Below are 115,343 nucleotides of genomic sequence, written 5' to 3'. Positions count from 1 at the left end.
AGGTGCACAGCGAAAAAGAGGCACAGGCATTATTAGCAAAATTAAAGAACGAATACCCTAGCGCTTTTGTTGTACGACAAAAAAACGCTAGAAAACAATCTCTAAATTAAGCGGCACTAGCCTCTAATTCTGTCACTTTACGGTCTTTTGCTATCAAACTATAACCAACAATAACAAATACCCCTTGGCATGCCATAACTGCGCTCATGGCTATTACACCATACTCACTGAAAAGTGACACCATTGCGCTAGCTAGTACACACAACATCATCTGTAAAAAGTTCAATAAGCCAGATGCTGATGCACTGTTACTTTTGAAAGATACCAATGCATTATTTGCTACAATCGGATAAATTGCACCGTTAGCTGCTGCCATAAAACACATCGGAATTAGCAAGGGAACAATACTATTACCAGTGCCTACCATCGCAACTACAAAAGTTGAAATCACACTTAAAATGAAAGTTTTCAGTAACAATGGCAGTATTTGCTCAGTATTATAGCGATTTAGTAATGTACGGCAGGTATATCCACCAATGATAAAAGCGATAGTTTGGGGTACATAACTCAAACCAATATCAGTACCTGAATACCCCATTGCACTCATTGCAAAAGGAGATCCGGTTAACCATGCAAAAAAGGCCGCTGAACAAGCCGCATAAATGATCATATTACCGCTGAATTTTTTTGATTTTAAAATACTAACATACTGTTTTAAAATCGAGATTGAAGGTTGAACAGTGACCTTTTGTTGAATAACGTTATTACTACTAAAGTCGATTAAACTACTTCGAATCGCCCAAACAACACCAATGAAAAGTAAACAATAAAAAATGCTCTGCCAGCCTAATTGTACTTCAAGAAAACCGCCTAATAATGGAGCTAATGCAGGAGATAATGCGACTAACGGCATAACCGTAGCAAATATGTGCTGAGATGTTTTATCATCATATTTTTCGATAACAAAAGATTGCCAAATAACTGTCGCCCCCGCAGCACCTAAAGATTGTATAAAACGCCCTACTAATAATTGTTCTACATTACCCGACATTGCACAGATAATGGTACCAATACTAAAAATAGCTAAGCTAGAAATAAGTACTTTTTTTTGGCCAAGTCGTTCGCTTAATGGCCCATAAATAAGCTGACCTATCGCCATACCTAGCAGAAAAATACTTAATGACCAACCGATCATCTGATTTGTTGTTGTTAAATCTTGGCGTAATACATCAAAAGCGGGAAGGTACATATCCGTTGCAAGAAAACCCAGCATACTCAATCCAGATAACCAAATATAAGGAATTTTAGCTTGTTTTTTAATCATTTCAGTACTCTTTATAATAAATTTCCGACAGTATATTCTTGTACAAAACGAGATTAAAACGGTATATTTTAACCTTTACTATCAAAAAAGTTGACGTGTATGTTTTCTCACCATGATTTGATTGTTATCGATACGGTTGCCCGCCGCGGAAGCTTCTCTGGTGCCGCTGAAGAGTTGCATAAAGTGCCCAGTGCAATCAGCTACACGGTGAAATTGATTGAAAATAAATTAGACGTATTGCTGTTTAAGCGCCTACACCGGAAAGTACAGCTCACACCCGCGGGTGAGTACTTTGTCTCACAAACACGTTTGCTACTTAAACAGATGTCGGAGGTGAAAGTACAAGCACAGCGGATTGCTAATGGCTGGCAAAGTAGTGTTTCTATAGCACTAGATAATGTTGTAAGGGAAGCCTCGGTAAATCAATTGGTTGCAGATTTTTATCAGCAATTCCCAGATATTGAATTATTACTCACCATGGAAGTGTTTAATGGTGTTTGGGATGCATTAGTTGATGGCCGTGCTGATATCGCCATTGGCGCAACGTCTGCAGTGCCGATTGATGGCGGTGTGGCTTACCGGAGTATGGGTGAATTGTCATGGGACTTTGTCGTCAGTAAAAATCACCCCTTAGCAAAGCATAACGAAGCGTTGACCGAGCAACAGCTAATTATCTATCCAAGTATCTGTTTAGAAGACAGTGCGCGCATATTGCCAAAACGTACCACCTGGCTACTCAATAACCAACGTCGGTTAGTAGTGCCTAACTGGCATAGTGCAGAACAGATTTTTATCGCAGGATTGGGAATTGGGTTAATGCCCACACATCGTGCAACGCCATTAATCAAACAAGGACTATTAGTAAAGAAAACGTTAGCTTTTAGTACTCAAGATAATAGCCCTTGTTGCTTAGCTTGGCGTGATGGTGTTCTACCACCGGCAATAAAGTGGTTATTAAACTATTTGGGGGATAGTGAAAAATTACATCAGCAATGGTTGGCGTAAACATAAAAACAGCTGTCAGTTACTCTTCTGCCAGCTGTTAATAAAATCAAAATATACAAAGCAATTAAAATGTGTAATTTATGCGCCAGCGATCTTCATTTTTTTAATTAGGATAGAACCAGTTTGTAAGCTACTTCTTGGGTCAGTATCACAACCAACCGCACTAATATCCATGAACATCTCTTTCAAGTTACCAGCAATAGTAATCTCATGGACAGGATAAGCAATCACCCCATTTTCGACCCAGAAACCCGCCGCACCACGCGAGTAATCACCGGTCACCATATTAACGCCTTGCCCCATTAACTCAGTAACAAATAATCCAGTGCCCATCTCTTTTAATAAACCGGCTAAATCGAGTCCACCATCCTTTACAAACCAATTATGGATACCGCCAGCATGGCCAGTGCTCTCTAGGCCCATTTTACGTGCAGCATAGCCTGTTAATAAATAGGTTTGTAAAAAGCCATTGTCGATAATATTACGTTTTATAGTACGTCCGCCTTCACTATCGAAAGGTGAACTAGCAATACCTTTAACGATATGTGGGTCTTCAGAAATTGACAGCCAGTCAGGGAATATTTGGGTATTGATTGAGTCTAATAAGAACGAAGATTTTTTATATAAGCTTGCGCCACTGATCGCCCCCACTAAATGACCGAATAATCCACTGGCCATTTCAGGACAAAATAATACAGGGCTTTCCTGGGTGGCTATTTTACGCGCTCCTAAACGTTCAACCGAGCGCTTCACAGCTTGTTCCGCAACCCATTGTGCAGAAAACAGATCATCCATATCGCGGGCACTGGTATAACTATAATCACGTTGCATCTCACCGTTTTCTTGTGCAATTAAGACACAGCTTAAACTATGACGACTGCTGCCGTAACTTTCTAAGAAACCATTACTGTTACCGTACACTTGTAAACTGTTGTGGCTATTAACACCTGCACCATCTGAATTAACAATGCGTTTATCTAAGTTCAGCGCAATATCTTCACATTGCTTGGCTAATGCTAACAGTTGGTCGGTATTTTTATCACTTGCATGGTATAAATCTAAATCAATAGGATCCTGCTCTAAAAAGCGTTTATCTAATAACCCTGCATAGGGGTCTTGGCTTGTATATTTGGCAATATCAACCGCCGCTCTTACACTCGCAGCAATCGCCTCTTCACTTAAATCAGCGGTAGAAGCGCTGCCTTTACGGTGATCAACATAAACACTAATCCCCATCGCACCATCGTGGTTAAACTCAATGTTTTCAACTTCACCTAAACGGGTATTCACAGAAATCCCAGCACTTTTCCCTAACGCAACTTCAGCTTGGCTTACACCTAAATCATTGGCAATATTAAGCGCCGTATTAACGGCATTTTCTAGTAACTGTTTCTGTTCAATCATGTTTAAGCACCACAATGTATAATTAAATTTAAGATAAGAAATAATAACATGGATTAAGGTAAGCATCTTGTGATGATGGTATGATGCGCTTAATTATTTAATCCCTAACGTGATAGACCATAAGCTATGAATAAAAAAGTTGAAGAGATCTTTGAAGAAGACGAGATCAGTAAGTCGCAAATTAAACGTGAAGCTGAAGCTTTAAAAGATATCGGTCGCCAACTCGTGGCCTTAAATGCAAAGCAATTAGCACAAATCCCAGGCAGTGATACCTTGATGGAAGGGATTAAAGTAGCGCATAAAATATCCACTAAACATGAAGCACTGCGCAGACAGTTCCAATATATCGGAAAAGTATTGCGTACTGAAGATATGGAAAAAATCACTGCTAAGTTAGATATTATCAATGATAACAACCGTAAACGTACTCATGCGATTTCGCATTTAGAGCTGTTAACGGATCAGTTGATTGAATTGGGCGACCCTAAAGTGAATGATGCACTAGAGATGTACCCACAACTTGAACGTCAAAAATTGCGCCAAATGATTCGCCAAGCAAATAAAGAAAAGAAACTAGAAAAACCAGCTAAAACGGCTAAAGAGTTATTTGTCTACTTAAAAACTAACTGTTTATAAACGCCTATATTGCAAAAAACCAGAGTAGCTATCTATTCTGGTTTTTTTGTATCTATGTTTTTTGTATCTATGTTTTTGTGTATCTACAGCATCGCTAATACTCTTTGCATACTAAAGCAGGAAAGGATCGGTATTAGTTAGTGCCCCCCACTGTTAATTGGTCAATTTTAAGTGATGGCTGTCCTACTCCAACGGGTATACTTTGCCCTTCTTTACCACAAACACCAACGCCTGGGTCTAAACACATATTATTAGCGACCATAGACACTTGTTGCATAGTATCAAAGCCATTACCAATTAATGTCGCGCCTTTAATCGGTGCAGTGATTTTTCCATCTTCAATCAAATAAGCTTCAGAGGCAGAGAATACAAATTTACCCGAGGTAATATCAACTTGCCCGCCACCAAAATTCGGCGCGTAGATACCTTTTTTAACACTTTCAATCAACTCTTCATGCTCATATTCACCGTTTAGCATAAAGGTATTGGTCATACGTGGCATTGGCAAGTGAGCATAAGATTCACGACGCCCATTACCCGTTGGCGCAACGCCCATCAAACGAGCATTCAGCTTATCTTGCATGTAACCTTTTAAAATGCCATTTTCTATCAGTACATTACGCTGACCTTTAGTCCCCTCATCATCAATGTTTACCGAACCACGACGGTCAGCAATGCTGCCATCATCGATAATAGTACAATGCTTAGAAGCCACTTGTTGGCCTATTTTTCCTGAAAATGCAGATGAACCTTTACGGTTGAAATCACCTTCTAAACCGTGCCCCACTGCTTCATGTAATAACACACCAGGCCAGCCTGCACCAACAATCACTGGCATCGCACCAGCAGGCGCGGCAATCGCATCAATATTAACTAATGCCTGACGAATTGCTTGGCGTGCATAGGAGAAGGCTTTAAGTTCACCTTCCTGCGTATCAGTAAAATAATCTAAATCAAAACGCCCACCACCACCGGCACTGCCTCGTTCACGTTTACCATTTTTTTCAATTAACACAGAACAGCTAAAGCGGATCAAGGGGCGGATATCTGACGCTAATGTACCGTCACTAGCCGCCACTAATATTTCTTCATAAACTGCGTTTAATGACACGGTAACTTCACTAACAGAGGGCTCTAATGCACGGGCGAAGGTATCAACTTGCTTTAATAGCTCAATTTTTTTATCGCGGCTCATGCTTTGTAAAGGATCCGCTGAACCATAGTAAATAGGTTGTGCGGTTGGCATGATCAGCTTGATTGACTTTTCTTGCCCTGAATTAGCAATACTTTTGGCAGCATTCGCAGCTTCAGTAATGGCTTTTTTAGAAATATGATCAGAGTACGCAAAGCCAGTTTTTTCACCAGACACGGCACGAATACCAATGCCTTTTTCGATGTTATAACTGCCTTCTTTGACAATCCCATCTTCTAATAACCAAGATTCATGGCGGCTTGCTTGAAAATAAAAATCAGCATAGTCAATTTGAGCTCCAGAAATTTGACTCAGTTGTGATTCTAAATCACTAATTTGCATATCAGCTGGCGCTAAAAAATTGTCTACTACTTGTTCAAAAGACATTGACGATCCTTATTTCTATTAAAGTTTTTGTGTACAGCTAAATTGGTTATGTTGCTGCACAGGCATTATTTTTCTTATATCGAGTAATTTTTCTTGATTAAAATCGTCATAGATAACACCGTTACCAGTGGTCAACTGCGTCATTATTTTTCCCCACGCATCTATGATCATGGAGTGCCCGAACGTATAACGCGGCTCGAAGTGAGCATGATTAAGAAAATGCTCTCCACCCTGATTAGCCGCAATAAAATAACACTGGGTTTCGATGGCTCTAGCTTGTAATAGCGCTTGCCAATGTGCTTCCCCTGTTACCTTAGTAAAAGCTGCTGGCAATAAGATAATATCAGCCTCAAGCTCTCTCAGCTGCTGGAATAATCCTGGAAAGCGTAAATCATAACAGATAGCGAGGCCAACTTTTGCAAAACCGCAATCAATGACCTTAATTTCTTTTCCTGCGATAAAAGTATCAGACTCTCGATATGCGCCCTGAGTGTCTGCCACATCGGCATCGAACAGATGTATTTTATTGTAATGTGCAGTCAATTGCCCCTGCGGCGAAAAAACCAAACTACTTGTATATATTTTGTCTGATTGCTCACTTTGAATTGGGAAGCTGCCACAGACTAAGGTACAGTGATACTGAATAGCCAATTCACCTAATCGGCTTTGAATAGGTCCATCACCTAACACTTCCGCTACACTTAAGTAATGCTTTCTACTGGAAAAACAAAGTGCATTTTCAGGTAACAACACTAGCCTATTTAGATCTTTTTTTGATTCAGGTAGTGCCTGTAATTGATCAATAATCTGTTGAAAATTATCTTCAATACAATCATTGCTTATTATTTGAATCGCAACCAGTTGACATGTTGCAGTGTGAGTATTTTTAGTGCTCATTTTACCTGACCTCATTTTAAGCTGAGAATTTACAACGACAGTTTTCAGCGATCATTTATAATGACCGTTTACAAGCATAGCTTACGGAAAAAATTGACAGTAATAAGCATGTAGTTAAAAGCAAGTAGTTTAAAAAAGATAACATCCAAGGTGAATTTTGTAATAACACTACGCGTTAACATTAGAGTTCAAATTGCTCAGCACCCAACACGTCTATTTTTTAACGCCATTTACGGTAGTACCGTTATCAACCTTACCATTATCAACAACACTACCCTCAATCTCTTCTAACACTTCGCTGTTTTGCAGTTTAACCACGCCTCTTTGTCTGTCTTCTATTTTAACATCAGGATTATCTAACGCACCTTTAACAGAAAAATCTACACGAATAATACTATCCACAACCGGTTCAAGTATTTTAGTCATCATTAACACCGCCGCGCCAGTTAATGGGTTAATAGCAAAGGCTGCCAACACGGGTAAGCTAGAGGTCACAGCAGGGCTATAACTAAAACGATAGTTAACATTGAGGTTGGGTAAGTCAATTAACCCTTCACCTGATATTTTCCCCGCCGAACCATTTAAAAAGTAATCATCATTTTTCAAAATACCATTACTAATATTGGCGGAAAGCGACATATCGTCAAAACCTAGCCCTTTCGAGAAAATATTACCAAACTCTAAGTTCAAACTACGTCTAATTCCGTCGAGGCTTAAGAAACTTAATAGGCGAGCACCTTTATCATCAACTTCAGTGATTTGGCCGTTCTCAGCTTTTACTGACAGCTGGCCGTTCAACGAATCTAAATTAAAATGCCAAGGCGCACCGACCCAATTTAATGCGCCATTTAGCGATGCTTGTTCATAAACCATTGGGCTACTATAACCTAAACGATCAACAATACTGTTATCACTGCTGCCTTTACTATCAACAATAATATTGGTTCTACGCTGATCCCATACACCTGAAATATTAGTTGCTTGATCTTTTTCACCTAAGTTTAAATAATCAATATTAAGACCTAATTTACTCGGGTACACATGTGCTTTAAGTGGTGATAATTGCATTTTTTTATAATCACATTGCACACACTCTAAAAAGACTTCAGGATAATCTTCTCGTAAGTTATTGCTCAGTTGAGGTAATGAAGGCCCTTCTTCTTTGCTGAATAGCTCCTGTATTGCATCAACATTTAATAACTGGAAATTCATCTTTTTAATACTAATGTCATAACGGTCAGGAATGCCCTGACGATACTCTATATCTGTAAGTAAATTATCCGCTTTAAGCTTGATGGCCCAAAAATCATCACGATAAATAGCTTGTGAATCTAAGTTTACCAAGGGTTGTTCAAATAATTCCGCATGTCTAATATCAAGATAAAACTCATTAATATTAAATAATGATGTGCTCTTATTATTCGACGCAGTCGCACTTATATCGGTAGCCGCTGTATTTTTTTGAGTGAAGACCCATTCATTAACAATCTCAGCCCAGGGTGTTAAATTAATTTTATCACCAGTAATACGTACTATCTGTTTACGCTTATCAATGCCAATCGCTTGCCCACTCCCCAATCCAAGATAGAGGTACTTAAGAACCGCTACTCTTTCTTTATTAGAGTTTTCAGGGTGTAAAATCTCGCCCACGGACTTCAGTTTATTATTAATACGCGCATCCCACTGCGTACTGCGCTGATTGCCACTGACATTAATAGAAGTCGGCCATGCTTGTAAGGAGTTTTTATTAAATGGTGCTGGCAGACCTATCTTAACCCCCTGTAATTGCGATGATAAATTCACCGAAAACTGATAGTCTTGGTTCGAACCTTGGGTGAAATCGAGCTGTCCCTGCCAATCTAAATTACCAATTGCTTGTAATGGTGCTAATTGTTTTTCATAACGGCTTAACTTAGCAACATTCCAAAGCCCTGAAAGGTCTGCCGTCAGCCGATATTGCTCAGGCGACTCTTTACTCGCAAAAGATAAGTTAACAGGCTGTTCGAATAAGGTCGCAGTCAGGTCGTTTGCTGTCAGGTCACCATTCACAAAGCTAAAGGAACCATTTACTTTTTTAAAGGGCAAGATCACATCGCTGGTTAACTCAATATCGATATCATTGTCGACTAAATCTAACTTACCTTTTGCAACGGTTTCTGCGTTGCTGGAATCGAGCGGGATTTCTAAGGTTAATCCGCCAGTCACTTGACCGCCGATACGGATCATTTGTACCACTTTACCGACACTGTCTTTAAGTGGTGACCCAATCAAATAGTCAGCAATCGATGAGGATGTTTCAGCAACTTTAGCGTTGATGGTTAATACGCCATCAGGGCTTAAATGGTCGATAACCGCAGATAACGAATCAACACGAATATCGCCTAATTTAGCTTTGTCACTGCTCATAAATAGTGAGTCATTTTCAAATAATAGGTCTAAGTCTAAATCACTTAACCCTTCCCAACCTGTATAAAAGTTATATTGGCCATTTTTAACGGGAACAAAAGCTTGGAATACACCGTCATTATCTTTGTAAGGGTAATCAGTTAACGGCCCATGCCATACAATTTTGGCTCCCGTTACCGATCCTTTCTTAAGCGTGGGTTGCAAATAATCAAACACATCTTGTCCCATTGCTAACATCGGCAAATAGTACTGTGCTTTTTCAACGTCACTTAAAGAGGCATAAGTAAACAAGCTTAAAAATGGACTACTCAGCTCACTATCATTAGGAAAAAATAGCGTAAATTGACTACTGCTATCAAGCTCATCAGTCACTAATATACTTTTATCACTGACCAGTTTGAATCCATCTTGTTGGTTTTCCCAACGTAATTCAAATTGCCCTTTTTGTAATGGCATACTACGACTAAACTGTTTATCAAAAAGGATCGATTGAGGACCCAGTTTAATACTAGCGCGACCCGTTCGTTGATTGCTAAGCAATGAAATATTGGCATCACTAATACCAGGAAATGCCCCCACCGCTTGATTGTTAAAAGCATCGACATTTGCACTTATTGAATACTCGCCAGATTGATCCACTAATAATCCAACTTTATTTACATCTCCACCAAGCTCAAGCGCCAGTATCTGCTCAATATTCGCTTCGGGCAATGTTGAAAATAAGAGGGCAAAGGGCACGATTGAATTAACATTAACACCTGATAGATCAAATTCACCAAATTCATTATCAATACCCGCCCCAGAAAAATTAGCATTATTAAGCGGAATGTAATTATGGGTAATATTTAAATCGTAGCTATCAAATAACCAATGTTTATCCTGATCCGTAAACTGTAATAAACCGTCATTAATTTGCCAGTCATGGGATTGATTTAACATCGACCAGGCAATCTCTGAATTGCCCCATTGTAACTGCATGCTCTTAGGCCCATTAAAATCAAAGTCACTCCAAAGCTCAAAAGAAACAATGGCTTTTTTAAGCTCTGCTAATGGATTTACTTGAGGTTGTAAGTATTCAGTTGCATTTAGGTTTTCTGCCTGTGCGTAAAAACGACCAATCAATTGCTCATTGGCGCCTTCTGCTTCACCAGTAATATCAATCACAAACTGTAATGTATTCTCACCTATTGTATTAGGTAATGATGCTTTACCAACACCTTGATGGCGTTTGTCATCATTAACCCAACTAAGATCTTGGATTAAAATAGTCTTTTTATTATTTAGATGATCGATAAAATTAATTTGGCTATCAGTGATAGAAAATGAACTTAAATGTAATAAAAATATATTTTTAAGTGCATCAAGCGTTAACTCTGATTGTGCTTGATCCTGTTCAGATTTCGTTAATACAGACTGGCTAGCAATCGCTTGAGACGAAACCGATGCACTGGCGACAGATTGAGTAGCAATAGCCTGAGAAGTTAATTGCTGAGGATTTGTAGCAACAGCAAGGTTCTGCATTTTTGTTGATTTTAATGATAAATTTGCTCCCTTTAATGAAATATCATTAAAGATAAGCTTTTGCTTAGTTAAACTATCAATAAAATCGAAATGTAAAAATAGATGCTCAATTTTTAACTCAAAGGGTAATACTTGAGTATCAATCAATGTCACATCTTTTAAGGTTAATACTAAGCCAGAAAAGTCGATGCCTGCCGAGACTTTTTCAGCATTAACATTGATATTCTGCTTCGCTGCGACCCACTCTACTAGCTGCTCTTTATAATCATCAACGCCATTGATAGCAAAGCGTGCAATGGTCAACAACACTGCAATAATAATTAATTTGGCAGCGAGCAGGACCCAGAGTCGCTTTAACCATTTAAAGGTGACATGTTTCAAAAATGATAACCCATTAAACCTACTTTCTCCTACTTCATAGCCACATACTAACGGTACTATAACCGTACTATAGCCGTATAATAGCTACATCAGAACTACATCATAACAACATCAAACTGCTCTGGACCGTATAAAGGTTCAGCATGTATTTCTACGCGTTTTTGCATAAACACGATTAACTCGCCAAGATTATAGGACTCATCGCCCTGTAGTGCTTCAGCAACCGCAACAGAGCTGTAAACAACAAAACGCTCAGCGGTAAAGGCGCGGTCAACACGTAATATTTCTCGCAGTATTTCATAACAAACTGTTTCCACAGTTTTAACGTAACCACGGCCATTACAGGTACTACATTCACCACAAAAAATATGCTCTAAACTTTCATGAGTACGTTTACGAGTCATCTCAATCAAGCCAAGTGGCGAGAAATCATTAATATGCGTTTTCACACGGTCTTTCGATAACGCTTGTTCTAGACTATTAAAGACACGGCGTCGATGTTCTAAAAGCTTCATATCAATGAAGTCGAGTATAATGATCCCACCTAAATTACGTAACCTTAATTGACGCGCAATTGCTAACGTTGCTTCAATGTTAGTATTAAAGATAGTCTCTTCTAGGTTACGGTGCCCCACAAACGCGCCGGTATTGATATCGACCGTGGTCATTGCTTCCGTTTGGTCGATAATTAAATAACCACCTGATTTTAATTCAACCTTTCTATTTAATGCTCGCTGCACTTCATTTTCAACATCAAATAGGTCGAAAATAGGACTTTCACCGTCATAATATTCGACTTTTTTCGCTAATTCAGGGACAAACTCCACGCTAAATTTAGAAAGTTGCTTAAAGCTCAACTTTGAATCTATACGAATGCGATCAATTTCATTGCCAACAAAATCACGCAAAATACGAAATGCTAGTCCCAGATCCTGATATAACATCTTATTTTTAGATTGAGTACGCTGTTTACGCGTGATCACTTTATTCCACACACGCTGCAGAAAAGCGGCATCATTTCTTAATTCTTCTTCAGGCGCACCTTCTGCAGCCGTACGAATGATAAAACCACCTAATTCATTAACACAAGATTGAGTAATATCCTTAAGTCGTTCTCTCTCCTCTGCGCTTTCAATACGCTGTGACACGCCTACATGCTGTGTATCGGGCATAAACACTAAATAGCGAGAAGGTAACGTAATATCTGTGGTCAAACGCGCGCCTTTTGTACCGAGTGGATCTTTCACCACTTGCACAATAATATTTTGGCCCGGACGAACTAAGGTCGAAATATCGGCCACCTTGAATTTATCTTTTTCAGGATCCGCAACACATTCAGTACGAGGATCAATATCTGAGGCATGTAAAAAAGCTGCTTTTTCTAAACCGATATCAATGAAAGCGGCTTGCATACCAGGGAGAACACGTGTCACTTTCCCTTTATAAATATTACCTGCAATGCCTTTACTCGCTTGGCGTTCAATATGTAACTCTTGTAAAACTCCCCCTTCGATTAACGCAACACGCGTTTCAGTGGGGGTAATGTTCATTAATAATTCAACAGACATGCTGTTATCCTTTAACGCTTTTGATCAGTTGAGCTGTCTCGTAGAGGGGAAGCCCTACTACAGCACTATAGCTACCGGAGAGATGAGTCACAAATTGACCCGCAATACCTTGAATACCGTAACCACCCGCTTTATCCTGTGGCTCGCCTGTTTCCCAATAGTCCGAAATTTCTTGTTCTGTTAATGCTTTAAACGTGACATCTGTGGTAACTAACTTAACGCGCTGTTGATGTGCAGAAATAACCGCAACCACAGTTAACACTTGATGAGTATTATCCGATAATAATGTCATCATTTGTCGAGCATGTTGCTTATTTTTTGGTTTCTCCATCACAGTTTTACCACAAACTACAATAGTATCTGCCCCTAACACCACACCTTGCTGATTATTATTATCTAAACCCGCTAACGCTTTCTCTAATGCCAATCGTTGTACGTATTCTGAGCTACTTTCATGAGCTTGTTGAACTTCGTCAATATCTGCTTTAATTCGTTCATATTGAATATTAATTTGCGATAACAATTCACCTCTACGGGGGGAATTCGATGCAAGGAAGATAGGCATTGTTAGCTGACCTTAAAGCGAATACGTAAAAAACGCATAAACAGAAAAAACCATGGCCAAACTAGCATAGAAGTAAACACTGACCAAAAATAATGACGGTGTAAAACGATCTCTTGCATACTCGATGCTATCCAATACAAGGCAAGCTTGGACATAAAAATAAACACACCTAGCAGTAATGTTGTTTGTACTAAGGTGAAGTTTCGAAAACGTTGAAAGTTAATACTGGTGATATAGGCAAGTAACGACAATAACATGGCATGCATACCCAGGATCGATCCGAGCAACAGGTCTAAAAAAAGTCCTAGGATAAAAGCATGCCCAATATTCACTCGGTGCGGTAAGGCAATGATCCAATAACACAGGACTAAAACCATCCAATCTGGACGAAACGCATTAAGTATGATCGGTAACGGAAAAATAGCAGCAACCAAACAGACAAAAAATGTGAAATAAATTATTTTATAACTATTGAACAGGTTCATCGAATGTTTCCGGCGAGTCTAAGGTTAAATCTGCACCCGCTAACGGATCATTATTCCACAACAACAATAAATAACGGCTTCTATCTAAGTCCGCCACAGGCGTCGCCGTAACCGTTGCATATAACTCACCTTCTTGATACTCAAAACGGCTAATTTTAGCAACAGGATAACCAGCAGGAAAACGTCCGCCTAACCCCGATGTCACCAGTAAGTCACCTTCTTTAATATCGGCATTACTTTGTACAAAAGGCACATTCAACTTATCCCACGCGCCACTACCATGAACCACAGCAATAGCATCGTTACGCTGTACACGCACCGGAATACCATGACTGGCATCAACAATTAATACAACCCGACTGGTGGTGCTGCCCACTTGTGAGACTTGTCCAACCACACCTTGTTCATTAATCACCGGTTGCCCGAGATAGACACCATTAATGGCCCCTTTATCGATCAATAATTGATGTGTAAACGGATCTGAACGTAAGCTCATCACTTCGGTGATCATACGTTTGTATTTGAATTGTTTTTTAGAGTTTAATAATTCGCGTAATTGTTTGTTTTCACTTTGTAACTGCCCAAGTAACAAACGATCCGCTTTTAAATGCAAATTATCTTTCTCAAGCTGTTGGTTACGATCCACTAACGCCTGCCTAGTCATAATATTTTCAGAAAAGGCACTAAACAATTTTTGTGGCGCATCAGCAACATACTGAATAGGAGAAACAATGGAGTTGAGGTAAACACGTACGGAGGAGAAAAGGTTAAACTGACTATCGGCGATCAGCAAACCTACGCAACAGGCTATTACAACGAATAGCCTTAACGTAAAAGAAGGACCGCGGGTAAAAATTGTTTTCATGGGTATTTCTATTGAATCAGAGCGCAGGATTTAGCCTGCGCTAGAAATATCAATCTCCGTTAAAGACATCGCCGCCATGCGTATCGATCATCTCTAATGCCATACCGCCGCCACGTGCAACACAGGTAAGGGGATCATCAGCAATAATAACGGGAATGCCAGACTCTTCTGACAACAAGCGGTCTATTTCGCATAACAATGCTCCACCACCTGTAAGTACCATGCCCTGCTCTGCTATGTCAGCAGCCAGTTCTGGTGGTGTTTTCTCTAATGCAACCATCACAGCAGCTACAATACCACTTAATGGCTCTTGTAATGCTTCTAGTATCTCGTTGCTGTTTAATGTAAAGCTACGAGGTACACCTTCAGCAACATTAACACCACGTACTTCAATTTCTTTAATTTCGTCAATTGGGTAAGCAATTGCAATGCTATGTTTGATACGTTCAGCAGTAATTTCACCGATAGTACAGCCATAATTACGACGAACATAATTGATGATTGCTTCGTCAAACTTATCGCCACCAATACGTACAGAAGCAGAGTAAACAATACCGTTTAATGAGATAACAGCAACTTCTGTCGTACCGCCACCAATATCAACAACCATTGAACCTTTTGCTTCAGACACAGGCATACCAGCACCGATTGCAGCGGCCATTGGCTCATCGATTAAAAATACATCTCGCGCACCAGCGCCCATTGCAGATTCACGAATCGCACGACGTTCAACTTGTGTTGAGCCACAAGGCACACACACTAAAACGCGTGGACTAGGACGCATCCAACTGTTGTTATGTACTTGTTTGATAAAATGTTGCAACATTTTTTCAGTAATATAGAAGTCGGCAATTACCCCATCTTTCATAGGACGAATTGCTTGAATATTTCCAGGTGTTTTACCTAACATTTGCTTTGCAGCACTACCAACAGCAGCAACTCTTTTGCCATTTTTATCCATACGGATTGCAACCACTGAAGGCTCATCCAATACAATACCTTGGTCTTTTACATAAATAAGGGTATTTGCAGTTCCTAAATCGATTGATAAATCGTTAGAGAACATACCACGGAACATTTTAAACATGAAGATTTCCAAAAGAAGCGAATAAAAGTAATTCGCGTACTCTACCAACCCACCCAAAATACAGCAAGAAAAGAAAGTGAAAAGCTTGTTTAAAGAGCGATACAACGCCCTAAAGTGATATATTTTGCTGTTACCTGTTGGATATTTAAAAGATGTTAACAAAGATATAAAAATAACTGACAAAATATTGACAATTTAGACATCTGGCTTTTAAAAAAGTAATGGCAAAATATTAAGGTAAGTGAGTGCTTCATTGAACAATTAGCGCTTATAACATTAATGATTCATTTTTATAGCACTAATCATTAGTACTTATGAAATTCACAATAATGTCTGATCAAATTTAAAATAATGCCTAATGAAACTTGCTGAACTTTGCACCTTGAATGGTAACGGCTATAGATGTTAAAGAAATAAAAAAACCTACCGAAGTAGGTTTTTATTAGACCGTTAATGATCGTGCTATAAACGCTTTTTATCGCGTCAAATAAACACAATTAAAAACTAACAGACGCTAATTTTTCAAAGTAATCAGGAAAAGTTTTAGACGTACATTTTGGATCGTTAATAGTCACAGGTGTACCACTTAATGCCACCAATGAAAAACACATCGCGATACGGTGGTCGTCGTAAGTATCAATTTCAGCATGTTTGATTTGTGCAGGTGCCGTCACTTCAATAAAGTCATGGCCTTCAACCACTTCTGCACCCACTTTACGTAATTCAGTCGCCATCGCGTATAAGCGATCGGTTTCTTTCACACGCCAGTTATAAACATTAGTGATTTTAGTGGTTCCTTCAGCAAACAAAGCCGCAACCGCAATGGTCATCGCCGCATCAGGAATATGATTCATATCCATATCAATGGCTTTAAGCTCACCTTTGCTGGCTTTAATGTAATCATCACCCCATTCAATATTAGCGCCCATTGCTTCCAATGCATCAGCAAATTGAATATCACCCTGAACTGATTTTTTACCAATTCCGGTCACTTTAATACTGCCGCCGCCAATCGCCGCTGCCGCTAAAAAGTAAGAAGCCGATGAAGCATCACCTTCTACTAAATAGTTGCCAGGTGCTTGGTAAGTTTGTCCGCCTTTAATCACAAAGCTTTGGTACTCGCCATTAACATTATCTACTTCAACACCAAAGTCTTGCATAATTTGCAGCGTGATTTTGATGTAAGGTTTTGATACTAGTTCACCCACAATATTAATCGTTGTATCTTCAGAAGCCATCGGTGCTGACATTAAAAATGCCGTTAAAAATTGGCTTGAAACGCTACCATCAATAGAAATAACACCGCCCTTCAGGCCAGTACCTTTGATTTTTAATGGCGGGTAATTTTCATTCTTTAAGTAAGTAACATCTGCCCCAGCTTGCTTTAATGAATCCACTAAAGAGCCAATTGGGCGCTCAAACATACGTGGCTCACCGGTCAAAGTATATTCACCTTGGCCTAAACATAATGCAGCACATAATGGGCGCATCGCGGTACCTGCATTACCTAAAAATAGTTCGATATCACCTAGAGATTGGGTATTAAACGCATGTCCTAACCCTTCCACCACACATTGCTTTTTATCCGCTGACAATTGGTAATTAACGCCCAACTTGGTTAACGCATTTAACATGTGACGAATATCGTCACTGTCTAATAAGTTTGTTAACGTGGTTGTCCCCTTTGCCAATGCAGCTAACAATAAGGCACGATTTGACAAGCTTTTTGAGCCCGGTAAATTAATCTCACCATCGACTTTCTTAATCGGGTTTAATAATAACTGTTCCATAGTATTCGTTTCTCTTATTGCAAATTTAAAACTTTAGTAAGTGCTTGCTTGAAGCGTTGATTTTCCGCTTCAGTACCAATACTGATACGCAAATGGTTAGGTAAACCGTAACCCGTGATCGGACGTACAATGACACCTTCTTGTAATAACGCTTGGTAAACCTGATCGCCCGTCTTGTTATCAACCATCTTCTTATCGGCAGGGTTACCGACATTCACGGTAATAAAGTTACCCATTGAAGGAATATACTGTAAATTATTGGCATCAAAAAAGGCACTTAAGTCTTTCATTCCCGCATTATTTAACGCAACACTTTGTGCAAGGTATTGCTCGTCTTGCAAAACAGTTTCAGCGGCTTTTAACGCGAGTGCATTACAATTAAACGGCTGACGAACACGATTTAAAATATCAGCAATGTCAGGGTGTGAAATACTGTATCCAACACGTAATCCCGCTAAACCATAAGCTTTTGAGAAAGTACGAGAAACGATTAAGTTAGGGAACTCTTTAATCCAAGCAATGGCATTGCCACGACGTGTATTGTCTGCATATTCAAAATAGGCTTCGTCTAATACCACTAATACTCGCGCCGGTACTTTTGCTAAAAAGTCTTTGATTTCTGCTTGCTCTAAAAACGTACCCGTTGGATTATTTGGGTTAGCAATGAAGATAAGCTTAGTTTTATCGGTGATAGCGGCTACCATCGCGCTTAAATCATGACCATAGTCTTTCGCTTTAACCACGACCGCTGTCGCGCCAATCGCCTGTGTCACTAATGGATAAACCACAAATGCATGCTCTGCAAACATCACTTCGTGACTGCTATCAACAAAAGCACGCGCAATAAGTTCTAACAGATCATTTGAACCATTGCCCAAAGTAATTTGATCGTTATTAACCGAATATTTAGTGGCAAGTGCTTGCTTTAGATAAAAACCATTAGCATCTGGATAACGCGTTAATTCCGTTAACTCTTTTTGTAATGCTAATTTAACTGACTCGCTTAACCCGAGCGGGTTTTCATTTGAGGCAAGCTTTACAATATCAGTAATACCTAATTCACGTTCTAACTCATCGGTTGGTTTACCTGCTTGGTACGGGCGTAATTTTTGTACTCCAACATTGGCCAAGCTTAAAAAATCATTACTCATTCCAGTTCCTTACAATGCTTTATTTTTCTTTGAATCTGCTCTTTATGGGCATTCTTTATAGGTGTTTTTATATGTGTTCTTTATAGGTATTGTTAAAAGCAATTGTTTAAAATGCGTGGCGTATTACTTATAAAGACCATTTAAAAAACAACTTAAAAACACCACTCAAAAAAACCATTTAAAAAGTGTTAGTTTAGGTTATTCAAACATAACACTTTAAAACAGATGATTTTTAGAGGTTTACTTAGGCGTATTTATTCTCGAAAACAGCCATAAAATCAACTAAAGCTTGTACACCTTCAATCGGCATTGCGTTATAAATGCTAGCACGCATTCCGCCAACTAATTTATGCCCTTTTAAAGTTAATAGGCCCGCAGCTTTAGCTTCACTTAAGAAGGTTTCATTTAAACTATCATCAGCTAATGTGAAAGGAATATTCATACGGCTACGTACACTTGCATCTACATTATTAGTATAAAAATCAGACTTATCAATTGCGTTATAAAGCAACTCTGCTTTAGCAATATTTTTCTGCTCAATGGCTGCTATGCCACCTTCCGCTAATAACCATTTAAACACAAGACCGGCTAAATACCATGAGTAAGTAGGCGGTGTATTGTACATTGAGTCGAAGTCGCTTTGAATTTGATAATCAAAAATAGACGGAATAGCTGTACGTGCATGGCCGATCAAATCTTCACGTACAATCACAATCGCCAAACCAGATGGGCCAATGTTTTTCTGTGCGCTGGCATAAATAACACCAAATTTTGAAACATCAATGGTGCGTGACAAAATGGTTGAGCTCATATCAGCCACTAACGGTACTACACCTGTTTCAGGCACATCAAATATTTCGATCCCTTCAATGGTTTCATTAGGGCAATAATGTACATAAGCCGCACCGGCGTTAACATTCCAATCCGCACTCGGTTTAACAGCAATTTTACCTTGCTCTGTGGTTAACATGATATCGGTCTCATGAATACGAGCATGTTTTTTAGCTTCCGCCACGGCAGACTTAGACCACTGCCCTGTGACAATATAATCAGCGTCTAATTTATCACCTAACAAATTAAGCGGTACAGCAGCAAATTGGCCACGTCCACCACCATGACAAAACAGCACTTTATAATTATCAGGAATAGCCATTAATTCACGTAAATCCAGTTCAGATTGTTTTGCCATAGCAACATATTCAGGACTACGGTGACTCACTTCCATCGCCGAAACGCCTAAACCTTGCCAATTACAAAACTCGCTTTGCGCCTGTTGCATTACTGCTTCAGGTAACATCGCGGGACCCGCACAAAAGTTATATATTTTTGTCATTGCTAACTCTCTTAAAAAGTTGACTCTTTTAAAACAAAATAAGCGGCTATTGCCGCTTATTAAATTGTCATTAACCGTTATTCAGGTGCGTCTGTTGGTTGCTCATCGACATTTTCTAATGCCTCTGATTCACCTTCTTGTACTTCACCCTCAACGACCGCTGGTGCTTGTAATACTAAGTCACCATTTTCATCGTAAACAGGCACATCTTTGATTTCTTCAATACGTTGTAATGCAACGATTTTTTCATCTTCAGCGGTGCGTATTAAGGTAACACCTTGTGTATTACGACCGACCACAGAAACCTCAGAAACACGAGTACGTACTAACGTACCACGGTTAGAGATCAACATGATTTCATCATTATCATCGACTTGAACCGCACCAACCACTTTACCGTTACGCTCACTCACCTTGATTGAGATAACACCTTGCGTAGCACGACTCTTAGATGAGTAATCGTCTAATGGCGTACGTTTACCGTAACCATTTTCTGTGGTTGTTAATATATGACCCGTTGCATTAGGTACAATTAATGAAACGACTTTACCGCCTTCATTTAATTTAATACCACGAACACCCGTTGCCGTACGACCCATTGGACGAACACCTTTGAACTTAATCTCAGGGTTACCGTTTTCATCCAGTACAACATTACCTTCTTCATCGGTTACTTCGCTTTCTTCCGCTTCTTTAAAGCGAACCACTTTACCTGCGTCCGAGAACAACATGATTTCGTTTGTACCATCAGTTAACGCCACACCGATCAACTCGTTATCATCGTTTAGGTTAATCGCAATCAAACCACTTGAACGAGGACGACTGTAAGCACTCAATGCGGTTTTCTTAACCGTACCGTTAGCGGTTGCCATGAACACATATTTATCATCTTCATATTCACGTACTGGTAAGATGGCAGTAATACGTTCGCCTTCTTCAAGCGGCAGAATATTCACAATCGGACGACCACGTGCTTGACGAGACGCTAATGGTAGTTGGAATGTTTTCAGCCAGTACAAACGACCACGGGTAGAGAAACATAAAATCGTATCATGCGTACTTGCTACTAACAGTTTCTCAATGAAATCTTCATCTTTCATCTTAGTTGCAGCTTTACCTTTACCACCACGACGCTGTGCTTCGTAATCTGATAACGGTTGGTACTTAACGTAACCTTCGTGAGAAAGTGTCACAACCACATCTTCTTCAACGATTAAATCTTCCATACATAAATCAGATTCGCTTTCAGTGATTTCAGTACGACGTTCATCATCAAAGTTATCACGCACTTCTTCTAATTCTTCTTCAATCACTTCCATCAAACGCGCAGGACTCTCAAGAATGAATAATAAAGCAGCAATGATTTCTAATAGCTCTTTGTACTCGCCTAAAATTTTCTCGTGCTCAAGGCCCGTTAACTTGTGTAGACGTAAATCTAGAATTGCCTGTGCTTGAATTTCAGTCATGAAATATTGGTTATCACGAATACCAAACTCAATCGCTAAGCCATCAGGACGAGCAGCATCAACACCGCTTGCTTCTAACATAGAAGCAACAGCACCTAAATCCCAACCACGAGACTGTAGCGCTAATTTTGCTTCAGCTGGTGTTGGAGACTTACGGATCATTTCAATGATAGCTTCAATGTTAACCAATGAAATAGCTAACCCTTCAAGGATATGTGCACGGTCACGCGCTTTACGTAATTCAAATACCGTACGACGAGTAACTACTTCACGACGATGTAGAATAAACGCTTCTAACATCTCTTTTAGGTTGAATAGTTTTGGTTGACCGTGGTCAAGTGCAACGGCATTAATACCGAATGTTACTTGCATTTGCGTTTGTGCATAAAGGTTGTTTAAAACCACTTCACCCACTTCGCCACGTTTAACTTCAACCACCATACGCATACCGTCTTTATCTGACTCGTCACGTAGTGCGCTGATACCTTCAATTTTTTTATCTTTAACAAATTCCGCGATTTTTTCAATCAAACGCGCTTTGTTAACTTGGTACGGTAATTCATGAACCACGATCGTTTCGCGACCGGTTTTTTCATTAACTTCAATATCCGCTTTAGCGCGTACTTTAATTTTACCGCGCCCCGTATGGTAAGCTTCAACAATACCTTTACGACCATTAATGATGCCCGCTGTTGGGAAGTCAGGACCTGGGATATGTTCAATCAACTCATTGATCGTAATATCTTCATCTTTAATTAGCGCTAAACAAGCACTGATCACTTCACCTAAGTTATGAGGTGGAATGTTCGTCGCCATACCAACCGCAATACCCGATGAACCATTAATTAATAAGTTAGGGATTTTAGTCGGTAACACTTCAGGAATGAATTCAGTTCCGTCATAGTTAGGTACGTAATCAACGGTTTCTTTTTCTAAATCGGCTAACAATTCATGCGCTAATTTCTGCATACGGATTTCCGTATAACGCATCGCTGCGGCGCTGTCGCCATCAACAGAACCAAAGTTACCTTGACCATCAACTAACATGTAACGAAGAGAGAAGTCTTGCGCCATACGAACGATGGTATCGTAAACAGCGGTATCACCATGTGGGTGATATTTACCGATCACATCACCAACAACACGTGCTGATTTTTTATAAGGTTTGTTCCAATCATTACGTAGTACATTCATGGCAAACAGAACACGACGGTGAACGGGTTTTAGGCCATCACGTACATCGGGCAAAGCACGACCTACGATCACGCTCATTGCGTATTCAAGATAAGAATTTTTTAATTCATCTTCAATATTAATTGGAGAAACGTCAGAGGCAAATTCGCTCATAGAAACTTAAATCCTTAATTTAGTGGAAATAGACTGAATTTAGTAAGAGGCCGATAGTAGCACAAATGCACCTTGGCAGAAGCGTTTTAATGTGCAAAATCGCCTGAGAATCGTTTTATGGCGCAATATGGGGCATTTATTAACTAACTGCTCATTTTTCACACAACCACTTGTGGCATTTTAAGCCCCTTAGAATCGCAAAATACATTCTCTCGTATTATTGTCATCAGGTTTTATTCGTTTCTCACAATTGGCTCTGGCAAAAAACAAGTAAAACTATCAACAATTCGCGACCACAGAGCAAGCCAAATTGTAATCATCTTCTATGTTAAAAACTCTGTTATAAACTATTAATGCTCAATAACTATCAAAAATCATGCCTTTTAATCATTCTCGCGATGCAAGATTAACCAAGTTAATCGCTCGAAAGCTCAATTTTATACCTAGCCGCTAAGCACAATTTGGTTTGTTGATTTTGTATCTTGCAGTATCATGGGTACAAAAACCGCAACTAAATAGGATGACAATAGCGTGGCTGAAAACACCCCATCACAGAATAACGCAGCACAAACGACCTCATTACAAGATAATGCGCTGGAAGCGAATGTCGATCAGCAAGAAATTGAAAAGTTTTCTGCGATGGCGGAGCAATGGTGGGATTTAGAAGGTGATTTCAAGCCTTTACATATGCTCAACCCAACGCGTCTGGAATACATAGAGCAAGGTGTTGATGGGCTATTTGGCAAGAAAGTAGTCGATGTAGGTTGTGGCGGCGGCATTTTAGCAGAAAGCATGGCGATTAAAGGTGCAGACGTAACGGGCATTGATATGGCACACGCGTCATTACAAATTGCCCGTTTACATGCATTAGAGACTGAAACTAAGGTCGATTACCAAAAAACCACTGCAGAGCAATTTGCCCAAACTCATCCACAAGCCTTCGATGTCGTGACTTGCATGGAAATGTTAGAGCACGTGCCGGATCCGGCTTCTGTTATTCAAGCGTGTTGTGATTTAGTAAAACCCGGTGGCACTGTTTACTTCTCAACAATCAATAAAACATGGAAAGCGTACCTAATGATGATTTTAGGCGCAGAGCATGTGTTACGTTGGGTGCCAAAAGGGACGCATGAATATGAGAAGTTTATTCGCCCTTCGCAGTTGTTGAGTGCGATTGATACAACGCAGTTACATTGTGATGACTTGTGTGGTGTGGAATATAGTCCGTTGATGAATGGGTTTAAGATCACGCAAAATGTGGATGTGAATTATATGTTGAAGTGTATGAAGGTTGTTTGATTTGTATTGATGTGGGTATTGGTTCGGCTTCGCTCATCGAGTTGAATTGGTATTTCCAGCTTTGTGTTCCGCCCTAACGGCGTGTTACTTTCTTTTGCGTGCCCAAAAGAAAGTAACCAAAGAAAAAGGCACACCGACTCGCTTTCTGATCCAACCAACTAACGCATTTTAAACGTACCGTTTCGGACGTGCATCCATGCACTAGCCTCGACTATCCCAAACATCCTGTTTGGTTTTACTTAAAATGCGTTAATTGTTTGGGGAAGCTTGACGGTGGAGAGTTGTAGCCGCGTTGATCATGAAATTAATTCACTAACCTATTGATATAATAATGTTAAATTTACAAGTTGCAAATATTTTTGATGTGTTCTTGTTAGAGTTCTACCATACTTCTTTTTGATTCAGCTACCTCTACCGAACCAGACATTGTGTCTACAAGAGCTTTCACATGGCCTGTTACTGATTCTTTAGGCTTTAAATTTTTACAAAAATTATCAATATCTTTCTGCAATCTTTTATCTCTTAGCAGTTTTTTAGGTATTTTTGGTGGTGAAGTAATATAAACAGAATTAGATTCTCCTTTGATTCTTTCTATATCTTCAGAACGAGGTAAAGATGAAGAGTTGTATGTGGTTAGTATGGAGCATGGTTTTTGAAGCATTTCACTCCACACTTCATCATGATGTCCTGTTCTCGAACCATGATGCGGGACTTTGAATAATACAGACTTTCTCTTAGATACTTGTTTAGACTTTAATATAGCCGACCATCCATAAAGCTTATCAGGATTATACTTAGGTTCTTCAAGATCTCCTCCTAGTAATATGGAGACATCTTTAACTGTGATTGCTAAGGCAATAGAGTTATTATTCGGCGCTTGTTTTAATATATGTACCCTAGGATTTTGAACTTTGAATTTATTGTATAAGTCATTTAATTCCATTAAGGAATTAGTCTCTGAATGGCTAGATGGAGAAAGAGCTACGACATTTATGTGATTAACATCATCTCTGTAAAGACATTTACCTTCAGATGCGTAGATAGGTGGTATTTTATTGTTTCTATAATGTTCTCCCAACCCAAACATAACTCTTTTCATTTCTTTAGCACTATTTAATTCACCTAAAGATTGGTCTTTGGCTAGAGATGTAATAAAAATAGTAAATTCTTTTTTTGTGAATGCTGAAGGAATTACAACGCTTGCATTTGTACAATTGAAAATGACCTCTGACATCCCAGCAATGTGATCACTATGCCAATGTGTAACAATTATTAACTCAACAACTTCTTCTGGATTTAAATTTTGTTCTTTTAAGTATTGTAAGGCGATCGGCTTCCCTGACTCCTTGTCGATAAAAGAGTCTACAATAATCCACTTATCATTCGGCAATTTAACAAGTACACATTCTCCAACCCCTGGACCAAATAGTGACACTTCCATCTAGATATTCACTTATCAAATTGCGCAAAAAAATCATCTAACTCACTAGCTTCTTTTTCAGCTAGTTTAAACATCGGCTTAGATAGCGGCATCAAATGTCTAAATGCGATTTTTGATGTTTTATACTTTGTTTTATTAATCGTCTTATAACCAATAGTCCAATAGAATGACAATCCTACTGATAGTTTTTCGGTTTGCTCGTTAGAAAGGTCTTCCATTTCAAATTCTGCTATTTCTTCTTGTAAAGAATCATTATTCATATCTTTTACTACAGTAATAAAATAAGAATCATGAATTTCTGATACAAACCCATTCCATTCAGCAATAACTTTGAACTTATCTGCAGCATTACCTACGACTATATTTTTAGTTAAATCTGTATTTTTGGTTAAATCTGTATTTTTAAAAGGTGAATTAGCACCTCTGAAATTCGTTCTATTTTTTTCTTTAAAGGGTAAATTATCATCACGCTCATATAAGTTTAAATCACCCATCCTATTGTGGTAGTTAGTTTTTCTTTGTATTGAAAGATCATCTAAGTCACCATAAAGGCTACCCGTAGAACTTACGGTTTGATTACTTTCAACTTTTGAATTTATTTGGAGCATTATACCTCTCCTTCAAATTTGTCCATTAATGCAATTGACGCTCGTAAAGTAAAGTCCCATTCAGTATTAAATATGCTATCAAACTTATCTTCATCGAGTATTTTTTTATATTCTAAGTGCTCATTAACTAAAACCTCCAATGAATTATCCTTCATTGGAGAAACTCTTATTTGACAATACCCAGAGTATTTTCTTTTTGGATCATCTATTTTAACTGCATAGCCATGTAAACCAAAATTAACTTTATCGGATCCACCTTCATAAATTTTTTCCCATATCGTTTTTGGCATCACTTTGTGCCCCACTCTATGCCATTCTTTTTGATCATGACAATAAATTCGACGAGTAAAATTAAATCCAATCTGTTGTATTTTATTTTCTAGAGAAAATGCACTTAATAAATTAAAGCAATAATCTCTTAGTGGGTACTTCTGAGAAGCATCAGAAGTTGTAATTGTTATTCTTTCTGGATTTATATCAAGTAGCATCCCAGAGGTAGAAACAACAATTTGTAAAGGAGTTAATAACTCTATATTTATAGTCTCAATAAATTCATCAGGGAAGACTTTCTCTTCGACTATTCTTTTAAAGCTTAGATCGCCACTAAAAAAATCGTCCCCAATAACAACAATAGCGAATGTTTCGTCTGATGCCGGACCTTTATGTATCATCTCATTTCACTTATAGCTTGATTTAAAAGTAAACACGTTAGAAATTATAAAAATTAATTAGTATATTTTTCAAAATATGACTTGATATGATGTTTAAAGAATATCTATTCAACTGATACTACAATCTAAATATTAGTTAGTCAATGTACTCTATAGAATAGAAAATACGGAAAAGTAAAGCGCTGAACATACATTGAAACAAGCAATATCAGATAGTTATAATAAAATAAAAACGCGAAAAAAACGCGGATAAAAAAACGCGGACATCCATTAATTTAAACAACCAAAAACAAAGCTATTTTCATTAGTCAAAAATAAAAGTAATTACGAAAATAGTTTCTTTAATCGTGAAATATATAAATTTGAGGGCGTTTGAGACAAATAATGGCTTTTTCAAATATGAAAAACTTTAGCGGTAGCTAATAGACGAGTTTATTATGTTGTGAATAGAAAAATGTACTGGTTAATGCAGTCGTAATTGATTCTTACTCGCTATCCAGCGTTTACCAGTGTTGCTTGCATAAGCTGCTAATGCTTCTAACGACCCCACTGCTCCGTGATAATCTTTACCAAAATTACTCGCTAGTGATAACCAAGTATCATCATCTAAACCAAGCATTGATAATAACCTAGGTCGTTGATTTGAAATAGCACCTCGTTTATCTTCCCTTATTATTCGCCCACTCCAATCAACTAACTCAATATAATCTAATAATGAAAATGGGATACCTGGAATGTTGTTTTCATTATTATGTTGGCTCTCATCACCCACAAAGCCAAATAAGGGCTTTTTAGTAAAAGTATATTCTAGTGGCTTTTCTTGCTGTTGGGCAACACCAACTTTTTTGCAAGGTAACAGGCGTTCGTAAACAGATGTGTATTCTGACGTTTCTACACTGATAGTCATTTTTGCTCGCACTGGATTCAAATCAACATAAGCCATGCAAGTTAACAATGCATCTTCATCTAATAATGCTTGGGATTTAAATCGTCCTTCCCAAAACCGGCCTGTACAGTCATCTTCTTTATTGGCTTTACGCGCAATGAATTCATTTAAACAGCGCATAAACCATGAAATATCCACTAATCTTCCTCTCCATCCTTCGATAATAGCTAATGCAGCTTTGTTTTCAGCCTCAGAGGTTGTTTGTTTGGATTGCCAACGCTCAACGAGTATAGGTTTTGAATAAAGCTGACACCAGCGCTCACAAACTTCTTCATGACTTAAGCTTTCGTTAAGCGCTTCGTCGATATGTAACACAAGGTGATAGTGGTTAGACATGATAGCGTAGGCGCAAATATCGATATTAAACAGAAAGGCTAGATAATGCATGCGTTCAACAACCCACTGCCGTCTATGTTCAAATGACTTTTCCGTGTATTTATCTTCTCCACACAGATAAGCTCGTCGAACACAGCGAGAAATACAATGGTAATAAGGGGTATCAGATAACGACACTTGGGATTGGCGAGATTGAGTCATAACAAACTACCTCCTAGATGCAGAAATGAGCATTTCTAAAAGATAGTTTAAGCATTGTAATTATTCAAATGGATGGGTGTCCGCAATTTTCATTTCCGCAATTTTACATTACGATCCATCCAGCACTTTATTGTTAATCTTTTTATTCGCTCATCTGCGCTCGTCGAGTCAGTTTAAAAGTTAGTTAATTAAAAGTGAGTTAATTAAAAGTGAGTTAATTAAAAGTGCCAAATAGAGCTCATTTCGCTCCATCTTTCATTAAACACCTCAATTAAACATTAGATCCTCATCTCATGTATGATGCCACCATTTTAATACGATTAAGCAATAGGAATTCAATTGACACTACACCGTATCAAAACAGCTCTCTACGCACTTTATTTAACTAATAAATTTGGTTTTAAATTAAGAGGTGAGCACAGTGCCAATGACGTCACAAAACTACGTTTAGAGTATGCAGAAACACTATTATCGCACTTAAAAATAAGCATCAACGTTGAAGGCGCAGATAAAATCAATAAGGGACAACCCTACCTTATAGTCTCAAATCACCGCAGTATTATTGACCCTTTGATTGTCGAAATGGCGCTAAAAAAAACGGGTATTAACGGTTTATGGGTAGCTAAAAAAGAGCTTTATAACTCATTCTTTTTTGGCATGTTTACCAGAAATGCAGGGACTGTATTACTGGATAGAGAAGCTAAAACAATGAATGGCTTTTTCACAGAAATAAAGAAAAGAGTCAAGAGTGGTTATTCTATTTGCGTATTTGCAGAAGGCACGCGTAACAAAACAGCGGAGACCTTAGCAGAGTTCAAAGAAGGCGCACAAATTATTGCAATGAAAAACAGGTTACCCATATTACCTGTTTATATAGAAACGAACGCCAATGAAGCCTTAGAATCTTCATTACAAAATACTGATAGAGATCTAACAGCAAGCATTATTGTTGGTGATGTTATTGATTACAAAGATCGCTCTGATACGCTTCAAGCGCTTTATAAATCGCGATTTGATCTTGATTAGTAGGTAGTTGAAGTTTTCATTTTTTGGGGCTTAGTATTTCTCGTTCCCATGGTCCCCGTGGGAATGCATCGCTTGCATTGGTGTTTTTTGGTAGTAGCTCGTCGGGTCAGTTTGATATTTCCAGCTTCGTTTTCCAACCTCAAAAAGTGCTGCAAAAAGAGCTGTGCAAAAAGTAAAAGTGCTGGACACCCAATCATTGAAACAAGCAACATCAAGTAGTTACAATAAATTTTTACTCAATTTAATTTTCTGTTTCTTTTAATTACTTGGTTTATCTACTTTTTCATTTTTACCTAAAAAGGTAATCAACAGTGCTACCAAAACGCCTACAAAACCGATGCCTGAAAATACAACACTATATTCACTCTTAATACCAAAAATATTTAATAAACTGGTTATTAACAATAATGATATTCCAAGTGTTTTTATTATGGTTAATCGCTTATTTAAGCTAAACCAAGTGTTACAACCGGGGCATTGTTTTTCTACATAGATACTATTTTTATTTATATTTTTAATATCTTTAGGGTTAATTTTTTCTTTACAACTTGGACACGTTAATTTCACTATTAATCCTTGAGTCTTGCTTGTTAATTTTATTTATTAATATATAAGAATCTCGAGAAAAAACCAATGAAGCAAAGCCTTGTCTTTTGCCTTTAAGCTAAAAAATAGAACCTTACTCAAAAACCAATGAGGCCTGGTCATGCCTTTTGCCTATGCATTGCCTAAGCAAAGCGATTTACTAATAAATAAAGTCGATGCTCAATGTGGCAGCATCCATTTCACCGTTGTGTTTTTCTGAAAAATTACAAGAGCTAAACACCTATAAACGATTAATTTTAAGAAAACGATGAGGTATGCCTTATTAGCGAGTTACAGCATGCTATTAAGATTTTTTATACCAGTTCTGTTGTAAAGTTCTGTTTTGTTTCGACCGGATTCTTTGGCTTTATATAATGCAGCATCAACTTCAGCATATAGTGTTTTGAATATGCTATCCGGAGTACTGATCGTGAGCCCTATACTGGCTTTAATATAATTTTCACCAGCTTTAACTTCTCCTATTAATTGGTGTAAGCGCTGGCAAAACAGTATCGCATCTTGTTGATTTGTATCGTTCAATAGAATCAAAAACTCTTCACCACCAAAGCGAGAAACTAAATCTGTTTTTCGTGAAAATTCTTTTAATCGAATCCCTAGTTCCTTTAGCACACGATCACCTTCGGGATGTCCGTATACATCATTTACTTTCTTAAAATGGTCAATATCAAGTTGTATTAACGCAACGGAATGGTGAGACCTTACAGCAAGTTCAATTGCTAGAGTACTTCTGTACTTCATTTCTCTTCTATTTAATAAAGTCGTTAATTCATCTGTTGATGCAAGTAGTTTTAATTGCTCCGCTTGTTGCTCGAGTGTTTCTCTTGCTTGAATTAACTCTTCGTACAACTTATCTCGTTTTGTTGCGTTAAAGAAACTCCAGTAGATAAGGCCGGCGTTATCACTTTTTACGTTAACCGTAATTGGAATACGAATACCTTTTCCATTGATCATGGTTAACTGCATCTCTTCACAAATTTTTTCGTGTAAGAGTGTTGGAATTAAATAAGTTTGGTAAAAAACCTTAGAAGCCAGCGTAAAAATAATGTCTGCACTTTTTCCAATCAGCGCATTGGGTTCCCACTCCAATTCTGTCGAAAAATAATCATTACAATAAACAATCTCTTTTGAAACATCGGTTATAAAAACACCGTTGGGCAAGTTATTTAAGGTATAGGTCGAGATAGCTGAGTCTAAAGTGGTTTGCTTATCTTTCATTATTTATTTAAATATTCAAAGATAGAATTTGTGATTTGCTCGGGGTGAGTCATATGTAAACAATGCCCATCAGCTTCTACAACTTCAAGTTCACTGCCGGTTATATTTTCATTGATAAACCTCCCTATTTCAGGGGAAGCTAATGAATCGTTTTTACTTTGAAATATTAATGTGGGTTGTTTAATGTCTTTTAATATATGTCGATAATCAGATAGGAAAGTCGCTTTAGCAAACCCTTTTGCAACAACAGGGTCTGTGGAGCAGAAACTACTAGAAAGCTCGCCAGTAAGTTCACTTGGATTATTATCACCCATGACTAACGGCGCTAAATAATTCGCCCATCCAATATAGTTTTTATCCATCAAATTCAATAACTCGAGCAAATCTTGTTTTTCAAACCCACCTAAATAATCAGGAGGAAAGTTTAAAAAACAGGGAGATGGACAAATCATGATCATTTTTGAAAAAAGTGTGGGTACTTCTATACTCGCAAGGGTGCCAATAATACTGCTAACGGAGTGCCCAATAAAAATAGCATCTGAGAGTTGTAATGCTTCACCTATTTCGATGATGTCCTTTGCGTAACCCTCAAGGCCGCTATAGCGTTCTTTATCATATTGAGAGAGATCAGAACTACCAGACCCCACATAATCAAAGAGCACGATTTTAAACTTTTTTTCCAGCACTGGCGTGATAAAGCGCCACATATTTTGATCGCAACCAAAACCATGTGCCAGCATTAAAGTTTTAGACCCAGTGCCAATCACTTTGACGTTATTACGCGTGAGTACATCATTTGAAATAGGCATATCATTCTCATTTTATTAGTGGCTAAATAACTAAATACCTAAATACCTAAATACCTAAATACCTACTTAGTGTAAGTTAGAAATGATTATTACTTAAAGTAATTTATGATTAATTGCCAACTCGCACGAAATAAAAAAGATATTTGAGCAATGATTCGTTAATAAACCGGGCTTGGTCGCCGACAGGGCGAAACCCAAAACTAATTAACATCCAAGTGACTAGACAAGCGCAGACGAGTTAGCGCAGTAGCTCGCCCCACCCCTAAATCCCCCAACCTACAACAAGGTTTGCAGGTCAGATTTTACTATAAACCCAAGGTTTACGACGAACAACTAAGATGCGATATACCCCCTACTTTAAAGAACTCAAGCGGTTTCAATCGGTAGTATTTATCTTCCACTTGCTGCGACTGCTCTGCATATGGCTGATTCATCACCTCTTGCAACTCTCGAATTAAAGCGTAATCACCAACTGTTGCTTGCTGATAAGCAGGCTTAACTAACCACTCTCGTAAAATATATTTGGGGTTAACCAATCTCATCTGACTAGATACCTGTTCAAGGGTTCTAGGCGCAATCGCATTTGCATCACAGTCACTATTGAGCAGTGTTTTCCATTTTACGAACCACTCTACCCAACGCGTATCTGTCTGCTGGGTGTCTGACTCGCTTGCATTACTTGCGGTATTATAAAAGCTTTTTTTCAGTGGACGAATGTCCTTGGGTATCGACGATAACTCTCGAAAGAAAATAGTATAATCGACAGGCGTTTGCATCATCAGCATGTGTAGCTCGTTAAGTAATGCCTTGTGTGAAGCGGTGTTTAACGTGCTAAGTCCCAACTTGGCAGCCCACATGGCTTGCATTTTTGAGTGCATGATTGTCGAGAATTCACGCTGAATCTCATCCAGTGCTAGCAAATAGCTTTGATCTGATGCCAGTAAAGGTCGTAACGCCGAACAAAACATCTCGAAGTTACTTTGCGCTGCTTTGGGTTGGTTCATGAACGAATAGTGATTACCGCCCCCTGTCCAAGGTTGATAGTACGGGTTAAACACATCGCAAAATCCAAAGGGGCCATAATCAAGTGTAAAACCACCAGCGGCGCAGTTATCACTGTTAAAGTTACCTTGGCAGAAGCCAACACGGATCCAATTTGCTATCAGTGACGTCAGGCGTTCACGAAACTCACGCGCCAACAGCAATACTTTTTCTGGCATGGAGAGCTGGCTATCGACAACCTCTGCGTACTCACGATCGATCAAATGCAACACCATTTTTTCGAGTTCCTGCATCGCATGAAGCTGATCATCCAACTGTTCATAATATTGACCATCTTCACGGGTACGGCGAGCGAATAGTTCAAGTTGACCGATGCGAATAAATGACGGTGCAACGCGTGTCGAAATAGCCACGGCTTCAGAGAACATCATGTCAGGGTTTTCCGAGCGAGAGCCTTCTGAATACCAAGCACGCTTGACCGTTTCTGTTTTGGAAACGTACAAACTCAACGACCGTGATGTAGATACGCCAAGTGCATGCATATGCTCTTGAGCCAAGAACTCACGAATGCTCGATCGTAAAACGGCACGTCCGTCGGCACCACGACAATAAGGAGTGCGACCACCGCCTTTTAACTGCATTTCCCAACGTTGACCATTAATAACCGCCTCAAGCACAGAAATGGCGCGACCATCCCCATACCCGTTGCCCGTTTGGAACGGGCATTGATGAGTGTATTCAACACCATAAATAGAAAGTGCATATCCCGTCGCCCAACCGACCTTGCGCATCGGTTCAGGAACCTGAGAAATATCACCGGAGAACATGCTAATGAAATCAGCAGATTCAGCCATCGTGTCAGCTAGGCCAAGTTCGCTAAAAAAAGTGTTACTGTGCGCAACATACTCAGGGTCTTTAATCGGTGTTGGGTTAACCGGAACATAATGACCCGAGAAGACTTGTCGTGGCGCATAGTCAACGCCGTTTTCCGTCGCATCAGGATCACAGTTCAGCGTATCCATAAGCGAATAGTTTGCCAACTTAGCAAGCTCGCCTAACGTAGCGATAGTAGGCGTTGATGCGGGAGGTATAGTCGAGTTGTTTTTCTCAGGCAGTCGATTTGTCATAGTGTTTTATACCAAGGTTCATAGAGATAAATATTAATGCTTACTATCTTACCGCGTTATTTTGGAGAGTTCAGTGTTAATTACAACTGTCTCGTTAAACGATCATTGATAGTTTATTTTTTTGCTTAGCTCTTCTACGTTGCTTGGGTCTGTTTGATTTGTATATACAGCAAGTGCTGAACATCCATTAATTAAGACTAACAATATCAACTCTTTGCAAGTAGCCGTATACGACTATTTATACAGTCAACAAACGTAACTTATCATCTAACCAGCCAACATAAATCATGTAAAAAATTCAGCTAGTTAATCCAAAATATAACAACACTCCTATTAAAAAATGAAGCCACAATAAAACCTATCAATAGCACCTATAAATAATACCTATCAATAAAATAGGCATTTCCACCTTGACTAAATGATAATGATTATCAATAATATCAACAAAGAAAAAGAAAGCATACTATGAGGGATACACAATGATTAAAACAATGACTTTTGCAGTGATCCATTTCAGCATCGCAACCTTAGTTGCTTTTGCTTTAACAGGCGATTTTTTATTAGGAAGTTTGATCGCGATTATCGAACCAGCAGTTAATACTGTCGCCTTTTATTTCCATGAAAAAATCTGGCTACATACACCGTTCCTTAAAAAGAGAGAATCGATGACAAAGGTCAAAACAGTGAGTTTTGCAGTTATTCACTTTAACGTTGCATTCATTGTCACTTACCTTTTAACCGGCGACGCTTTCTTAGGCGGACTAATGGCAACTATTGAACCAACGATCAACTCTTTTGCTTATTTCTTTCATGAAAAAGCCTGGGGTTTCAAAAAGAAAAATACAAAATTTAGTATTGAACAACCTATACGTGCTTAATAAGATACTCAGAACATGAGTTAAAGTGTGCAGATACACTTTAGAAAAACGATAAAGAATGCGCCATATCAAAACGATAAACCATAACACCCAGTAATATTAATGCCATCAAGTCGATCCTAAACTAAGGGTATTTATGGCACCAATTATCGCGCAAGCTGTTACTCAAGTGATGTTACCTATTGTATTGGGTATTGTAATGTTAGGGATGGGATTAAGCTTACAAATAAAAGATTTTAAAGCGGTATTAAGGTCTCCTAAAGTCGCCATTATTGGTTTTTTATTACAATTACTTTTACTACCGATATTAGCGCTATTTATTATTAAAGCTTTTGCCCTTAATCAGACAGCGGCTGCCGGACTTTTTTTATTAGCATTATGCCCCGGTGGGGCGACATCAAACTTATTTTCATTTATTGCTAAAGGTAACCTTGCCTTAAGTGTTTGCTTAACCAGTGTCGTCAGTATGTTATCGCCATTTATTCTCCCGATCGCCTTTATTGGTTTTATCCATTACAGCGGTAGCCTAGATAGCCAACATTTTAACTTGCCTTTATTACCAGCAATGAAACAGCTCGCCTTAGTCACCTTATTACCGACTATTATTGGTATGTGTATTCGTTATTTTGCCGATCAATGGTCGCAGTCTGTGCTCCCTTTAATTAAAAAAGGGTCAACTATTGCTATGTTATTAGTGGTTAGCGCGCTTGTTTTGACTAACTTAAATATCATTCCTGCGATGCTTTCTTTGCATGGCGCAGCTGTTGTTACCATGTGTGGTTTAGCGTTAATCATTGCCTATTTTATTGCTGGCAAGTTTAATGTTAATGAAACCGATAGAAAAACTATTGCAATAGAAGTGGGTGTTCAAAATGCAGGCACCGCGATGATGATTGCATTTACCATCATGCATCAACCTGCACTAGCAACGATCCCTTTGATGTATGGACTTTTAATGAATATACCTGCATTCATTTTTGTATATTGGCTCTTACTCCGAAATAAAGAGAAAATGATTATGCCGCTAAAGGTAACTCCTTAGGCTCATTTAATCCGCTCATGCTTATCTTAAATTAAAAATTACGCAGGAAAAAAGGGGCGAGTTTATGATAAAAGTTGCTGTAAATGTTCATTCCCTTTACAAAACTTTTAACGCGAAAATAGTTTCTTTTAACCAGTAAGATTAATCAGTTAATTAGCGGAGTTGGTATTGGTTGAAACGAGGTGATTTTATAAATAAGGATAGCGCCGCACAGGCCACAGCTATCCTTAACTATGTGTGATTAAAGATAAGTTAGGCTTATTCTTTAAATACAGAAAATACTCGCTCAATCGCCAGAGAACCTGGGTCTTTAACGCCTTTCAAACTATCACTGTTTAAATAAGATGAACGCCCCGCTTTCGCTTCAATCATAGTCGAAGTGCTTTCAGCACCAAGCCTTGCAGCTTCAATTGCTTCAATAAGCCCGTCTTTTGCCCATGCTTCAAAAGCAGGATACATAGCATCAATCATGGTGCAATCGCCCTGTTTGGCACCGCCGTATTCCATCATCTGTTTTAAACCCGCTTGTAACGCGCTCACTAGGTTTCTATTTTTAGTGTAGTCGTTACCTGCCGCGGAGAAGAAAATGGAAAGCAGTACACCAGAAGATCCTCCCATAGCCGTCGAAAGTTGTTCACTAATCACATTTAATAAAGCCCCGATATCATTCAAGGGAAGGTTATTTGCTTGCAGTTCGGCTTTTATTTGAGCTGCACCCGCGGCAAATGTTGAGCCGGTATCACCATCTCCCACTAATGAGTCAAGATGATTTAATTCTTTCTCTGCTGCCAGTAAGGTTGATGTTATTTTGCTTATTACCTCAGCGACTTGCGCATTTTCTGATGCAGTGAAAGCGACATTAATAGATGCTTTGTCTTTTTTTATTACTTGTAATTGACGTAATTCGACGGGTTGTATCCAAGCATCTGTTTGTACTGGTGCTAATAGCGCTTCTGAATGGCGTTTATTTAATTCCAAATAGGAGATTGAAAAGCCTTTCATATCAATCGCAGTCATCATTGCTGCTGGGCCTAAGATTAATTGGATATTATCCTTTAGCGCTGATTCGAGGATATCTTTTGTGATCAAGCTCATTTCTAATGGTGAAACACCGCCAAGGTTGTTTATCATCAGAGCAATTTTAGTATTACTCGAAGATAGCGTAGCTTTTAATTTTTTGACCATGATGGCAACAACATCAGAGCAAGATGTCATATTAATCGTCGTTATTCCTGGCTCACCGTGAATGCCTAAGCCTAATTCAGCTTTACCTTCAGTAATACGTTGGCTACTTTCTTCACCAATCAGTGAGCAACTGCTTAAAGCCACACCTATACTGGCAGTGCCATCAATAGCGGCTTGTGCAGCCTCTTTTACTGCAGATAAGTCATTCCCCTGCTCGGCAAAATAACCAGCCACTTTATGAACAAATATAGTACCAGCGATACCACGAGGCCTGAGATTATCTGGAATAGATATATCATCCGCAACAATCACCATTTCTACATTCAGCCCCATTTTCTTGGCTTTTTCACATGCTAGGCCAAAGTTTAGGCGATCGCCGGTGTAGTTTTTAACAATGACTAAACATCCCTTTTCTCCGGTCACGTGCACAATGGCATTGAGTACGGCATCCACGCTTGGTGAAGCAAATACATCGCCACATACCGCAGCAGTCAACATTCCTTTACCGATAAAACCTGCATGTGCTGGCTCATGTCCAGATCCACCACCGCTGATAATTGCCACTCTATCTTGCTGCCAGTCACTTCGAGTGACAATACGGATCCTTGGGTCAACATCTAGACGAGCTAGGTTATTATGTTTGTTGCTATACAATATGCCATCAATTGCATCGTGGACTAAGGTTTCTTTATTATTGGTAAATAATCTGCTCATACCGACTCCATTTAGCATTACATGTTTAGTTTCATCTTATAAATTTTTAAGGATTAATTTGATTCAACTGGGAATGTTTTGTAGTTATTTTGTAGTAACTTTATGATTGTTTTACACTCTATAAATAAGCCAAGTCAATCACATTGAGTAAATACCAGTAAAAGTGCGAGACGCACAAACCTTTCGGACTTTTAAAACCAATCTTGTAAACTTCTTCTTAGATTCGTATAGTAAAGTGACTAAAATTCAACCACCAGCATACAGCTAAATTTGAACGACCGCTTACTCCCATCTACAAAGGAGCAAATATGAAATATTGGCATCAACTACTGTTCATTTATCTCAGCCTGATAGCCACTTCAACACAGGCTATGCAACCACTTCCCCTCATTGAAGATAAAACCCCGTACAAAACAGAAACAATATGGTCTGATATTAAAATTCCTTGGGGAATGGTTCAGTTGCCTAATGGAAAAATATTAGCAACGGAACGTTCAGGAACATTATGGTTATTAACTGAAGGAGAACCTTCAATTAAAATAACGGGCTTGCCGAAAATACATAACAATGGGCAAGGTGGTTTACTTGATATTGCATTACATCCTGACTTTGCAAAAAATCAGCTTATCTTTTTCACCTATTCCAGTAAAAATGCGACAGGAAGCAATACAGCTTTAATGCGTGCTAAGTTAGATACTAAAAATAATCAGTTAATTGAGCAAAAAAATTTATACCTTGGTACAGGTGATTCAAATAAGCGCCAGCATTACGGTAGCCGCATTGCTATTACTGATGAGTTTATTTACTTTTCAATGGGTGACCGTGGGCAACGTGATAAAAATCCTCAAAACTTATCATTGGATGGCGGTAAAATTTATCGATTAAATCTTGATGGTAGTATCCCAACCTCCAACCCTTTTTATCAACAAGCTAATGTTATAAAAGCAATTTTTTCCTATGGACATAGAAATCCACAGGGGTTAATTACGCTGCCTTCACGCAACCAAGTGTGGTCACATGAACATGGCCCAAGAGGCGGCGATGAAGTTAACTTGATTGAGTCTGGTAAAAATTATGGTTGGCCCGTTATCGGTTATGGCGTTAATTATATTGGTACTAATTATACTGACATCACTGAAAAAAAAGGGATGGAGCAACCTAAGCTGTACTGGGATCCTTCAATTGCACCGTCTGGTATGGCTTATATTAGCAGTAATAAATACCCTCAATGGCAAGGTAAAATATTACTTGGTTCAATGAAGTTTGGACATTTAGTGTTACTAGAAATAAACAACAAAAGCATTGTCAAACAAACTAAGTTGCTAGATGGTATTGGTAGAGTCAGAAATGTGATTCAAGGTAGTGATGGGTATATTTATGTGGGTATTGATGGAAAAGGGATCCTAAGATTAATACCTTAAAACAGCTTATAACTCGTCATGGGCTAGCTCTTTTTGTCTACTTTCTCTCTAGGTGTAAAGACGAAAATATAACGTGTTAAATCGACATTTTATCCCCATTTTATAACAGGAACGAAGATGCATCTGAAACAAGCTAAAGATATGGCGCGATATAACCAATGGATGAATGAACGAATTTATTCAGTTTGTGCAGAGCTAACTGATGCCGAGAGGCGCAGTGATAAAGGTGCATTTTTTAAATCAATCCATGGCACGCTTAATCATCTATTACTGACTGATAAACTTTGGCTTGGTCGATTCTTAGGCACCCCCTTCTCAATAGATGGACTTGATCAGGAGCTCTATCAAGATTTCAACCAGTTAGCGCTTGCACGAAAAGAAACCGACGAAACAATTTTAGCGTGGATAAACTCACTCACCGATGAGGTATTATCGGGACAATTGCTTTACACAAGTATTGTTAACCCCGAACCTAGACAATACGAATATTGGTTTGCAGTTACACATTTTTTCAACCATCAAACACACCATCGAGGTCAACTAAGCACATTATTAAATCAATGTGGTAAGGATTGTGGTGTAACGGATCTAATTTGGTTGCCACAGGTGAAAGAAGGTAAAACCACTTAATATAGACGTTAAATAATCGTAACTACTCAGCACTCATTAAAACTGAGTGCTTTTTACCAAAATAAAAACGTAAATGCTCAGGGCTAAGCTATTTATGCTTAGTTCAAGGCGAAAAAGCGCAGTTTAGTGGTTTAAATGAGCATTTTTCAACGAAGAAATAGGCTTAAATAGCGACGGCCTGAGTAGTTACAAATAATCTTACTCATTTCACTAAGCACCAAGGGTAAAACATAAGGATAAAACATGTTTTTAAAAGAAATCGAGTTGGCATCTCACTCCGTAACGTTAATTCCATTACGTCGTGAGCATGCTTGTGCTTTGGTCGAGGCAGCATCAGATGGCAACCTTTGGGAACTCTGGTTTACTTCAGTTCCCTCTTCAGCAACTATTGATGATTATATTTCCACAGCCTTAGAGCAACAGGAGAAAGGGATCGCGTTACCCTTTGTTATCGTTGCTAAGCATAGTGGAAAAATCATCGGTTCAACGCGCTTTTGCAATGCAGATCCTGTAAATCGTCGTCTCGAGATAGGTTACACTTGGTATTCAAAAAGCGACCAACGTTCATCAATAAATAGCGAGTGTAAACTCATGTTATTACAGCATGCATTCGAAGTCCTTGATGTCATTGCCGTAGAGTTTAGAACGCATTGGCACAATCAACAATCACGTGCAGCGATTGCTCGTTTGGGCGCAAAGCAGGACGGTATATTAAGGAATCATCAAAAAATGCCCGATGGCGCATACAGAGATACGGTTGTGTTTTCCATCATCAACATTGAGTGGGCAGCGGTTAAAAAGAATTTAATATTTAAGATGAACAAATATTAAATAAATAAAAGCAAAAAAGTATGCGCATCTATAAACTTGTATGATTAGATAAACAAACATACGCTGTTAATCTAATCATTCTTTGTAAATAAGTTTATTCATTAGAAATTTATTCATTGTAAGTCACCTCCTCTGTTGTTATTTCCCTGAAATAACTGGCTCTAAATTAAAATTCATCCCTCTAAGTAATTAACTTTACAAGCTATCTAATCAAAAAATAGTATTAAAAAGATAATGATAAATTAATTAAAAACATGAGCTAGTGCTAATGCTTGTATATCGTTGTTAGTAATAAGTATCACCTTGAGTTAGTTTACGCCATTGAAATTCTTAGTTATTTTTTAATAGTGACCATAGGGACTGATAATGCACAATGCTTCTAACGCCACACCTGAACAAGATCCAACATCACAAAAAAATATAGAGCAACTGAGTTATGCGCAAAAGCATAAGCCAAGTTCAGATTTTGATACACGAGAAGAATACTTAGAACACGAGTTACAAATAATGGCGCCTAAACGTTGGCGACCCAATTTTCCCTTCAAAGACTACCGATTTGAGATAGAAGACACCATACCTGCGATGGCAGCAACAATTGGTAAAATAGTGATGGTCGGGGCAATAGCAGCCACTTTTGCAGGACCATTGGGTCTTGATGAAGGCTTTATTTTAGAAAACGTACGCTATGAGCTATTAATTGTTTCCATTTTTATTGTTCTTTTTCCCGGTTTTTTGCTCCCCACAGCTAACTTAGCGGGCACTCATGGTCCGCTCATTCCGCTTATTCCTATCGTCGTTGCCGCAGGTGGCCACCCAATGGCATTTGGGTTATTGATTGGTGCGTTTGGTTTGATTTTGGCCATTAGTAAAGGAGGAAGTCGATTAGCTAACCTGACCAGTAAAGGGGTTTGTGGTGGGTTACTACTGTATCTCGGTTTTGTAGGCACTATTTCACAAGTTAAAAAATTGCTTTCCTGGGGAGACGACATTGGCATGTCGCACATCCCTTTTGTGGTCATTATTAGCACAATTATATTGTACGCGTTACTTGAACATTGGCGAAAACGTTGGTTAGCCGTCCCATTGAGTTGTTTGTTAGGTGGTTCGCTGGCTTTTGCTATGGGCGCACCTTTTGAATTTATGACAAGTCCTGGTTTACCTAACCTGAATCCAATGTATTGGTGGGGTGAAAATACTGGGTGGATGTTAGGTATGCCTACAATAGAAAGTTTTGTTGTTGTTTTGCCTTTTGCTATTTTAGCGGTGGCGATGTGGTCACCAGATTTCCTAGGTCATCAAGTATTTCAGAAAATCAGTTACCCTGAACGCACTGAAAAAGTACAAATGAATATAGATGATACGATGTCAACAGCGTCAATTCGTCAAGTGTTTGGTTCTCTTTTAGGAGGCGCCAACTTCACTTCATCATGGGGGACTTATTTAATACCAGCCGCTATTGCTAAGCGCCCTATTCCTGCTGGCGCTTTATTAACTGCACTGTTCTGTGTGATAGCAGCAATATGGGGGTATCCAATGGATTTAGCCATATGGCAGCCGGTATTATGTGTTGCATTAATCGTAGGGGTTTTTATTCCATTACTTGAAGCTGGAATGGAGATGACACGCGAAGGCAAAACAACTCAATCAGCAGCCATTGTTGTATTTGCTTCTGCATTAGTGAACCCTGCTTTTGGTTGGTCAATTACAATGTTACTGGATAACCTTGGTTTAATTGGCTGTAAAGAACGTAGTTCTGAATTGAGTAAGATGAATCGCTGGATTATACCGGGCGTTATGTTTGTGGTGTTAACAACGGTGATGGCCGCAGTAGGAATGTTACCAGGTATTCCAGCTTTAATATCAAGCTTCCGTCAGTGATCTAGGGGTTATTCAACACAGAATAATGACGCTTTATAAACATTAATAAAGCGTCATAAGCGCCGCTGTAGAATTAAAAGTCATGAAAGCAATCCTCGATATTAAATTTTACCCTGGCTTCTCTACTTTACAACTATCTCCTCACCCGCTCAGGACTAAAGTAACAATATCACCCATTAAATTTTCACGGTTTAATCAACAACAAATCACTTATCATTGACGATTCAAAGAAGCTTTTTTCCTATTCAATTATTGCTATATCTAACTACTTTTATGATTGCATCTTTTCAATAGGTGTATATATTGTCATCTTTTTTACTTTACTAAGTTGAGCTTTATGGAACGTTTTATTGAAAACCTTATCTACTCTTCTCGCTGGCTATTGGCCCCTATATATGCGGGATTATCATTGGGCTTATTGGCTTTAACAATCAAGTTTTTTCAGGAATTATTTCATTTATTGCCTAATATTTTGAGTGTCACTGAAAATGACCTTATTTTATTATTGTTATCACTCATTGATATGACATTAGTAGGCGGATTACTTGTGATGGTAATGTTTGCAGGCTATGAAAACTTCGTTTCTAAATTAGATATTGATGAAAATAAAGAGAAACTTGCTTGGTTAGGGACTATCGATTCAGGCTCTCTGAAAAATAAAGTTGCAGCAGCGATTGTTGCTATTTCATCAATTCACCTATTGCGTGTGTTTATGGATGCGCAAAACATTGCCAATGATAAGTTGATGTGGTTTGTGATCATCCACTTAACATTTGTACTTTCTGCTTTTGTGATGGGATATTTAGACAGCGTTTCACAAAAGAATAAAAAATCTTAATGAGTAATTGAGATGTGAAGTTTTAAATAATTTAGGAAAGGCCTTGGTATTAAAACCAAGGCCTTTTTTTATTAACTAGTCTTTTAAAACAATAAGTTACCGAGTTGAGAAAAGATCAGTTCAAAAGCGATTAACCACGAAGTCACTGAGTTGAAAAAAGATAAAATCAAAGTGATTAACCATGAAGTCACTAAGTTGATAAAAGATAAGGTCAAAAGCGATTAACCACGAAGGCACGAAGTTAACAGAAGGTTAGGTCAAAAGATAAACTGCTTAGCTTTTAAATTTTTCTTCGTGTCCTTGCTGAAGCGTAGCGCTTCGTGGTTGCTTTGATCTTTTAAAAGCAAAACCATTAACCACAAAGTGACTACGTTGATAAAAGAACAGGTCAAAAGCGATTAACCACGAAGGCACGAAGTTAAAAGAAGGTTAGGTCAAAAGATAAACTGCTTAGCTTTTAGATTTTTCTTCGTGTCCTTCGTGAAGCGCAGCGCTTCGTGGTTGCTTTCGTCTTTGAAGAGCAAAGACGATGAACCACAAAGGCTCGATAATAAAAGTGTCTGTAATGAAGTGTATTGCGGTTTCTTAAGTATTTTATGTTACAGATAAAAAACTTAAAATATGGCATTATATGGCTCTGTTTGTTGTCATTACAAACGAGCGAATTGAGATTAATCATCAATATTTTTTCGAGGTAATTATCTTAACGGCCTCGTTGACCCCAATTAGAGATACTCCATGGCAAAGCGTAAATTGAGTTTTTTGAAAAAAGTATGGTTCGTTCTATGGCGTTTATTATTGGTTATGACTTTGATCTTATTAGCATTTCGTTTTGTGCCTTTGCCAACGACTGCGTTTATGATGCAAAGCCCTTACCCGGTGGCAAAAACATGGATAAGTATTGATAAACTGCCTCCATCGATCTCTTTGGCCGTGGTCGCGTCTGAAGACCAACGCTTTCCGCTGCATTATGGTGTTGATTTTAATGCGATAATTAAAGCCGTTGAACAATACGGTGATGGTGATGGGCTGCGTGGTGCAAGTACTATCACACAACAAACGGCAAAGAACATTTTCCTATGGTCGGGTCGAAGCTTTATCCGTAAAGGGTTAGAGGCAGGTTTAGCGATTAGCCTCGAGGCAATTTGGGGTAAAAAACGTATTTTAGAAGTGTATTTGAACATCGCTGAATTTGGTAAAGGGATTTATGGTGTTGAAGCTGCCAGCCAACATTATTTTAAAAAATCAGCTCGTTACCTCACCAATAATCAAGCGGCACAATTAGCAGTGTTACTACCTAGCCCACAAACACGAGATCCTCGATATTTAAGTGCCGAACTTAGTCAGAGAGTGACTTGGATTGAACGACAAATGCGTCAACTTGGGTCAAACTATTTAGTGCCGATTATTCAAGACTAAAACAGGTAAAGCACATCAAGACTGAATTTATCTTTTTAAAAAGACTGATCTTTCGAACAAAAAAAGTGGAATGTTCAATCACTCTCAATAAAGTTTGCTACAGCACCACTTATTGCATTGAAAATACAAGAATCTATTGAACCTCAACTCAATGTAATTTATTGTATTTTTATTGTAACAAGCAGGCTGAAATTTAAAAATATTACAACCTGGGTATACATTACAATCATCACATCAATTATTGAGGAGATAAAAATGTCAAATGAAGGCTATCACGAACCAATAGATGAACTATCAAATGAAACCAGAGATATGCACCGAGCTATTACTTCTCTGATGGAAGAACTTGAAGCTGTGGATTGGTATAACCAGCGAGTCGATGCCTGTAAAAATGAAGAATTAAAGGCAATACTTGCACATAATAGAGATGAAGAAAAAGAGCACGCAGCGATGGTGCTTGAGTGGATAAGACGACAAGATCCCACCTTTGACAAAGAATTAAAAGACTACCTTTTCACTGATAAGCCTATTGCTCACAAATAAAATGGGCAACGCACAAATACAAGGCGATTTTTCTACCTAGTACGCCTTATATACCCGTTATCATTCAACATTGATTGGTAACGGATATCAGCCCTTCCCTACCAGAGTCATAATCTTTATTAAGTTAGTTCTAACAGGTTTGTACTGTAAAAAGGAATAAATGACATGAACATTAATGAAACGGGCTTTGCCCCTGATTACCAAGAAGAAACCGTTACATTTGAAGAAATTAGCGAGTTAACGGGAGATGCAATTATAGAATTTGGTGCGCCTTGGTGTGCTCACTGCCAAGCAGCAGCAGGGGCAATACAACAGGCTCTAACAGAGCATTCCTTAACTGCACAGTCAGTGCTGCCTCATATCAAAGTATATGACGGTAAAGGTAAGAAGTTGGGACGAGCGTTCAAGGTAAAGCTTTGGCCAACATTAATATTACTTCGCGATGGTAAAGAAGTTGACCGCTTAGTAAGGCCATTAAGCGCAGACCAAGTTCGTCAATTAATATTAAAATAATGACGCTATATAGGTAACCCATTCAATGAACGTTGGCGGTTTTTTCTTCTTTTACACCAACGTTTTTAAGATCTACAGTTTTGATCTCGCTCAATCAAAGTCGAATAAAACTAAGCACCTCTCACCTCTTTGAAAAAATAATAAATACTTAAAATAGCAAGGCTTTCTGCTCCGATGGCCTTAAAAACAGATATTAATTTCACAAATAAAATAAAAACCAATCTATATCAATTAACTAATCAAGTGATTATGATGTGCTCCCTCAGCAATTTATATTATTAAAAATTCATTTTTTATCACTTTTAACGACTTTATGGACTTGTTATGAACAACAAAAATAACTCAGCTCAATCAGGTGGAGTATGGTCACGCCTGGAACTATGGAAAAAAATCCTGATAGGAATGCTTCTTGGTGTGATGGTTGGTACTTTAATGGGGCCTAGTGCTGAAATTCTTAAACCATTAGGTACACTCTTCATTAATGCTATTAAAATGCTTATTGTCCCATTGGTTTTTTTCTCGCTTATTGTCGGCATCACATCAATGCAAGATACCAAAAAAATGGGCAGAATTGGACTTAAAGCAATTGTGCTTTATTTAGGAACCACAGCTTTTGCAATTACTATTGGTCTTGGGCTTGCTACCATTTTTACACCCGGTGCAGGATTAGAAATGATTGCAGTATCTGCAGACACAGCAATACCTAATGCACCAACTCTAGTGCAAACATTGCTTAATATGATTCCTAAAAACCCAGTCGGTGCACTTGCAGCCGGTAACATTTTACAAATTATCGTGTTTGCAATTGGCCTAGGTATTTCTTTGGCATTGATTGGTGAAAAAGCAGACCCTGCTATTAAGCTTTTTGAAAGCCTTGCAGAAGCTATGTATAAACTAACTGAGTTAGTGATGAAGCTTGCACCTTATGGTGTATTTGGCCTAATGGCTTGGGTTTCAGGTAAATACGGCGCGGACGTGTTGCTACCTTTAGTCAAAGTAATTGCTGTGGTTTATTTAGGTGCATTAATTCACGTAGTTATATTTTACAGCGGTGTAATCGCTATTTTGGGTCGCTTAAACCCTGTTCGTTATTTAAAAAGTTTAATGAACCCTGCTGCTGTTGCATTTACGACTACAAGTAGCTCAGGCACTCTGCCAGCCACTATTAAAGCGTCGCGTGAAGAGCTAGGCGTTTCTAAGGGTGTAGCAAGCTTTGTGCTACCACTTGGTGCAACCATCAACATGGATGGAACTGCTTTATATCAAGGGGTTTGTGCTCTATTTATCGCACAAGCATTTGGCATTGACCTTGCAGCTTCTGACTACATTACGATCATACTAACGGCTACATTAGCGTCAGTAGGTACTGCAGGTGTCCCTGGTGCAGGTCTGATCATGCTTTCATTAGTATTAACAACTGTTGGCCTTCCACTGGAAGGGTTAGCGATTGTTGCAGGTATCGACCGTATTCTTGATATGGCGCGTACTACTGTTAATATTTGTGGCGATATGATGGTTTCATTATTAGTTGCTAAAAGTGAAGGTGAGCTTGATAAAGAGATCTTTAATGGCAATAAAGCATTTAAAGAAACTGTATAAGATTTACCTTTAACAATATCAAACGCCACTTGCTGTAAGTGGCGTTTTTTAAATATTACTTGATCTTATCTTCAAGAATAATCCCGCTAAAAAATCTTCAAGCAAACTCTACTAATATCCAAGCCCCAGCGAAGAAAGCCACATCCACTGTTTATCAACTGATATGTGCTCGTAAAACCTTCAAAATATCTAAATCTATTACTGACATTTTACTTATAGACACAACTTGTTTTGTATCAATACCTAAGTATTTGGTTTGGATATAGTGTGTCGAAGTTAACTCATCCACTACAGCGGCTAAATTGATTAGTTTTAAGTAGAAAACTTAAACTCTCAGCGGATATTTGGCAAAAAATCGGAGCGAAGATTAAACATGAACCAATCTATACACGGTCATCAGGTCATGGAAATGATGGCAGAATCAAAAAAAACTTATACTAAACAAACGTTAAAAGCAGAAATTGCTAATATTTTTGGTGAGAATGCGCTTTTTCATACTTGCATGGGGAGCGACTTAAGCGCAGATCAATTGATTGAGTTTCTAGCATCTAAGGGAAAGTTTATAGAATCGGCAGAGGGAATTAAAATGCCAGAGGATCATCTTTGCTAAACAACAATAAGCGCAATTAATGGTTAAGCCGCATGCTATCAGGTAAGGTTTATGTAGAGCATTGATAAAAGAGTGATAAGCACTCTTTTATCAATAGGTAAGTTGAAATAAAAGCCAATATCAGTATTCATTATATCGCTTTAGGGCTTAACCTTTTACATGCATCGTTGCGTCTTTGAAAAACTCATGTAACGTTAAGATTAAATGCTTCTCTAATACTTGAGAGGTGCATTCATTTAAACTATTAAAAGAATCATAATCTCCTTTCTCGTAGTCGGTTTCATCTCTCACACAAAAGCCTTTAGTAAAGATCACTTCACCTTTTTGCTCTAAAATATATGCTGCGTCGAAATCAGCAATAATATTGTACTCAGAAGAAGCAAGATTGACGAAGATTAGCCATAGATACGCTCATTAATATCGTGATGAAATAAGAGGAGGCATTAAAGCTATCGGAATTGCAACATCTCAGCGTTACATTGATAGGCTGTATCAATAGTACGATATGGCATTAAATTGTAAATTTGAGACATTAAAAAATAAATTTTAAAAAATTATTGCTCGTATAAAACACAATTTTACATATAAAAAAAAAGCAAAATAGTTATTGCAATTTGCATAAAACAGACCTCACTTACAGCATTTTGTTAGTAACTACTAACAGATATAAATCATGCCAATTTGTCCACAATTTTATCCACTAATTTAATGATAGTTATCCCTTGAAAATTTTTCAAAAAGCTTTATCTTGTGCCTCTTCCTTAGAACCAACACTACATCTTGTGTTTTAAATGAACAATCAACACTATAAGAAATAACTGCTTGTAATCGCTAAAGTAATTATTTTGTTCTTCGACAAAAGGTAAAAAAATGAATAAAAACCTATCTGTGACCAAACGAAACGGAAAGAGAGAAAGCATTGATCTTGAAAAAATTCACCGCGTGATCACCTGGGCGGCTGAAGGGCTAAGTAATGTTTCTGTTTCACAGGTAGAGTTAAATTCACATATCCAGTTTTACGATGGTATTCGCACCGATGATATCCATGAAACTATTATCAAAGCCGCAGCAGACTTAATCTCTGAAGAGTCGCCAGACTACCAATACTTAGCAGCTCATTTAGCGGTATTTCATTTACGTAAACGTGCTTACCGTCGTTTCACACCACCAAGTGTGTTTGAACATGTCAGTAAAATGGTATCAAAAGGCAAATACGATGAGCATCTATTAGCCGATTACACCAAACAAGAATTTGAAGAAATGGACAAGTTTATCGACCATGATCGTGACTTGAACTTCTCTTATGCAGCCGTAAAGCAGCTAGAAGGTAAATACCTCATTCAAAACCGTGTTACCGGTGAAATTTATGAGAGTGCACAGTTTTTATACCTGATGGTATCTGCTTGTTTATTTGCTGATTACGATAAAGATGTACGTTTAGACTATGTAAAACGTTTTTACGATGCAACATCTCAATTTAAAATATCATTACCGACACCTATTATGTCTGGTGTGCGAACACCAACACGTCAATTTAGCTCATGTGTGCTTATTGAAGCTGATGACAGCTTAGACTCTATCAACGCGACCTCAAGCGCCATTGTAAAATATGTATCGCAACGTGCGGGTATTGGTATCAATGCAGGTCGTATTCGTGCAATGGGGAGTACCATTCGCGGTGGTGAAGCTTTCCACACAGGGTGTATTCCATTTTACAAACACTTCCAAACGGCGGTTAAATCTTGTTCTCAAGGTGGCGTTCGTGGTGGTGCAGCAACTGTCTTCTACCCTATTTGGCATTTAGAAGTTGAATCATTATTAGTACTTAAAAATAACCGCGGCATCGATTCAAACCGTGTTCGTCACCTTGATTATGGTGTACAACTGGGTCGTTTATTCTATCAACGCTTAATCGATAAAAAAGATATCACTTTATTTAGCCCGTCTGATACACCGGGACTATACGATGCTTTCTTTGAAGACCAAGATGAGTTTGAACGTTTGTATCATCTCTATGAAAGTGATGAGTCAATTCGTCAAACTTCGATTCCGTCAGTGCAATTATTTTCACTACTGATGCAAGAGCGTGCAAGTACAGGTCGTATTTACATTCAAAATGTCGACCATTGTAATACACACAGTCCGTTTGATAGTAAAGTAGCACCAGTTCGTCAGAGTAACTTATGTTTAGAAATCGCGTTGCCGACTAAACCGTTAAGTCATATTAAAGATGAAGAAGGAGAAATTGCGTTATGTACGTTGTCTGCTATCAACTTAGGCGCGATTGAGTCATTAGATGAAATTGAAGAGCTATCAGAGCTAGCAGTACGCGCTTTAGATAACTTATTAGATTATCAAGACTACCCAATTTTAGCAGCAGAGAAAAGCAGCATGAACCGCCGTACGTTAGGTATAGGCGTGATTAACTATGCTTACTACCTAGCAAAAAATGGTGTTAGATATTCAGATGGCAGTGCAAACAACCTAACACATAAAACTTTTGAAGCGATTCAGTTCTACCTATTGAAAGCATCAAATAAGTTAGCCAAAGAGCGTGGCGCTTGCCCATTGTTTAATGAAACTAATTACGCAAAAGGTATTTTGCCATTAGATACTTATAAAAAATCGCTAGATTCAATTTGTGATGAAGCCTATCACCTAGATTGGGAAACGTTACGTGCAGATATCGTTAAAGATGGTTTACGTAACTCAACATTATCAGCATTAATGCCTTCTGAAACATCAAGCCAGATATCTAATGCAACCAACGGTATTGAACCACCACGTGGTTTCATCAGTATCAAAGCCAGTAAAGATGGCATTTTAAAACAGGTCGTTCCTGAGTTTGAAAAATACAAAGCAAACTATGAACTGTTATGGAGTATTCCTAATAACCAAGGTTACTTAGAGTTGGTGGGTATTATGCAAAAGTTCGTTGATCAAGCGATTTCAGCGAATACCAACTATGATCCTAAACGTTTTGATGATGGTAAAGTGCCGATGACGACATTGCTTAAAGATTTATTAATGGCATACAAAATGGGTCTTAAAACACTTTATTACCATAACACTCGTGATGGTGCAGATGATGAAAAAGTAATTGAAGACGATGGCTGTGCCGGTGGCGCTTGTAAGATATAACCAACATTACAATTAATTGTTATAAAAAAGAATGTACTGAGTACATTCTTTTTTTTTGCCTAAAATTCATGTTGCATGTGTTTACAGACACACCCCGCATTTTTCTTGTAAAGAATAAAATAACCGCTTTATTTCAACTATCTCATCTATACTTTGGTTCAAAAAACATCTCGATTAACTTTTTTCACTTTTTTTAGATTATTAGGAAATTAAAATAAGCATTCTAAGGTCTTTATGTTTGAGCTATCCATTACAAGACAAAAAACTGTGCGCTAACAACGCAGTGATTTCAAAATAATAATAAACGTAATGGCTATGAAAATTCGACGTGGGTGCTTAAATAGTTGTAACGCAACTAAAGACCGCCCTATCGCATCCCTATAAAGGTTATAAACTATGTTAAAGAAGATCGTACTACTGTTACTAGCAATCGTATTAATAGGATTGTTTTTTCATTTCAACTTGCACCAACTCTTAACCTTAGATGGGTTGAAAGGATCAATGGATCAATTCAGTGAGTTGAGAGAAAAATCCCCGCTTTTAGTTATTGGTGGTTTCTTTGTTCTGTATGTTTTAGTCACCGCATTAGCATTACCTGGGGCGGCTATTTTAACACTCGCAGCCGGCGCTTTATTTGGTTTATTTGAAGGCTTCGTGATTGCTTCTTTTGCTTCTAGTTTAGGTGCTTTGTGTTCGTTTTTAGTGTCGCGTTATTTATTACGCGATTCACTTAAAAATCGTTTTCCTGAACGACTAGCTGCCATTGATGAAGGGATCAAAAAAGAAGGGGCTTTTTATCTATTTACTTTGCGCCTTGTGCCTATTTTCCCTTTCTTCTTGATCAACCTATTAATGGGTGTAACGGCACTTAAATCGTGGACATTCTACTGGGTTAGCCAGTTAGGTATGTTAGCCGGTACATTTATCTACGTAAATGCGGGTACTCAACTTGCTCAAATAGAGAGCCTATCGAATATTTTATCGTTTAACCTAATTATCTCTTTTGTTTTGTTAGGTCTATTTCCACTTATCGCAAAAGGAATTGTCAATATGATCAAAAAACGCCGTGTTTATGGTAAATGGACTAAACCAGCTAAATTCGACCGTAATATGGTTGTTATTGGTGCTGGCGCAGGTGGACTTGTTACCAGTTATATCGCTGCTGCTGTAAAAGCAAAAGTAACTTTAATTGAAGCCGGTGAAATGGGTGGTGACTGTCTTAACTATGGCTGTGTACCAAGTAAAGCCATTATTAAAAGTGCAAAGATTGCTGAACAAATTCGTAATGCACACCACTACGGTTTAGAAGATACAACCCCACAATTTTCATTCAAAAAAGTAATGGAGCGTGTTCATCAAGTGGTTGCCGATGTCGCGCCGCACGATAGTGTCGAACGTTACACTAACTTAGGGGTTGAAGTAGAAAAAGGTTATGCAAAAATCCTTGACCCTTGGACAGTACAAATTAGCTATGAAGATGGAACAACAAAGAAACTAACAACGCGTAGCATTGTTATCGCAACCGGTGCACGCCCATTTGTGCCGCCACTACCAGGTATTGAAGAAACAGGTTACGTAACTAGTGATACGCTGTGGAATGAGTTTGCAAAATTAGAAGAAGCACCAAAAAAATTAGTGGTACTCGGTGGTGGTCCAATCGGTTCAGAATTAGCGCAAAGTTTTGCACGTCTTGGTTCAAAGGTAACGCAAATTGAAATGGCTGAACGCATCATGATCAAAGAAGATCTTGAAGTGTCTGAATTTGCAACTGAATCGCTAAAAGAAAGTGGCGTGAACATCTTAACATCGCACCAAGCATTACGTTGTGAGACTCAAGACGGTAAAAAATTCATCATCGTTAAACATAATGAGAAAGAAATTGCGATTGAATACGACCAATTATTATGTGCTGTAGGGCGTAGTGCACGTTTAACGGGTTATGGTTTAGAAGAGTTAGGTATTGAAACAAACCGTACGATCTTAACTAACGAGTACTTAGAAACTCTTTACCCTAACATCTTTGCTGCAGGCGACATTGTGGGCCCTTATCAATTTACGCATGTTGCAGCGCATCAAGGCTGGTACGCTGCAGTAAATGGTTTATTCGGACACTTGAAGAAATTTAAAGTGGATTACCGAGTGATCCCATGGACAACCTTTATTGATCCTGAAGTTGCTCGTGTTGGTATTAATGAAGCTGAAGCCAAAGAAAAAGGCATTGATTATGAAATAACACGCTTTGACTTTGAAGAGTTAGACCGCGCGATTACCGACAGCGCAACCAAAGGTTTCATTAAAGTCATTACGCCTAAGGGCAAAGACAAAATCTTAGGTGTGACGATTGTTTCTGAACATGCAGGTGATTTAATCGCAGAATTTGTGTTAGCCATGAAGCACGGCTTAGGGCTTAATAAAATTCTAGGTACGATTCACAGCTACCCAACATGGGCTGAAGGCAATAAGTATGCAGCCGGTGAATGGAAACGCAATCACGCACCACAAACGGTATTAAACTGGTTAGAAAAATACCATACTTGGAGACGCGGTTAATGATATCAGTGATAGCAAATACAACTAATAAGGTAAGCGCCCTGGTGCGCTTCACCTTAGGCGCGGCAATACTGAGCAGTTCAATGATCAGCAATGTTTATGCTGATACAAGCAATAGTTTACATGCCAGTTGGACTGAGTTACTTGAGCAAAATATTTCGCCAATTAATAAAGGGCACAGCACAGCTGTTGACTACAAAGCTTTTAAAAGTCAAGAAAACGAATTACAAGTTTACCTTGATAAATTAAGTGAAGTCTCCCGTGCAGATTTTGATGCTTGGTCGAAAGAGAAACAATTAGCCTTTTTAATCAATGCTTATAATGCATGGACTGTTGAGTTTATTTTAACTGAATACCCTGACCTAGAGTCGATCAAAGATTTGGGCAGTTTATTTAGCTCTCCGTGGGATAAAGAGTTTATTCCGCTGTTGGGTAAAAAAATAAGTTTAAACGATATCGAACATGATCTTATTCGTGGCAGTGATCGCTATAACGATCCGCGTATTCATTTTGCCGTAAACTGTGCCAGTATTGGTTGCCCTGCACTTCGAGAAGAGGCTTACACCGCCGATAAGCTTGAACAGCAATTAACGCAACAAACTGAGCGTTTCTTAACCGACACAAGCCGCAACTATATCAAGGGTGATACTTATTACATGTCATCAATTTTTAAATGGTATGGTGAAGACTTTGAGAAAGGCTTTCGTGGTACACAATCAATACAAAGCTTTATAGGGCTTTATGCAGATGCATTGACATTGAATGTGCAGCAAGCATTAACATTAAAAAACCAAGATTTTAATGTTAAATTTTTAGATTACAATTGGAAACTTAATGCGACTAAGTAAATGTTTAAATAACTATTACCGTCAATTGATCATTAGCCTTTGTCTGCTAAGCGTTATTCCGCTTAGCAGCAATATATTTGCAAATGAAGCAAGTATTGAAGCTAAATCGACTTCCCGTGCTTGGCATAATGTTGAAAAACGTGGCACAAAACAAAACGTATATTTTCATGCGTGGGGAGGCGATCAACAAATTAATAATTATATTCAATGGGTTGCTGATCAAGTTAAGCAAAAATATGCGATAAATTTACACCATGTAAAACTCACTGATACCAGTGAAGCAGTCAGCCGTGTTTTAGCAGAAAAAGCAGCAGACAATCATCGTAATGGCCAAGTTGATTTAGTTTGGATCAATGGAGCAAACTTCGCATCGATGGCCAAATATCAATTACTCGCAGCAGACTGGGCTGGAGAGTTACCTAATTTTGAATTAACGAACCCCACTAATAACCCGGCGATGACACGCGATTTTGGTGTGCCAACACAGGGGATGGAAGCACCATGGGGACAAGCTGCCCTGACTTTTTACTTTGATAGTTTAAAAGTAAATGATGTGCCACAAACATTACCCGAATTATTAACTTGGAGTGAAAATCACCCAGGTCATTTCACTTACCCTAAACCACCCGACTTCTTAGGCATGAGCTTCTTAAAGTACGCACTGATCATTTTAAATGAACAGCAACCAGCCAATATTAAGGAAAAGCTCTACCAAGATGCAACAGTAGAAAGCCAAGCACAATTATTACCGTCGTTATGGCAATTCTTAGATAAATTACACCCTACTTTATGGCGTCAAGGTAAACACTTTGTATCCAATGGGCTAGCATTACGTCGTCTAATGGGTGATACAGAGTTACAAGTCTCATTTACCTTTTCAGCCGCTGAAATCCCTTCTGCGATTTCTCGCTATGACTTACCAGATAGTACGCGCAGCTATAGAATGAAAGACGGTAGTTTAAGTAATATCCACTTTGTAGCAATACCTTATAACTCACCTCATATTGAGGGCGCTAAATTAGTTGCTAACTTTTTATTAAGCCCAGAAGCACAATCTAGAAAACAAAAAACAGCAGTCTGGGGCGATAGTAGCGTGCTCGATTTATCACAATTAACTGCAACACAAAAAACGCTCTTTGCTGCTCCTAAAAAACAGCATTTAAGTGCAAATATCATCAATATAGATAACACCCGTTTATTAGGTGAATTACATCCTAGTTGGGTTAAGGTCATTACAGAACAGTGGCTTACCCGCTATGGAGTACAATAATGATTGTTGCTAATACCCTGTTTACGCGTGTAGTACGCAATAGCCCATATCTGTTAATTGCCTTGTTAGTGGTGCCTGTCTTGGGTGGTTTATTAGGCGTGTTGTTACCTGCTTTTGGTTGGTTTCCCGCGCTTGGGGCGCATGAGTTTGGTTTGTTTGGGTTTGTTCAACTTTTTCAAACGCCAGGCATTGAGCGCATGGTATTGCTCAGTTTTGGAACTAGCTTAGCCAGTACATTATTAGCTTTTATAATCACTATTTTAATACTTGCAAGTTATTTTAATAGCCCTTGGTTAAAACGGATCCAGCGTTTATTAGGCCCAATATTAGTTATTCCTCATGCAGCAGCCGCGATAGCAATTGGTTTTTTAATTACACCTTCTGGCTTTTTATCACGACTTGTTTCACCTTGGTTAACAGGTTGGGACACACCACCAGATTGGCTTTTGCCACATGATCCCTATGGCTTAAGTATCATCTTCGGACTGACTCTTAAAGAACTGCCCTTTTTACTGTTAATCGCCCTAGGCGTATTAGCACAACCTGAAATTGGTAAAACCCTAAGAGCACAACATAAAGTGGCATCAAGTTTAGGTTATTGCCCGATGACCGGCTTTTTAAAAGTTATTTTGCCTAGTCTTTACGGTTATATGCGTTTACCGCTTCTCGCAGTATTAGCTTATTCAAGTGCGAGTGTGGAAATTCCCCTAATTTTAGGACCAAACACTCCTCCAACTCTAGCCGTTGCAATAATGCAGTGGTTTAATGATGTTGATTTAAGCCTACGTATTAAAGCGTCATCAGGGGCAATTTTACAAATTGTAATTACTCTCTCGCTATTAGGTAGTTGGTGGTTATTAGAATTATTCGTTAAACAGTGCAGCGCAGCATTTTTAATTAATGGCGAACGGGAATACGGCGGTATGTTAATCAAACGATTAACAGATATGATAACAATCGCTATGCTCACCGTTATTGGCTTAGCATTGGTTGCAATGGTGTTATGGTCTTTTGCTGGCTTTTGGTCTTACCCTGATATTCTGCCGCAACAACTGGTTAGCTTGCATTGGACGTCGGCATTATTACAGATGCAAACGCCCTTATTTAACACACTGGTGATCGCCATCAGCACCACTTTAATTGCTATTGCATTAACACTGCTGGTCCTTGAAGCTGAACAACAAAATACCAAAACCATCTCTGCGATTAGTGGGTTTATTATTTATTTACCATTGCTTATTCCAAGTATCGCTTTTCTATTTGGCATCGTCTGGTTATTTGAGCAAGTAAACAGCCAACATGCTTATGTTAATGTGGTTTTTTCACATTTATTGTTTGTTTTACCCTATGTATTTTTATCGCTAGCCAACAGCTATCGTCGTTTAGATCCTCGCTTTAGCTCAGTAGCTGCAAGCCTTGGCGTGCCACCATCAAAAATATTTTGGCAGTTAAAATTGCCGCTATTAATCTCACCTATTTTAATTGCCAGCGCATTAGGTTTGGCGATTAGCTTTAGCCAATATTTACCTACTCTGTTATCGGGTGCAGGCCGAATCAATACCATCACAACGGAAGCGGTCACCCTTGCTAATGGTGCAAGTAGAAGAACCAGTGCGGTTTACGCATTAATGCAGATGTTATTACCTGCACTATTTTTTATATTAGCTTGGGCTGTACCAAAATTCTTCTTTCGTAAGAGAGGTTAGGAAATCAAATGAAATCAACACTGACTCAGAAAACACCATCACTGAACATTAGTCACTTGCAGTTAAAGCAACAAGGAACGCCTTTATTATCTCTTAACGAAGAAGTTAAAGGCGGTGAAGTACTGACCATTATGGGCCCTTCTGGTAGCGGTAAATCAACCTTGTTAAATTGGTTAGTGGGTATGTTACCCAGTGATTTTACTGCCACTGGTGAACTGTATTTAAATGGTCAAGATATTACCAATACCGCAAGCCACCTTCGTCATATTGGTTTGTTATATCAAGATCCTTTATTGTTTCCACATCTCACCGTAGCTGGCAATATTGCCTTTGCTATGCCGAAAGGTGATAAACAAACGCGTCGAGATGAAATTAGCGAAGCATTAAATCAAGTAGGTCTTGCTGGAATGGAAAAACGTTGCCCACAACATCTATCGGGTGGTCAACAAGCGCGGGTGGCTTTGTTACGTGTATTATTAAGCAAACCCAAAGCAATTTTATTAGATGAACCTTTTAGTAAATTAGATAGCCAATTGCGCCAAGAAACACGTCAATTAGTGTTTGAGCAAATACAGCGTTATAGCTTACCTGCGGTGATGGTGACACATGACCAAAGTGACGCAATTGCAGCACAGGGTAAAGTGATCACATTAGACACGCTATCTTTAAATGAAGTCGCTTCATAGAACCAAATAACAGGAAAAGAGATGCTAGATAAATTTGTCACGCCTTATATCAAACCACTATTAATGCCGCTAGTAACGCAGTTAGATAAGCGTGGTGTGCATGCAGATCAAATCACTATAGTTGGTTTTGTTATTGGTTTATTAGCGGTTCCTTTATTAGCGGCACAACTTTGGACAGCGGCTTTAGTGATGATCATCCTTAATCGTGTCTTTGATGGTTTAGATGGTGCACTCGCTCGCTATCAACAACGTAGTAGTAGCGCGGGTGGTTTCTTAGATATTTGTGTCGATTTTTTATTCTATGCAGCTATTCCCTTAGGGTTTGCTTTAGCAGATCCGGTTCAGAATGCCTTAGCCGCATCGGTATTATTAACCGTATTTGTTGGCACCGGTTCAAGTTTTTTAGCCTTTGCGATTCCCGCTGAAAAATTAAACCTAGCACGTCCACAGTTTGCCAATAAGAGCTTTTATTTTTTAAATGGTTTAACCGAGGGCACAGAAACCATTGCCTTTTTTGTGGCTTTTTGTTTGTGGCCTGCTTACTTCCCTGAGCTTGCTTATAGCTTTGCTTTTTTAGGCGCTATTACTATCTTCACCCGTATCCACGGTGGTTACCGTACTTTAAAGAGTCATACTGAAAAGTCTGATGCTAACGAAACGACTGACGATAATGAAAATACAGATAATAAAAGTAACGTAGGAAGCGACATTGAAAGTAATATTGAAACTAATGTTAAAAGTAATGTGAAAAACAGTGATAAAAGTAACGACTCAAACAGCAATATGAACAACAATGAAACAACCAATGAGCAAGATGTTAAGCAGGAAAAATAATGATGATCGATGATACATTTATTCGTGTTGGGATATTTTTTACCATTCTAGCCACTATGATGCTGATCGAGCTTTGTTTCCCTGCACGACAACTGCCTAATAAACAACACTCCCCGACCCAATCAACCCGATTACTCGGTAATTTTGGGTTAATCGTTATTTCAGGATTCACTTCTCGATTAATATTACCGATTGGATTAGCAGGCTTTGCACTCTATTGCGCAGACCAGCAATGGGGACTATTTAACCTGTTACAACTACCGGTTTGGTTAAATATCGCTCTGAGTCTTTTATTATTAGATATGTTGATTTACTGGCAACATCGTTTATTTCACAAAGTTCCTCTGTTGTGGAAACTACATCAAGTACATCATGCTGACGCGCACGTAGATACCAGCACCGGATTGCGATTTCATCCATTAGAAATTGTAGCAAGCATTGCCATAAAAGGGATTGCGGTATTTGTATTAGGAGTCCCTGCGGTTGCGGTGATCTTGTTTGAGGTGTTATTGAATGGTTTTGCTTTGTTTAATCACGCCAACATTCGTTTGCCAAGAAAAGTAGAAAAAGTAACCCGTTTAATTTTAATGACTCAAATATTGCATCGTATCCATCACAGTCAATTATACAAAGAAAGTAACTGTAACTTTGGTTTTAGTGTTATCTGGTGGGATAGACTATTTGGAAGTTATGCGGCGAGTGCAACTAAGCCAGACTCAAAAATTGATATTGGATTAGCCGAATACCCTGATGCAAAAGACAATGCCAATTTGTGGGGATTATTGATGATGCCTTTTACACGTAAAAAATAAACTAAGCCAGTTTTTTTTTACCATAAAAAAGAAGTTAAAGTGATACAAAAAAGTGATTCAAGCGTACTATCTTGTTAGTATACGCAACATTATAATTCTGACGGAGAGTCACATGGCTTACACAACTTTCTCTACCCTTTCCAACGATGCTATGAAAGAACCTATGTTCTTTGGTAACCCTGTTAACGTGGCTCGTTACGATCAACAAAAATTTGAGGTATTTGAGAAGCTTATCGAAAAGCAGCTGTCTTTCTTTTGGCGTCCAGAAGAAATTGACGTTAGCCGCGATCGTATCGATTTTTTAAATCTGCCGGACCATGAACAACATATTTTTATCTCTAACTTAAAATATCAGACCTTATTAGATTCAATTCAAGGCCGTAGCCCAAACGTTGCATTGTTACCTATCGTTTCATTGCCGGAGCTAGAGACATGGATTGAAACATGGGCGTTTTCTGAAACTATTCACAGCCGTAGTTACACGCATATTTTACGTAATTTATTTACTGACCCAAATGAAGTGTTTGAAGATATTGTTAATAACAATGAAATTCAAAAACGTGCCATTGATATCTCTTTTTATTACGATGAACTGATCCATGCGGTGCAATTCATGCAGTTACACGGGTTTGAGCAAACTGAAGTTAAATACGTTAATATTCAAGGCAAAACAGAAGCATTAACTTTACGTGATATTAAGAAAAAATTATATCTATGTATCTGTTCGACAAATGCCTTAGAAGCGATCCGTTTTTACGTTTCATTTGCTTGTTCATTTGCTTTTGCTGAACGTGATTTATTGGAAGGTAACGCTAAAATCATCAAGCTAATTGCACGTGATGAAGCATTACATTTAAATTCAACGCAACAAATATTAAACCTATGGGCAGATGGTAAAGATGACCCTGAAATGGCAGAGATAGCGTTAGAGTGTTTTGCTGAAGGTCGCGCTATTTTCTTGAAAGCAGCGGAACAAGAAAAAGAATGGGCGCAATACCTGTTTAAAGATGGTTCAATGATCGGTTTAAATGAACAAATTTTATGTCAATACGTTGAATACATTGCTAACCAACGTATGCAAGCGATTGGTTATGAACCACATTTTGAAGTTAAAAGTAACCCGATCCCTTGGATCAACCATTGGTTAGTTAGTGACAATGTACAAGTTGCCCCACAGGAAGCAGAGATTAGTTCTTACTTAGTAGGACAAATTAACAGCTCAGTGGATAGTGCAGATCTTAGTACGTTTGAACTGTAAACAAGTTTAAAAAATGTCATCAACACTGACTTACAACGGCAAACCCTACACGCTTGACCCGAACAAGACATTGCTTGAGAATTTAGAGTCTCAAGCGGTGTCCGTTGAGTTTCATTGTCGAGATGGACACTGTGGCGCTTGCCGTTCAATTTTACTTGAAGGAAAACCAGACTACAGTAGCTTTCCGTTGGCTTACCTTAAAGATGACGAAATATTACTTTGCTGTAGCAAAAGTGAAACAAATATCAGTATCAAGAGCCAATAAATACAGCTATATTTTGTTGGCTGATTTATTGCAGTACATTATTCAATCAATGTAAATAAGTTGGTTTTAATCAAACCAACTTTGATCTTCTTTTAGTAAGATTAACAGCAATCCATCCATTAAAATAAAAAATAACATCATAAATATCAACAAGTTAAAGTTTAAAGTATTTAATGGAGACGCACTTATCAATTTTTTTAATTATTTTGACTAAATACGAGTGACATTACCTCTCATTAAATTAAATATAACTAAGCCTAACTAAATAGGTAGTGTTATAATCAAATAATATCAATTTTTTATACATGGAATTTATCATCGGCATGATGCTGAAAGTACCTCACTTACTTATTTCATCTATTTTACTGTTCTGTTTTTCAGGGCCGCTATTCGCACAAGCTAAATTCACCGATGGTTATGAAGCAGCACAGTCTGGGAATTATAAAAAAGCAGTACAAATCTGGCTTCCACTCGCAACACAAGGAGATCCTGCCGCTCAGTACACTGTAGGCTGGATGTATGAAAGTGGTCAAGGGGTCGCAAAAGACTTTAAAAAAGCAATTTATTGGTACCAAAAAGCTGCACAACAAGGCAACCCTGCCGCGCAATATGTCACCGCGACTATGTATGCAAAAGGCGTCGGTACTGAACAGGATTCAAGCAAAGCATTAAGTTATTTTTTACTAGCTGCAAATCAGGGTGACCCTATTTCACAATTCCAGGTAGGTAATTATTATTTACAGGGTATTGGCACCAAACAAAACACTACACAAAGCATTTATTGGTATCAAAAATCCGCTGAACAAGGTCATGTGAATGCACAAATTAGCCTAGGTAAGTTATACCAATCTGCTCAAAATAATGAATTAGGTATAAAACAAGATTATAAAAAGTCTATTTATTGGTACCAAAAAGCGGCCACTCAAAATAATTTAGCCGCACAGTACGAGCTGGCGATGATTTATGAAAAAGGGTTGGGTGAAAAGCAAAGCTACCCTAGAGCCATTCAACTTTATACAAAATCAGCCACCAATGGTTATGCTCCCTCAGCCTTCAAATTAGGTCAATTACTCGAGCTAGGAGATGGTACTACCACTAATTTTTCACAAGCTTTAGTATGGTATCGTCAAGCGGCATTGCAAGGTAATACCGATGCTCAATACCGGCTCGGTTATTTATCACAAATGGGTAAAGGCACGGCTAAAAATATTCAGGTAGCTATCGAATGGTATACGCAAGCATCACGCCGTGACCATGCACAAGCTTATTATCAACTGGCACAAATATATGAATATGGTACTTCAGGTTTTCCGAACGATATAAGTAGAAACTTACAGAAAGCATTTAAAAACTATCAATATGCTTCCACATTAGATTTTAAGTTAGCGCATGCGAAATTAGCTTACTTTTATGAGCATGGTATTTTCACTAAGGTTAATAAAGCTGAAGCAATTGCCTTATATAAAAAAGCATCGCAGACTTGGGCGAAAACAAAGTTAGAAAAACTCGTAAGTCATGAACAATGCTTAGATACAGCAACCACTTTATTATTCTCAGAGTTAATCAGTTGTGCAGACCGCACTTTATTACGTGATAAAATAAAGCAGCAATCGATTAAAGTGTTGTCAGAAGATAATACTCAATGGTCAGATCGTTATTTCACCGGAGCCATGATCAAAGGCTCTAGTGAGTTGACCATTGACTACACGCGAGAAAATCAATTCGTAAAAGCCACCTATACTTTTGTTGGTCGCAATAATCCAGCATTAATTGGTAAAATAAAACAACAATTAACTGAACGTTATGGAGAACCTCACCTATCTATTGGCGAAGCACTTCAAGGCGAAACAAGTTATCAATGGACATTAAAAGATAGCATAACCCTGAACATATATCGTTTTTGGCCAGATACCACTACTTTTGTTGAATACATTCAGCCACAAAACCTACAATTACAAAAAGCACAACAGCAACAATCAATGGAACATGCATTCAGGCCTGAATCAGAACAACAAGCCGAATCAACAGCATCGGCTCCAATAACATTGTTTTAAATATCGTTCTAAGTATCGTTTTAAATACCGTTTTAACTCTAATTTGTAGTTAAAAAGTTCAGGCCTCTTAAACAATGAGTCTTTGTCTTAGCGACACCAATCTCATCAACTCGGTCGTGATAAGGCCTTAAATTTATTTAAATAAAGTAATGCCTTTTTCTTCACGCTTATGAAAAGATACAAATACAATAATTGCGACACTAAAATTTAGACACAACTATTTCGATACATATTTCGACAAAACAATATTTAAAATATTAAAGAAATTGAATCACAAGACTGAAAATGATTTAAAAACTTAAATTCAGATAAAAAATCACCCATTTACAATAAGAGAACTCATGGATAGCACAATATTACTCTTTATAAGCGTTGCCTTTATCTTTGGAATGTTAATTAACTTAACCGGACTACCGCCTATGGTTGGTTTTTTATTAGCCGGTTTTAGCCTTAACTTCGTTGGTTTTGAATCCACCGATGCTTTAGTGACGTTTGCTGATTTAGGGGTAACCTTGTTGCTTTTTTCTATTGGCTTAAAACTCAATATTCGCACTTTATTTAAATCCGAAGTATGGGCAGGAACGACTATCCACCTTGTTTCCAGCATTATTTTTTATACCTTATTGCTATTTGCAATCAAACAAATTGGTGTCTCACTTTTTTCTGAGTTAGATATTGCAGGCATTGTCCTAATTGCCTTTGCATTAAGCTTTTCCAGTACCGTATTTGCGGTGAAAATATTAGAAGAAAAGAGTGAAAGTAACTCGCTTTATGGTCGTATCGCCATTGGTATACTGATCATGCAGGATATTTTTGCTGTGCTATTTTTAACTATATCAGTCGGTAAAATCCCCTCTCTGTGGGCGCTAGGGTTATTGGCTTTACCTTTAATTAGACCTATTTTATATAAACTATTAGACAAAGCTGGACATGGCGAATTGTTGATCTTATATGGTTTCTTTTTAGCTTTAGTGGTCGGTGCTGGGTTATTTGAAAGTGTCGGCATGAAAGCGGACTTAGGTGCTTTAATTGCAGGTATGCTGCTAGCAGGACATCCTAGTGCTAAAGAGATGGCGAGATCATTGTTTAATTTAAAAGAGCTGTTTTTGGTGTGTTTCTTTTTAAATATAGGGTTATCTGGTTTACCTAATGTTGACCACCTTATGGTGGCTGGCATTTTATCCCTCTTATTAGCCGGTAAAATCATCTTTTACTTCTTAACTTTAAGTAAATTTAAACTACGTTCACGTACCTCATTATTTGCCGCTTTCAGTTTAGCCAACTACAGTGAGTTTGGCTTAATTGTCGCGTCATTAGCAACTCATAAAGGTTGGTTAAGTCAGGACTGGTTAATTATTATTGCCATTGCCGTCTCCCTGAGTTTTATCATTTCTGCTTTATTGAATAAATATGCTGACACTATTTATATGCGCTATAGCTTAGCCTTAAAACGTTACCAATCAACTCGCTTACATCAAGATGATCGACCAGTTCGTGTTGGTGATGCTCAAATCTTAGTAATGGGTATGGGCCGAATTGGGGTGGGTGCATACGATGCGCTCAAAGATACTTACGGTGAAAAAGTAATGGGTATTGATTACAACCATCATACCACCTTGCAACATCGCGAAGCAGGTCGTCGCGTGATCACCGGCGATGCTTTGGATTCAGATTTTTGGAGCAAATTACAACTCACTGAGAATGTTAAGTTAATTTTATTAGCGATGCCCGATCATAATGGTAACCGTTATGCCGCCGAACAATTGAATAAAATTGACGGGCATACCTTCAAAGTCGCCGCATTAGCTCATTATAAAACCGACGAAGTTGAATTAAACGAATTAGGCGTGCACTTAGTTTTTAACATGTACGAAGAAGCCGGAGCAGGTTTTGCTCGCCATGTTTGGTCAGATTTGGAGAACGTTTTACCGAATAGCCCCTATAAACTCGACTTATAGAAGGAAATATTATGGAATCAGTTTTTTTTGTTACTAAATTGTACTGATTTCATGTGACTTTTGATGTTTATTCTGCAAAAATCATAAACCTCAATATGTTGATCTAGTTTGATCACTAAGCGAATTGGTTAATAATCTTACGCTTAGAAGTAATTCAAGAAGTAACGGGCTACTTTGATACCCGTTTACAATAAAAAAGGTAACCTTATGTGTTCTATTTTTGGTGTGCTCGACATTAAAAGCGATCCTATCGCATTGCGCCAACAAGCAATTGAAATGTCAAAACTGCTTCGTCATCGTGGCCCAGATTGGTCTGGTGTTTATTCTTCTGATAAAGCGATCCTTGTTCATGAACGTCTTTCTATCGTTGACGTGGATAATGGTGCACAGCCTTTATACAATCAAAATAATACACACATACTTGCGGTAAATGGTGAAATCTACAATCACAAAGAATTAGAAGCTGAATTAACTTGTGGTTACCAATTTAAAACTAAATCAGACTGTGAAATCATTCTTGGTTTATACGAAGAGAAAGGTAATGCGTTTTTAGATGATCTAAACGGTATCTTTGCTTTTTGTTTATATGACGAAGAAAAAGATAAATACTTAATCGGCCGTGACCACATGGGAATTATTCCTTTGTATCAAGGTTGGGATGAACATGGTAACTACTATGTTGCATCTGAAATGAAAGCGTTAACACCAATTTGTTCAAAAGTATCTGAGTTCCCACCAGGGCATTACTTAGACAGCGAAATCGGTGAATTAACTAAATATTACGTTCGTGATTGGATGGAATATGATGCAGTTAAAGATAACGGCGGCAGCGCTGCTGAAATCGGTAAAGCACTAGAAGACTCTGTAAAACGTCAATTGATGTGTGATGTACCCTACGGTGTTTTATTATCTGGTGGTTTAGATTCATCTGTTATTTCTGCAATCACGCAAAAATTTGCTAAACAGCGTATCGAAGACAATGATGAGACTGGCGCTTGGTGGCCACAACTTCACTCGTTCTCTGTAGGTCTTGAAGGTTCACCAGATTTAGCAGCGGCTCAAAAAGTTGCTGATGAATTAGGTACTATTCACCACCCTATTATCTTTACCGTACAAAATGGTATTGATGCACTTAAAGAAGTTATCTATCACTTAGAAACTTACGACGTAACGACTATCCGTGCATCAACGCCAATGTACTTAATGGCACGTAAGATTAAAGCAATGGGTATCAAAATGGTACTTTCTGGTGAAGGTGCTGATGAAATATTTGGCGGTTACTTATACTTCCATAAAGCACCAAACGCAAAAGAGTTCCATGAAGAGTTAAACCGTAAACTAAGCAAACTTCATATGTTTGACTGTTTGCGTGCTAATAAATCAATGGCAGCTTGGGGTGTTGAAGCGCGTGTACCTTTCTTAGATAAAGAGTTCTTAGACGTAGCAATGCGCACTAACCCAGAACTTAAAATGATCAAAGATGGTAAAATCGAGAAAAATATCCTACGCGAAGCGTTTGATGGTCAGTTATTACCTGAAGTATTATGGCGTCAAAAAGAGCAGTTCTCTGACGGCGTTGGTTACAACTGGATTGATACACTAAAAGAGCATGTTGCGACCCTAGTAACAGATCAACAGCTTGCTGCTGCAGAGTTCAAATTCCCAATTAATACACCAGATACTAAAGAAGCTTACTTCTACCGTAGTATTTTTGAAGGCCATTTCCCACTAGACAGTGCGGCAGAATGTGTTCCTCATGGTAAATCTGTTGCTTGTTCAACTGTTGAAGCATTAGCGTGGGACGCAAGTTTCCAAAATAATGCCGATCCTTCGGGTCGTGCTGCAGGCATTCATAATGACGCTTACGCACAAAAATAAGTATTATTATTGACTGTACAATAAAGCGCTCAATGAGCGCTTTTTTTATGAGCTTTTTTTATTGATTTTTATGGACTTTATATAGGAAAGCGAGAATATGAAAAATACACTTTGTGTTTGTTGCAGCGGAAAAATCTATCAAGACTGTTGTCAACCCTTTCATGACCTACAACAAAAGCCTGCTACCTGTGAACAATTAATGCGATCTCGTTTTAGCGCATTCTGTTTACAACTTGGCGAATACTTATTCTCGACCTATCACCCTGATTATCGAGGTGATTTAACCGTGGAAAAATTATCTGAAAAATCATTAGATTGGAAACGCCTCGATATTATCAATACAACAATGCTTGCAGATACGGGGACCGTAGAATTTAAAGCTTGGTATGTCGCTCAAGGGCAATTAAATTGCCATCACGAACTTTCTAACTTTGTGAAAGATCATCAACAATGGCTTTATTGCGACGGAACTTTTTATCCTAGTGAAAAATCAGGTAAGATACGGCGCAACGACACATGCCCTTGCGGTAGTGGCAAAAAATATAAAAAGTGCTGTGCTTAATAGCAAAATTGAACCAATCGAGAAAATAATGGAAAAGAAAACATTACTAACAAATTGCCCCGACTCAAAAGGGTTAATCGCACAAATTACTAATATCTGTCAAAAACACCAATTAAATGTCGTTAAGAATGATGAATTTGTTGACCATCAATATAATCGTTTTTTTATGCGTACAGAGATTGAAGGTATTTTTAACGACCATACGCTATTAGCGGATTTAGATTTGAATTTGCCAAAAGGTTCTACACGCTCTTTGATCAGTGCAAGCCACCGTAAACGCATTGTTATTTTAGTCACCAAGGAAGCGCATTGTATTGGTGATATTTTAATGAAAAGTACCTATGGTGGTATTGATGTAGAGATTGCTGCGGTAATTGGTAATTATGATATCTTAGAAGATTTAGTGACTAAATTTGATATTCCTTACCACACAGTAAGCCATGAAGGCCTTACACGTGAGGAGCACGAACAAAAGGTATTGGAAACGATTGCACCGTACACACCGGATTATGTGATTTTAGCTAAATATATGCGTATTTTAACGCCTAATTTTGTTGAAGCCTATGCCAATAAATTAATTAATATACACCACTCTTTCTTACCAGCTTTTATTGGTGCAAAACCTTATCAGCAAGCGTTCGACCGTGGTGTTAAAATCATTGGTGCAACGGCGCATTTTGTGAATAATGACCTAGATGAAGGTCCAATTATTACTCAAGATGTGGCACATATTGACCATGCTTATAATGCCGAAGCATTAGCAAAAGCAGGTAGAGATGTAGAGAAATCAGTATTAAGCCGCGCATTACAACGAGTGTTAGACGATAAAGTCTTTGTATATGCTAACCGCACTGTTGTTTTTAGATAATATCAGCTAAAGAATAGCTTTAGATAATAAAAAACCTTAACAATTGTTAAGGTTTTATTTTTTGTAATTAGTCATTTAACAAAATTGAATATTAATACCATTAAGCATGGGATCAACTCTTTAGCGTCATTGATATTAAGACTTTGGTGTCATAAAGTCGCTTAATTCATCAAGCGAAGCCATTGTGACAAACTCACCATTTAAGGAAAAAGTCACTAATTCTCCTACCTTTTCTCCTCGTAATACCGCTTTTTCCCCATTTGTATAAACAATATTGTAATCTATCGTTTTGCTATTAACTGGATTAACTTGCATCGAATACACTGCTTTTTCAGTCAAGTGATGATCTACTTGTGTTTTTTGTAATGGTTTTAAAGGTGGTTTAGTAAATGCAGGATCCACTTTCTCATTCACTTTGTACATAGTTTTAACTTTAGAATCAAAGATATGTGGTTCGCCATTCAAAGGATTTTCACCCGTCCAAAACTCAAGTGCATTAAAAATAACGACATCAACAGCCAGTGTTAATGCATACACAGGAATCAATAGAATATTAATACCACCACGACCGTAGCGGTTATCTACCACTTCCAAGTTGAACTGCATCACCTTGTCAGTCACCGCATTGCTGCCCACACAGGCCGACAATGAGGTGGTTAGAGAACCAACAATCACTATCATCGCCGTAGTTTTAGTGGCTCTTTTAGTTGCGAATTTAGCTACTTTACTTCCCATAAACACGTTTACCCTGATTTATAACATTATAATTAATAAGATATTTTAAGGTATTAATTATACTTTAAAATGAAAACTTGAAATTATGACCGCGTATTGAACATCAAGTTCAGAGTCGGCAGATTTTATCTTTGACTAATAAAATATTCAAATATTCAAATAATAAGAAGGTAGTAAGTAACATTATTGAGAGGGTCATGGACAAAAATGGAGCTATTTAAACAGTAAAGTACTTAATGATGTCTGTAGTTTGATATTTAGTGAGCTTAAACCTAAACACAGCTTAGGAATAATGTACGCGTAACGGTTTACTTTCTAAGTCTAAGTTTTTATATTCATCTAGCAAACTCACATTCATGCCGTTAGGAGAAGATGTCACACCTGCTGTAGTGAAGGCGTTCGCCTCTTTATCACTTTCAGAGCCTAAGAGTGTTGATTGATAAGCTGCATTCACGCGTTGTTTTTTCAAAAGAGGTAAGTTGTCTAAAATATCATCTGGGAACTCGCCGCTTACTTGCTTTGATAATAATGCTTCATTAGCCAGCAGCTGTTTCAAACGAATATCAGTGAGCTTATTATTATGTAAATCATTGTTCAACTCGGCTAAAATATTCGCACTTGGCCCAGTATTAACTAGCGGTTGCGCGTTTGGTAAATCAAAATAAGCGCGTAGATCAACCTTCTTTTCTACTTCGGTTTGCTCAACTCGCCCAGAGAATTGCGCAAAATCACGCGCATCATCTGATAACAAACTTAATAACAAATTAAATTTTTCACGAGTACCATTATGCACAGCAGTATTAAGCTGCTGACCTAATTGCCACTCGTTGATTACTATCTGTTGATTAAGTTGCTCAATATTCATACTAAAAGAAAGATTCCTTGTTGAAGTATTCTCTTTATCGGCAAGAAATTGATTTTATTTAATGTTTTTTTAAAGTTTCTTCTTCACAAGCGAAATTTTTCTGATATTATCTCACTCGAAATAACGGAGGGGTTCCCGAGTGGCCAAAGGGAACAGATTGTAAATCTGTCGCGAAAGCTTCGGTGGTTCGAATCCACCTCCCTCCACCATTTCACTCCTCATGCAATACATTGCAAATATATAACACTTTCTTATTTTTCTTATTTTTCTTATTTTTCTCCCGATTAGTGTTTATTCATTCACTTAAAATTCATCTATTTTTATTATTGCCTTGCCTTTAGTCTTTGATCTGCTTTACTGAATGTTAATTAATGATTTGATAAAATCAATGGTATTAATTATTGTTACATTCCTAATTAAATTAAGTGCTTTATATCTAATAATTATCAACGTTAAACTATGTTTAGCAGGTGGTAGTTCTTTAACGGGTATAAATCGTGCAATATTGAATGCTTTGTTATTACTTTTTTCTGTTAATTAAAGACCCTCACAATGTATAGCTATCGTAATAAAAAAATACTCATCGTCGATGACCAAAAAGCATTCCATGTAATGCTTAAAGCAATGCTGATGAATCAAGGGGCAGAATGCATTGCATTTGCGGAATCAGCTGAGCAAGCAGCACGCATCGCTAATCTTGACCAATTTGATATCTACCTGTTGGACTACAACTTAGGTGGCGGTAAGAATGGTGTGCAATTATTTGATTACCTAAAGCGAAATAATTTAATCCCTGAGCATGCTCTGTGCTTTATTATCACCGGAGATAGTAATAAAAAAATGGTCTTGACCGCGATGGAAAAATCGCCCGATGACTACCTAATGAAACCATTTTCACCAATACAGTTGAGTAATCGTCTCACTGCGGCAATGCAACGAAAACAAGTATTGCAAGAAATAAATGAAGCAATCAACAATGATGAGTTTGAGGTGGCAATTTCACTTTGCCAACAAAAAATTGATGCAGAACCTAGATTTCGCGGCCTATGTAAAAATGTACTAGCTGACATTTATATTCAAATGGGACAGTTTAGTAATGCGGAAAGAATTTTAAAACCAATGGTGGACCTAAGACCATTAGTACACTCGAGCATCAGTTTAGGCAGGTTATACTTTTTGCAGAAGGAGTATACAAAGTCTATTGAAGTATTAACGCGCTTAATTTCCTATGCACCGATGCAAATGGAAGCTTATCAATGGTTAGCCCGTGCTTACAAAAATGATGGGCAATTGCAAAATGCCTTGAATATATTGAGTCATGCGGCCACAACAACACATCATAGTATTGAACGCCATCAGGAAGTCGCATTATTAGCCACAGAGATGGAAGAATACATTTTAATGTTAAGTAGTTATGCCTCTATCTTGCACTTAAGTTGTAACTCGTTTTATCCAGATCCCTGTCATCTTGCTAATTATTTGCGTAGCATTGTTGCTTTTGCAAAAACAGAAGATGATATGAAAAAACGCAAAGAAATACTGAAAAAAGTTGCTTCAACACTTTACCAAAGCCGTTTTGAAGAGGGTAAAAATAGAGATTTTAATTTTGATGGTTTTGACCAAATATACCAAGCAAATGTTCACCTTGCGCTTAATGAACCATTAAAAGCAAAGCGTCGTATATTTAATACTTTAAAAAATACTAATGGAGAGATCGTAGATTTTGATACCACTTTTTTGACCGAAAGTTTATTTTCATTACTAGATATAGGCGAATTTGAAGAGGCTAGCCCTTTTTTAGCTGAGCTTGAGCAACGTAATATTGTAGATCAAAGCACTCAGCTTAGTATTAAAAAACATACTGGAGAGTTACTGGATAACCGTATTAACAGTTTCACTAATTATAATAAATCAGGGATTAAGTTTTTTAGAGAAAAGCAATTCTCACAAGCAATTGAAAGCTTTGATCAAGCATTAGCATTAGAGCCAGTGAATACCGGTGCATTATTAAATCGCTCACAGGTATTTATTAAAATGCTGCAAGAAATGCCACAACGAAAAGATCATCAAGCGCTAATTAATCAATGTCAAAGTAGTTTTACATTACTTAATAATACGCACTTACCTGAGCAGTATGCAAAACGTTTAAAAGCGTTACAGCAAGAATTAGCAGAGATTAGAGCAAAGGTTAAGTAGCTTAATTAACACTTAATTCGTGCTTAGTTGTTGCATAGTTAACACTTAAAAAGTAGTAGTTTGTACAGCCGACCTTATCTTGTGCAGGATAAAGCAGGCCATCAACCTCATTAATCAGCTAATGTTTTAGCTGGACCAAACACTTCATAGAAAATTTGTGAATCTGCTACTTGTAAGGTTTTAAGCTGTTGATAAACAGCTTTCATCATCGCTAATGGACCACACAGATAAAATTCAGCTTCCGCTATTGGCAAGGCTGCTTTAATAGTATCCATATTGATCATGCCTTGATGATGCCCTTGGTTAACGGTTTCTGCTTGTTGATAAAAAATATGTGCGTTGGCTTTATTATCTGCGATTAACTTATCTAAATAAGGTTTAAACGCATGATGTTCTTGATCTAACGCTCCATGTACAAAATGCACTTCTCGAGTCGGGTAATCAACTGCTATTGTTTCTAACATTGCTTGCATTGGCGTAATACCTACACCACCACTGATCAATACTACTGGTTTTTGCGAAGCTGTTAATACAAACTCACCATAGGGATTAGACACTTGAACAACATTCCCTTCATTGAGTTGGTTATGTAGGTAATTAGAAATAACGCCTTCACCTTGCTCACTTGCTTCTTTTTTAACAGAAATTCTATAACCTTTAGCATCAAAAGCGCCCGAAAGACTGTACTGGCGAATTTGATGATGCTGATGACCAACGGGATGTAAATGCAGTGCAATATATTGCCCAGCTTGATATTGGCTCACTGCACCTTGGTCTGTAGGTTGTAAATAAAATGATGTTATTAGAGGCGTTTCTTGTTGCTTTGAAACGACAGTGAATTCGCGTGTTGCTACCCAACCACCTTCTTTTTCTGCACTTTCTTGATACAGCTCTTTTTCTCGCTCAATAAACACATTGGCTAACAGACCATAGCCACTCGCCCAAGCAGCGAGCACTTCATCACCTGGGTTTAATATCTCTTTAATAGCGGCTAATAAGGCACTGCCAACTAATGGGTAATGTTCAGCTTTAATACCTAAACTCGCATGCTTTTGAGCAATACGCTCAACATCGCCTAAAATAACCGATAAATTATCAACGTACTTTGCAAACGCATATACCGCCATTGCTAACGCTTGTTTTTGATTACCCGTTTTTTGATTGGTCATGTTAAAAATATTGCATAGTTCAGGATTATTTTGCAATAAAATTTGGTAAAAACGTCCAGTGATCTGCTCACCATATTCCGCTAATGCTGGTGCACTTGCTTTAATTATTTTTATCTCGTTATCAGTTAACATGACCTACTCCATAAGTTGCATTTTAAATACTTGTTCAAAATTCATAATACGCATTTTAAATGCTTCTTTTAAAACATGCAAACTAAATGCATAATAAGTTTCACTAAAAAGTCGCTCATTTTGAATGAGTCGCTTGAAATAATAAACACACCCGATACCTATGTGCGTGTAAAGGATTAAAATGCAGTTAACTAAACATACGGACTATGCGATTCGCGTTTTGATTTATTTAGAAAAGCGATATATTGAAACGCAGGATGGAAAAGGTACATTATCGACAGCAACGGATATTGCATCGGTATTTAATATTTCCTTTAATCACCTGACTAAGGTCGTACAACACTTAGGGCAAGCAGGTTTTATTGATACGGTTAGAGGCAAAAGTGGTGGCGTAAAATTGGCCAGAGCTGCTCACTTAATTAACTTAGGTGAAGTCGTACAAGTGATGGAAAAGTCATTGGACCCAGTCAACTGTGCCGAACCTCCCTGTCGATTAAGAAGTGCTTGCTTAGTAAAACCTATATTAGATAACGCAATGAATGCATTTATTGAAGAATTAAAAAAATATACACTTGCAGATATTTGTATCAATGAAAATAATGATGTGTGGCAGTTAAAACTATCATAAATAATAACAATTTGCAGCCACAATAGCTCTATTTATAGCCAGCGCTAAGGGCTATTTATTACTGCTTTAATACTTGCCTAGCATAGCTTATTACTTGATCGCTTAGTTGTTGCATCATCTCTCCTGCTAACTGCCAACAATGCCAGTACAAGGGAACTCGTAACTTATAGTCAGGTAAAATATCAACCAAACGACCGGTTTGTAAGTGGGTTTGAACGCTAAATATACTGTTGAAACTATAAGCTCCACTGGCTAATGTTATGTCTACAAAAGCTTCAGATGAACGTACTGTATGACAAGGATATTGGCCCATTTGTAATTGAAAATGTTCACGTAAAAAAGCTAAATGAATATCATCGCTTTGGTCAAAAGACATAGCAGGAGCAAGCTGTAAACTTTGTTTGTTGACTCCCTGTTTAAAAAATCGCTTAATAAAATCAGGGCTAGCAACACAAACATATTCCATATACCCCAAAAAGTGGCTATCACTACCACTAATCGCCTTAGCTTTACTACTCAAGCAAGCTAAGGCTTCACCACTGCGCATTCTTTCCCAGGTAGTCGACTCATCTTGCACAAATAAATTAAGCTGTACATTTTTTTTCTGTAACAATGGACTTAATGCGGTAATTAACCAGCTGGCTAAGCTGTCTGCATTGACCGCTAAGGGTAAGGTTTGTGCTTTATTACTTTGCAGATCTAGTTGTTGATTTAACTCAACTTCTAATTGTAAAACACGCTGATAATGTCCCAATAACAAGCGCCCGAGATTGGATGACTGTGGTGGTGTAGAGCGAATTAATAATGGCTCGCCAAAGTGCTTTTCTAATAATTTAATTCGCTGCGATACTGCAGACTGGGTAATAAAAAGGCGCTGGGCTGCTCGCTCAAAACTTTGCTCGGTCACTACTGCATCGAGTGCTTTTAGTAGCTTATAATCGATATTACTTAAATCCATCATTTAAACCTTTCATTTAAACCTTTCACTTAACACTATAATTTAAGCTCAGAACTTAAATATTGAGCTTAAGCACTAAGCTTAATCCTATCACCTAAGCCGATATGGATGGCCTTATTCAAAACATACTATTACTAAACCAAGCTCATTAGCACTTATCTTACGTAAACGACTCATTATCTAATCATTAAATGACTTGATCACATGGTTAATTTATTAGCAAAACTAATTTAACATTAAATACATTAATTATACTAACATGGAGAAAATATTTATAGTAATGCCCTATTTCAGGTAAACACTATTAATGAGCAATTATGTTAAGCACTTATTTTACTGGCCTCACTTTGATGGCAACCTTGATAATGCCCATTGGAATGCAGAATGCGTTTGTATTAAACCAAGGTATTAAGCGTCAATTTCACCTGTTTGTTGCCAGTTTCTGCTCCATTGCCGATGCTGTATTTATGTCCGCTGGTGTATGGGGCGGGGCAAAAGTATTTAATGCTTACCCTTGGTTATTAACCAGTATTGGAGTGATCGGCTCCCTCTTTATGGGGTATTACGGTTTTTTATGTTTTAGAAGCGCATTTAAAGGAAAAAACAACCTCACCACGGATAATAAAAATCGCAGCTTTAAAGCCATTTTAATTGCTTGTTGTGCATTCACCATTTTAAACCCGCATGTTTACATTGATACTATTGCCATTTTAGGTGGTTTTGCTGCTAATTTAACAGCCGATCAACGTCCATGGTTTGTATTAGGAGGAGTGAGTGCTTCGTTTATATGGTTTTTTTCTCTGGCTTTATTAGGTCAAAAACTAGCACCTATTTTATCCAAACCTAAAAGCCAACAGATCATTGATATTGTGATTGCTATTCTGATGTGGGTATTAGCTGCTTATTTATTATATTATGTACTAATAAAATAATCAGTTATGCTCATGAGGAAACAATTTGCACACTATTGCACAACTTAAAGCAGGTCAATTAATAGGTATTAAGCGCCTGCAAATTTCTGAAAAATTAACTGAATTTCCAATGGAAATTTTAACACTCGCAGATACTTTGGAGATATTAGATCTATCCAATAATCAACTAAGCACACTGCCCGAGCAAATATCTCAACTCACTAAACTGAAGATTATTTTTGCCTCTAACAACTGTTTTGAAGTATTACCCCTTGCATTAGGGGCATGCCCATTATTAGAAATGGTCGGTTTTAAAGCGAACCAAATAAAAGAGGTCCCAGCAAATTCATTGCCCTTGTTATTACGTTGGTTAATTTTAACAGATAATCAGATAGTTACCTTGCCAGAAACATTAGGTGAACGCCCTCGTTTGCAAAAACTCGCATTAGCAGGCAATCGTTTAACTCACCTACCGGAAAGTGTAAGTCGATTAGAGAATTTAGCCTTATTACGCATTTCAGCCAACCAACTAAGCACATTTCCAAAACAGTTATTAACTCTGCCTAAGCTGGCTTGGTTTGCTTTTGCTGGCAACCCTTTTTGCCAAACCGATTTGCATATTCAAACCGTGCCCGAAGTATCATCGGATCATTACACATTATTAGAAGTGCTTGGCCAGGGCGCATCGGGCGTTATCTATAAAGCACAGTGGCATGAAACAGCTGAAACCAGTCTCTCTGACTTTCCAGAACAGGTAGCAGTGAAGGTATTCAAAGGCGAAGTTACTAGTGATGGTTACCCTCAAGATGAATTACAAGCTTGTTTAAAAGTAGGTGGTCATAACAACCTTATTCAGTCTATCGCGCAGGTTAATGAAAAAGGCTACCTTGCCTTGATCATGGCATTGATCCCAACACACTTTAAAAACTTAGGGTTGCCACCGGATTTTAATACTTGTACTCGCGATACCTTTGATCCCGAGTTTAGCTTATCGATAACAGCGATTAAAAAAATAGTGGAGCAAATGCAACAAGTTTTTGAGCACTTACATGATAATCAAGTCTGTCATGGTGACTTGTACGCACACAATACTTTATTTGATCAGCAAGCTAATATTATTTTTGGAGACTTTGGAGCTGCCAGTATGTACCACATGCTAACGCCTGAAATTCAAACTGTGATTAGAGAGATAGAGCATCGTGCATTAATACATTTCATTGCAGATTTACTCAGTATTTGTGTTACCAAAGATAGGCACACAGAGGATTATTACACTTTAAAGGGTTGTATTCTTAAAAGTTAGAATACGACGAGTTTCTTAATAATAGCAATCAAATGAGTCGCCTTTGTAAACGACTCATTTGATACATTATATTCAACGCTTTAAATAGCGTAGATTAACGTAAATCATCAACGACGGCTAACATCGCCACTAATGATGCTTCACCTAGTTTTATTGAACGCTCAGGTGACCATCCCATAGTTGGATCGGGTAAGTTATCGTTATCTTTAAATGGCATTTCTAAAGTATTTGCAAGACAGTCAAATCGTTCTGCAACCCAGTTAGTTGCAACGGTCATATTTGCTTCACCAGGCGCATCTACGTCATAACCAAATTGAGATTGGAAATCAGCACTGGCTAGTTTGAATACGTCAGAAAAACGTTCACGTAGACGAGCAAGGCGATCGTTATAACTCGGTGTTCCTTCAGAGCCCGCTAAGAAAACAAACGGTAGTGCTTCATCACCGTGCACATCATAAAAAAGATCCACACCAGTCTCTTGCATCTTATTCACAACATGAAATACTTCAGGGCTTTTTTCTAAACTTGGGTTTAACCACTCACGGTTTAAATTCACGCCAAGAGCATTAGTACGTAGGTGACCACGCACACTGCCATCAGGATTCATATTTGGCACTACATAGAAATTCGCTTTATCTAACAATAGTTTAGCAGTTGAATTATCGCTATCTAACAAACTATGTAAGAGCCCATCCACCAGCCACTCAGCCATTGTTTCACCGGGATGCTGACGAGCAGTGATCCAGATATTACGTTTGTTAGTATCTCCGTCTCCGATTTTAACTAAGGTTAAATCACGTTGGTCAATAGTTTCACCAAGATGCTCTAAGCTGACTAAGGGGTGCATTTGTACGGCAGCTAATAAGTCTTGATGACGTTCATAGCTGTACGGTGCAAAGTAAGCAATCTGAATGTTTTCACAATCCATATCGGCGACAATAGTGAGCTTTCCATCTTTATAAAATGTTGGCAATCTAAACCAATGTTGACGGTCATAGGAAGCGACCGCTTGGTAGTTTTCCCAACCTTCAAGGTAAGAGGCTTGACCAGCATTGAGAATATTAAGAATATATTGTTCGCCAACCTCACCCTCTATACGAAAGTTAAACCACTGGAAGAACTCGTTTCCAACATCAGGACGAATAGCCAGCTGAATATCTTTTTTATCATCTAAATTAATAACTTCAATATTGCCTGCATCGAAATTAGCAGTGATACGCATAGTCTTTTCCTTTTTAAAAAGTTGCTTTGTAGGGTATAAATAGCATAAACGATCCTACGGCAAGCGCCTAGGAAAACTGTTTTTAATAACACCAGAAATTAGGTAAGAAATATCAACTCGGTTACAAAAACTATCTGCATGTACAAAAATATCATAACGCTTTTCAAACCGTTAACGTATAAAAAGGAAATAAGATGGAATACCTCCCTAAATTATTAGCTCGCCAGTTTAAATGGTTAAGCAATTTCTCTATATTAACCCTCTGGTTTATGTGCATGGGAGCAGCTGTCTTATTACCCGTATTAGCAGGTTTTTTAGTGAAAACAGATGATTATTGGGCATTGGTTTTATTAAGTACTTATTTAATCTGTTTAGTGGGAATGTTGACGGCTAAATACTACTATCAAACAGACTTACTAACAGGCAGACCAGTTCCCTATAACCGAAACAAACACAGACTATTTTTAGTCGTCGTGTATCTGTTTTTATCGATGGCCATACTATTAATCTCATCCCCTCTTCTTGCAGCCCTTTTCTTACAACCCTCGTAGTTTAAATCTAAATCATAAAAACTAGTTAAAATAGCATCGTCTCTAAAGTGCCAAAAATTTGATGCAAGTAATATTACATTTTTGGTATTGAGTAACAGCCAGGTTTACGTGGACAGACAGCACCACGCGAGCAAATTAAACGCGCTTTTTCTTCGATTCCTCGCTCTATCCAATTAATATTAAGAATACGAGCAACGGCAATTAACACCTTTTTTATATGCGCGGGGATCACTGCCTCGCCACCATTCTCAATACACAATTTTTTTAATTCGTTAACTAAAGCTAAAGCGTCATAACCTTGCGCAGTAATCGCTGGACTTAACTCAATACCTGCACACAACACATGCGATGCATCGGTTAAATCTTGGACTTTAATCGACTCACAACAATATATTTTTGGAATGTCACCATCATTCAAAATAGACAGTTGTGCTGCCGTGCCTTCCTGATTAGCCGCCAACATACGAAACACAGACCAATGCTGACAAGGGTCATTGACAATACGCATATTTCCCCAAGGCAGTGGAATACCATTTCCGCGATAGACCGCTTTGAGTTTACCGGGACTATAGGCATCAAAATAATGCCAATGAGGATAAGCGGAGACCGCTGTCATTCTGCGCATCACCACCGATGAAGAAACATCAATCACTTTACCGATATTAATTTCATAACCGTGCCTATCCAATAATTGTCTAAAAGCAACTTTAGGACATAACAAGGCAGCGGCAAAAAAGCTGCATTCAAAGTCACGCCAGGCATGTAAAATATCTTGAGATTCTAACTGGGTAGATGGGATCGAATTGTTTGGTCGCTTCTTTTGAACGTCATATTGTGCTCTATCCCCCGCGACCATAATACTTTTTTCACCATCATTGTTATGTAAAACACAGTGTGCAATATGTACCGCTAATTCATATTTCAAACGTGCCGAATTTTTTTTCAATTTTTTATTTAAATACACTGTAGATGGAGGTTGTAGATAAGAGGTCACCATACTTTTCATACTTTGAGATTGCTCGTCCTCGGATAAGTTTTTTTGATTTTCAAGGTCACTAAACCAACGAATACTTAATCCTTTTTGCTCAGCAATTTCTTGTAAATCTTCCACATATAACGGCATTCTTTTTTGCCCAACCTCCTCTGCTGCACGCTCTAGGTCAGGAAAATGATTTTGATGGTGCTCTTGGTATGCACGTATTAATAGGTGCGCAAATTGGCGTCCGGTGGTCCCCGTTTGAGATAGCATTTCAGGAATTGCTATTTGCAAAATATCTTGAGAAAACAAAAAACTAGGCTCAAGCGCCATGCCACTAATGCCGCCTCGGCTACCTTTTTCAGGCGTTAATTCATCGGGCGCTGGTGCATCATCTAAGAACCATTGCACATTTTTTTGAAAAACCTGTGCAATCACCTCTAACATTTCTTCACTAGGGATACGTTTTCCGCGCTCTATCATGGAAAGGTAAGAAACGGATGGTGCATTCTCAGGTGCTAATTTTACACACCTAGACGATAAATCATCCAAAGTTAAATGGTTACGTTTCCGTAAGTTACGGATTTTTGTACCGAGAAAATGCGACTGCCTAGTTAAACTTTTATTTGATTTCATTTGTAAAATTCACACTGTGTAATTTTCTTTGTGAAATTATATAAAAAAATAATCTAATATCTCTCACATCGGTCACAAAGCAAACAATCAGTAGTGAACGGTTAACGCGATGAAAAGCAAGTTTGTGATCAATGAGAGCGAATGGCCCGTTTCAAGTGTCGGTTTTCAACAATCACCAACAACGCATTAACTACCCCATATAAGGAATTAAATGATGAGCCTACTACAACAGCAACAGAATCAAATAGACCTTGGTTTTTACGATTTCATCAATAACCAAGTGCTACCCCAAACAGAGATTAATCCAACTAACTTTTGGTATGACTTTAATAGTTTAATTACTGATTTAACACCACAGAATGTCAGCTTACTTAGCATTCGCAAAAGCATGCAACAACAAATTAATCAATGGCATCGTAACAACCCTGCAAATGACCCGACTGAATACGAAGCTTTTTTACGCGAAATTGGTTACTTACAACCAGAAGTAGAAGATTTTTGTATTGAAACAGAAAATGTTGATGCAGAGATTGCAACGATGGCTGGACCGCAATTAGTAGTACCCGTTCAAAACGCACGCTTTACACTAAATGCAGCCAATGCAAGATGGGGTAGTTTGTACGATGCCTATTACGGTACCGATGCAATTGCGCCACTTTCTACAGAGCTAGGTTTTGATGCTCAACGTGGTGCAACTGTTATTGATGCAGCTAAAACATTTTTAGATGAAGCTTTCCCATTGAATAAAGGTTCGCACAAAGATGTGTCTAGCTACTTAGTTTATTTTCAACATCTGTTAGCTTTTTTCCCCGATGGTTCAGAAAGTGGTTTACGTAGTCCTTGTCAATTTGTGGCCTTTGATGGTTCAAAGCATGAACCAAAATATTTATTGCTTAAAAACAATGATTTACACGTCGGCATCACCATTGATAAATACGGAAAAATAGGCGCAAACGATATTGCAAATATTGACGATATTGAAGTCGAATCTGCCTTAACCACGATTGTTGACTTTGAGGACTCTATTGCAGCGGTTGATGCAGAAGATAAAGTCGATGCATATAAAAACTGGCTAGGGTTAATTAACGGAGATTTAAGCGCGACCTTTAAAAAGCAAGATCAGTTAATCACTCGCAATATGAACCCTGACCGCAGTTACACTGGTAAATGTGGCACCCCGTATAACGTACATGGCCGTTCATTGTTATTAGTACGCAATGTTGGACACTTAATGGGTACTGAGTTGATTAAAGACAGTGCTGGTAATAATGCGCCGGAAGGCATTGTTGATGCAGTAGTGACCTCATTGATTGCAAGTATCGATTTGCAAAAAACATCTGGGCTGCGTAATTCACGCACTGGCAGTATCTATATCGTTAAGCCCAAAATGCATGGCCCCGATGAAGTTGCTTTTACTAACCTACTTTTCGATCGTGTCGAGCAGATGTTAAACCTGCCAGAAAACACCATCAAAATGGGCATTATGGATGAAGAGCGAAGAACCACGCTTAATTTAAAAGCCTGCATCAAAGCCGCAAAATCACGTGTGGTATTTATTAACACCGGCTTTTTAGACCGCACAGGTGATGAAATCCATACCAGTAATGAAGCGGGTCCGTTTTACCCAAAAGCACAAATCAAGCAACAACCTTGGATCCAAGCATACGAGGACAATAATGTACAAGTTGGATTACGTTGTGGTTTTAGTGGCCGAGCACAGATAGGCAAAGGCATGTGGGCAATGCCCGATGAAATGCAACAAATGATGCAACAAAAAATCGCACACCCGCAATCGGGCGCTAATACAGCTTGGGTACCTTCCCCTACTGCAGCTACTTTGCACGCATTGCATTATCACAGTGTTGACGTCTTTAAGCAGCAGAAAGTAATTCAGCAACAGCCCGCAGCAAAATTACGCGATTTGTTGTGCATGCCAGTGATGCCTGCATCTATGGTCCTAACTGAAGATCAAATTATCAACGAATTAGAAAATAATATTCAAGGGATTTTAGGTTACGTGGTGCGCTGGGTTGAGTTAGGCGTGGGTTGTTCAAAAGTACCAGATATTAGCAACACTGGCTTAATGGAAGACCGCGCAACATTACGTATTTCTAGTCAACATATCTGCAACTGGTTACACCACAAAGTATGTAGTGCCCAGCAGGTTGAACAAGTTTTGAAGAATATGGCCAGCATAGTGGATACACAAAACCAAGGCGTTGCGGGTTACCAAAATATGATGCCGAATTTTTCTAACAATATGGCATTCAAAGCAGCCCGAGATTTAATCTTTAAAGGCGCACAACAACCTAACGGATATACCGAACCTTTATTACATGAATATCGATTATTTGCCAAAAATCACTAGCGCCTATTGCTCTTTCTAATTTTCGCTAGCGTTTATAACACCCTTAAAGTGCTTACATAACTTAATGACATCAAATGGAGAAATATCATGAACTATAGAACTGAAACAAATAATGCTCGCCAGTTTACTGAACAACAAGGACAAACGTGGAATGCCATTAATCCGGAATATATTGCACGTATGCGCTTACAAAACCGTTTTAAAACGGGCTTAGATATTGCCAAGTATACTGCAAAAATAATGCGTGAAGACATGGATGCATATGATGCTGACAGCAGCAACTATACGCAGTCATTAGGTTGTTGGCATGGTTTTATAGGTCAACAGAAGATGATCTCCATTAAAAAGCATTTTCAAACCACTAAAGGTACTTATTTGTATTTATCAGGTTGGATGGTGGCAGCGATGCGCTCTGAGTTTGGTCCACTACCCGACCAATCAATGCATGAAAAAACTACTGTACCTATGCTTATCGAGGAGTTATATACCTTCCTCAAGCAGGCAGATGCGCGCGAGTTAAACCATATTTTTCAGGAGTTAGACAGTGCCGTCGAGAGTGGCGATCAATTAGCACAACAAGCCATTCATAAACGCATCAATGAATTTGAAACACATATTGTGCCAATCATTGCCGATATTGACGCCGGCTTTGGTAACGAAGAAGCAACTTACCTATTAGCGAAAAAGATGATTGAAGCAGGTGCATGTTGTATTCAAATCGAAAACCAAGTTTCTGATGCAAAACAATGTGGTCATCAAGATGGTAAAGTAACGGTACCACACGAAGACTTCTTGGCAAAAATCAATGCCGTACGCTACGCGTTTATGGAGTTGGGAGTAGAAGATGGAATTATTGTTGCGCGGACTGATTCATTAGGTGCAGGCTTAACTCAAAAAATTCCTGTTTCGCAATATCCTGGTGATTTAGCTGAACAATATAACGATTTCATTGATGGTGAATCGTTAACGTCGTTAGATCAATTACAGTCAGGCGATATGGTATTAAGTCGAGGTGGAGAACTGATTAAACCAAACCGTTTAGCAAATGGTTTAGTGCGCTTCAAAGCAAATACTGGCGAAGACAGAGTGGTATTAGATTGTATTACCTCATTACAGCACGGTGCAGACCTATTATGGATTGAAACAGAAGCTCCTAACGTGCAACAAATTGCCGGCATGGTAAACCGTATTAGAGAAGTGGTGCCAAATGCTAAATTAGTTTACAACAATAGCCCATCATTTAACTGGACGCTTAACTTCCGCCAGCAAGTATTTGATGCATGGCAAGCCGCTGGTAAAGACTTATCCTCATACCAACGTGGAGATTTAATGAGTCAGTTGTACGATACTACCGAATTAGCAATAGAAGCGGATTTTAAAATCCAAAGCTTCCAAAAGGAATCGTCACAGCAGGCAGGGATTTTCCATCACTTGATCACCCTACCGACTTATCATACGGCGGCACTGTCTACGGATAACTTGGCCAAAGAGTACTTTGGTGAGCGAGGCATGCTAGCTTATGTTGATAATGTTCAGCGCAAAGAGATCAGAGAAGGATTAGCTTCTGTGAAACATCAAGACATGTCTGGTTCTAACATTGGTGATGATCACAAAGAGTACTTCTCAGGAGATCAAGCGCTGAAAGCATCCGGTGTCAATAATACTATGAGTCAATTTTCATAAGCAGAGGTCTATAAATGCTTGTTCATAAGTAATTACCAATAGGTACTTGAAGATAAGTAAAACACATAAGGCAATAATGCCAGACTGCGCCACTCAACAAAAAACCAATCCAAGCGATTGGTTTTTTTATAGCAACAGGAATAATAATGGAAATAAACATAAGAATGGAAATAAACATAGTAATAGTAACCAAAGTCTAAATAGATTAAGTGACTAAAAACAGAAATGTGTAAAAAACAATCAAAAGTCTAAATATTATGAAGCTCGCATTGATGTAGCTTAACTTCTTTTACTGTTAAAAAAGATATGTTGCTTAATACTCGTTGGCAATGAAAGTTAATCTATCAATGACCCAAAATACGTTATTAAATATGCTAAAAATATCAATCACCATCGGCTTATGTTTAATCGCATTGGGTATTTACTTACATTTTTTCAGTGAAAAAATGCATCAACTTGGTGCCACAGGCATTATTATCAGTGCAACCTGTATCGCAATAGGATTAATATTTTCCTTACCCACTAAAATATTTTTAACCATTCTATTAATGAAACGTGAAGCCGATAAAAAAGCCGCGCACATTTCCGGTAACGAAACTCCCCCTCCTCATAAAGGTGACCTTGAGAGTGGTATTGAAAGCAGTAGCAAAATTAGCCTGCACAAAAATCAGCAAACGAAAGCTTCAATACACTCACGACAATAGAGAGTTGAATTAGCAAATCTCTACCCACGACACAGTTTAATCAAACAATGCCTGAAAATAGAATAAATCATTGAAGATCAAGTAAATGTAAATTACTGTATTTTTTTGTATTATGAGTATTGCCATCAACATAGCCATGATCACTGTTATCAACATAGTCATGGACATAATGGCTCACACTCTCCACTTTCATTAGACTGCGTAAAGGAAATCACCATGCAATCTCCTATTTCAACAGATCGTTTACGCTTTTTACTCAATAGGTTACGGGAGCGCCTTTGGGTCAGACCATTAGCCGTTTGTTTAATATCGATTGCAGCAGTTTTTACCGCAAAACTGGCTGATGATAGTGGGTTAGCAGACTTTGTTCCCGAAGTCACGCTAGACTCAATCGAAACGCTGTTAGCGATCATGGCAAGCAGCATGTTAATGATCGCCACTTTTTCTGTATCCTCGATGGTATCAGCCTATGCATCAACCAGTAATACAGCAACACCACGCTCCTTTAGTTTAGTGGTCGCAGATGATGTATCACAAAATGCATTATCGACCTTTGTAGGTGCTTTTATTTTTAGCGTAGTAGCATTAATGGCCGTTAAAAATGCTTACTTTGAAAAGCCTGGTTTATTCATATTATTTATTCTCACGGCAATGGTTTTCGCTATCGTTATTGTCACTTTTGTACGTTGGGTAGATAATATTGCTCGCTTAGGGAGGCTTGGCTCAACCATCGACAAAGTCGAAAAAGCCACTGCACGCGCTTTACAACAGCGCAAAAAATTCCCCACTTTGTGTGCAATGCCAGAAACAAGTACCGAATTACAAGGACAACCAATATTTACCTCTAGCGTCGGATATGTTCAACATATTGATATGGCCGCAATTCAAAGCTGGGCAGAAGAAACTCACTCACAGGTTTTAATTGCAGCACTACCCGGAACGCTAGCCGCTCCAGACCAAGCATTAGCTTACATCAGTAGTTCTGATCACCTCGTCAATAGCGCTGTACAGAATAAATCATCTCATGATAAACCAGCCATAGACTGCAGCAGTGTGATTAAAGCGTTTCAGATTGGAAATAATCGACTGTTTGAAGACGATCCTCGTTTTGGTCTGGTGGTTTTATCTGAAATAGCCGCGCGCGCCCTGTCGCCAGCAGTCAATGACTCAGGCACGGCGATCACCGTTATCAGCTCTCTATTACGATTGTTAACTCTGTGGAATGGGGCGAATGTTCAGCCAGGCCAAGAAACAGAAAGTGAGGAAGAGCAATACAAATATGACCGAATAGCAGTCCCGACTCTTTCCATGCAAGATATGTTTGATGATGCATTCACAGCGATTGCTCGAGATGGAGCAGGGGCGATAGAAGTGTCTGTGCGTTTGCAAAAAGCATTAAATACGCTGTCTGCAATCGGAGATACTGAAATGAATGAAGCGGCATTATATCATGCCCGTTTAGCATTAAAGCGAGCTCGACGAGCCCTTGATGTGGAGGAAGATATAGCCATTGTTGAAAAAGCCGCCAGCTTTTCAAAACATGCGAGCAAACAATAGCTTTACGCCTACAATTCTAAAAAATACATGCGAATATAAACTTAACGACGAAAAGTGTCAGAGCTTCTAAATCTATTAGAGCCTAAATATTTCAGGGCCCATAGGCCAAGAATATGCCGAGATAAGCAGTATTATTTTATCCCTTATAAAGGTTATCAAAATTTGGGATAGCCTCTTCCCAAATAGGCTTATCCTTACCAATAAACTCGCGTACCGCATCTAAAAATAAACGCGTTCTAACCGGTAAATCACGATGTGGGTAAACGGCATACATTGGGTTATATTCAACCATTTTAAGATCCGTTAACAAAGGGACTAAGGTGCCATCTTTTACTTCATCTTTAATTAGAAAAGAAGGTAATAAACCATAAGCGGTGCCCGAGAGTATTTTCATTTTTAATACTTCACCGTCGTTGGCCCTAAAAATACTACGCATCTTTTGCTCACAATCTCTGCCATCTTCATCTATATAGGAGATTCGATCTATTCTGACCTGCGAGTTAGCATAGCTGGCAGCGGGAAAGTCACTTAGATCTTCAATGTTTTTTGGAAGCCCATAGGTTTCAATGAATTCTGAAGTTGCTAAAATTAACCAACGATTACGCGCAATGGGTCTAGCAATCAATGAAGAATCTTTTGGTTTACCCACTCTAAATGCTAAATCAAATCCTTCAGAAACAATATCAACCAAACGATCATCTAAGCGCATTTCTACCTCAACCTGTGGAAAACGTTTTTGAAAATCATTAATCACAGGTTGTAAATAACGTTGCCCAATAATAGCGGAGGCGGTAATTTTTAATAAGCCACGGGGTTCTTGATGGTAATTTTCTGCCATCCGCAATGTTTCTGATAATACCTTCCGCAACTCAGTGGCTTGTTTAATCATTTCAGCACCGGCGGCGGTCAATGAAAATGATCGTGTGGAACGATTCAATAATCTCACGCCTAATTCATCTTCTAAACGGCCTATCTGTTTTGACATAACAGAGCGATCTACATTGCGAGCTTCAGCGGCTTTAGCAAAAGATCCTTGCTCAACCACTTCAAGTAACATCAAAAGGCGACTCGTCGTATCCATTTTTTCATCCAAAATAGTTAATTATTAAAACATTGATGCGATATTGGCATTAATGAAATTAAAAAACCATTCTTTTTTATCACGACTTAGTTTCGTATTATGCTCGCAATATTTTATTGGAGCCTCGTCATGAAGAAACACCTAATCGCCGCGTCTATTGCAGCGGCAAGCTTTACATTAATCAGCTGTGCTGAAGAACCAGTACCGGCAGTAAGCCAAGCACCTTTACAATCGATTGATGTTGCTGAGGTTTTAATTAAACCAACTCAAAGCTGGCACACCTACACGTCTCGCTTAGAGTCACCTGAAGAAGTCGCATTAATGCCGCGTATTTCAGGATTAATAGAAGAAATTAGCTTTAAAGAAGGCGACCATGTTAAGCAAGGCGATTTATTATTTAAATTAGATAGCCGCCCTTTTGCTGCGGTAGTGGCTAGCTTAAAAGCGCAAGTGATGAGCGCACAAGCGGCATTAAGCCAAGCAAAAAGTGAAGCAAAGCGTGCTGTTAGCTTGAGTCAACGTAAAGCTATTTCAACAGAAGAAGCTGAATCGCGCACATCAACATTGCGTCAACGCCAAGCACAACTTGCAGCATTACAGGCACAGCTGACAGCTGCACAATTAGATTTGGAATTTACAGCAATCCGCTCCCCTATTGATGGCGTGATCTCTCGCGCTAATATCACCAAAGGAAATAATGTTATTGCAGGGCAAAGCGTATTGACGTCAATTGTATCAAACAAAGCAATGTACGCTTACTTTGATGTTGATGAACGTACTTGGAACCGTTCATTTAATGATGTAACTGCATCAAGTAAGCAACAAGTTGTGATGCAAAAAGTAGGTCAAGAGAACTTTCCGTATTCAGGTTATATCAACTTCATTGATAACCGCATTAACTCTGCAACAGGTACATTACGTATCCGTGCTATTTTCCATGAAGCAAGCGATGAGTTACGTTCAGGCTCATTTGCACGTATTCGATTAGCGGCAAATGAAGTAACTAAACAGATAATAATACCGGATCGTGCCATTGGTACCGATTTAAAAAATCGCTTTGTTTTAACCGTCGGTGAAGGCGATATTTTACAATACAAATTAGTAGAAGTTGGCGAGCGTTACGGCAATCTACGCGCAATTTCATCAGGCTTAAAGAAAGGTGATGTTATTGCGGTTAACGGCCCAGCACGTGTCGGTCCGGGTATGCCGATTTCTCCAAATGTCACCATGATTGATAGTAGCAATGCTTCCTTTACGTTAAGTGAACCAGAACAACAATTAGCAGCAAGCCGTAAGGAACCATAATGAAATTTTCACACTTTTTTATTCAGCGCCCTATTTTTGCGGCTATGCTGTCATTGGTAATTTTAATTGCGGGTAGCATCTCGTTATTTCAATTACCAATCAGTGAATACCCTGAAGTTGTGCCTCCAACTGTGGTGGTGACTGCTAATTACCCTGGTGCTAATCCAACGGTTATTGCACAAACGGTAGCAACACCGCTCGAACAAGAGATCAACGGCACAGAAAACATGCTGTATATGTTTTCTCAAGCAACCAGTGATGGACGCATGACACTAACCGTTACTTTTGCTCTGGGTACTGACCTTGACCGTGCACAAACGCAAGTACAAAATCGCGTCAATAGTGCATTGCCACGTTTACCAGAAGAAGTGCAACGATTAGGTGTGGTAGCAGAAAAATCTTCGCCAGATTTAACCATGGTAGTGCATCTTTTTTCACCTGAAAAAACACACGATTCAACCTACTTATCTAACTATGCTGACTTATATGTAAAAGACCAGTTAGCGCGCTTAGGGGGTGTGGGTGATGTACGCTTATTTGGTGGTGGTCAATATTCAATGCGCGTTTGGCTAAATCCCGATGCATTAGCCGCTCGTGAAATAACAGCAATGGACGTTATACTTGCATTACGTGAGCAAAACCAACAGGTTGCAGCTGGTAGTTTAGGTGCTCAACCCGCGGTAACGGACAGTCAATTTCAAATTTTATTGAATGTAAAAGGTCGTCTTGAAAGTGTTGAAGAATTTGAACAAGTTATTATTAAAGTCGGTAAAAATGGCCAATTAACCCGTCTGAATGATGTTGCTCGCATTGAGTTAGGACAAGATAATTATTCTCTTAGGTCGATGTTAGACAGCCAACCTGCACTGGCTATTCCAATCTTCCAGCGCCCTGATGCCAATGCCATCGACTTATCAGATCAAGTGCGTGAGACAATGAAGCAACTATCTAAAGCCTTTCCGGCTGGGGTAGAATACGATATCGTTTACGATCCAACTATTTTTGTTCGTGATTCTATTGATGCCGTTATTGAGACATTACTTGAAGCTATCGCACTCGTGGTGATTGTTGTTATCCTGTTTTTACAAACATGGCGTGCATCTATTATTCCACTTATTGCTGTACCTGTTTCTTTAATTGGTACCTTTGCAGTTATGAACTGGTTGGGTATTTCTATTAATACACTGTCATTATTTGGCTTAGTACTGGCGATCGGTATTGTGGTGGATGATGCGATTGTGGTGGTAGAAAATGTTGAACGAAACATTGAAAAAGGCTTATCACCAATAGAGGCAACGCGTGTTGCAATGAGTGAAGTAACCGGCCCCATTATTGCGATTGCATTGGTGTTATGTGCGGTATTTATTCCAACAGCATTCATCAGCGGTTTATCGGGTCAATTCTACAAGCAGTTTGCACTGACGATTACTATTTCGACAGTGATCTCGGCATTTAACTCATTGACGCTATCTCCGGCTTTATCTGCATTACTGCTTAAGTCTCACGATAGCGAACCGGATCGACTCACTCGCTTTTTAAATGCACTATTTGGACGTTGGTTATTTAAACCATTTAATAAATTGTTTGACCGTGGTGCACAGGGTTACCAAAAACTAGTTAAAAAACTAATACGCATGGCAGTGGTTGTAATGGTCGCTTATGTTGCTTTATTAGGTGGAACGATTAGCTTATTCAACTCTGTACCGGGTGGGTTTATTCCACCACAGGATAAACAATACCTAGTGGCGATTGCGCAATTACCGGATGCTGCAAGTTTAGATCGTACTGAAGCAGTAGTGAAAGAGATGGAAAAAATTGCACTGAAAGTGCCCGGTGTAGCGCATACCGTTGCTTTCCCTGGTTTATCGGTGAATGGTTTTACTAATAGCCCCAACAGCGCCATTATATTTACCACATTAGATGCATTTTCTGAACGTACTGATCCAAGTCGATCTGCGATGGCTATTGCTGGAAAATTAAACCAACAGTTTACTGCTATCGATGAAGCTTTTGTTGCCGTATTCCCACCACCGCCAATCCAAGGTTTAGGAACAACAGGTGGTTTCAAATTACAGATTGAAGACCGTAACAACAAAGGTTTTGAAGCTTTATTTGATAGCTTACAAGCAGTAATAGGCAAAGCACGTCAAGATCCAGCTCTGACAGGACTCTTTTCAAGCTTCCGCATTCAAGTTCCACAAATGGATATTGACGTCGACCGTGAGCAGGCATTAATTCAAGGTATTCCATTAGATGAAGTGTTTAATGCATTACAAGTCTACTTAGGCTCGGTATATGTTAACGATTTCAATTTATTTGGCCGTACCTATAAAGTAAATGCACAGGCAGAAGCTGAATTCCGTGAAGATCCATCACAAATTCTTAATTTGAAAGTGCGTAATCGACGCGGTGATATGGTGCCACTAGGTTCAGTGTTAACCGTTACACCAGCAATTGGTCCAGACCGTGTAATGCATTACAACGGTTACCCAAGTGCTGAACTAAATGGTAGCCCAGCGCCTGGTTACAGCTCAGGCCAAGCGCAACAAGCGATTGAAAAGATTCTAGCGGATACGTTACCGTCAGGTATCACATACGAATGGACAGATGTTACCTTCCAACAAATATTAGCAGGTAATACCATGGTTTATGTATTCCCGTTAGTTGTGTTGTTAGTGTTTATGGTACTGGCTGCACAATATGAAAGCCTGCGTTTACCGCTAGCAATTATTTTGATTGTACCAATGACCATCTTCTCAGCACTATTAGGAGTGTGGTTGGTTGACTCAGATAATAATATCTTTACTCAGATTGCTTTGATTGTATTAGTTGCATTAGCATCCAAAAATGCAATATTAATGGTCGAGTTTGCTAAAGATAGAAATGATCAAGGACTCTCTCATTTAGATGCCATGATTGAAGCGTGTCGCATGCGTTTACGCCCTATTTTAATGACCTCTATCGCATTTACTGCGGGTGTTATTCCATTAGTATTAGCCACTGGCGCGGGTTCAGAAATGCGTCATGCCATGGGTAATGCAGTGTTTGCAGGAATGATCGGAGTGACAGTGTTTGGTTTATTATTTACGCCAGTATTTTATATGCTAATGAGTAAAACTAAGCAGAAACAAAAACAAATACAGTAAAAACAAATTGGTAAGCTAGGGATATATACCTAGCTTACTATTGTATTTTGATGATAGTGCTTTACCTAATGATAATGCTTTGCCTGATGTTTTTTTACCTGGTGATAAAGTCATTATGCATCAGTTATGCATAGTCAACTCAGCAGCTTGAAACATATCAACATTCAGACTGTTTTCATCAATATACTATTTTGTTGTATTAAAAGTTTTTAAAGAAAAACATAAATATTGTGCTTTTGTTATTCACATCAATGTTGCACATCAATTTATTAGATAAAATTATTTTAAATCAATATGTTAGTTCTTAGTAAAGAGCTGACATATTAATATAAATTAGTTCAAACTAGCATTAATTAGATTATATATACAGGTTATACCTGCCTCAAAGCTGATCAAAATATCAGTAAAGGTAAGGTTGAGTAAGTCGATAAATAAATGACTCGAGAGGATGACTCCTAACGTCGTTATAACCTAATTTAAAGCATTTTTTTGAATATAAAACAGGATGTTGTCACCGTACGAAATTACAAATCGTACATTTTAACATTGCTTATATAGGTGCTTTCCTTATAGGCCTTAAGAGATAGAGTTTAACCATGACAATAGCAAATACTACAATAAACACCCCATCAACAATGTCCGGCATTGTACTAGATGAACCTAAACAACAGATCACTTTATCAAAAGTGACCTTACCGATACCTGAATGTGCTGATAACGAATTATTGATTAAAGTAGAGTATGCAGGATTAAACTCAGTCGATGCACTCTTCGCAACAACGGGCTTTGCTCAGTGGCAATACCCTCATGTCTTAGGGTTAGACGCTGTTGGTGTGGTGGTCGATGCCAAAAAAGGAGTTTATCCCAATATCGGTGATCGAGTTATGTGGCATGCTAGCCTTGCTGATCAAGGCGTATTAAGTGGTTATGCAAAAGTGACTAATTGTGCAGTTTCCGTTGTGCCAAACAGCATACCTGCTATTACCGCAGCAGCCTTACCTTGCGCTGGTATGACGGCATTAATTGCATTAGAAAAGCTTGATGTTACAGATGGTGAAGCGATCTTTATAGACGGAGGTGCAGGTGCCGTTGGACAATTTGCGATTCAATTTGCAAAACAACGTGGTGCTACGGTTTTTGCTACAGCTTCGCCACATAATCACAAATTACTTAAAAAATTAGGTGCCGATGCAGTATTTGATTATCACGACAAAAAGTTCTGTGAAAAAATTCGTCGTGAATTAGGTCCACAGGGATTTGATGCAGTGATCGACACCATTGGCGGTGAAAACACCGTACGTAATATAGAGTTGATGCGTTTTTGTGGTCGTATTGCTTGTTTAAAAGCACTCCCAACCTTTGAACGTGAGCAAATGTTCCGTAAAGGTCCAACCATCTGCATTGTGTCGCTTGCTGGCGCTTGGCTTGCAAAGAGCTTATGTGCACAACAAAAAATGAGCTTTATGAGTAATGTATTACTTGAAGGTGTTGCTAGCGGAGAAATTAAAGTGCCACAAATAAGCACGGTTGATTTTACAGCTGATGCTGTTTCAGCAGCGCTACAAGGGCAACTTGATGGTAGCTTTACCGGCAAAAAAGTGGTTAAGATTAGCGCTTAGCATTGAAATAAGTATTGAGGCATAGCATTAAAACGATTGTTAAGCCTCAACATAGTATGACCAGCCCTGTTGCTTTACATCAACTGCAACCAATACAACAATGACACGCCAAGACTACAAGTAAGCAGTGAACCTATTGTCGTCATTGCAATCACATTTGCCGCTAAATCTGCATTATGGCCCATTGCTCGCGCCATCACATAACTTGCGGCTGCAGTTGGTGCAGCAGACATAAAGAAAACAATCCCCAACTCGACGCCAGTAAAACCAAACAAGTAGGCACCTCCCGTTATAAATATCGGTCCCACTACTATTTTTAATAGCGTCGAAAATCGGCAATTAAAACTATTATCTTTTAATGCTTGAATATTTAAGCTCCCTCCGGTGCATAACAATGCTAACGGTAAGGTCATATCTGAAAAGTACTGTCCGGTATTAATCACAATGTCCGGTACTGGAATGGCAAGAACAAAGAACACCAAACCGAGCATAATACCAATAATAAGGGGATTTTTAACAATTGATTTAAACACACTGATTAACATCACAGGATTAACGCCCTCTTTTTTAGGCGATAATATAATCACTGATAAAATATTGTATAGCATGGTATGAAAAGCCACATAAACAGCCGCTAATGCAATACCCGCATCACCATAAACATTTGCTACGTAGGCTAAACCGATGATCGCCGTATTACTGCGGAACGCGCCTTGAATGATCACACCATGATCCTGCCTATCTTTGACCCAATACTTGGTTACTAAGATGCTGAACAGAAAAAAAGTAAAATTTGCAATAATAGAGTAAACAATTAAAGGGAAGTCGATCTCTGCATCACGGTTTGTATTAATAATGCCAAGAAATAACAAAGTCGGTAGCGTGACTTTAAATACAACCTTCGATCCTGTTTCGATAAACGCATCGTTAATAGTACCGGTTTTTCTTAGCAACCAGCCTAAAAAGAGTAATAAGCAAATGGGACCAATAATAGAAAATGAAAATTGTAGTGACTCAAAAAACATATAACGCTCTCGAATTAGTGATGCCTATCAATAGATGACAATAGCGGATCAAGGATCTGCAAATAATAAGCTATTTTTAGTTAATATTTCGCGAAAATGAACAAGGATCAAACATTCACATTACATTAAAACTCACCATGCAGCGATAGTTATTGCTGATGATTAATCATGTCACTTTCAAAGCAACCAATTCAGAAAATAGGCGTTTATTTATATGATGCTGCAAATACAATTTAAAACGTATCAATAGCCAAGCAGTAAAGCCATTACAATGACTTAAAAGGCTTAATCAATATCTAAATATTTATGCATTTGTATTGATAAGCGCCAGTTTCGTTCAATGCATGTTTTCATACATAAAGCAGTTGCTTTAGGCTTTTGAGAGATCGGTTGTAAGCAGATAGTTTTATCATTTACAGATTTAAGTTGCTGTAATAAGGAATCTAATTGTTCAATATCCTTTTCCGTTCCGACTGGATGTTTAATTTCATTGGCTCTGACTAATGCTGTTTTTAGCACTTCTTTTTTACCACGCATATTAATTTTAGGAGACAGCGTAACCCATGTTTGATCATCGACTAATACGGGATATGTACCGCTCGTTTCTAATTGTATTTGAAACCCAAACTCATGCAATACTTGAGTTAACTCTCGCAAATCAAACATGCAAGGCTCACCACCGGTGATCACGATCAGGTTAGCGGTGTAACCTAAACGTTTAATTTCATCAACAATCTCTTTTGCTGAAACATCTGCCCAGCGATCAGACTCGGTACTTTTGTCAGTTAATAGAATTAACTCTGATTGTTTTGCCGGGTCAATATCCCAAGTGTGTTTAGTATCACACCAAGCACAACCTATATCACAACCTTGTAAACGAACAAAAATTGCAGGGGCGCCGGTGTAAAAACCTTCCCCTTGGATGGTTTGAAACAGTTCATTTACTTTATAGTTTTGTGTCATTGACGTAAAATACCTTATTTGATCTTGCTCACTCTTTTAGTGGGCTGTTTTTATACTCGTGATATCGCAAGATGTAAAGCCAGCAACATAAATAGCGTATTATGCCGCTATCGTGTTTCAGTTTTAAAAAAGTCGGCACGCTATCAAACAATACCAATAGGAAAAATAAGTGCTATGAGCAAAAAAGTCGTGGTTATATATTCAGGTGGAATGGACTCATACACTGTTTTACACAAAGCCATTGAAGAAGGGTTAACCCCCTTCGCATTGACCTTTGATTATGGTCAGCGTCATGTAAAAGAAGTAGAAGTAGCTCGACAAGTCTGCCAGGAGTTGGGTGTGCAGCACAAGGTGATTGATATTACTTCAATTAATCAAATCATAGGCGGGTCATCATTAACAGATAACACAATAGACGTTGCACAAGGTGATTACGAAGAAAGCAACATGCTCAATACCGTGGTGCCTAATCGCAATATGATTTTATTATCATTAGCGATTGGTTATGCCGTGTCATTAAAGGCTGAGCAAGTTTATTATGGCGCTCATTCCGGAGACCATGATATTTACCCAGATTGTCGCCCTATTTTTCTTGAAAAAATGAATGATGTTGCTGCTGTTGCGAATTATGAAAAGACAGAGATTCATGCGCCTTATTTAAAAACAGATAAAATCGGCATTTTAAAAGATGGCCTAAGAATGGGGCTAGATTACAGCAAAACCTGGACTTGTTATAACGGTAGAGAAAAAGCCTGTGGCGAATGTGGTAGTTGTGTTGAGCGTTTACAAGCATTTGAAAAAAACAACATCATAGACCCAATTGACTATGAACAACCAATGAAGCGCTAACCCGCTTACTAGGCTAAACAGCGATACAAAAATGATGTAATAAGTGATGTAAAAAGTTGTTCCTCATAAGAATGGTTGCACATAAAAAGGCTTGTGAAAAATACTTATTCAAAAATAGACGAGCAACTTTTTACGCAATAGAATCCAGTGTAATACAGCGATATAAATTGTTTAAAGCATGACGATCAAGTGCTTTGATGAAAAGCACTTTATTCAAATGATATTGCATCTTTCTTTACCTTATCTTTACTTATCTTTACTTTGTTGTACACCCTTTGTTTAATGATGCCTTCTCAGCCCCCCTCTCCTTGATCTCCTTTCTATTCAATAATAGACCAGTCTTTTGTTGAGCAATATCAAATCTTTTCCATCAAACCAAAACAATCCTTTATAGGTAGTTGTTGTTTAAGTTAAACCTGCCTAAGATCAAGATTGTATAATAATATAATAAGGTGAAGCGGCGCTTCTAGAGGTATGCATGATATTTAATCTCAACAAAAAAAGAGAAATAGAACAATTAAAAGCAGAAATAGACAGCTTGAAGACACAAAATAGTACTATGCAAGATGCACTCGACCAAGCAACACAGTCTAACCAAGCACTGTCAGCAGAATTATCGAACACAGTGAGTAGCTACCAAAATCAAGAAGAGTTAAATCATCTGTGGTTACAATCATCGGATTTAGTAAACCAAATTAGAGAAAGTTTGGCACACTCGACCTCTGAGTTAATTGACCATCGAGATGGTTTCCACTCTTCGCAAGCACTCTTTGAACAAATCATGTCGATGCTTACCGAAACCATTAACTCTACCTCCCACATAGCCACCGACACGGAAACCTCATCAGTTGCTGTTGGCCAATTAAATACCGTGATCAGCGATATTAATAATTTTGTAAACATCATTAAAGGCATCTCAGATCAAACAAACTTATTAGCTTTAAATGCAGCAATAGAGGCTGCTCGTGCTGGCGAACAAGGCAGAGGCTTTGCAGTGGTGGCCGATGAAGTCAGAACATTGGCACAACGTTCTTCGACCGCTTCTAACGAGATATCTAGCTTGATAGAAAAAGTGAACCAAAATATGACTGACGTTATCTCCGGCATTAATAATGTGGGCGAGAAAAGCAGTGATATTTCAGCAAGCACAGCATCAATCGAAGACACCGCGAATGAAATTGTAAACTTATCGCAACATATGTATTCAGTGATCACACACTCCACAGCCGATTCATTTATTCAAACCGTTAAAATGGATCATGTAGTTTGGAAGTTTGAGGTTTACCAAGTGATACTCGGTATGTCGAGTAAATCCGCACAGGACTTTGCAGACCATACTATGTGTCGATTAGGTAAATGGTATTATGAAGGTGAAGGCAGTCAAAAATACACAAGCCATGATGCATTCAAAAAAATAGAAGGGCCGCATTCAGAAGTCCATCAAAATGGGCTAGCGGCACTATTAGCCTTTGCAGACGGTAATGAAAAAGAAGCTATTAAAAAACTAACCTTGATGGAAAATGCAAGTTTCAAAGTAGTTGATTTACTGACTGCTTTATCCAATGAAATAACCACTGCGACCTATCAATAGATGTATGGCGAAAGAATAAGTTGTGTAACGACTCAGCAGCAGTGAATAAATTATAAATAACGTTTAACCTACAAAAAAGCATTAGCCTCAAAGTAGCCCTGAGACCATGGGGCGCTATTTATTAACGCGTTATAAACTTAAAAAGAGATACAAGATTGTAAAAATGTAACAGCATAGCTCAGTAGTTAAATTGATCCCTCACCGCGATTACTGAGTATAATGGTTGTTAGAAAACTCAACCTCCTCCGCGAACAATAGATATTTTCAAACAAATAGGCATGACATGGCAAATATAAACCTCGACTTTGCAAAAAAAGTTATTATCGATACAGAACAACAACCTTGGATCAATAGTCCAATGGCAGGTGTTCGACGTAAACCCTTAGCACGCGCCGATGATGAAGTTCACATCACTAGCATTGTGGAATATGCAGCGGGCTCATATTTTAGTGAACACGTTCACCCGCAAGGTGAAGAGATTTTTGTATTAGAGGGCGTATTCTCAGATCAAGATGGAGATTATCCCGCCGGCTCTTATCTTCGTAATCCCCCTAATAGTCGACATAAACCCTTTAGTGAACAGGGTTGCCTTATCTTTGTAAAACTTAATCAGTTTGCGAGCACAGACCTTACACCAGTCAATATTAATACAACTCAAGCACAATGGTTACCAGGAATAGGCAATTTGCAGGTAATGCCTTTACATAGCTTTGAAACGCAGCACACCGCTTTGGTCAAATGGCCAGCCGGAGAACATTTTCAACCTCATAAGCACTTTGGCGGAGAAGAAATATTAGTGCTTTCAGGCGAGTTTAAAGATGAATTTGCAAGTTATCCTAGACACACATGGATACGTAGCCCGCACATGAGTCAACATCAACCTTTTGTTGAACAAGATACAATTATCTTAGTTAAAACTGGCCACTTACCTTTTGCTTAGGTTGTTTCTTTGAGTCGCTTATCTAAAGACTTTAGTGAGGAGGTTAAATTAGCTGCTTTAGCTAAGTTATTTGGATAACCTATCTATTGAAGTAATTTAGTTAGGTCACTTAATTAGCTAAATCAGTTAAGTGGCCTACTGAAGTGTTCACCTTGTGAGAATTAGCTTTGTTAAATTTAAAATACACGATCAAGATAAGACAATTCAACGACAATAAAAATAATTTAATGATTAATATTCAACAATATCATATTGTTTTTTATAGACGAACTCCCTTCTTGCAATTTCCTGCATGATATTTATTAACATTTACTATTCCCTAAAAGGCTTTTTTTTTATAAAATGTGATGTTACGCCTGTATTTGGCACTTATTTTCTTTCCTTGATAAACTTTTATCGTTTTATATTAGAGAGCTGAAATGTTATTAAATCCGTATTATACCCAGCAAAACGACACCATTACGATTAGCGCAGAGCAAGCAAGTCATTTTGCTAAAAAAGAATGCCAAGATTTCAATCCTATTCATGACCCTGATTCAAAACGTTTTTGTGTTCCTGGTGATTTATTATTCTCATTGGCTTTAAAAGAGTACGGTGTCAGTGAATCAATGAGTTTTACTTTTACCAATATGGTTGGCGATAGTATTCCTCTTAACTTTCCAGCTGCCGAAGGTGACAATATTGTTGTGACTAATGGACAAGGTAAAAGTGTATTAGAAATAACAAAAAGTGGTGCCACAAGCTACGATCTAGAATTACTTGAATCATTAATTAAAAACTATGTGGTTTTTTCGGGACAAAATTTTCCGACATTATTAATGCCATTGATGGAAAAACACCAAGTGATGTTCAATCCAGCGCGCCCGCTTGTAATGTATAACAGCATGAACTTTGAATTAGATTGTTTAACATTTACTAATCCCCTGCATGTTGAATTAGCAGAAAGTAAGCTTGAAGTTGAATCCAAACGTGCCAATGAGTTCTTACACTTTGATATTTATGACGGTGATAAAGTCATTGGACGAGGTGTTAAAACAGTGGTTGTTGGCGGATTAAAACCCTACGACCATGATTCAATTACCGCGTTCGCTGAAAACTATTTAGCAAACCGTAACGCCTTTTAATTTGCTATAAAACCGTCAAATAAAAACAAGCCAGTTCATAAACTGGCTTTTTTTATAGCTCTCTTTATATAATACTAAGCTTAAGTACGAAAACGTAAATTATCACTGGATAACTGATCAATTGCAGTTTTGCCCATTAGCTTCATATCACGCTCTAGCTCTGCCCGCATTAATCCTAACGCCCTTTCAACTCCAGGTTGCCCTGCGGCAGCAAGCGGATATAAATACATTCTTCCAATACCCACTGCTTTGGCTCCGAGTGACAATGCTTTTAAGACATGTGTTCCCCGCTGTACGCCACTATCAAAAATAACATCTATTTCATCACCCACCTCTGCCACTATCTCTGCGAGCTGATCAAAAGAGCTACGTGAGCCGTCTAATTGGCGTCCACCATGATTAGAGATAACAATACCAGTACAACCAATCTCAACGGCTTTTCGAGCATCTTCTCGGCTCATAATGCCTTTTAAACAAAACTGTCCGTCCCAAAATTTCACCATCTCCGCGACATCGTCCCAGTTCATTGATGGATCCAACATATTCGTAAAGTAATCACCGATCGACGTCGCGCCAGAGCCCATATCAACATGCTGTTCCAGTTGCGGTAAACTAAAAGGTTCATGGGTCACATAATTAATGCCCCACATGGGTTTAAGCACAAACTGCAACATGCCACTTAGATTCAATTTAAATGGAATTGAAAATCCCGTACGTAAATCACGCTCACGATTACCGCCAGTAATTGAATCAACCGTTAGCATCATCACTTGTACTCCCGCCGTTTTTGCACGTTCCATCATTGCTTTATTTAATGCTCGATCTTTATGAAAATAAAATTGATAGACTTGAGGAGTATTCGTTTGTTGCGCAATTTCTTCCATGCTCACCGTCCCCAGGGAGGAGACGCCAAACATAGTGCCATACTTTTCTGCAGCAGCAGCAACGGCTCGCTCACCTTGATGATGAAATAAACGCTGCAATGCCGTTGGAGAACAATAAACAGGCATCGCTAGCTTTTGTCCCATCACAGTGACCGATAAGTCGACATCTTTAACGCCGGCCAATACACTCGGTATCAAATCACAACCTTCAAACGCTGCAGTATTGCGTCGATAGGTCGTTTCATCATCGGCCCCACCGTCGATATAATTAAAAATAGGACTAGGTAAACGTTTTTTCGCCAAGGTACGAAAATCTTGAAAGTTATGGCAATCCTTTAATCTCATTACGATCTTCCTTATCTTTTTAATTTTTTGTGAATAGGATCTTGTGACCCACTATAGTCCTTGATTGATTTCTAATAAATACAACATAAAATAATAAACTCTTTCCTAAAACGGCCTAATAAATTGAATTCAGCAGATTTAACGCTTTTTGCCTATGTTGCAGATACCGGATCATTCAGTAAAGCAGCACAGCAAGCAGACTTATCGACCCCCGCCTTAAGTAAAAGAATTACGAAATTAGAGCGCTCTCTGGGAGTACAGCTTATTCACCGTACTACACGTCGCTTAAGCTTAACCGAAGCAGGAGAAAATCTTTATATTCACGCTAAAAATATAGAAGGCCAAGTCAGTGATGCCATTGCTTCTGTTTCAGCTTTTAGCCAAGGTTTAAACGGGCATATAAAAATATCCGTCCCTACTATCTCAGGAGAATTGTTACTCTCCGAGGCTATTGCTGATTTTTGTCAGAAATACCCTAATATCAGCGTGGATATGCGCCTTGAAAATAACTTCGTTAATCTTGTTGAAGAAGGCTTAGACCTAGCCGTACGAACCGGTAAGTTGGAAGACTCTAGTTTAATCGCGAAACCATTGATCCAATCTAACTGGGTAATATGCTGTTCACCAAGCTACACTGATAAATATGGTGAAGTCACTACCATTGATGCGCTCAAAAAACACAACTGCCTTGCTTATACTTATCAAGCTCAAGGTTCATTTGATTGGCGGTTCACGAAAGAAGGAATAGAAGAAACGGTTCGTATTAGTGGCAGTTTAGCGACCAACAATGCACAAGCATTACGTAAAGCCGCCTTAGCAGGGTTTGGTATTGTTTACGTGCCCCGTTGTTGTGTTTATGAAGATTTACAAAAAGGCACATTGATCAGTATTTTGCCAGACTATAAACCCCGACAACTTGGCGTTTATGCGATCTACCCTTTCACCAAGCACTTACCAGAAAAACTAAGGTTACTTATTGCGCACATTAAACAAGCTTACCAAGATAAAAAAGAATACTTTTAAACGCTAACTCCATATTAGAAAGCCAAGTCGTCATTGATTTTACTGGCTAGCGATCATTAAGCATGTTCAACACATACGCTTAACGCTTGCCTCCTATTTAGCATCGATAAGATTTAGCAAAACCATAAGGTGTATTAGCAAGCTCAGGGTTGTTGATATTGCGTGATAACAAACTGCCTCTTAGCGTTTAAAACTAGATCACTAAAAGATAGTTTATATTTGGATATTGATTAAAGTTTAGTAACTACTCAGCACTCATTAAAACTGAGTGCTTTTTACCAAAATAAAAACGTAAATGCTCAGGGCTAAGCTATTTATGCTTAGTTCAAGGCGAAAAAGCGCAGTTTAGTGGTTTAAATGAGCATTTTTCAACGAAGAAATAGGCTTAAATAGCGACGGCCTGAGTAGTTACAAAGTTTATACCTGTCGAGCAGTTAATTACTAGTTACTTTTTTCATCTAAATTACCGCTCCCTGTCTTTATTATTAAGTAAAAACTAAGGGTGACAACTAATCTGACACAGGCGGAGTTTGGTCATTTTAAATCGTTAGTAATTCTTCTTCATTCGTAATGCCACATTAACTAATGCAATTAACACTGGTACTTCAATTAAAGGACCAATGACACCTGCAAAGGCTTGATCAGAACTGATCCCAAATACAGCAATGGAAACAGCAATCGCTAATTCAAAGTTATTACCCGTTGCGGTATAAGCGATAGAGGCATTTTTATCGTATTCGAGCCCCATCTTTTTACCGATAAAAAAGCTAATAAAAAACATCAAGACAAAATAGATAGTTAACGGAATGGCAATGCGCAATACATCTATCGGTAACTCAATAATCATTTCACCTTTTAAGCTAAACATCAGCACAATGGTACACAGCAAAGCAATTAGAGTAATAGGTGAAATACGAGGAATGTACGTATTGTTGTACCAATCTTCCCCTTTCACTTTTACTAATATTTCTCGGCCAAGGAACCCTGCTAAAAAAGGCACACCGAGATAAATTAATACGCTATGGGCAATATCCAACATCGATATATCAACCATCATACCGGTGTAACCAAACACTGGTGGTAACACGGTAATGAATAACCATGCCATAAAGCTATAAGTCACAATTTGAAATACACTATTTAATGCAACCAATGCGGCACCGTACTCTTTATTTCCACCCCCAATATCGTTCCATACCAAGACCATGGCAATACAACGTGCAATACCGATTAAGATAATACCAACCATGTAACCTGGGTGATCGCCCAAAAATGTTAATGCTAAAACAAACATTAAAATAGGCCCAACTAACCAATTCATTATTAATGATAAAGTAATCGCTCGTTTGTCTTTTGTAACCTTACCTAACAAACGATAATTTACCTTCGCCAATGGCGGGTACATCATTAAAATAAGCCCAATCGCTAATGGAATATTAGTGCTGCCAACGGTCATTCTTTCATTTAATGCGGCTACCTGTGGAAATAAAAAACCGATAGCAACACCAACTGCCATAGCAACAAATATCCATAGTGTTAAAAATCGATCTAAAAAACTCAGTTTTGCAATGGGAGTATCGGTGCTTATATTATTACTCATGGTGATGGCCTTGTTAAAAGTAATTGATCAAATTTCGTTTAAAATTAATCACAACTATCCGCCTTACTTTAGCTGTGACCTACTTTAGCTATTAATTTAGCTATATAGTTCAGCAAATAGAGTTGAAAAAAGCTCGAATTGTTTTTTATTAATGCGGTAACACATTTTGGGTGGCATCGCCTCCGCAATAATAAATTCAGCTTGCTTTAGGATCCGCAAATGCTCTGAAACCGTTGATTGCGCTAGACCAAGTTCAGAGACTAAGTCACTATTTAAGCATCCTCCTGACTTATCAACCGCGACTAAGATACTCAGTATTCGTAACCGTGCAGGATGTGCTAATGCTTTTGCTTGAGCAGCCAGCAGTTGTTCATTAGTTAACTGTTGCTCGCTGACCTGTAAAAATTGTTTATCTATAACCATACATTTTGTATTCATAAACCCTCTATAATAGCTAATCGTCGATTAACGATTAACTATACTAGGATCATTTTAGAAATAAAGAGGTTTGAAGGGTAAAAACAATTTTTTAAAAAATTTCACTTCTACTATTGAAAATAATTTTTAGTGTCCCTAAATATATAAATGTGATGCGATGACACGTTAAAACACCTCATCGCTTATTGTTTTATTTTATTTAACCTCAATTCTGGTTAATGAAAGTGGAATTATATTTAAAATCATAAGACTATATTTTTTGGCTATGCAGTGCCGCTAGTTTTGCGTAGTTCAAGGCGTGGAGTTCAAGGCGAATTATTGAAGCAATAACTGGTTATTGAGAGATAATTTAACGAAGAAATCCGCGGAAATAACCGTGTTGTATCGCTTTGCTTATCCAGAACTGAAGTTATTTACTATAAGGAGAACTTATTATGAATACAATTGATCTAACTCCCCTTTATCGCAACAGTGTTGGCTTTGACCGTTTAGCATCATTGCTTGATAACGCATTAACTTCAGAAACAAAAGCAACTGGTTATCCTCCTTACAACATCGAAATACTCGGTGAAAATAAATACACAATTTCACTCACTGTACCTGGATTTACACAAGAGGAACTGGATATTCAAGTTGAAAAAGGAGTTTTAAGTGTTTCTGGTAATAGACAAAACACTGACAATGATCGTAAATACTTGCACCAAGGCATTCCAAATCAAGCGTTCGAACGTAAATTTAACTTAGCAGATTATGTTGAAGTAACAGGTGCAGATCTCTCCAATGGCTTATTGAATATAAACTTAGTCAAAGAGATCCCAGAAACCATGAAGCCGAAGAAGATTTCCATTAATCAAATAGATAAATCGTTAACATACCATAAAGAAGAAAAGGTAATTAATGATAACAGTAAAGATAAAGTCGCTTAAATGGCATGTGTTTATGTAAACTATAAACGCGTCGAGTGAACGTTAATATATTTAAAAGAGGCAGTGAGCACTGCCTCTTTAGTCTTCACTATTTTTAGCTACAAAGTGAGTGAATGTCCAGATCTACACTTTTCCATATCTACAATATTGTTTTTATAAATGTTATTTTATTGCAATGAAGGCATTGATATTTAGATTCATTTCTATGGCTTAAATATTTTTCTTTCCAAGTTCGGCGAGTTTTCATAAGGGGGAGTTCTTCTTTGCAAAATTCACATATACGCATGACTGTCCTGTATTATTAACAAATAGGCAAACTGTAATTAAATTACATTTTACAGCAAGATATTGATAAATAACAAACTTACTTTTGCTTTTTAAGCTCAATTTAGTTTAAAAATTACCGAACACATGAAATTTGATATGTACCTAACAAATCACACCTACTTTTTAAAACTCCAAGAGTAAAAAATTTTAGCCAAAACTCATTTATTGGTCAAAGTTAATGTATTTTTATCACCTTATATGGAAACTATTTATAGTATAGTTAATCAATAATTACAGAATAACTTTCATCATTAATTAGCCTTGATGCTTATAACCTACAACAATATCAATATAGGAAAATAAATATGAACGAATCAAATGAATTGTTACCTTTATTCTTCACACTTATTGCCGGTGGTCTTATTGGCTTTATTATTTATCATATAACACTTGGAAAAAGCAAAACTTCTGAACAACAAAAAGAGCTTGATAAAAACAAAATAGAATTAGAAAAATACAAAGCACAAGTAAATGCTCACTTTAATGATAGCGCTGAATTAATGGGGCAAGTGGCGAGTAGCTACCAAGCTCTTTACAATCATATGGCAGACCAATCAGAGTCATTATTAGGTGACACTGCAACAACTCATTTTCCGTTATTAAAAACAGTAGATGACACTGATCAAGAAAAAGTTGTCAAGCCAGAAAGTAGTGAATCGGAAGAAGTTGAAATAGCAGAAACAGCTGTGAATGAAGTTAAATCTGAACAAGATGAAGCAACGGTAACTGAAGTTAAATCTGAACAAGATGAAGCTACTGCAAATGAAGTTAAAAAAGAAGAAGTTGAATCTGAAGAAGCTGAAACAACTATAAATGAAGTTAAATCAGAACAAGCTGAAGCAACGGTAACTGAAGTTAAATCTGAACAAGATGAAGCTACTGCAAATGAAGTTAAAAAAGAAGAAGTTGAATCTGAAGAAACTGAAACAACTGTAAATGAAGTTAAAAAAGAAGAAGCAAAATAAAGTTAATAAGAATCTAGGCAAAATATAGTCGTAAGTGTAATTACGACTATATGCCCTGATCCCGTCCTGAAATCTAGATAGTTATATTTTTAGAGCGCATTTAAAATTGCTTAAAGGTTTGGGTGTGCAGCCTTATCTTCAGCAAGCCACACTTGAGATTGGCGAGATTGAGTCATAATAAACTACCTTCGAGCATGTAAAACTGCATCACTAAAAGATAGGTTGATTATGAATATTGATCAAAGTTTATGGATGTCCGTTACTTTCCATACGCTTCCGCCTTAGACAGGTTTTAATAGGTTGGTCTTACCGTTTATGCTACATCATTGTTGTAAAATTGTGTAAAGCTGTTTTTTTGAGTTAACGTGTTTTAATTTTTATGCCGTCACTATTTATTCTGTTATTAATAATTGCTGTAGATATTTAGTTTCATATCTTAAGATGACCCAGGCTGTTCTGACCATTTTATTGGCTAATGCAATACAGGTCGTCCTCTTAATACCTAAGCGCTCTTTTAATTGTATTAACCACGCTTGTTTTAATTTTGTGCGCTCATCAGGTAACCTTGAATAAATGAAAGTGCTCCTTGATATAACGCACACCTTAATTCTTTAACGCCTCCATTTTTAATAATACCTGTCATATTGGTTTTACCACCGGAGCTATGTTGTTTGGGGGTAACACCAACAAAAGCAGCAACCTGTCGAGCGCTTGTAAATTGCTTTCCATCAGCAATAGTTGAATAAAGCATACCAGAGAAGATTTCAGCAACACCTTCTAAATCCATCAAATTTTTACAAGGATTTAACTGTCTCACTAAGGCATTCTTTACTTTCTCTAGCTTAGTAAACTCAATTTTTAAGTGCAGATATTGCTCCCATAATAGGCTAGAATATACTGGTAGATTAGCCTTAAAGTCACTGTTGAAAAGCTTCTAATATATTTACCATTAGTTCCCCATGTTCATTCATTGCCTTATTATTCCAGCTAGAAATATCATCATTAATTCCATTAAATATATGCGCCAACTTTAACGACTGAATTAATCCCTTACTATAACTGACAGAAAATGACGCTTTTTTTTCTATGGGATCTTTGTTGCTATAGGATGAATTTTCACTAACAGAAATCAATGCTAAGTTACCAAAACTATCTCGTAATTCAGAAGAAATCGTTCCTGTACTTTGTGGACTCACATGTTCAATTGAATTTACAGAACGCATCCGGTATACAGCACTTCCATTTAGTATTACAGGTTTATTGCAAAAATTATTTTTTAGAGCATGATCGTTAAACCATAACTCCCATAAGCAATATTCCAGTTTATAAAACCAATAACGATGAACATTTGTACCTAATTCACTTTTATCTGCTTCGAGTAATACACCTTTAAGAGTCTGTTCCTTTAATAAGAAACTCTCATAGTGTTTATCTTGTTTTTTTAAATTTGTTAAGAAAGTTTCAGTATTGTCTTTAGGTGATGAGTTTTCTTTTAAATCCCAAAGGGCTTGAGTTAACCATGTTGCACGTTGCCCTCCATTCACAGGGCTAAAGTACATCATTGACTGTAACATGGTAATCGACTTCCATGTTTGCCCTGAGAATGGAGTACGACTAAGTGATTTATAACCAGAGTCTGCCAAGCGAGAAGTTATTTGCCAGTTTGCATATTCACTGGATTCCTCTATTTGCCCTTTTATTACAAAATTATCGAGTAATAAGCGACACGCTAATAAACAATCGATAAACTGCATTTTTCGGTTGCTACAAGCACTTTTAATTACCTTTTCAAAAGACTCAATTAATTTTTTATCATCTAGTGAAATATTTGTTATGGCTTCGCTTACATCAGTTTCCTTATTTTCACTTGCAATAAAAATTCTTAATACATGTAATAAAAATACAGGGAAAGAAACAGGACTTCTATATTTTATAGGCTTTGAGTTTATATTTTGTTCAACACTTTCGAACGAAAAAGTTGGTTTCAAAATAGCTTCTAAAGTAATACCAACTTCTTTTGTTTCTGTCGTTCCCTCTTTTACTGGCTTTTCTACAGTTTCCAATATCGTTACTATTTCATTATCGAAAGGAGATAACCCATAGTTAAATTTTGTTTGAAAACTCCCCGGAATATACCCATCAATATCAGCACATAAATCCCAAGCTTTCCCGTATGCCTCTAACTGTTCATTTGATAAACCATTTAGCATAAATGCTTTTAATATTTCATGTTTTTCTAACTGAACACCGCGGCTATTCATCGTATCAAAGAAACGCTCCTTATCAGCATTAGGGTGTAATTGAGTAATAACAAAACTCGCTTTAGACCAAAGGTAATCATTAAAGTCCTGTAGTGAGACTTTTGATTTAAATTTTTTATTGTTATTAAAAAATGCGCTAATAGTTTCACGCGCTTTAATCATGGCTGGATTTTTTAACCAACTATGGTCATCAATACCATATTTCTCTGTCGCTAAGCTTTCCACAAAGTGAGTTAACGCCTTAATGTCAGCATTTCTACCTGAGAAATTAAGTCTAGGTTTACTATTAATTGTTAAAAATTTATCCCATTGATGAGTTACTTTTAAAGTTGATATTTTCACTAAAACCGAAGCTATTAACCATAACGTTGTTAAACGCTGTTGCCCGTCAATTAATTCTAAGCTATCAGTAAGATCGACAGGATTCTCAACTGAAGTAACTAATGCACCAATAAAATACTCTTCCGATGGATTGCTATCGCATGTATCAAATAGATCATGTAATAAACGCTCAACATGTTCAGCTTCCCAAGTATATAAGCGTTGATATATTGGAATTAAAAAAGGATATTTTAAAGCGGGTATTACTTTGTCTTCACTGCCTCCAACAATAAGTGCAGGTGTGTATTTATACGTTGTTAGCGCTTCAGCTATCGACCTATTCATCTGTTGACTCCGTTACGCTACTAGCCATCTTTATCAAAAATGTAGATAAACGGTTAGATGATTTTTTATGTGAAAACTCTATATCCTCTTGATGCCAATAAAAACTTTCCAAATACCTTTTACGTACACCTTTTATTTTGTCTTTTTTTTGTTTACTCACCTCTAGTTCTAAAGCACTTTTATTTATTAATCGTTTAATATAATCAACTGTTTCTCTTGAAGTTGGTAACAATAACAACCGAGAGAATATCTTTTCATCGTTTAATTTTTTTTCAATTGAAGAGCGTCGTAATTGAGATAATAGAATCCTAAAACTGAAAATATATTGATCACTTAATTGAACAAACTCATTAAAGCATTTATCTTGACCATAACGGTCGACATAAAATAGAATTAAAGCCTGCCAAGATTGAATCAACCTTGGGTATCCACGTCCTTGCACAGATTCTTGCTTTCTATGTATTTTAAGCAAACATTCTTGTATTGAGACTACTACTTCAGCTTTATCAGAACTTTCTGAAGTTTCACTTTCTTTATCAATATCAGAAGCAAACAACTGTTTATATAATTCCGCGTATTTAGCGATAAACATAAAGAACTGCTCACCACCAATTAAAGGTTGATCTAACTGTAATGGTAATTCTGTGACATCATCTAATGAATAGATAAATCTATTACCGTCGTTTAATGGGAGCTCAGTCTCGAATGTAAATGGAAATACGTCTTTTTTATCTGGATGATAATGGATAAGCCAATTCTGATATAACTGAGAGTTACTTGGCATTGAAAGTTGTACTTTATTTGAAGTTGAACTTGTTTCTGTCTCGGTACTTTTTTGTATTCGTACCCCAAATTCAGATGTAAGCTGTAAATGCTCGCCATGCTGTCCATGTAACCTTTTTCTTGCTCGGCCTATCAATTGTTCGGTGAGGTAATAAGCAACTCGCTGGTTATAACAACTATTTAGTTTAAGGTTTTCATACTCTTCCCAAATACGCGAACAACCAATACCTACAGAGGGATCAGAGACAACACCACGTAAATGCCGGGCTTTTAATAAATCGAAATCGGAGAGTCGTTTACCTGCACTATTTTGGCTATCAAAAAAGGCAAAAGCCTGATCTACAGAATTAATAGTGATTACCACAAATTCACAATGAGTAAACAATAGATCTAGCTGAGATGGTTCGAGTTGCCATTGGTTAGAGCTTAATATTGATTTTATCAATGCAAAATTACTAGCAAGTTGGTGTTGTGCTTCACGATGAGTGAATTTTGCTTGTAGTAAGCTTAATGGTTTTTTCGACAATAATTGGTCAATTCTATTGCTTGAGTTCTGATTTTTTTCCTTTAATGCCATTACTAATAAACACAAGGTTAATGAGCGCTGTTGTCCATCCACTAAATTATAATGTGTTAACGACTCTGTGGTATTAACTTGTTGGTGTAAAATAACCGTGCCTAAAAACAAGGGAAGAAAAGGTTTAACATCGTTATCATTTGATATGGGAAAAATTATTTTTCCGATATCTGCCAACAATTCACTAACTTGTTCTTTACCCCAGCAATACCGACGCTGGTAAGCGGGTAAAGTTAACACTTTGCTCAGCAAGCCTTTAAGGTTAACTTTTTCAACAGACACATCATTAGTTGATGATGTTTCATTAATAGAGGCCATTCTAAAAATTATCCTAGTGGTTGATTAATTCGATAGAAAACGAGTATATTGCGGACCATACTTTTAAACTTTCTTATTCCAAAAGTCTGTTCATCGTCATTATTATTTACTTGATATTTTTCTGCTCAATAAGAAACCAGCATCTTGTTTAACATCATCACTTTGAGAATTAAGCCATTAATAAAACTTATACCACCAAAACCATCATTCCGTTGATTTGATTCTTCAGCTAGCCAATCAATTGGGCTTTTACTTGAACGCTTTATTTAAAGAAATAAAAATCAGATGTCTTTTTCTCAGACTGACTTAATGTAATACTTCTTAATATTAGCCCACAAAGTGGAATATTTAATATTCATAATATCAAATAGTTACCTTAATACCATCAGATATTTATATATTAATCTACATTAGTGGATAGGTTAATTAAAGTAATCCAATTAACCTTATTTTTAAAATTAGCTTTTCCTCATAAATTTCTATTTATAGCGATAGATACATGGGTCGAAACAGTGATATAAAGCAAACTAAATGAATGGAAAGTTGAAAACTTTTATTATAACAATACTGCCTTTGCCCATTTGTGAGCCAAAAGAACAGTTAACAGACCTAATTCACAGTGCAGCTACAGTAGCAATAGAGTGATTATTGTAAGTAATGGCTTTGATGATTAATAAACAACCAAAGTGATAATCTTATTTTAGTGCCTAATGCTTCATCGGGACAAAAACCCGCATAAATATGCTTACTTGGCTCTTGAGTTTTATCATTTATTACTGACGATATTAGCGTTAGACCTTCTGATAATGAAAAGCCTGAATTTAATTTATTGGATACCCTACTAGAAAAATCGTATCCGTATTGCTGCCAACCTGTTGAAGCAACTGCATATACAGCAGATGTTTCACTCAGCTTATAACCGCACTCTTTGATATAAGTGAGCACATCTTCATCCCAAAACTGCTCAAACGGTTTATTGCTATTACTGGTTAGTGAGAGATAACCTAATTGAAATGGATTTTCAGATATTCTTTCGAATAAAAATCCGAGATTTGAATTCAAAAAAAATGTGCCCAATGGGCATGGTTCATACTGCACTCGAATAATATCTAACAATGCTTGAAGAAATTCAGATGGACGGTCATATTGCCCTGCAACTTGAAAACCTGTTTTCCCATCTTCCTCATAAAAACAACGTACATCATCTTCGCTGACAGCGGGCAAGTTACTCTCTTTAGTAAGCTCCATTAAATCATATATACCATCGAGCACTTCATCTAGTTTTTGTTGGAACTTCAGTGGTGATTTTATGTTTTTTTTATTCTTCATTTTGCTCTCTTCTTAATAAAATGAGCGAGATCGGTGTATTTTGGTTGGTGTAAATATGCAGGACGATTTAGCTCACTAATTTGCTCTGACATGTGATGATTAAACTCTTTTTTTAACTCCGTCTTTTTAAGATATTCAGACTTATTAGCCACTAGGTCTACGCTAACTAACACTTCACCTATTGGTTTTTTATCTTCTAACCCTGTCGCAATGACGGTTATATGGACATCTTTTTTAATATTGCTTCGAATGGTGACGCCAATAATTATTTCTGACTCTTCTGCTGTATAGGTTTTCAGAGTCTCTCCCGCCAGATTAAACTCTTCCAAACTAAAATCATCACCAGCCACAATATGAACGAGCATTCTACTAATATTATTTAACGCGACGTTTTCCAGCAGTGGGCAAGATATAGCCTCTTGAACGGCAACAACAACTCGATCCGCACCTGTTGCCTTGCCTACGCCCATCACACAAGTAATTCCCTTACCCGTATTAATCGTTCTTAAATCAGCATAATCGAGGTTTATTAACCCTTCTTCTTCATTGATAATGGCAGAAAACCCTGCAACAGCTTCATGTAAAATACTGTTTGATGCGCTTAATGCATCAAGAAATGAGATGCCTTTAGGCAAGATTTTTTGCAATTTGTCATTAGGTAGGGTTATTAAAGAATCAACATGTTTCCCAATCTGTTTGATACCTTGCTTGGCATAACTCATGCGTTTATTTCCTTCAAAAGAAGAAGGTTTGGTAACCACAGCAATAGTTAATGCGCCACATTCCTTTGCAATCTCAGCAACAACGGGTGAAGCCCCTGTTCCAGTCCCTCCTCCCATACCTACGGCAATAAATACAATATCAGCCCCTATAATTGCTTCTCGTATCTGTTCAATATTCTCTAATGCTGACTGATATCCTATTTCTGGATTAGATCCTGCGCCAAGTCCTTTTGTTAATTCAACTCCAAGTTGGACACGAATATCAGCTCCAGAGGGCGTTAATGCCTGTAAATCTGTATTCATGACGATAAACTCTACTCCACCAAGCCCTGCTGAAATCATATGTTGAATGGCATTACCTCCCCCTCCACCTACCCCAACAACTTTAATAACAGCTGTTTGTTTATTATCTTCAAGTAATTCAAAAACTGCATTACTTTCAATTCTGTTTTCTCCAGACATTAGATCTCCATTATTACGTTTTTATTCTGTGATAGTTACTGAAGGTATTAGTGTCATTGTTTGGTAACAAACAGAACAGTTTGTAAAAGTCCGTAGCACTTGGGTAAATACCTGCAAAAACAACTCTGTTTAAGTCGTAATAGAACCCTGAATTAATGTGAAAACATTTAAAATATCACAAACATGTGTTCATTGAGGAGATTACATCATATTTTAATCAACCTAATTTAACTCTCATCGCGTTCGGCTATACGCTTAAGCATCCAATCATATATATCGTCATCAAACCAACCAACAGCTCTGTCACCTAGGGGATACTTTTAGGTGGAGTAAACGTCGACATCCAATAATTTAAAATTTACAAATAACGTTGCTAATTAATGGCAATAAATTGAATCGCTAACAAAAAAATACTGGTTGATAATAAAAAATTATAATTAATCGCAATTGAAGTAAATAATAGCTTTTTCAGATATGACTGATTTTAACGGCCGCTAATTAACCGTACCAGGTGTTGGACCCGTCATTGCCGCTGCATTAATGGCCGCAGTCGGTGATGCAAACGCCTTTAAAAATGGCAGACAACTTGCTG

Annotated in this window: 90 protein-coding genes, 1 tRNA gene and 2 pseudogenes; 52 read left to right on the top strand and 41 right to left on the bottom strand. The window is 38.0% G+C overall.

The window, feature by feature from the left end:
• Positions 1-106: 106 nt before the first annotated feature.
• Complete coding sequence (gene punC, locus H592_RS0116650) at positions 107-1,324, bottom strand: purine nucleoside transporter PunC (RefSeq protein ID WP_028869763.1); 1,218 nt, start codon at positions 1,322-1,324, stop codon at positions 107-109.
• Positions 1,325-1,423: 99 nt separating this feature from the next.
• Between punC and punR the strand changes: the two genes are divergently transcribed.
• Positions 1,424-2,329, top strand: a complete 906-nt coding sequence (gene punR / locus H592_RS0116645) for a DNA-binding transcriptional activator PunR (protein WP_028869762.1) — start codon at positions 1,424-1,426, stop codon at positions 2,327-2,329.
• A gap of 78 nt (positions 2,330-2,407) precedes the next feature.
• On the opposite strand, the gene pmbA is transcribed toward punR, so the two are convergent.
• Complete coding sequence (pmbA, locus tag H592_RS0116640) at positions 2,408-3,733, bottom strand: metalloprotease PmbA (RefSeq protein ID WP_028869761.1); 1,326 nt, start codon at positions 3,731-3,733, stop codon at positions 2,408-2,410.
• A 126-nt stretch (positions 3,734-3,859) separates the two neighbouring features.
• Here pmbA and yjgA point away from each other — a divergent pair, with 126 nt between their 5' ends.
• Positions 3,860-4,369 carry a ribosome biogenesis factor YjgA gene (gene yjgA / locus H592_RS0116635; protein WP_028869760.1) on the top strand — a complete coding sequence of 170 codons (510 nt, stop codon included), beginning with the start codon at positions 3,860-3,862 and terminating at the stop codon, positions 4,367-4,369.
• Between the two features lie 133 nt (positions 4,370-4,502).
• Here the strand turns inward: yjgA and tldD are convergent, their stop codons facing one another.
• From tldD to gyrA, 12 genes are all read right to left on the bottom strand, one after another.
• Positions 4,503-5,948, bottom strand: a complete 1,446-nt coding sequence (tldD, locus tag H592_RS0116630) for a metalloprotease TldD (protein ID WP_028869759.1) — start codon at positions 5,946-5,948, stop codon at positions 4,503-4,505.
• Positions 5,949-5,966: 18 nt separating this feature from the next.
• Positions 5,967-6,845, bottom strand: a complete 879-nt coding sequence (locus tag H592_RS0116625; protein WP_051369223.1) for a carbon-nitrogen hydrolase family protein — start codon at positions 6,843-6,845, stop codon at positions 5,967-5,969.
• Positions 6,846-7,058: 213 nt separating this feature from the next.
• Positions 7,059-11,153: a YhdP family protein gene (locus H592_RS0116620; RefSeq protein WP_028869757.1), complete on the bottom strand. Its 4,095-nt coding sequence runs from the start codon at positions 11,151-11,153 to the stop codon at positions 7,059-7,061.
• A 95-nt stretch (positions 11,154-11,248) separates the two neighbouring features.
• Positions 11,249-12,721, bottom strand: a complete 1,473-nt coding sequence (gene rng, locus H592_RS0116615; RefSeq protein ID WP_028869756.1) for a ribonuclease G — start codon at positions 12,719-12,721, stop codon at positions 11,249-11,251.
• Between the two features lie 4 nt (positions 12,722-12,725).
• Positions 12,726-13,286 carry a Maf family protein gene (locus H592_RS0116610; protein WP_028869755.1) on the bottom strand — a complete coding sequence of 187 codons (561 nt, stop codon included), beginning with the start codon at positions 13,284-13,286 and terminating at the stop codon, positions 12,726-12,728.
• A 2-nt stretch (positions 13,287-13,288) separates the two neighbouring features.
• Entirely contained in the window at positions 13,289-13,771 is a 483-nt protein-coding gene (gene mreD, locus H592_RS0116605) for a rod shape-determining protein MreD (RefSeq protein ID WP_028869754.1), read from the bottom strand.
• Positions 13,755-14,636 (bottom strand): rod shape-determining protein MreC, encoded by an 882-nt coding sequence (mreC, locus tag H592_RS0116600; RefSeq protein ID WP_028869753.1) that lies wholly within the window; start codon positions 14,634-14,636, stop codon positions 13,755-13,757. Before mreC ends, mreD begins: the two co-directional genes overlap by 17 nt.
• Before the next feature lie 49 nt (positions 14,637-14,685).
• Positions 14,686-15,723 (bottom strand): rod shape-determining protein, encoded by a 1,038-nt coding sequence (locus tag H592_RS0116595; protein ID WP_028869752.1) that lies wholly within the window; start codon positions 15,721-15,723, stop codon positions 14,686-14,688.
• 497 nt (positions 15,724-16,220) lie between these two features.
• Positions 16,221-17,513, bottom strand: a complete 1,293-nt coding sequence (gene aroA, locus H592_RS0116590; RefSeq protein WP_028869751.1) for a 3-phosphoshikimate 1-carboxyvinyltransferase — start codon at positions 17,511-17,513, stop codon at positions 16,221-16,223.
• Positions 17,514-17,527: 14 nt separating this feature from the next.
• Entirely contained in the window at positions 17,528-18,664 is a 1,137-nt protein-coding gene (gene hisC, locus H592_RS0116585) for a histidinol-phosphate transaminase (protein WP_028869750.1), read from the bottom strand.
• Between the two features lie 244 nt (positions 18,665-18,908).
• Positions 18,909-19,997 (bottom strand): 3-phosphoserine/phosphohydroxythreonine transaminase, encoded by a 1,089-nt coding sequence (gene serC / locus H592_RS0116580; protein WP_028869749.1) that lies wholly within the window; start codon positions 19,995-19,997, stop codon positions 18,909-18,911.
• Positions 19,998-20,074: 77 nt separating this feature from the next.
• The gene (gene gyrA / locus H592_RS0116575; protein WP_028869748.1) at positions 20,075-22,810 is read right to left on the bottom strand and encodes a DNA topoisomerase (ATP-hydrolyzing) subunit A; all 2,736 of its coding nucleotides are present in this window, start codon (positions 22,808-22,810) and stop codon (positions 20,075-20,077) included.
• A gap of 639 nt (positions 22,811-23,449) precedes the next feature.
• On the opposite strand from gyrA, the gene ubiG reads away from it, so the two are divergent.
• A complete protein-coding gene (gene ubiG, locus H592_RS0116570; RefSeq protein ID WP_156916146.1) occupies positions 23,450-24,109 on the top strand; it encodes a bifunctional 2-polyprenyl-6-hydroxyphenol methylase/3-demethylubiquinol 3-O-methyltransferase UbiG in 660 nt (219 codons plus the stop codon).
• Positions 24,110-24,482: 373 nt separating this feature from the next.
• On the opposite strand, the gene H592_RS0116565 is transcribed toward ubiG, so the two are convergent.
• The 4 genes from H592_RS0116565 to H592_RS0116550 form a co-directional block, all read right to left on the bottom strand.
• Entirely contained in the window at positions 24,483-25,550 is a 1,068-nt protein-coding gene (locus H592_RS0116565) for a ComEC/Rec2 family competence protein (protein ID WP_028869746.1), read from the bottom strand.
• Between the two features lie 8 nt (positions 25,551-25,558).
• On the bottom strand, positions 25,559-26,158 hold the full coding sequence (locus H592_RS0116560; RefSeq protein ID WP_028869745.1) for a hypothetical protein: 600 nt from the start codon (positions 26,156-26,158) through the stop codon (positions 25,559-25,561).
• Complete coding sequence (locus H592_RS0116555; RefSeq protein ID WP_028869744.1) at positions 26,158-26,829, bottom strand: hypothetical protein; 672 nt, start codon at positions 26,827-26,829, stop codon at positions 26,158-26,160. The genes H592_RS0116560 and H592_RS0116555 overlap by 1 nt, the downstream gene beginning before the upstream one ends.
• Before the next feature lie 463 nt (positions 26,830-27,292).
• Complete coding sequence (locus H592_RS0116550; protein ID WP_028869743.1) at positions 27,293-28,312, bottom strand: transposase; 1,020 nt, start codon at positions 28,310-28,312, stop codon at positions 27,293-27,295.
• 339 nt (positions 28,313-28,651) lie between these two features.
• Here H592_RS0116550 and H592_RS0116545 point away from each other — a divergent pair, with 339 nt between their 5' ends.
• Positions 28,652-29,338, top strand: a complete 687-nt coding sequence (locus H592_RS0116545) for a lysophospholipid acyltransferase family protein (protein WP_028869742.1) — start codon at positions 28,652-28,654, stop codon at positions 29,336-29,338.
• Between the two features lie 258 nt (positions 29,339-29,596).
• Here H592_RS0116545 and H592_RS0116540 read toward each other — a convergent pair whose 3' ends face one another.
• From H592_RS0116540 to H592_RS0116525, 4 genes are all read right to left on the bottom strand, one after another.
• On the bottom strand, positions 29,597-29,905 hold the full coding sequence (locus H592_RS0116540; RefSeq protein WP_028869741.1) for a hypothetical protein: 309 nt from the start codon (positions 29,903-29,905) through the stop codon (positions 29,597-29,599).
• A gap of 309 nt (positions 29,906-30,214) precedes the next feature.
• Positions 30,215-31,159, bottom strand: coding sequence for a sensor domain-containing diguanylate cyclase (locus H592_RS0116535; protein WP_028869740.1), 945 nt, complete (start codon positions 31,157-31,159; stop codon positions 30,215-30,217).
• The gene (locus tag H592_RS0116530; RefSeq protein WP_028869739.1) at positions 31,159-31,968 is read right to left on the bottom strand and encodes an alpha/beta fold hydrolase; all 810 of its coding nucleotides are present in this window, start codon (positions 31,966-31,968) and stop codon (positions 31,159-31,161) included. The genes H592_RS0116535 and H592_RS0116530 overlap by 1 nt, the downstream gene beginning before the upstream one ends.
• Positions 31,969-32,288: 320 nt before the next feature.
• On the bottom strand, positions 32,289-34,097 hold the full coding sequence (locus H592_RS0116525; protein ID WP_028869738.1) for a protein adenylyltransferase SelO: 1,809 nt from the start codon (positions 34,095-34,097) through the stop codon (positions 32,289-32,291).
• A 479-nt stretch (positions 34,098-34,576) separates the two neighbouring features.
• Between H592_RS0116525 and H592_RS24955 the strand changes: the two genes are divergently transcribed.
• Complete coding sequence (locus H592_RS24955) at positions 34,577-34,975, top strand: DUF2061 domain-containing protein (RefSeq protein WP_028869737.1); 399 nt, start codon at positions 34,577-34,579, stop codon at positions 34,973-34,975.
• 136 nt (positions 34,976-35,111) lie between these two features.
• On the top strand, positions 35,112-36,017 hold the full coding sequence (locus H592_RS0116515; RefSeq protein ID WP_051369222.1) for a bile acid:sodium symporter family protein: 906 nt from the start codon (positions 35,112-35,114) through the stop codon (positions 36,015-36,017).
• A gap of 258 nt (positions 36,018-36,275) precedes the next feature.
• On the opposite strand, the gene H592_RS0116510 is transcribed toward H592_RS0116515, so the two are convergent.
• Complete coding sequence (locus H592_RS0116510; RefSeq protein WP_028869735.1) at positions 36,276-37,916, bottom strand: dihydroxyacetone kinase subunit DhaK; 1,641 nt, start codon at positions 37,914-37,916, stop codon at positions 36,276-36,278.
• 308 nt (positions 37,917-38,224) lie between these two features.
• Here H592_RS0116510 and H592_RS0116505 point away from each other — a divergent pair, with 308 nt between their 5' ends.
• The 10 genes from H592_RS0116505 to H592_RS0116460 all read left to right on the top strand — a co-directional run bounded on the left by H592_RS0116505 (position 38,225) and on the right by H592_RS0116460 (position 48,198).
• Positions 38,225-39,337: a PQQ-dependent sugar dehydrogenase gene (locus H592_RS0116505; RefSeq protein WP_028869734.1), complete on the top strand. Its 1,113-nt coding sequence runs from the start codon at positions 38,225-38,227 to the stop codon at positions 39,335-39,337.
• Between the two features lie 117 nt (positions 39,338-39,454).
• Positions 39,455-39,967, top strand: a complete 513-nt coding sequence (locus H592_RS0116500; RefSeq protein WP_028869733.1) for a DinB family protein — start codon at positions 39,455-39,457, stop codon at positions 39,965-39,967.
• A 243-nt stretch (positions 39,968-40,210) separates the two neighbouring features.
• Entirely contained in the window at positions 40,211-40,798 is a 588-nt protein-coding gene (locus tag H592_RS0116495; RefSeq protein ID WP_028869732.1) for a GNAT family N-acetyltransferase, read from the top strand.
• A 366-nt stretch (positions 40,799-41,164) separates the two neighbouring features.
• The gene (locus H592_RS0116490) at positions 41,165-42,676 is read left to right on the top strand and encodes a DUF3360 family protein (protein WP_028869731.1); all 1,512 of its coding nucleotides are present in this window, start codon (positions 41,165-41,167) and stop codon (positions 42,674-42,676) included.
• Positions 42,677-43,013: 337 nt separating this feature from the next.
• Positions 43,014-43,514, top strand: coding sequence for a TIGR00645 family protein (locus tag H592_RS0116485; RefSeq protein ID WP_028869730.1), 501 nt, complete (start codon positions 43,014-43,016; stop codon positions 43,512-43,514).
• Positions 43,515-44,252: 738 nt separating this feature from the next.
• A complete protein-coding gene (gene mtgA, locus H592_RS0116480) occupies positions 44,253-44,933 on the top strand; it encodes a monofunctional biosynthetic peptidoglycan transglycosylase (protein ID WP_028869729.1) in 681 nt (226 codons plus the stop codon).
• A 255-nt stretch (positions 44,934-45,188) separates the two neighbouring features.
• Positions 45,189-45,476, top strand: a complete 288-nt coding sequence (locus H592_RS0116475) for an encapsulin-associated ferritin-like protein (RefSeq protein WP_028869728.1) — start codon at positions 45,189-45,191, stop codon at positions 45,474-45,476.
• 165 nt (positions 45,477-45,641) lie between these two features.
• On the top strand, positions 45,642-45,989 hold the full coding sequence (locus tag H592_RS0116470) for a thioredoxin family protein (RefSeq protein WP_028869727.1): 348 nt from the start codon (positions 45,642-45,644) through the stop codon (positions 45,987-45,989).
• 324 nt (positions 45,990-46,313) lie between these two features.
• Positions 46,314-47,588, top strand: coding sequence for a dicarboxylate/amino acid:cation symporter (locus tag H592_RS0116465; RefSeq protein WP_028869726.1), 1,275 nt, complete (start codon positions 46,314-46,316; stop codon positions 47,586-47,588).
• A gap of 373 nt (positions 47,589-47,961) precedes the next feature.
• Positions 47,962-48,198, top strand: coding sequence for a YecH family metal-binding protein (locus H592_RS0116460; protein WP_028869725.1), 237 nt, complete (start codon positions 47,962-47,964; stop codon positions 48,196-48,198).
• A 147-nt stretch (positions 48,199-48,345) separates the two neighbouring features.
• Here H592_RS0116460 and H592_RS24270 read toward each other — a convergent pair whose 3' ends face one another.
• Positions 48,346-48,489, bottom strand: a complete 144-nt coding sequence (locus tag H592_RS24270) for a hypothetical protein (protein ID WP_169727669.1) — start codon at positions 48,487-48,489, stop codon at positions 48,346-48,348.
• A 579-nt stretch (positions 48,490-49,068) separates the two neighbouring features.
• Between H592_RS24270 and nrdA the strand changes: the two genes are divergently transcribed.
• The 15 genes and pseudogenes from nrdA (at position 49,069) to purU (ending at position 68,888) form a co-directional block, all read left to right on the top strand.
• Positions 49,069-51,339 (top strand): class 1a ribonucleoside-diphosphate reductase subunit alpha, encoded by a 2,271-nt coding sequence (nrdA, locus tag H592_RS0116450; RefSeq protein WP_028869724.1) that lies wholly within the window; start codon positions 49,069-49,071, stop codon positions 51,337-51,339.
• 396 nt (positions 51,340-51,735) lie between these two features.
• On the top strand, positions 51,736-53,889 hold the full coding sequence (locus tag H592_RS0116445) for an FAD-dependent oxidoreductase (protein ID WP_028869723.1): 2,154 nt from the start codon (positions 51,736-51,738) through the stop codon (positions 53,887-53,889).
• Complete coding sequence (locus H592_RS0116440; protein ID WP_051369221.1) at positions 53,889-54,737, top strand: DUF547 domain-containing protein; 849 nt, start codon at positions 53,889-53,891, stop codon at positions 54,735-54,737. Before H592_RS0116445 ends, H592_RS0116440 begins: the two co-directional genes overlap by 1 nt.
• On the top strand, positions 54,724-56,007 hold the full coding sequence (locus H592_RS0116435; protein ID WP_028869721.1) for an ABC transporter substrate-binding protein: 1,284 nt from the start codon (positions 54,724-54,726) through the stop codon (positions 56,005-56,007). Before H592_RS0116440 ends, H592_RS0116435 begins: the two co-directional genes overlap by 14 nt.
• The gene (locus H592_RS22620; RefSeq protein WP_037072010.1) at positions 56,007-57,713 is read left to right on the top strand and encodes an ABC transporter permease; all 1,707 of its coding nucleotides are present in this window, start codon (positions 56,007-56,009) and stop codon (positions 57,711-57,713) included. The genes H592_RS0116435 and H592_RS22620 overlap by 1 nt, the downstream gene beginning before the upstream one ends.
• Positions 57,714-57,721: 8 nt before the next feature.
• Positions 57,722-58,399 carry an ATP-binding cassette domain-containing protein gene (locus tag H592_RS0116425; RefSeq protein WP_028869720.1) on the top strand — a complete coding sequence of 226 codons (678 nt, stop codon included), beginning with the start codon at positions 57,722-57,724 and terminating at the stop codon, positions 58,397-58,399.
• Positions 58,400-58,420: 21 nt separating this feature from the next.
• A pseudogene (locus tag H592_RS22615) lies at positions 58,421-59,074 on the top strand (CDP-alcohol phosphatidyltransferase family protein); the annotation flags it as partial.
• 161 nt (positions 59,075-59,235) lie between these two features.
• The gene (locus H592_RS0116415) at positions 59,236-60,045 is read left to right on the top strand and encodes a sterol desaturase family protein (protein ID WP_028869719.1); all 810 of its coding nucleotides are present in this window, start codon (positions 59,236-59,238) and stop codon (positions 60,043-60,045) included.
• A 112-nt stretch (positions 60,046-60,157) separates the two neighbouring features.
• Complete coding sequence (gene nrdB / locus H592_RS0116410) at positions 60,158-61,303, top strand: class Ia ribonucleoside-diphosphate reductase subunit beta (protein WP_037072009.1); 1,146 nt, start codon at positions 60,158-60,160, stop codon at positions 61,301-61,303.
• A gap of 13 nt (positions 61,304-61,316) precedes the next feature.
• The gene (gene yfaE / locus H592_RS23740; protein WP_084296313.1) at positions 61,317-61,568 is read left to right on the top strand and encodes a class I ribonucleotide reductase maintenance protein YfaE; all 252 of its coding nucleotides are present in this window, start codon (positions 61,317-61,319) and stop codon (positions 61,566-61,568) included.
• Positions 61,569-61,891: 323 nt separating this feature from the next.
• The gene (locus H592_RS22610; RefSeq protein WP_169727668.1) at positions 61,892-63,622 is read left to right on the top strand and encodes a tetratricopeptide repeat protein; all 1,731 of its coding nucleotides are present in this window, start codon (positions 61,892-61,894) and stop codon (positions 63,620-63,622) included.
• Between the two features lie 341 nt (positions 63,623-63,963).
• Positions 63,964-65,580 (top strand): cation:proton antiporter family protein, encoded by a 1,617-nt coding sequence (locus H592_RS0116400; protein ID WP_037072008.1) that lies wholly within the window; start codon positions 63,964-63,966, stop codon positions 65,578-65,580.
• Between the two features lie 207 nt (positions 65,581-65,787).
• Positions 65,788-67,458, top strand: a complete 1,671-nt coding sequence (asnB, locus tag H592_RS0116395; protein WP_028869716.1) for an asparagine synthase B — start codon at positions 65,788-65,790, stop codon at positions 67,456-67,458.
• Between the two features lie 97 nt (positions 67,459-67,555).
• A complete protein-coding gene (locus H592_RS0116390; RefSeq protein WP_028869715.1) occupies positions 67,556-68,020 on the top strand; it encodes a YchJ family protein in 465 nt (154 codons plus the stop codon).
• A gap of 28 nt (positions 68,021-68,048) precedes the next feature.
• Positions 68,049-68,888 carry a formyltetrahydrofolate deformylase gene (gene purU / locus H592_RS0116385; RefSeq protein WP_028869714.1) on the top strand — a complete coding sequence of 280 codons (840 nt, stop codon included), beginning with the start codon at positions 68,049-68,051 and terminating at the stop codon, positions 68,886-68,888.
• Positions 68,889-69,023: 135 nt separating this feature from the next.
• Here the strand turns inward: purU and H592_RS0116380 are convergent, their stop codons facing one another.
• A complete protein-coding gene (locus tag H592_RS0116380; protein ID WP_245600444.1) occupies positions 69,024-69,623 on the bottom strand; it encodes a DUF3332 family protein in 600 nt (199 codons plus the stop codon).
• A gap of 283 nt (positions 69,624-69,906) precedes the next feature.
• The gene (locus tag H592_RS23380) at positions 69,907-70,488 is read right to left on the bottom strand and encodes a VC2046/SO_2500 family protein (RefSeq protein ID WP_051369219.1); all 582 of its coding nucleotides are present in this window, start codon (positions 70,486-70,488) and stop codon (positions 69,907-69,909) included.
• A 125-nt stretch (positions 70,489-70,613) separates the two neighbouring features.
• On the opposite strand from H592_RS23380, the gene H592_RS0116370 reads away from it, so the two are divergent.
• Together H592_RS0116370 and H592_RS0116365 are read left to right on the top strand one after the other, a co-directional pair.
• Positions 70,614-70,697 (top strand) — tRNA-Tyr (locus H592_RS0116370).
• 343 nt (positions 70,698-71,040) lie between these two features.
• Positions 71,041-72,684, top strand: a complete 1,644-nt coding sequence (locus H592_RS0116365; protein WP_028869712.1) for a response regulator — start codon at positions 71,041-71,043, stop codon at positions 72,682-72,684.
• A gap of 110 nt (positions 72,685-72,794) precedes the next feature.
• Here H592_RS0116365 and hmpA read toward each other — a convergent pair whose 3' ends face one another.
• On the bottom strand, positions 72,795-73,985 hold the full coding sequence (hmpA, locus tag H592_RS0116360; RefSeq protein ID WP_028869711.1) for an NO-inducible flavohemoprotein: 1,191 nt from the start codon (positions 73,983-73,985) through the stop codon (positions 72,795-72,797).
• A gap of 181 nt (positions 73,986-74,166) precedes the next feature.
• On the opposite strand from hmpA, the gene H592_RS0116355 reads away from it, so the two are divergent.
• A complete protein-coding gene (locus tag H592_RS0116355) occupies positions 74,167-74,613 on the top strand; it encodes an RrF2 family transcriptional regulator (protein ID WP_028869710.1) in 447 nt (148 codons plus the stop codon).
• A 58-nt stretch (positions 74,614-74,671) separates the two neighbouring features.
• On the opposite strand, the gene H592_RS0116350 is transcribed toward H592_RS0116355, so the two are convergent.
• Entirely contained in the window at positions 74,672-75,571 is a 900-nt protein-coding gene (locus H592_RS0116350) for a LysR family transcriptional regulator ArgP (RefSeq protein ID WP_028869709.1), read from the bottom strand.
• Between the two features lie 317 nt (positions 75,572-75,888).
• On the opposite strand from H592_RS0116350, the gene H592_RS0116345 reads away from it, so the two are divergent.
• A complete protein-coding gene (locus H592_RS0116345) occupies positions 75,889-76,503 on the top strand; it encodes a LysE/ArgO family amino acid transporter (protein ID WP_028869708.1) in 615 nt (204 codons plus the stop codon).
• Positions 76,504-76,528: 25 nt separating this feature from the next.
• Positions 76,529-77,785: a leucine-rich repeat-containing protein kinase family protein gene (locus tag H592_RS0116340; protein ID WP_028869707.1), complete on the top strand. Its 1,257-nt coding sequence runs from the start codon at positions 76,529-76,531 to the stop codon at positions 77,783-77,785.
• A gap of 94 nt (positions 77,786-77,879) precedes the next feature.
• Here H592_RS0116340 and H592_RS0116335 read toward each other — a convergent pair whose 3' ends face one another.
• Positions 77,880-79,007 (bottom strand): M14 family metallopeptidase, encoded by a 1,128-nt coding sequence (locus H592_RS0116335; protein ID WP_028869706.1) that lies wholly within the window; start codon positions 79,005-79,007, stop codon positions 77,880-77,882.
• A gap of 194 nt (positions 79,008-79,201) precedes the next feature.
• Between H592_RS0116335 and H592_RS23375 the strand changes: the two genes are divergently transcribed.
• Positions 79,202-79,558, top strand: coding sequence for a hypothetical protein (locus H592_RS23375; protein WP_051369218.1), 357 nt, complete (start codon positions 79,202-79,204; stop codon positions 79,556-79,558).
• A gap of 73 nt (positions 79,559-79,631) precedes the next feature.
• Here H592_RS23375 and H592_RS0116325 read toward each other — a convergent pair whose 3' ends face one another.
• The gene (locus H592_RS0116325; RefSeq protein WP_028869705.1) at positions 79,632-81,170 is read right to left on the bottom strand and encodes a DUF3612 domain-containing protein; all 1,539 of its coding nucleotides are present in this window, start codon (positions 81,168-81,170) and stop codon (positions 79,632-79,634) included.
• Between the two features lie 211 nt (positions 81,171-81,381).
• Between H592_RS0116325 and H592_RS0116320 the strand changes: the two genes are divergently transcribed.
• The 4 genes from H592_RS0116320 (at position 81,382) to H592_RS0116300 (ending at position 87,482) form a co-directional block, all read left to right on the top strand.
• A complete protein-coding gene (locus H592_RS0116320; RefSeq protein ID WP_425414398.1) occupies positions 81,382-83,538 on the top strand; it encodes a malate synthase G in 2,157 nt (718 codons plus the stop codon).
• Positions 83,539-83,625: 87 nt separating this feature from the next.
• Positions 83,626-85,221: an isocitrate lyase gene (locus tag H592_RS0116315; RefSeq protein WP_028869703.1), complete on the top strand. Its 1,596-nt coding sequence runs from the start codon at positions 83,626-83,628 to the stop codon at positions 85,219-85,221.
• Between the two features lie 347 nt (positions 85,222-85,568).
• Positions 85,569-85,925 carry a hypothetical protein gene (locus H592_RS24950; protein WP_425414397.1) on the top strand — a complete coding sequence of 119 codons (357 nt, stop codon included), beginning with the start codon at positions 85,569-85,571 and terminating at the stop codon, positions 85,923-85,925.
• Between the two features lie 216 nt (positions 85,926-86,141).
• A complete protein-coding gene (locus H592_RS0116300; RefSeq protein WP_028869702.1) occupies positions 86,142-87,482 on the top strand; it encodes a DUF2254 domain-containing protein in 1,341 nt (446 codons plus the stop codon).
• Positions 87,483-87,618: 136 nt separating this feature from the next.
• Here the strand turns inward: H592_RS0116300 and H592_RS0116295 are convergent, their stop codons facing one another.
• Positions 87,619-88,563: a LysR family transcriptional regulator gene (locus H592_RS0116295; protein ID WP_028869701.1), complete on the bottom strand. Its 945-nt coding sequence runs from the start codon at positions 88,561-88,563 to the stop codon at positions 87,619-87,621.
• 129 nt (positions 88,564-88,692) lie between these two features.
• On the opposite strand from H592_RS0116295, the gene H592_RS0116290 reads away from it, so the two are divergent.
• From H592_RS0116290 to H592_RS0116275, 3 genes are all read left to right on the top strand, one after another.
• A complete protein-coding gene (locus H592_RS0116290) occupies positions 88,693-89,868 on the top strand; it encodes an efflux RND transporter periplasmic adaptor subunit (RefSeq protein WP_028869700.1) in 1,176 nt (391 codons plus the stop codon).
• Positions 89,868-93,014: an efflux RND transporter permease subunit gene (locus H592_RS0116285; protein ID WP_028869699.1), complete on the top strand. Its 3,147-nt coding sequence runs from the start codon at positions 89,868-89,870 to the stop codon at positions 93,012-93,014. The genes H592_RS0116290 and H592_RS0116285 overlap by 1 nt, the downstream gene beginning before the upstream one ends.
• Positions 93,015-93,610: 596 nt before the next feature.
• On the top strand, positions 93,611-94,633 hold the full coding sequence (locus H592_RS0116275) for a zinc-binding dehydrogenase (RefSeq protein WP_037072007.1): 1,023 nt from the start codon (positions 93,611-93,613) through the stop codon (positions 94,631-94,633).
• Positions 94,634-94,707: 74 nt separating this feature from the next.
• Here the strand turns inward: H592_RS0116275 and H592_RS0116270 are convergent, their stop codons facing one another.
• Together H592_RS0116270 and queE are read right to left on the bottom strand one after the other, a co-directional pair.
• Positions 94,708-95,658: an AEC family transporter gene (locus H592_RS0116270; RefSeq protein WP_028869697.1), complete on the bottom strand. Its 951-nt coding sequence runs from the start codon at positions 95,656-95,658 to the stop codon at positions 94,708-94,710.
• A gap of 285 nt (positions 95,659-95,943) precedes the next feature.
• Entirely contained in the window at positions 95,944-96,621 is a 678-nt protein-coding gene (gene queE / locus H592_RS0116265; RefSeq protein WP_037072005.1) for a 7-carboxy-7-deazaguanine synthase QueE, read from the bottom strand.
• A 174-nt stretch (positions 96,622-96,795) separates the two neighbouring features.
• On the opposite strand from queE, the gene queC reads away from it, so the two are divergent.
• The 4 genes from queC to H592_RS0116245 all read left to right on the top strand — a co-directional run bounded on the left by queC (position 96,796) and on the right by H592_RS0116245 (position 101,125).
• Complete coding sequence (gene queC / locus H592_RS0116260; RefSeq protein ID WP_028869695.1) at positions 96,796-97,470, top strand: 7-cyano-7-deazaguanine synthase QueC; 675 nt, start codon at positions 96,796-96,798, stop codon at positions 97,468-97,470.
• A 478-nt stretch (positions 97,471-97,948) separates the two neighbouring features.
• The gene (locus tag H592_RS24815; protein ID WP_028869694.1) at positions 97,949-99,061 is read left to right on the top strand and encodes a methyl-accepting chemotaxis protein; all 1,113 of its coding nucleotides are present in this window, start codon (positions 97,949-97,951) and stop codon (positions 99,059-99,061) included.
• A 283-nt stretch (positions 99,062-99,344) separates the two neighbouring features.
• Positions 99,345-100,001: a cupin domain-containing protein gene (locus H592_RS0116250; protein WP_028869693.1), complete on the top strand. Its 657-nt coding sequence runs from the start codon at positions 99,345-99,347 to the stop codon at positions 99,999-100,001.
• Positions 100,002-100,420: 419 nt separating this feature from the next.
• Positions 100,421-101,125 carry a DUF3581 domain-containing protein gene (locus H592_RS0116245; RefSeq protein ID WP_028869692.1) on the top strand — a complete coding sequence of 235 codons (705 nt, stop codon included), beginning with the start codon at positions 100,421-100,423 and terminating at the stop codon, positions 101,123-101,125.
• Positions 101,126-101,205: 80 nt separating this feature from the next.
• Here H592_RS0116245 and H592_RS0116240 read toward each other — a convergent pair whose 3' ends face one another.
• A complete protein-coding gene (locus H592_RS0116240; protein WP_028869691.1) occupies positions 101,206-102,354 on the bottom strand; it encodes an alpha-hydroxy acid oxidase in 1,149 nt (382 codons plus the stop codon).
• Between the two features lie 123 nt (positions 102,355-102,477).
• On the opposite strand from H592_RS0116240, the gene H592_RS0116235 reads away from it, so the two are divergent.
• Entirely contained in the window at positions 102,478-103,377 is a 900-nt protein-coding gene (locus H592_RS0116235) for a LysR family transcriptional regulator (protein ID WP_028869690.1), read from the top strand.
• Between the two features lie 547 nt (positions 103,378-103,924).
• Here H592_RS0116235 and arsB read toward each other — a convergent pair.
• The gene (gene arsB / locus H592_RS0116230) at positions 103,925-104,977 is read right to left on the bottom strand and encodes an ACR3 family arsenite efflux transporter (protein ID WP_037072004.1); all 1,053 of its coding nucleotides are present in this window, start codon (positions 104,975-104,977) and stop codon (positions 103,925-103,927) included.
• A 96-nt stretch (positions 104,978-105,073) separates the two neighbouring features.
• Entirely contained in the window at positions 105,074-105,415 is a 342-nt protein-coding gene (locus H592_RS0116225; RefSeq protein WP_028869688.1) for an ArsR/SmtB family transcription factor, read from the bottom strand.
• A 434-nt stretch (positions 105,416-105,849) separates the two neighbouring features.
• On the opposite strand from H592_RS0116225, the gene H592_RS0116220 reads away from it, so the two are divergent.
• Together H592_RS0116220 and H592_RS23370 are read left to right on the top strand one after the other, a co-directional pair.
• Positions 105,850-106,341 carry an Hsp20 family protein gene (locus tag H592_RS0116220; protein ID WP_028869687.1) on the top strand — a complete coding sequence of 164 codons (492 nt, stop codon included), beginning with the start codon at positions 105,850-105,852 and terminating at the stop codon, positions 106,339-106,341.
• Positions 106,342-106,973: 632 nt separating this feature from the next.
• A complete protein-coding gene (locus H592_RS23370) occupies positions 106,974-107,633 on the top strand; it encodes a Z-ring associated ZapG family protein (protein ID WP_051369217.1) in 660 nt (219 codons plus the stop codon).
• Between the two features lie 538 nt (positions 107,634-108,171).
• Here the strand turns inward: H592_RS23370 and H592_RS24080 are convergent.
• From H592_RS24080 to ftsZ, 5 genes are all read right to left on the bottom strand, one after another.
• Positions 108,172-108,450: an IS110 family transposase gene (locus H592_RS24080; RefSeq protein ID WP_051369216.1), complete on the bottom strand. Its 279-nt coding sequence runs from the start codon at positions 108,448-108,450 to the stop codon at positions 108,172-108,174.
• A 100-nt stretch (positions 108,451-108,550) separates the two neighbouring features.
• On the bottom strand, positions 108,551-110,560 hold the full coding sequence (locus H592_RS0116205) for a DUF262 domain-containing protein (RefSeq protein ID WP_028869686.1): 2,010 nt from the start codon (positions 110,558-110,560) through the stop codon (positions 108,551-108,553).
• A complete protein-coding gene (locus tag H592_RS0116200; protein WP_028869685.1) occupies positions 110,553-112,238 on the bottom strand; it encodes a DUF262 domain-containing protein in 1,686 nt (561 codons plus the stop codon). Before H592_RS0116200 ends, H592_RS0116205 begins: the two co-directional genes overlap by 8 nt.
• Positions 112,239-112,883: 645 nt before the next feature.
• Positions 112,884-113,567, bottom strand: a complete 684-nt coding sequence (locus H592_RS0116190; protein ID WP_028869684.1) for a hypothetical protein — start codon at positions 113,565-113,567, stop codon at positions 112,884-112,886.
• Positions 113,564-114,751 (bottom strand): cell division protein FtsZ, encoded by a 1,188-nt coding sequence (gene ftsZ, locus H592_RS0116185; RefSeq protein WP_028869683.1) that lies wholly within the window; start codon positions 114,749-114,751, stop codon positions 113,564-113,566. The genes H592_RS0116190 and ftsZ overlap by 4 nt, the downstream gene beginning before the upstream one ends.
• Before the next feature lie 498 nt (positions 114,752-115,249).
• Here ftsZ and H592_RS24455 point away from each other — a divergent pair.
• Positions 115,250-115,343, top strand: a pseudogene (locus H592_RS24455) (transposase); the annotation flags it as partial.

It is taken from the genome of Psychromonas arctica DSM 14288, from assembly GCF_000482725.1.
GTDB lineage: Bacteria > Pseudomonadota > Gammaproteobacteria > Enterobacterales > Psychromonadaceae > Psychromonas > Psychromonas arctica.
The sequence above is the reverse complement of the archived record's forward strand: the minus strand, read 5'-3'. Positions and strand labels throughout refer to the sequence as shown.

Bases quoted from the DNA above. Each gene is read 5' to 3' on its own strand.
- punR (WP_028869762.1), top strand. From the start codon at position 1,424: ATGTTTTCTCACCATGATTTGATTGTTATCGATACGGTTGCCCGCCGC.
- H592_RS0116390 (WP_028869715.1), top strand. From the start codon at position 67,556: ATGAAAAATACACTTTGTGTTTGTTGCAGCGGAAAAATCTATCAAGAC.
- H592_RS0116440 (WP_051369221.1), top strand. From the start codon at position 53,889: ATGATATCAGTGATAGCAAATACAACTAATAAGGTAAGCGCCCTGGTG.
- H592_RS23375 (WP_051369218.1), top strand. From the start codon at position 79,202: ATGGAATACCTCCCTAAATTATTAGCTCGCCAGTTTAAATGGTTAAGC.
- H592_RS0116325 (WP_028869705.1), bottom strand. From the start codon at position 81,170: ATGAAATCAAATAAAAGTTTAACTAGGCAGTCGCATTTTCTCGGTACA.
- H592_RS0116535 (WP_028869740.1), bottom strand. From the start codon at position 31,159: ATGAAAGATAAGCAAACCACTTTAGACTCAGCTATCTCGACCTATACC.
- ubiG (WP_156916146.1), top strand. From the start codon at position 23,450: ATGGCGGAGCAATGGTGGGATTTAGAAGGTGATTTCAAGCCTTTACAT.
- H592_RS0116595 (WP_028869752.1), bottom strand. From the start codon at position 15,723: ATGTTTAAAATGTTCCGTGGTATGTTCTCTAACGATTTATCAATCGAT.
- purU (WP_028869714.1), top strand. From the start codon at position 68,049: ATGGAAAAGAAAACATTACTAACAAATTGCCCCGACTCAAAAGGGTTA.
- H592_RS0116220 (WP_028869687.1), top strand. From the start codon at position 105,850: ATGAATACAATTGATCTAACTCCCCTTTATCGCAACAGTGTTGGCTTT.
- H592_RS0116495 (WP_028869732.1), top strand. From the start codon at position 40,211: ATGTTTTTAAAAGAAATCGAGTTGGCATCTCACTCCGTAACGTTAATT.
- H592_RS0116565 (WP_028869746.1), bottom strand. From the start codon at position 25,550: ATGGAAGTGTCACTATTTGGTCCAGGGGTTGGAGAATGTGTACTTGTT.
- nrdA (WP_028869724.1), top strand. From the start codon at position 49,069: ATGAATAAAAACCTATCTGTGACCAAACGAAACGGAAAGAGAGAAAGC.
- H592_RS0116425 (WP_028869720.1), top strand. From the start codon at position 57,722: ATGAAATCAACACTGACTCAGAAAACACCATCACTGAACATTAGTCAC.
- H592_RS0116485 (WP_028869730.1), top strand. From the start codon at position 43,014: ATGGAACGTTTTATTGAAAACCTTATCTACTCTTCTCGCTGGCTATTG.
- H592_RS0116550 (WP_028869743.1), bottom strand. From the start codon at position 28,312: ATGACTCAATCTCGCCAATCCCAAGTGTCGTTATCTGATACCCCTTAT.
- H592_RS0116555 (WP_028869744.1), bottom strand. From the start codon at position 26,829: ATGATACATAAAGGTCCGGCATCAGACGAAACATTCGCTATTGTTGTT.
- pmbA (WP_028869761.1), bottom strand. From the start codon at position 3,733: ATGATTGAACAGAAACAGTTACTAGAAAATGCCGTTAATACGGCGCTT.
- H592_RS0116290 (WP_028869700.1), top strand. From the start codon at position 88,693: ATGAAGAAACACCTAATCGCCGCGTCTATTGCAGCGGCAAGCTTTACA.
- queC (WP_028869695.1), top strand. From the start codon at position 96,796: ATGAGCAAAAAAGTCGTGGTTATATATTCAGGTGGAATGGACTCATAC.
- H592_RS0116250 (WP_028869693.1), top strand. From the start codon at position 99,345: ATGGCAAATATAAACCTCGACTTTGCAAAAAAAGTTATTATCGATACA.
- H592_RS0116225 (WP_028869688.1), bottom strand. From the start codon at position 105,415: ATGAATACAAAATGTATGGTTATAGATAAACAATTTTTACAGGTCAGC.
- serC (WP_028869749.1), bottom strand. From the start codon at position 19,997: ATGACAAAAATATATAACTTTTGTGCGGGTCCCGCGATGTTACCTGAA.
- H592_RS0116465 (WP_028869726.1), top strand. From the start codon at position 46,314: ATGAACAACAAAAATAACTCAGCTCAATCAGGTGGAGTATGGTCACGC.
- H592_RS0116205 (WP_028869686.1), bottom strand. From the start codon at position 110,560: ATGAATAGGTCGATAGCTGAAGCGCTAACAACGTATAAATACACACCT.
- rng (WP_028869756.1), bottom strand. From the start codon at position 12,721: ATGTCTGTTGAATTATTAATGAACATTACCCCCACTGAAACGCGTGTT.
- nrdB (WP_037072009.1), top strand. From the start codon at position 60,158: ATGGCTTACACAACTTTCTCTACCCTTTCCAACGATGCTATGAAAGAA.
- mreD (WP_028869754.1), bottom strand. From the start codon at position 13,771: ATGAACCTGTTCAATAGTTATAAAATAATTTATTTCACATTTTTTGTC.
- H592_RS0116515 (WP_051369222.1), top strand. From the start codon at position 35,112: ATGGCACCAATTATCGCGCAAGCTGTTACTCAAGTGATGTTACCTATT.
- H592_RS0116530 (WP_028869739.1), bottom strand. From the start codon at position 31,968: ATGCCTATTTCAAATGATGTACTCACGCGTAATAACGTCAAAGTGATT.
- H592_RS24950 (WP_425414397.1), top strand. From the start codon at position 85,569: ATGACCCAAAATACGTTATTAAATATGCTAAAAATATCAATCACCATC.
- H592_RS22610 (WP_169727668.1), top strand. From the start codon at position 61,892: ATGATGCTGAAAGTACCTCACTTACTTATTTCATCTATTTTACTGTTC.
- queE (WP_037072005.1), bottom strand. From the start codon at position 96,621: ATGACACAAAACTATAAAGTAAATGAACTGTTTCAAACCATCCAAGGG.
- mtgA (WP_028869729.1), top strand. From the start codon at position 44,253: ATGGCAAAGCGTAAATTGAGTTTTTTGAAAAAAGTATGGTTCGTTCTA.
- H592_RS0116190 (WP_028869684.1), bottom strand. From the start codon at position 113,567: ATGAAGAATAAAAAAAACATAAAATCACCACTGAAGTTCCAACAAAAA.
- H592_RS0116300 (WP_028869702.1), top strand. From the start codon at position 86,142: ATGCAATCTCCTATTTCAACAGATCGTTTACGCTTTTTACTCAATAGG.
- gyrA (WP_028869748.1), bottom strand. From the start codon at position 22,810: ATGAGCGAATTTGCCTCTGACGTTTCTCCAATTAATATTGAAGATGAA.
- H592_RS0116445 (WP_028869723.1), top strand. From the start codon at position 51,736: ATGTTAAAGAAGATCGTACTACTGTTACTAGCAATCGTATTAATAGGA.
- H592_RS23380 (WP_051369219.1), bottom strand. From the start codon at position 70,488: ATGAATATTGAGCAACTTAATCAACAGATAGTAATCAACGAGTGGCAA.
- yjgA (WP_028869760.1), top strand. From the start codon at position 3,860: ATGAATAAAAAAGTTGAAGAGATCTTTGAAGAAGACGAGATCAGTAAG.
- mreC (WP_028869753.1), bottom strand. From the start codon at position 14,636: ATGAAAACAATTTTTACCCGCGGTCCTTCTTTTACGTTAAGGCTATTC.
- H592_RS0116505 (WP_028869734.1), top strand. From the start codon at position 38,225: ATGAAATATTGGCATCAACTACTGTTCATTTATCTCAGCCTGATAGCC.
- yfaE (WP_084296313.1), top strand. From the start codon at position 61,317: ATGTCATCAACACTGACTTACAACGGCAAACCCTACACGCTTGACCCG.
- H592_RS0116345 (WP_028869708.1), top strand. From the start codon at position 75,889: ATGTTAAGCACTTATTTTACTGGCCTCACTTTGATGGCAACCTTGATA.
- punC (WP_028869763.1), bottom strand. From the start codon at position 1,324: ATGATTAAAAAACAAGCTAAAATTCCTTATATTTGGTTATCTGGATTG.
- H592_RS0116400 (WP_037072008.1), top strand. From the start codon at position 63,964: ATGGATAGCACAATATTACTCTTTATAAGCGTTGCCTTTATCTTTGGA.
- H592_RS0116200 (WP_028869685.1), bottom strand. From the start codon at position 112,238: ATGGCCTCTATTAATGAAACATCATCAACTAATGATGTGTCTGTTGAA.
- H592_RS0116510 (WP_028869735.1), bottom strand. From the start codon at position 37,916: ATGAGCAGATTATTTACCAATAATAAAGAAACCTTAGTCCACGATGCA.
- H592_RS0116245 (WP_028869692.1), top strand. From the start codon at position 100,421: ATGTTATTAAATCCGTATTATACCCAGCAAAACGACACCATTACGATT.
- H592_RS22620 (WP_037072010.1), top strand. From the start codon at position 56,007: ATGATTGTTGCTAATACCCTGTTTACGCGTGTAGTACGCAATAGCCCA.
- H592_RS0116560 (WP_028869745.1), bottom strand. From the start codon at position 26,158: ATGCTCCAAATAAATTCAAAAGTTGAAAGTAATCAAACCGTAAGTTCT.
- H592_RS0116365 (WP_028869712.1), top strand. From the start codon at position 71,041: ATGTATAGCTATCGTAATAAAAAAATACTCATCGTCGATGACCAAAAA.
- H592_RS0116275 (WP_037072007.1), top strand. From the start codon at position 93,611: ATGACAATAGCAAATACTACAATAAACACCCCATCAACAATGTCCGGC.
- H592_RS0116460 (WP_028869725.1), top strand. From the start codon at position 47,962: ATGAACCAATCTATACACGGTCATCAGGTCATGGAAATGATGGCAGAA.
- H592_RS0116525 (WP_028869738.1), bottom strand. From the start codon at position 34,097: ATGACAAATCGACTGCCTGAGAAAAACAACTCGACTATACCTCCCGCA.
- arsB (WP_037072004.1), bottom strand. From the start codon at position 104,977: ATGAGTAATAATATAAGCACCGATACTCCCATTGCAAAACTGAGTTTT.
- H592_RS0116500 (WP_028869733.1), top strand. From the start codon at position 39,455: ATGCATCTGAAACAAGCTAAAGATATGGCGCGATATAACCAATGGATG.
- aroA (WP_028869751.1), bottom strand. From the start codon at position 17,513: ATGGAACAGTTATTATTAAACCCGATTAAGAAAGTCGATGGTGAGATT.
- asnB (WP_028869716.1), top strand. From the start codon at position 65,788: ATGTGTTCTATTTTTGGTGTGCTCGACATTAAAAGCGATCCTATCGCA.
- H592_RS24955 (WP_028869737.1), top strand. From the start codon at position 34,577: ATGATTAAAACAATGACTTTTGCAGTGATCCATTTCAGCATCGCAACC.
- ftsZ (WP_028869683.1), bottom strand. From the start codon at position 114,751: ATGTCTGGAGAAAACAGAATTGAAAGTAATGCAGTTTTTGAATTACTT.
- H592_RS0116285 (WP_028869699.1), top strand. From the start codon at position 89,868: ATGAAATTTTCACACTTTTTTATTCAGCGCCCTATTTTTGCGGCTATG.
- H592_RS0116350 (WP_028869709.1), bottom strand. From the start codon at position 75,571: ATGGATTTAAGTAATATCGATTATAAGCTACTAAAAGCACTCGATGCA.
- hisC (WP_028869750.1), bottom strand. From the start codon at position 18,664: ATGAGTAATGATTTTTTAAGCTTGGCCAATGTTGGAGTACAAAAATTA.
- H592_RS23370 (WP_051369217.1), top strand. From the start codon at position 106,974: ATGAACGAATCAAATGAATTGTTACCTTTATTCTTCACACTTATTGCC.
- H592_RS0116475 (WP_028869728.1), top strand. From the start codon at position 45,189: ATGTCAAATGAAGGCTATCACGAACCAATAGATGAACTATCAAATGAA.
- H592_RS0116380 (WP_245600444.1), bottom strand. From the start codon at position 69,623: ATGGGAAGTAAAGTAGCTAAATTCGCAACTAAAAGAGCCACTAAAACT.
- H592_RS0116320 (WP_425414398.1), top strand. From the start codon at position 81,382: ATGATGAGCCTACTACAACAGCAACAGAATCAAATAGACCTTGGTTTT.
- hmpA (WP_028869711.1), bottom strand. From the start codon at position 73,985: ATGTTAACTGATAACGAGATAAAAATAATTAAAGCAAGTGCACCAGCA.
- H592_RS0116270 (WP_028869697.1), bottom strand. From the start codon at position 95,658: ATGTTTTTTGAGTCACTACAATTTTCATTTTCTATTATTGGTCCCATT.
- H592_RS0116625 (WP_051369223.1), bottom strand. From the start codon at position 6,845: ATGAGCACTAAAAATACTCACACTGCAACATGTCAACTGGTTGCGATT.
- H592_RS0116295 (WP_028869701.1), bottom strand. From the start codon at position 88,563: ATGGATACGACGAGTCGCCTTTTGATGTTACTTGAAGTGGTTGAGCAA.
- H592_RS0116470 (WP_028869727.1), top strand. From the start codon at position 45,642: ATGAACATTAATGAAACGGGCTTTGCCCCTGATTACCAAGAAGAAACC.
- tldD (WP_028869759.1), bottom strand. From the start codon at position 5,948: ATGTCTTTTGAACAAGTAGTAGACAATTTTTTAGCGCCAGCTGATATG.
- H592_RS24815 (WP_028869694.1), top strand. From the start codon at position 97,949: ATGATATTTAATCTCAACAAAAAAAGAGAAATAGAACAATTAAAAGCA.
- H592_RS0116335 (WP_028869706.1), bottom strand. From the start codon at position 79,007: ATGCGTATCACTGCTAATTTCGATGCAGGCAATATTGAAGTTATTAAT.
- H592_RS0116315 (WP_028869703.1), top strand. From the start codon at position 83,626: ATGAACTATAGAACTGAAACAAATAATGCTCGCCAGTTTACTGAACAA.
- H592_RS0116435 (WP_028869721.1), top strand. From the start codon at position 54,724: ATGCGACTAAGTAAATGTTTAAATAACTATTACCGTCAATTGATCATT.
- H592_RS0116610 (WP_028869755.1), bottom strand. From the start codon at position 13,286: ATGCCTATCTTCCTTGCATCGAATTCCCCCCGTAGAGGTGAATTGTTA.
- H592_RS0116415 (WP_028869719.1), top strand. From the start codon at position 59,236: ATGATCGATGATACATTTATTCGTGTTGGGATATTTTTTACCATTCTA.
- H592_RS0116355 (WP_028869710.1), top strand. From the start codon at position 74,167: ATGCAGTTAACTAAACATACGGACTATGCGATTCGCGTTTTGATTTAT.
- H592_RS0116240 (WP_028869691.1), bottom strand. From the start codon at position 102,354: ATGAGATTAAAGGATTGCCATAACTTTCAAGATTTTCGTACCTTGGCG.
- H592_RS0116490 (WP_028869731.1), top strand. From the start codon at position 41,165: ATGCACAATGCTTCTAACGCCACACCTGAACAAGATCCAACATCACAA.